This window comes from Clostridium sp. OM05-9 (assembly GCF_003481465.1).
GTDB lineage: Bacteria > Bacillota > Clostridia > Lachnospirales > Lachnospiraceae > Coprococcus > Coprococcus ammoniilyticus.
The window spans coordinates 1-82,258 of the sequence record NZ_QULF01000008.1 but is presented as its reverse complement, the minus strand read 5'-3'; the positions used below and the strand labels follow the sequence as shown (position 1 = coordinate 82,258).

The following is an 82,258-nucleotide window of genomic DNA, read 5'->3' as shown; positions in this document are numbered from 1 at the left end:
GGGACCGGATGGCAAGCCAATGAACGGACAGCCAATGCCGGGACGGCCAATGCCGATGCCGGGACAGCCAATGCCAATGCAGATGGGACCGGATGGCAAGCCAATGAACGGACAGCCAATGCCGGGACGGCCAATGCCGATGCAGATGGGACCGGATGGCAAGCCAATGAACGGTCAGCCAATGCCGGGACAGCCAATGCCGGGACGGCCAATGCCAATGCAGATGGGACCGGATGGCAAACCAATCGTGCCGCCAATCCCAAATCGTCCGTCACCATCAATGCCGGAGAAGAAACCGGAGGCAGCGCCGGTACCACCGATGCCGGAGAAGAAACCGGAGGCAGCACCGGTACCACCGATGCCGGAGAAGAAACCGGAAGCAGCACCGGTACCACCGATGCCGGAGAAGAAGCCGGAGGCAGCACCGGTACCGCTGGTTGAGGAGAAGAAGCCTCAGGTGCCAGTGCCGTATCTGTTAAGAATAGCAACAAATGAAAAAATATATATAAATAAACCGGAATTTTCAATCGGAAGATCTGCAACCAAAGCAGATTATACAGTAACAGACAATTCAGATGTCAGCCGAATCCACTGCATCATTGAGAGAAAGAATGGTGTCAGCTATATCAGAGATAATGCCTCCACAAATGGTACATTTGTGAATGGACAGAACATAGCTGGACAGAAAAATGTATTTTTGACAAATAATGCAAAGGTTTCTCTGGGTGATGAAGGTTTCATTTATTTTGTCAGATAAGGATATGGGGATAATAATCAGGAGAAGCGTATGAAATATAGAGCGGCATATCACACAGATGTGGGTATAAAAAAGAAAAACAATCAGGACTCTCTTGCGATCAAGATTGCAGAGACTCCGAATGGACAGGCAGCCTTTGCGATTATCTGTGATGGCATGGGCGGACTGGCAAAAGGAGAGCTTGCAAGCAAAGAGGTCATAAATGCATATTGTGGCTGGTTTGAACATGATTTTGTAAAACTGGTCAGAACAGGAACATTTAATACAGCGATCTTGAAGGAGCAGTGGGATCGCATAGCTGTAACAGAGAATGAAAAGCTGAAAGCATATGGTGAAAGCCGGGGAATTATGATCGGAACCACGTTGTCAGCCATTCTTATGTATGAGGACAGATATTATATTATACATGTGGGCGACAGCCGGGTATATGAGTTGACAGATAAAATGGAGCAGCTTACACAGGATCAGACACTGGTTGCAAGGGAGATCGCAGCAGGAAGACTGACCCCGGAGCAGGCAGAAACAGATAGCAGACGAAGCATACTGTTACAGTGTATAGGCGCATCACCGGTAGTGGAACCTGATTTCATCAGAGGTTATATTACACAAAATGCATCGTATTTGTTATGTTCAGATGGATTCAGACATAAGATAAGCGGAGATGAGATTATGGCGAAACTCAGTCCGCTGGCAGCACCAGATGAAGATAAGATGAAAGAGGGCTGTATTTTTTTAACAGATCTTGTAAAGTACAGGAAGGAAACAGACAATATAACAGTATTGCTGGTCAAGGCTGAGTAGTGGGGAGATAAGATGACAGAATTAGGAACAGTATTAGATGGAAAATATGAAATACTGAAAAAAGTTGGTCAGGGTGGAATGTCAATTGTTTATCTGGCGATGGATAACCGTCTGAATAAACAGTGGGCTGTAAAAGAGATAAAGAATGATGGTTCCAAGAGTGTAGAAACACTTTTAAAAGGATTGGAGCGCGAAGCAAATATCCTGAAAAATGTGGATCATCCGGTATTGCCTCGAATCGTTGATATCATAAATGAGAATGGAACGATTTATGTAATCATGGATTTCGTAGAAGGTAAGCCGTTAAATGAAGTTCTGAAGGCAGAGGGTGCACAGAAGCAGTCCGATGTAATTGAGTGGGGTCGTGCGCTTGCCAGTGCACTTGATTATCTGCACTCCATGAATCCACCGATCATATACAGAGATATGAAACCATCCAATGTTATGTTAAAGCCGGATGGTTCAGTAAAGCTGATCGATTTTGGAACAGCAAAAGAGTACATAATTGAAAATAACGCAGATACGACAGCACTGGGTACCAGAGGATATGCAGCACCGGAGCAGTTCGGTGATGCGCAGGGACGTGGTATCTATAATACTGATGCCAGAACGGATATTTATAATCTGGGTGCGACGCTGTATCATCTGGTAACCGGAAAGAATCCATGTGAGCCACCATATGAGATTAAACCGATCCGTCAGTGGAATCCAATGCTTTCATCTGGTCTGGAGCAGATCATTATCAAGTGCTGCCAGTCAAATCCAAATGACAGATATCAGTCCTGTTCAGAACTTCTGTATGCGTTGGATCATTACAATGAGTTGGACAATGAGTACAGAGCAAAGGCAAAGAAAAAGCTGGTCACATTTGGCGTGATGGCAGGATTATCCCTTCTGTCTGTTGGCTGTGCCATTTTTGGCGGGGTAAAGAAGAATGAGATCAAGGAGAAGAACTACAGCAACAAGATACTGGAGGCAGAAGATGCGCTGCAGGATAATGATATAAATGGAGCAATCAAGATCTATAAAGAAGCAATTGCTCTGGATGAATCATCCTCAGATGCCTATCTGGGACTTCTTGATACGTATGCATATTATTATGATATGGATCAGAACACTGACACTGTGTCCGAGAACGTGGACAGTGGAGCAAAATTAGGTGTACGTTACGTCACCAAGTATATTGACAAGGTAAATGCAGATGTTGTCTATGAGGTTGCGATCATTTATTACAACGAAATCCAGGATTACAAAGCTGCAATGCAGTATTTTAATCAGGTAAATGATTCGGCAAACTTCCCGGATGAGACAGCACAGGCTGCATACTATTCGGCAATTTGCGAGAATAAGATCAAGAAGAATTCCAATTTTGCAAACAGTAAAGAGAATCTGGTTAATTTTGAAACTTATAACAGTGAGGAACTGGAAGATACAAATCCAAGCAAATATGTAAATTATCTGAATATCGCTTCTATCTATGTTGATAATCTGGGAAGTGATACGGCAGATATGCCGCAGAGAACGATTGCATTGCTGACGGAGGCAAACGAAAAGCTGGATGAAAACAGTACAGCACTTTCCAATGCACTTCCGGAGGACCGTAATGTAAAATATTACACGGCACAGTATGCGAGAATCCTGTATTCCGTATATTCCTATCAGGCAAAGAATACAAATGTAGATGCGGAGAAGGAAACCTATTATCTGAGTGCAATCGACTCACTTAACCGTTATCTGGCAAGTATCGATATCACGGATCCAAATCTTCCGGATACAACAAAGAAATCATATGTAAAATATATGAAGGAAGAAGCGGAAACTTACATAGCGCTTGAAAAGATCAGCGACAATAAGGATTATTATGATCAGGCTGAAAAGGTATACAGTTCCGCAGAGAGCAGTATGGGAACGGTTGATAATGCAGCCGATATTTATGTCAGTCATCTGACATATCTGTATGACCGGTATTCCGGAGAATACGGATCCAATCCGAAACGTTGGAAGCAGAATGGCATCCAGAAGATCAAAGCGGTATACGATGCGGGCAGTAAGATCAATATTCTTGTCTCCCGTGGTAATAATGAATGGAACTCGTTGATCGTAAACTCTGCAATTTCTGATATTATAAATGGAAATACTGCAGTGACAGGGAGTGAGGAGTGATAACAATGAATGAAACGATATGTAATGTAATGTTATTCGGCGGTATAGCTCTTGCAGTTGTCTTTGCAGTGATAGCAGTTATATTATTTGTAAAACTGGATATCCCGAAGGTGATCGGAGATCTTTCCGGAAGCACAGCCAGAAAACAGATCAAAGAGATCCGCGAAAAGGGTTATGAAAGCTTACAGGGAAGCGGTGCTTCCAAAAAAGATGCGATCAAATCAAAGGGCAGTACCAGTAAGATCGAGGTGCGTGATATCAAGGGCAAGTCAGCATCCGAAGAAGTTTCCAGGAAAGGAAATGAGAGATATAAGAAGGCTGTGGATGAGTTGAATAAGAGCAGAAGCCATCATCATACCAGACCGGAAGAAGCAGATTCTGAGAAAGCAACCGATATCCTGAGACCGGAAGAGGATTACGAAAAAGAAACCGACATCCTGAGACCGGAAGAGGATTACGAAAAAGAAACCGACATCCTGAGACCGGAAGAGGATTATGAGAAAGAAACTGATGTCCTGAGATCAGAGGAGGATTATGAAAAAGAGACCGATGTTCTTCGGGCGGATGATGAATATGAGCGTGAGACTGATATTCTGACATTAGAGGACGAAGCAGATGCGGCAACGGATGTCTTAAGTACAGACAGTGATGCAACAGACGTATTAAGCACCGATGATGATGCAACCGATGTTCTCACTATGGATACAGAAGCTTCTGGCAGTAGTGAGACCGATATACAGGGTGAAGAAGCTGAGAAATTCCAACTGTTAGTTGATGTTGTTGTAGTTCATACGGATGAATCGATATAGAAGGGAGTGACCAAAATGAAGAAAAACAAATATTTACATCGTTTTGTGGCTTTGGTCATGACGGCGGTTATGCTGTTATCACTGGTGGTAATTGATAACAGAATCGGAATGAAAGCAGAAGACGAATATACAAAAGAAGTGATCAATCTTGAAACGTATATTCCCCAAAAAGTTACATATAAGAAAAATAAAGATGGAAGCGTAAAGACAGGCAGTGTAGAAGAGGTTGAGATTTCTGTTCCGGAAGAGACTGCTGTCACATTTAAGGGTGACTACCTGATGCAGGAACTGGATGCATCTGATAAGAAGCAGATTATAGCAACATCCTGTGATGCATCTGATAAGAAGACCACAAAGCAGGCTTCGGAGATCGAGGAGATTCGGATCACAGATTCAGAGGATGAATATCAGTATGCAGTGTATAAAGCAGCAGATGAGAAGGATACTTATGAATTTGCGGGGATAATACGTGTATATGGAGAAAATGCTGAAAATGGGGATAATCTATCTGTTGCTGGACCAACTATGCATATTTCAGCAGAGGCGGGAAATAAAAGCATTCCACAGATAAATGATAAAAATGGAGATAGTTTTTATTATGCTGAAAAAGGGGATGTTGTGTCTGTAAAGGGGTATGTGTCAGATGGAACGGAACAGGTTGACGGATATATAAAACAGACACCGGAAGATCCGGCGGATATTGTTAAACTTACATATACATTAAATGGTGGAAATGAGAAAGAAATACCAATCGGTAAAGATGGTGGAGCCTTTGATGTAAAGGTTCCGGAATCCGGATCATATGTATTTACAGCATATAGCAGGGAAGGAAAAAAGGTATTTATTCCGGTGACGATCCGGTATACTTCAGATATTCGGATTCAGGATGTAACGGTAGATGAAGATTCTGAATTAAAGATTACGGAAGGGATACTTGGTGAGTTCCTGAATAAAAAGGGTGATGGTATTCGTGTAACGGTATCGGCGCTTGAGGATATAGGCGACAGTAATTTTGCAGATCTGGATCTGGAATATTGTTTTGTGAATGGAACGACCATGAATAACTGGCAGTCGGTATGTATGGATAAAGATGGAGATACCGGTATCTGCAGTAAAACGGTATTGATTCCGAAATCGTCTGTAGCAGGTGCGGATTATAAAGTAATCTTCAGAGTCACAGATCATATATATGAATCTATCGGTACTTACAAATTTGATGAAAATGGATCATTTGTATATATCGATGAAAAAGCACCAGAAATTACAAAGGGCTCTTTCCGTGGCATAAAGGGAAACGATAGTGCAACGATTTCGATCCAGAATTATACATATGATGCAGATACATGGTTCAGTGGTGCAGAACTGACAGGAGTAGCGGCAGTTGAGGATTATGCACCGATCGATACGGCAAGGATCAGCCTTGATGGTGAGATCATTGAAACTGTAACAGATATATCAGCAGATGCAAATCAGTATTCTTATACATATGATGATATTACGATTTCCGAACTGACAGATAAACCAGGAAAACATACAGTCTTATATGAGGCAGTAAACCGTCTTGGTCAGACCGGTACCAAAGAGATCACATTTAATCTGGATACAAAAGCTCCACAGGCACTTATCCTGAGTCAGGCAAATGGTGGTGTATCACTGCAGGATCAGGCAGAATATACTGTAACAGCCAAGACAGGAGAGACTTTGATATTCCGGATTTCTGATGCTGACAGTCAGATCGATACGGCTAAAACAAAGGTCTATGTAAATGGTGAGGAAGTTACATTGACCGGAGATGAACTGTCACTGCCGGATGTTGGTGTGTATAAAGTAACACTTGACGCATATGACTGTGCCGGAAATACAACAAAGAAAACGGTAACCGTTTATGTGAATAAAGAAACATTACAGGATTCTTTGACAGTTTCCTCCGAGGGGAAAACAATAGATGCAAAGGATCAGGCACTGGTATATGCCGGACATAATGGAAGTGCAACAACGGTTACATATAAAGTAACAGGTCTGGATCTGGATGCCGATGATATTGTAAAGACGGTAACAAGAAAGGCTCCGGATTCCGCAGCGTCTGCTGCCGGTATTGAAGTAGCACCGTCCAGAACAGATATATCAGCAAATGGAAATCTGAAAACCGTTACACTGACCTATGATCTGACGACAGAGGGTGTGTATGCATTCCACTTTACATCAAAGCATCATTATGTGGCTGCGAATGAAGATGCAAACACAACGGATGCATCCATTCAGGTGTTATATGACAAGACAGCTCCATCAATAGCAGCAATGGAATTTGCCGGAGCAAAGGCATCAGCAGATGGTATTTATTATTTCAGTAAAGATCCTTCCATTCATATAACGGCTGAGGATGCGTTTTCACTGGGTGATTACAAGGTCACAGATCAGGTGGGAAATACCATTCTTACAGGAAATATAGCTGCGAATGGGGATAAAACATTTGATAAAACACTTGTATTAACAAATGGAATTGAAGAGAATAAGATTTATACGATCATATTCTATATCAGTGATAAATCAGGAAATATTGCAACAAAATCCAATGAAAATGGGGTTGCATACCGGTTTGCGGTTGATACTGAAAAGCCAGCGGTTGATATTGCAGATAAAGAATCCACAAACAGTCTGAAGCTTACGCAGTACTGGAATGGTTCAGATGTAACAGTAAAGGCGTCTGCATCTGATAATTTTCTGATCAGCAGGATTACTGCATCAGCAACCTGTGACGGCAAGGCTGTTGCAGATCAGGAGCAGAAGATGGATCTGGAGACCGAAACGATCGGTCAGACCATGAATGCATCCTTTATTTACAAAAAAGCCGGTGTATATGAAGTTACAGTAACAGCATATGATGAGGTTGGCAACACAAAGACTGCAAAATGTACCTTTGTTATCGACAATGAACTGGCAGATATCAGCTTCTCCGGTATTCCGGTAAGTGGTGTTTATAAAAATGATGGTACACAGACGATTACAGTTAAGGCAGCAGATGATTATGGCATTGCAGCTTCCGATGTGGTTGTGAAGGTAGTGTATGAAACTTACGACTATGATGCAACGACAGGTGCCGGAGTAAAGGGTGAAGAGATCATCACAGCAAAGAACAGCTCGGATCAGACAGTTACAGCTACGATCAAAAACTGTAAGGTTATTGATGGAAAGCCAATGAAATATTACATTGCGGTAAGTGCAACTGATAGATCCGGCAACAGCTCAGAAAAGAGAAGCAAGACCTTCTATTATGATCCATATAAACCGGAAGTAACGGTAGAACCGGCAATCGCGGGTACCGGAACAAAGTATTATAATGACAAGGTCAGATTCAATATTACAGTGGCAGAGCAGTTTGAACTTGGCGCAAATGTATATGTGTTAAATACAGACGACTATAAGAACTGCAAATCAGAAGCCGATTATGCTGCAAAAGCATATAAGACATTTTCTTATAAAGATGTAAAGCAGAAAACATTTGGTTTCACTGTATCAAAGGCTGACCGGTATAAATGGACGGTTGTAGCAGTAGATGCATCCGGAAATGCAGCAACAGTATCCGATATCCGGTTCACGATCGATACAGAGAAGCCTCTGGTCGAGATTGAAGGTGTTCCGGATGACAAGAAGTCAACCGGTACAACGATCCGTGTCGTGATCACAGATAATGAGAGACTGGATCCGGAAAGCTTTAAAGTCGTTGAGTGTTATAAATATTTTGATGGTACAGAATACATTGAGAAGGAACTCAAGATCAAGCAGGTAGGTGCAAAGGAATTAGAGGCATCTGCATACTGCGGACAGAAGAGCGGCAAGGCATGTTCTTATGTATTTAAGGTAACCGGTAAAGACAGAGCCGGAAATGATGTGGAATATGAAATCAATGATTCCAGATTCAAGGTCGATTCCACACTTCCGGATATCGTGCTGGATCGCTATCCGGATTCTGAGAATGATGGTTACTACAACAAGAATGTAAGCTTCAAGTTCACAGTAACAGAGCAGTTTCCATTAAAAACGAAGATCACAGTAAGTGATAAGAACAAGGACGTGAATGGAGACGAAGATGAGACATACATTCTGAATGAGACAACCGGAACTTACACAGTAAAGAGAAAAACACCTGGTGTATATAACCTGACGATCAAGGCAGTGGATGCATTTGGAAATGTAAACTATGTAAGAGATATTAAGTTTGTGATCGATAAGGAAAGCCCGGTAGCGACAATTGAAGGTGTACCGGAGAATGGTCTGACACAGGGTACAAATGTGAAGATCACAGTTACAGATAATCAGAAGCTGCTGTTGAAGGATTTCCAGATCACAGAGTATTACAAATGCTTTGATGAAAGCAAATATACACAGAAGAAGCTGGCGATCAAGAAGGTGGATGGCAAGACGCTGGAGGCTTCTGCATATTGCGGTCAGAAGAAGGGAAAAGCCTGCTCCTATTACTTCAAGGTAACAGGAACGGATAAGGCAGGCAATAAGGTTTCATACGATGTAGCAGGTTCCCGCTTCAAGGTAGATGCAACAAAGCCGAAGGTAACGATCACACCACGGCTGGAGCAGACAAATGACGGTTATTACAATAAAGATATCGCATTTGACATAGCAGTAGAAGAACAGTTTGCCGAAACACACGAGATCGTGGTTTCCGATAAGAATAAAGATACAAATGGTGATGCAGATGACACCTTCACAATGAAGGGAACGAGCGGAATCTATACAGTGAAACGGAATGCACAGGGAATTTATAATCTGAAGGTTACAGTTACGGATGCATTTGGAAATGTAACAGAGGATGAGGCTGCATTTGTAATTGATAAGACAAAGCCTACGATCGGAATTGCAACTGTGAATAAGCTGAATAATGGAAATGTAGCACTTAATGTGAACCTTGCAGATAATTATAAAGGAAAGTCCTATACCGTACATGTAAAACGGAAGGATGCTTCCGGTGCAGTTGCATATGACGGAGATTACAGAACAGTAGAATGGAATAACACTTCTGTAAATCCGGAGATCGTATTCTCAGATGAGGGCGATTATGAGATCACTGTTTCTGCGGATGATAAGGCTGGTAATGAACAGATCGCAGAGAATGTATCCTTCCGGATTGATAAGACAGCACCTGTATTATCGATAACAGGCGTTGCAGATTCACAGAATACATCCTGTACGGCGACACTGACAGTAAATGAGGCATTTGCATTCTCTTATGATGGAGAAGCAATGAACAGTGCTGACATTACGGCAACGATCACCAAAAAGACGGATGGAACAGGAGCATCAACAGTTGCAACCTTAAATACCGGTAATTTTTCATCCGGTAATCCGCATACTGCGACCTATACCTTTGATGAAGATGGTGAATATACAATCACTTTTAATGCAAAGGACATGACAGGTAATGTTGCAACGGCTGTTACTAAGACATTCAAGGTAGATAAGACAGCACCAGAGCTTAAGGTATCAGCAGTGAACAGCAAGAACAGTGTCGTAAATGAGTATGAGACAGTTGGTGGAAGCTCTGTAAACAACACAGATTATGTAGATATGAACATAGAAGTAACAGAGTCCTTCTTTGCTTCGAATAAGGTAAATATATCTGTACAGAAGGATGGCGAGGACGTATCTTCCTCTTACTTTACAAACTTTGGCAGTAATGCGGCAGTCAGCCGTGGAAGCCAGAGATTTGATGAGGATGGTGTATATACCATAGCAGTTACAGCAGAAGATGCACTTGGCAACAAGGCAGATGATTACAACATGGTATTTACGGTAGATAATACACCGCCAACAATTGACAAGACTGCAAAGATGGCTGAATTTACTGAGAGAAGATCAGAAGATGGAGAACTTCTTCTGAACAGTCAGGATTTTGCGGATATCAAGGAAAAGGGATATGATGCACTCTGGTCAGTTAATGATACATCTGTATTTAAGGCAAGTGTAAAGCTGGATGGTATTGATTTTGTAGATTTCTCAGATCTGACAGATGGATATCATACAATGACGATTTCCGTTACCGATGAGGTTGGTCATGTGACAACTGAAACATTTGACTTTACCTATGATGGAACAGCACCTCGTATCATTATCACAGGCGTTGATGATAAGAGCGTTGTAAGAAATCCGTTTACCATGAAGATCGGTCTGGAAGATGCAGATGATATGCTGACAGAGATCGTGATCAACGGAGATACTATTGATCCGGCACTGTATGAGGATACGAATTCGTATGAGTTCCAGGTTGAGAACTATGGTAATTATAAGGTTCGGGTATCTGCAAGAGATACAGCGGGAAATGTTACATCGACCTATGACAGTGCAACAGATGAGGTATTCTCCTTCCAGTTAAAGGAAAAGACATCACCGATCCTGATCGTTATCATTATTCTTGCAATTCTTGCAGTTGTGGCAGTGATCCTTCTTCTGATCATGAAAAAAAGAAGAAACAGCCACAGTAGTAAATAAAACATGACTATAGAAAGAAAGGGACCACGCCCGAACAGGCGTGGTCTTTCAATGAGGTGACATAAATGGCATTAAGAGCGGTAGCATTTGATATGGATGGAGTCCTGATCGATTCCGAGAAGGTATACAGAATGTGCTGGTTGAAGAATGGATTGTCCATCGGTATCTCGGAGAATGAGATGTCGAAGATCTGTGACCGGATGGCAGGTGGAACCAAGAAGACAAATGCACATGTGATGAAAGAAAAGATGGGCGAGGATTTTGATTATCTTGCATTCAGACAACGTACAGTGGATATGGTCGAAGCATATATGAATGAGCATGGTGTTGAATTAAAGCATGGCGTGATCGAGACACTAAAGACTTTAAAGGCAAGAGGGATCAAGATGGCGGTTGCAACCTCGACGGATCGGGAACGGGCAGAGGATAAACTGGTTCGAAGCGGACTGCTTCCGTATTTTGATGATGTGATCTGTGGGGATGAGATCGAGCGCGGAAAACCATACCCGGACATCTATCTGAAAGCCTGTGAGAAGCTTGGTACGAAGCCGGAGGAGACAGTTGGAGTAGAGGATTCCATTAATGGTGTGACAGCCTCCCACGATGCAGGGCTGTATACCCTTATGGTGATCGATCTGATCCAACCGGATGAAGAAACGAAGAAGAAAGCAGACCGTATCAGCAACGATATATTTGAGCTGACGGAATTATTTGAAGACTGATGAAGCAGTTTGACTTCGAAAATGACATCTGAAAATGATTGATATAGCAGAATAGAGAATGATCTCTGGAATGAAAGAAAACCTTCCGGCATATAGTAGTGTCAGGAGGTTTTTCTATGATTACAGGACAGAAAATTTTCAGCCTTTTAAAGGCACTTGCGGTATCTTACATAATAACGGCAATCCTGCTGCTTATAACGGCATTCCTCATGTACAAGCTGGGACTGGGTGATACGGTGATTCATCTGAGTATTATCATCATTCATGGCATCTCTGTATTCCTTGGTGGTTTTCTTACCGGCAAGATGGTAAAGGAGCAAAAATATATCTGGGGATTAATGCTTGGAGTGTGTTATGTTTTGGTGATCGGTATTGTATCTTTCATTATGAATGGTACGATCCATATCTCTGCCGGAGGGACATTGACGAATGTGATCCTGTGTCTGGCGGCCGGAATGCTTGGCGGAATGCTGGGTTAGAGACAAGTTTTTCGTAAAAATACTTTGACTTTAAAGCATGTTGTGTTATAATTTCGCTATATGACATAAAAAGGAGAAGTGTACCTATGAAGAGAATAAAGACACTCACAAACAGAACAATGAAGAACACAATGGTTAAGGGCGGATGCGGCGAATGCCAGACATCATGTCAGTCAGCTTGTAAGACATCATGCACAGTCGGAAATCAGAGCTGTGAGAATGCTGAGAACAAGTAAGAGATCATTGTAGACAGACAACCACAAAGGGGACCGTCAAACAAATGACAGTCCTCTTTCGTTGCGTGTCAGAAAAATTAATTCACAAGATGGGAGAATTTGTATGGTACATCAGTACAAAAGTAATGGATATAATATCGTACTCGATGTATGTAGTGGGTCTGTTCACGTAGTGGATGACCTTGTGTATGATATTATTGCAAATTACGAAAATCATACAAAAGAACAGGTAATAGAATTGCTGCCATCCTATGATAAGGATGAAGTATCGGAAGCCTATGACGAGGTAACCGGCCTGGTAGAAGACGGAACACTATTTACAGAAGACATATTCAAAGATTATATCATTGATTTTAAAAAGAGAAAAACAGTGGTAAAGGCTCTGTGTATCAATATTGCACATGACTGTAATCTTGCATGCAGATATTGTTTTGCAGGAGAAGGTGAGTACAAGGGTGACAGAGGTCTGATGCCACTTGACATAGCAAAGAAATCTCTGGATTTCCTCGTTGCCAATTCCGGTAACCGTGTAAATCTTGAGGTCGATTTCTTCGGCGGTGAGCCACTTATGAACTGGGATGTCGTAAAAGAGACCGTTCGATATGGAAGAAGCCTGGAGGAGAAGCATAATAAGAAATTCCGTTTCACACTGACAACAAACGGTGTGTTGTTAAATGATGAGGTAATGGAATTTGCCAATAAAGAGATGGCAAATGTCGTATTATCCATCGACGGAAGAAAAGAGATTCATGATTACATGCGTCCGACCAGAAATGGAAAGGGAAGCTATGATCTGTTACTTCCAAAGTTTCAGGAATTTGCAAAGAAGCGTGCCGGAAAGAGTTATTATGTAAGAGGCACTTATACGCATAACAATCTGGATTTTTCAAAGGATGTATTACACATGGCAGATCTTGGATTTGACCAGATCTCCATTGAGCCGGTTGTATCTCTGCCGGACGAGCCTTATGCGATAAAGGAAGAGGATATCCCATATCTGTTAGATCAGTATGATATCCTTGCAAAAGAGATGATCAAAAGACATAAAGAAGGAAGGGGCTTCAATTTCTTCCACTTTATGATAGATTTGACAGGGGGACCATGCGTGGCCAAACGTCTGTCGGGGTGTGGTTCAGGTACAGAATATCTGTCAGTTACACCATGGGGCGACCTTTATCCGTGCCATCAGTTTGTCGGTGAGGATGGGTTCTGCATTGGAAATGTAAATGAAGGTATTACGAAGCCGGAACTTGTTGATGAGTTTAAGCTCTGCAATGTCTATGCAAAGGACAAGTGTAAGGACTGTTTTGCAAGATTCTATTGTAGCGGTGGCTGTGCGGCGAACTCATATAAATTCCATGGAAATATATTAGATGCGTATGATATCGGATGTGAACTTCAGAAGAAGCGTATCGAATGTGCGATCATGATCAAAGCCGCATTAGCAGATGAAGAAGAAAATCAATAAGGAGGACAAAGGTAAATAAGATGAAGAAAGCAAGAAAAAAAGCCATATGGGTATTGATCCTGTTCCTGCTTGTGCTTGCGGGTTCCATCTACGTTGCATTGTTTGGTGTAGGCGACAGAGGAAAAGCAAAGTATATCAGCCTTGGACTTGATCTGAAGGGTGGCTTAAGTGTAACCTATGAGATTCAGGATGAGGATTACAGTGATGCAGATGTTCAGGATACGATCTATAAGCTGCAGAAACGTATTGATTCCCATACAACAGAGCATAACGTATATTCAGAGGGAAATGGTAAGATCACTGCCGAAATTCCGGGTGTAACAGATGCAGATGCAATTCTGGAAGACCTGAGTATCGAAGGTAAGTTAGAGTTCTTAGATCCTGAGAATTATGAATTATGGTCACAGGGCAAGGAATATACTCCAGCTCTTACCGGTGATGATATTAAGGGTGCAGATGCCAAGATTGATTCTACAGAGACCGGTGATGACAATGTAGTACAGTTGTCATTCACAACAGCAGGTGCTCAGAAGTTTGCAGATGTAACAACAGCAAATGTAGGAAAGATCGTCTATATCGTATATGATGGTGAAGTTGTAAGTGCACCAACTGTACAGCAGGCAATTACAGACGGAAATGCTGTTATCAACAGCATTTCAACATATGAAGAGGCAGACAGCCTTGCTACTACGATCCGTATCGGTGCATTGCCACTGACACTGAAGCAGGTACGTTCTAATATTGTCGGAGCAACTCTTGGTTCAGAAGCAGTATCAACAACGATCAAAGCAGGTATCATTGGTATTATCTGTATCTTCATTATCATGATCTGCGTATTCAGAATTCCGGGTCTGATCGCATCATTATCATTGACACTTTATACATTTATGATCTTACTTGTTATGAACCTGTTCAATGTTACATTGACACTTCCGGGTCTTGCAGGTATCATCCTTTCTGTAGGTATGGCGGTCGATGCGAACGTCGTTATCTTTACACGTATTAAAGAAGAACTGGCAACAGGTGCTTCTGTTAAGCAGTCTGTAAAAGCCGGATTCCATAATGCGTTATCAGCGATCATCGATGGTAACGTGACAACCCTGATCGCAGCACTTGTGCTTGGTATCTTCGGAACCGGTACGATCAAGGGATTTGCAATCACACTGGCAATCGGTATCGTATTATCTGTATTCACAGCACTTGTTATCTCTCAGATGGTACTGAATGCACTTGTAACACTTGGCGTAACAGATGTAAAATATTTTGGAAAAGCAAAAGAGCCTGGTAAGGTTAATTTTGTAAAGGGTGGTAAATATTGTATTATCGCTTCTGTTCTTGTCATCGTGATCGGCTTCTGTTTCATGCCGATCTTTGCAAAGACAAAGGGAAGTGCATTGAATTTAAGTATTGATTTTGCAGGTGGTACATCAATCACAGCAGAATTTGACAAAGCATATTCATTATCTGAGGCAGAGAAAGACATTGTTCCTGTTATCGCTGAGGCAGCAGGCATCAGTGAGGCAGATATCTCTGTTCAGACTGTTTCCGGTACAAATGAGATCGTATTCAAGACCACAGAGCTTACGACTCAGGGTGATGATTCTCAGTTGACAAAGGTAACAGCTGCACTCAGCGAGAAGCTCGGTGCGACAGTAACAAATTCCGATAATATCAGTGGTTCAGCCAGCAGCGATATGACAAGGGATGCATTCCTTTCTGTAGCACTTGCAGCCGTTCTGATGCTCATCTACATTGTAATCCGTTTCAAGGATGTGAAGTTTGGTGTAAGTGCGGTATTAGCCCTTTGCCACGATGTAGCTATGGTATTTGTTCTGTATATCTTACTTCGGTTATCCGTTGGTAATACCTGTATCGCATGTATGCTGACAATCTTCGGTTACTCGATCAATGCAACGATCATCGTATTCGATCGTATCCGTGAGAATATCGCAAATGCAGGAACAAAGAAAGATTACAAGCATATCGTTAATTTAAGTATTAACCAGACGATCACCAGAAATATTTATACATCCTTAACAACATTTGTTACGATCTTCGTATTATATGTAATGGGTGTAGCAGCGATCAAAGAGTTCGCATTTACTCTGATGGCCGGTGTCGTAATCGGTGCTTATTCTTCTATCTGTGTAACTGGTCCATTGTGGTACTACTTCAAGACCGGATTTGGTAAGAAGAAGGATGCTGCAAATGGCAAGAACAGCAAGAAAGCGGTAGAGAAGAAGAAAACAGCAAAGGCGCAGTAATTAGCTGTCGTCGATAGAATGAAAAACAGACAAGTATGTAGGATTTACATATTTGTCTGTTTTTTCGTTGTGTTACAGGAATGTTTATGCTGTGTGTTATTAAAATTAATACATAATGACAATGCATTGACGGGTGATAAAAGCTGTGATATGTTGAAGCAAAGGAGGTGCATGATTGAAACAATGAAACGATTTGAAGCGGTTATATTTGATATGGATGGGGTTATATTCGACTCGGAGCTGCTGGTTATAAAGTGCTGGCAGGTCGTTGCAGATAAATATGAAATCAAAAATATAGAAGACACCTGTCACAAATGTTTGGGACTGAATAAGGATGCGACAAAAGAACTGATGCTTGGGGTGTATGGAGCAGATTTCCCTTATGATGAGTATAAGGCGGAGATGTCGGCACTGTTCCATGAACAGGCGGCAGGAGGAAAGCTTCCGATGAAACCGGGAGTTACCGGTCTGTTGCAGACATTAAAAAAGAATGGAAGAAAGGTTGCGCTGGCATCTTCTACCAGGAAAGCAGTTGTCGAACAGGAGCTTCGGGATGCAGGTATCCTTCCGTATTTCGATCGGGTAATCTGCGGAGATATGGTAAAGCGGAGCAAACCGGAACCGGATATCTATCTGGAAGCATGCAGACAGATCCATGTGATGCCGGAGCAGGCATATGCCATAGAGGATTCTTATAATGGTATCCGTTCTGCACATGCGGCGGGACTGCATCCGATCATGGTGCCGGATCTTGCACCGGTCACGGAAGAAATGCAGGAGCTGTCGGATGTCATTCTGGATTCACTGACGGAAGTAGAGAAATATCTGTTTTTATAAAGAATTAAATCTTTCAATCGGGAATTAAGTTTTATAATCAGGAATTAAGTCTTATAATCGGAAATTAAGTTTTACATTTTACTAAAAAGATATATAAAAACGCTTGACCTTAAGTTCACTTTAAGTTGTAGAATATGTCTAGCATAAAGTTTAACAAGGAGACAATATGTATACAAATACTTTAACATTGGCAAATGGTGTAGAAATTCCACAGTTAGATCTTGGAACCTGGTTTATAGACGATGGAGACATGGCAGATGCAGTTAAGGCGGCTGTGAAGCTTGGTTATCGTCATTTTGATACAGCACAGGCATATGGCAACGAGCAAGGCGCAGGGGAAGGAATCAGAACCTGCGGTATTCAGCGTGATAAGCTGTTTGTAGTATCAAAGGTCGCTGCTGAACATAAGACCTACGAAGAAGCCTCCACTGGAACTGTTAGAATACTGCCAGAAGAACGGAATCGCAGTTGAGGCATATTCACCGATCGCTCATGGTGAGATCCTTCATGAACCAGAGATTGAAGTTATGGCTGCAAAATACAATGTATCTGTTCCACAGCTCTGTATCCGTTATACCTTACAGCTTGGAACGAGCTCATTACCAAAGACAGCAAATCCTGCACATATGGAGAGCAATGCACAGGTTGATTTTGAGATCAGCGCAGAAGATATGGAACTTCTGAAGCATTTCAAGCATATCGAAAGCTATGGTAAGAGCGGTGGTTTCCCGGTATACGGAGGTAAGCTGTAATTCCATGTTAGGGAAAATACACTTCCCTGAGGGGAGTTGTCTGATACTGTAAGTTCAGCGCTATGAAGATCTGCTATGCTTTTTGCGATACTGAGACCCAGACCAAAGTGTGTTTTGTGATTGTTGCGCTTTGAATAGAAGGTTTCAAATATGTGCGGTTTATCTTCATCGCTTATGCCCGGACCCGTATCTGCCACGGTATAGCACAGTCGTTTATTCTGCGTGGATACAGACAGGGAGACATGACCGTTTGTTGTGCAGGATATCGCATTATCAACCAGAATGGAGATGCATTGAAGTATTCTGTCCTTATCCATACAGCAAAGAGGAAGCGGATCATCCGGCAGAGAAACAATAAGGTCGAGATTCTTCTGAATCGCGACAGGCTCGAAACGATCATAACATTCAATAATAATATCTTCCGGCTGGGTATCTTTAAAGTTTTCCCGGCCGGATTTTTTTATGTCTGCAAATGTGAGAAGATTATTTATCATATCTGTTATCCGGTTACATTCTCTGTCTGCTGTGGATAAATAGTCTTTGTCAGCCGGACTTAGATGATTGCCGGAGAGTCCGTTGAGACAGGATTTTATAATGGCAAGGGGAGTTTTTAATTCATGCGAAGCCACAGCAATAAAAAGATCCTGTTTCTGATAGGCTTCATTTACCGGTATAAGAATCTTCTTCATGAAAAAATATGACACGATAGACAACAGGATAATTGCGATCACCGTTACGATCAAAAACAGAATACTCATCTTTATTTTGTATGCAGAGATGAGAGCATTGTTGTATACCGTATGTATGGTATAGTAGGTGCCCCCTATATTTATAATGCTGTAGCTGTTCCAGTAATCCGTATGGTCATATCGGACAGTATAAAATCGGCGGTGGCTGTCTCCTTTGTTTATGGTACTGTAATAGTCACCCCAATATTCAGACTGCATATAAGGCGATGCGGACTGAAGGATGGCTTTACTTTCTTTGAAAGCCTCTGTCGATAAGACCTTTTTATCATTTCGCAGTATATCGATATTAAGGTTTTTGGTGTTGTATTCATTAAGAATGTTCATATCGATAATATTTGTCTGGTTCAGATAGGAATATAACAGATTTGTATCTTTAGAGTAGGAAGCATATGTGCTGTTTGAATATTCCTGCACGACAGCATAAAACAGCAATATGGACATGGTTGCGAGGATCATAGTTATGACAGAGGATAGAAATACAGTGAGTTTTTTCCTGAGCTGTTCTATCATTTTGGTGATTCCTCCTTTTCATATACAAGGGTATAACCGCTTCCGTATACTCCCTTTATCGTAATTCGGCTGTGAACCGTTTTCAGTCTGTTCCTCAGAAAATAAACATAATTCAGGATATTTCCATTTCCAACATTGGAATTAAGCCCCCATATAGCTTCGATAATCTCGTCATGGCTGACAAGTTTACCGGCTGATCTGAGCAGCAGCTCAAATAGCTGGGATTCCCGATTTGTGAGCTGGACAGACCGGCCGTCACATTGGATCGTGCGGCTGTCTATGAGATAATTGATATCACCATAAGAATAGTCAAATGAATGGATCTGGTGGGATCTGCGGTAAAGAGCATTTATTCGTGCCAGTAATTCATCAAATTCAAATGGCTTAACGATATAGTCGTCAGCACCCAGTGAAAAAGCTGCTGTTTTGTTTTCAAGTGTGCCGAGGGCGGTAAGCATTATGATGGGAATTGAGATTTTGTCAAAATATAGTTGGTTTAAAATATCAAGACCTGACTTATCAGGCAGCATCCAGTCAAGCACAATTATATCGATATCAACACCTGAATATATCAGTTCAGTGCATTGTTTTCCAGTTGTATACAGGTATACGGTGATACCATGTGCTTCCATTTGTCTTTTTAGTACTTTTCCCAGATCTGTATCATCTTCTACGAGCAGCAGTTTCATGTAAATCTCCATTTCCCTATTACGGTATAAAATATCATTAATACAATAAGTATAGTAATTCATTTTCCAGATGTTTAAAAGTAATATATATAATTTAGATGTTTTTTAGACAATCGTGCAGATCGGTGGTGTTACAATCGATATATCGAAAGTGGAAATGATTGTAAAAGTATTTGTAATAAGGGAGGTAGACATGAAACGTATCGGGTTTTATTTAATAATGCTTATTGGCATGATGTTATGCTGGGGTTGTGGGGACCATAAGATAACAGAATCTACAGAGACAGAGGCGGGTTTGTCGGAATACCGGATGGCACAGCTTGATATGACCCAGATCTGTGGATTTGGCAAGGTTCAAGATGAATATGTATGCATCGGAGAAGCTGAAAATGGGGGCTATATCAGGCTGACAGGAGAAAAGCCGGATGGAGATTTCCGGCAGGAAGAACTTAAGCTTGATTCTGTTATGGACGAAACGGATATGATCACGGCAGCAGATATGGATGAAGCCGGGAGCATGTATTTGGCAGTCAGCAGGATGGATGATAAAAGAGATATAACGGGCAGAATCGTGAAGGTGATGCCTGATGATACAGTTCAGATACTGGCAGATCATATAGAAGAAAATGTAAAAAATATCAGACTGACGGCTGATGGATATATCATTGGTTGCGCGGATGGGGTGATACAATGCTTTTCCATGGAAGGGCAGAAGAAATACGAAATAGAAAATTCTGACTATACGGATATCTGTGTAGCTGGTGATAAACTGGTTGTTCTCACAGCACGGGATATAGAGACCTATGATATATCGGATGGTCATATGCTGGAAACGATTACGTCTTTTGATGATACCTTGACGGAAGGACTTGAAGATGCAGCTTCGGAGAAAGGAAAAGATGCACTTAGCTGCAGCAATATCATGAAGTATGATGAAAAGTCTGATCAGATATACATTATGCTTGGAACGGGTTTATTTGCATATAAGCTCTCTGACAAGCTGGGGACAAGGCTTACGACATTTAAAAGTGCTGATATAAGATATGACTTTGTTGTGGAGGATTCGGATACATTTGTAGCTGTCACTGGTGATAAGAGTGGAAATAAGAGGATCGTTGTATATTCATCATCCGATGCATATGCAGCTTATAACAGTACAAAAGAAGCTTCAGACAGCAGAACCGTTACCGTATATTCTCTTTATTACACAGAGAGTTACGAAAATCTGATCACGTGGTATGAAAGTGATCATTCGGATATCACGGTGCAGTACATATGGGGCGTGGATGACCAGAATGGAATATCAGAAAAGGATGCCATAAGTTCTTTAAATACACAGCTTCTTGCAGGAGAAGGACCTGACGTCATTATCATGGATGGATTGAATGTAAAAAGCTATGAGAATACAGGGGTGCTTATGGATCTGTCGCAGGTTCTTGATGATATACAGAAGGAGAATCCATCCTGCCTTAAGAATGTACTTTATACATATAAGAATGAGGATGGTTCAGTATATGCCATACCCGCCATGGAGACATTTACAGCAGTTATCGGGCCGGAGGCTGAGATAAGGAATGTGACCGATGTTCAATCCCTTGTGGCTTATATAAACAGTCAGGACAAACCAGCCGATGGGAATGATCTGTCATTTTACTATTTGGAGTCTTATTTTGATACCCTGTATCCTGTATATGCATCGGAGATCGTTGATATGGAGGAGCATTATGACAGAGAAATGCTAAAGAAATTTCTGGAGGATCTCAGACTTTTATACGACTTAGAGATGGCGAGAACGACGCAGGATCAGATCAATGACTGGACTGCAAGGTTCGGAGCTTATGAGGAAAATATAAAAGACAATTATTCAGGATATATGAGCCCGTTATTTAACCGGGAATGGTCTGGCAGGAAGCTGGCATTTGTGGATATGAAGACGATGAGCGAGGCATGGTTGTTTTACAGCATAAAGGAAGATTCCATGGTTGGAATGGAGGATAACACGGCAAACCGTGATTATGACTATGAACCGTGGGGTACGGATGAGGGAATGATATATGTGCCAAATACAATCCTTGCGGTCAATAGCAAAAAGGAGAACAGGGATAGTGCGGTTGAGTTCGTAAAAGCGTTATTCAGCGCAGAGGTACAGAAAAAGTATTATGGAACAGAATGTGGAAATCCGGTAAATATGGATGGCGTGCGGGCATGGAATGAGGATGCTCTCAGTATGGGAACGCCGGGAGGTGCTATTGAAGTCGGCGGGAATAATTATCTGAACTGGACATATTGGCGGACGGACGAGTATCTGGAAGATTATATAGATAAGTTGAGCAGACTCTGTGTGCCTTCAAATCCGGATGTAAGAATTCGCAGCATGATAAGGGAAAATGCGACTGATTATCTGGAAGGAAATGCGAGCCTTGAGGATACTTTGAATATAATTGATAAATTGTTAAATGTATATCTGAAAGAATAGAAATGGATGGTCAGGGAGGCGTTTTATAATCATGAAGATAGATAGAAAAGAAATGAATGGAACGTCTGAATTTATCATACCGGGATTTGTGGGTATTATGATCTTCGTGATCATACCGCTTGTGGATGTATTTATATCATCGTTTCAGAAATCAGGAACGGGAAGCTTTGCCGGTCTGCAAAATTATGCTCTGGTTATGGAGAATGATGCATTCCGGCTGGCGGCAGGCAACTCTATACGTTTTGAACTTGTGAGTGTACCTTTGCTGATCGTTATCTCGCTGGTAGTGGCTATAGAGGTTCATGGAATGAAAAGTAATATTATGAAATTTGCATTTCTTATCCCGATGGCGATTCCGTCAAATTCCCTCACTGTAGTATGGCGTATATTATTTGATGATCAGGGCGTGGTGAATAATATGATCATAAGGTGGGGACTTGGCGAACCGGTAAGCTTCTTTTCCGGCAGGGCAGTTTTCTGGCTGTTTGTATGCACATTTATATTTAAAAATATTGGATATAACATGTTGATCTGGCTGTCGGGTTTGTCTGTAATTCCGGTGGAGATATATGACGCGGCAAAAGTTGATGGAGCTGGCAGATTTACACAGATCTGGAAGATCACGCTTCCAAATATCAGGAGACCGTTTTTTATCGTGGCTATGCTGTCGGTTGTAAATTCGCTGAAGATTTTTCGTGAACAGTATCTTATGGCAGGAGGATATCCAGATATGATGATATATCAGATTCAGCATATATTTAATAACTGGTTTGAGAAGCTGGAGATCAGTAAGCTGACAGCAGGAGCGGTTCTGACTGCGCTGGTGTTCTTTGGTGTGATATTGATTATAAAGTGTATATGTCTTACAGACTGGTATGGTGTGAAGTTAAAAATCCGTAGGGGATTCTTATTAAGAAAACCAAAGCAACAAGAAAGAGGGGAAGGGTGCAGATGAGATGGGTTTCAAAGGGCGTACATTTGTCCATAAAGTTTTTCGTGCTTATGGGCGCAGCATTGTCCGTTCTGCCATTGGTGTTTCTGATCGGCGGAGCATTTATGGGAGAATCGGAGCTTGAACAGATCGCAGCTCCTGTTATAAGCGGAGGTTCAGGTTATGCTTCCTGGCATTTCATTCCTTTATATCCGACATTTAAGAATATAATCGAGCTGTTGTTTGATACACCGGAATACTATGTGCTTTTCTGGAATTCTGTGAAGATCGTGGGCGTTATACTTATCGGACAGCTTGTGTTTGCTGTTCCTGCGGCGTGGGGGCTTGCCAGAAGCCGGAACAGGCTGTCGAAGATTATATATGGGTTATATGTGTTCTGTATGATCCTGCCATTTCAGGTGACGATGTTATCCCAGTATCTGGTGTTGAACAGGTTGAATATGATAAATACACATTGGGCGGTCATACTGCCATTTGTGTTCTCTACATTCCCTATATTTATTATGTACAGTGCATTTGAACAGGTTCCTGATTCGGTGATAGAGGCTGCCAGACTGGATGGAGCGGGTGGCTTTAAGGTCTTTATCTATATGGCGGTTCCGATAGCAAAAAGAGGGATTCTTGCAGCAGTGATACTGGGATTTCTTGAGTACTGGAATATCGTGGAGCAGCCGGTGGTATTTTTAAAGGACAAATATCTGTTGCCATTATCGGTATATCTGCCGGATGTGACTGGGGGAAGTGCAGGAAAAGCATTTGCATTTGCTCTGTTCAGCTGTATTCCTTCTCTTATCATATTTTATATCGGAAAAGATATTCTGGCAGAGGGCATATCCATAGGATCTGCGGATGACTAATAGCAGGGTAATTTACAGGGAGAAAATGATATGAAACGGAAAAAAGGATTTAGGATCGTAAGAATTATAATAATATTTCTGGTAATCGTTGTTGCAGGAACTGTTATGTCAAGATTTGCAAGCAGCACCTTGACGCCCAAGGTAGAGATTATGTATGCATCATCCGGCAGTATATCAAGGGATGTCGTACAGGATGTGATGATCGAGGGCGACAGCAGGGCTCCTGTATACAGTTATCCTGATCTCATGGTTCAGGCAATATATGTGCATACGGGAAGTTATGTAAAGAAAGGAGACAGGCTTATGAAGATCGGGACAGGAGAGCTTTCATCCATATATCTGACGAAAAAACTTGAGCGGAAGAATCTGAAGGAACAATATGTGTACGCATGGGGAGATGAGAGAGCGTTAGTGGAAGAGAATATTGCGGATGTGGACAGACAGCTGAATTATCTGGAAAAGCTGACCACAAATGAGGGTGTCATATATTCCGAGGTGGAGGGGCTTATATCAGAGGTTCGGGTGGATGTAGGAAGCAGAACCACAGAGGAGGCAGCATTTGTGGTTATGGAGAGCTCGGATGAATATACAGTACGAATCCCGGTAACGAGTGAGCAGAAGCGTTATATAGAAAAAGGAGATAAAGTTATTCTTCATATAAATGATACCAGTGTGAATACGGAAGTAACGGCAGTATACAGTGATACCACAAATGAGCAGGGGTATATCGTGGAGACGGTTATATCCGGTGAACTGGTAAATGTAGGAGACAGTGTTCTGGCAGATATCTCCCATCAGTCTGAGAAATATGATTTTATCGTTCCGGTGTCCGCGATATATGCAGATGTTGTAGGTTCGTATGTGCTTGTAGAGAGATCAAAGGATACGATCCTTGGAACAGAGCTTGTGGCTGCAAAAGTATATGTGACGGTAGGAGATACAAATAATTATGAAGTAGGAATTAAGAAAAGTTCCCTGACAGGCGACGACAGGATCATAGCCAGTTCGGACAAGAAGATCGAAGCAGGGGATACGGTTCGGGAGAAATAGAGGGGTTGACGATGAAACGATTTGTGATTGGTATACTGGGAGCTGCTTTATTATCAGGTATGGCGGTGTGGAATATCATACATGCGGAATATATCAGCGGAACTTATGATAATGACAGAAATTATGCGTATCTTACGACAGGACAGGTCACATATAACAAAATGAAAAATGAAGACTATATAAAAGGCACATATCTTATTGACAGGGATGTATCGGTAACAGGTAATGGCGTATATAAGCAGATCACGGCAGATATAGTAACTGTAGATTTTGACGTGGAGGATATGCTCGGTATAAGTGGAAGACTGGCAGAAAATGATATGGGCGGATGTATTATAAGCAGCGGGCTGGCATATCATTTGTTCGGAAGTATTTATGCTACAGGGTATACGGTGACAGTCCAAGGTGTTGATCATGTTGTGCGGTCAGTAACGGATTCAGAGGATAACTTTATATTGATTCAGGCAGGTCAGGAACGTGGAGAAGACTGGGAGCTTGTTGAGCATAGAGAAATAAGTGGTCTGGTGATCGATATATCGGAGGAGAACTACAGAGGGGAGTATGCCACAGAGGTCGGTGAACACCATGGCTATAGTTCGGACTGTTACTATGTAACGGACTACCTGAATATTTTACCGAATATAAATCTGCCTGCAAAGTGGTCAGACTTTGATTTCTGGGCGGAGTCGTCCAGTGAATGGAAGCAGATGTCGGAGAGAAGATTATATGCTGATAAGGATGTGTTTGAAATATTTTATTATAGGCAGAGGCAGCAGTTGAACCTGTACAGATGGCGCAGCGTTATATCCGTTATTTTATTAGCAGGCTGGTGTGTGACGACTAGATTATGTATAAAATACGGGAAACACACAAAGCGTATAAAATTCTCATGTATTTATTGACTTTTTTATATCCGATATTAATATAAAGCATATATGATATTTGGCAAAGCATTCTAAAGGATGTGACGCAGAGCTATAGGGCCTGTAAAATGGCAGCCAGTTGCATTTTTACTAAACGAACATTGCTGGAACTGGGCAATGTTTTTTCTTTTATACTGTATGCGCGCCTCTTTTCCGATATTGAGAGGGGGAGAAGCCCTTCTGTTTCCGGAACAGCCGGCTGAAATATAACTGGTCATCATATCCTACGACCTTGGCTATTTCATTTATAGAATAGTTCGTCTGTTCTAAGAGAAGCTGGGCGTTGTTGATCCGACGGGATACGATGAACTGCATCGGGGTCATGCCTGTGTATTTCTTGAAATTCCGTATGAACCAGCTCACGCTCATTCCTCTTGATTCGGCATATTGTTCTATGCTGATGTCTTTATTATAGTTTCCATTAAAGTAGGAAACTGCATAGTCCATTTCACGATCCAGATATTCATTTTTCAGGATATGTTCGCGTGACAGCTCCCGTTTGAATACGATTAAAAGGCGTGTTAGCAGTAAAGCCAGCATTTCTTCATAATCATCCTGACAACGCTGCAGCTCCAGGATGATCTGTTTAAATATATGTTCATATTCCAGAGAGGAACCGACAGGGAATACTCTCCGGTTATCTTTAAATCCATATTTCCTCAGAAGATTCTTCACATCAGAGCCGGTGAAATGAATCCAGTAAACCTCTGTTTTATCTGCACCGTAATATTCATATTTCTGTAGTTCCTTCGGGCGGTAGAGTACCATATTGCCGGCAGGAACGATCGTCTCATTCTCAGCCTTATCAAAATGAAAATGTCCAAGCCCGGATGCGATATAGATGATCTGGTAGTCCTGTCTGCCCTTAGGACGATAGGTAGGCATCTTCGGGTCGCCACTTAAGCGGTATGTTCCGCAGCTTCCGACAATAAGCGGTCTGCGCTTGTCCTTGAAATCAAGATAGGAATGATTCAGGTATCCGGTATTTATATACATGATGAAGCTCTCCTTTATTTGTAGGATTGTAATATAAAAAGATTTATTGATATTGTATCATTTTGTCCATGTTCTGTCCATTCCGGTTCATAGACAGAAATGCTGTTAAAGTGTATGATAAATACAGACAAAACGAAATAACAAGATAATATTTGCAAATAATATCAAAAACATAAGAATAGTCGAAAACAAAAAAGTACATATAAGGGAGGATGACTTATGATAGTGCCACGTTATTATGAGAATTTGAATGTATTACATGAAAATACACAGCCTGCAAGGGCATACTATGTACCGGCTTCCTGTAGGATGGATGATCTGGTCGAGCACAGAGAAGGATCAGATCGGTTACAGTTATTAAATGGAAAATGGAAATTCCAATATTTTAAAAGTATTTATGATGTGAAGGATGCTTTTTATGAGATGGGATATGACACCGGAGCATTTGACGAGATCGAGGTTCCGGGCGTATGGCAGATGGCAGGATATGATACACACCAGTATACAAATATCCGCTATCCATTTCCATTTGACCCACCATATGTTCCACAGGATATACCGTGTGGAGCTTATGTGCATACCTTTTCTTATGCAAAGGATGTGGATGCGGCAAAGGCATTTCTGAATTTTGAAGGTGTGGATAGCTGCTTCTATGTGTGGATAAATGGGGAATATGTCGGATACAGTCAGGTATCCCATATGACCAGTGAGTATGATGTGACAGACATTTTAAAAGAGGGAGAAAATACGATTGCTGTCCTTGTCATGAAATGGTGTGATGGTTCTTATCTGGAGGATCAGGATAAATTTCGGATGAGTGGAATTTTTCGTGATGTCTATATTCTGAAAAGACCGGAGTGCGCCATTCGCGACTACCGCATCACGACCTCTGTTTTAAAGGAAAAGGCTGAGGTGAAGCTCGATCTGAGCTTTTATCAGGAGACAGCGGTTAAGGTTACGATCGAAGACAGGAATGGTGTGGTTGTAGCGGAAGGACAGGCAGAGCATGACGGAGCTTTCACATTTGAGATTATACAGCCGACACTTTGGAACACCGAGAATCCATATCTGTATACACTTATTTTGCAGAGTGAAAATGAGACGATCGTTGATCATATCGCTGTCAGAACGATAGAGATAAAGGATAAAGTTATTTACTTCAATGGACAGAAGATCAAATTCCGCGGTGTCAACCGGCACGATTCTGATCCGGTAACCGGCTTTACAGTGGATGTGGAGAAGATAAAAAAGGATCTTACCCTTATGAAACAACACAACTTCAATGCGATCCGTTCCAGTCATTATCCAAATGCACCGTATTTTTATCAGATGTGTGACAAATATGGCTTCATGGTATGCGACGAGGCGGATATAGAAGCACATGGCCCATATATGTTATATCGCAAAGAGGATACTGACTACAACCGGTTCAAAAAGTGGAATGAGAAGATTGCAGACAATCCGGAATGGGAGGCGGCTATTCTTGACCGGGTGAAGCAGATGGTCGAGAGAGATAAGAACCGTTTCTGTATCGTGATGTGGTCGATGGGAAATGAAAGTGCATATGGCTGCAATTTTGAAAAGGCACTTGCATGGACGAAGCAGTATGATCCATCCCGTATTACCCAGTATGAAAGTGCAAGATACAGAAATTATGATGTGACCTATAATTATGAGAATCTGGATCTGTACAGCCGTATGTACCCAGCGCTGTCAGAGATCGAGGAATATCTGGAAAAGGACGGAAGCAAACCATTTCTGCTGGTTGAATACTGCCACAGCATGGGAAATGGTCCCGGAGATTTTGAAGATTATTTCCAAATGATCCACAGTGATGACCGCATGTGCGGTGGATTTGTATGGGAATGGTGCGACCATGCAGTTGCGCATGATCAAGCGGAAAACGGAAAGACGAAGTATTACTATGGCGGAGATCATGGAGAGGCGATACATGATGGTAATTTCTGTATGGATGGTCTTGTGTATCCGAACAGAACCCCGCATACCGGACTGCTCGAATACAAAAATGTCTACCGCCCGGTCAGAGTTCGGTCATTTGATCAGGAGAGAGGAACGCTTACCCTTCATAACTATATGGATTTTGATGATATTCAGGATTTTGTGGATATCTGTTATGAGGTAACTCAGGATGGCTTAAGTGTTCAGAAGGGCAAGGTAGTGGGTGCTTCGGCTGCTCCGCACAGTGATTGTACCGTGGGGCTTGATATCGATGTTCCTACGGCAGGCAGAGTATATCTGAAGCTTTCTTATCAGTTAAAGAAAGAGCTTCCGTTAGTTTCTGCGGGTCATGTATTGGGCTTTGATGAACTTCTGCTTGAGAATAAAGATGGAAGAAACCAGACAGCTGCCAAATGGACGGCTTCGGATGTGGCAGTATCCGATATCAGGGTAGAGGAAGACGATGCATGGATCGTGTTAAATGGTGATGACTTTACATATCGGCTGGATAAGCGTACCGGCTTGTTCAGCGGACTTCAGTATGCAGGCAGGGAATATCTGAATCATCCAATGGAGCTTAACATCTGGCGTGCGCCTACAGACAACGATATGTATATCCGGGCAGAATGGGAGAAGGCTCATTATGATGAGGCATACACAAGAGCATATAGTGAACAGATCCTTCAGAACAAATTCGGAGTAATGATCATGTGCCATGCAGGTGTGGTAGCTCCAACCGTTCAAAAGCTGATCGATGTAGAGATTATGTGGAAAATAGATGGCGCAGGCAGAATTGCTGCGGGAATAACAGCAGTAAAAGATGAAGAACTCCCGGATCTTCCAAGATTTGGTATAAGAATGTTTCTGGATAAGAAGCTTTCTGAGGCTGCCTATTATGGCATGGGACCACAGGAAAGCTACCGCGACAAGCACAGGGCTGCCAGCCACGGCTTGTTCAGAAGTTCTGTGCAGGAGCTTCATGAGGACTATATCATGCCGCAGGAGAATGGAAGCCACTATGACTGTGATTATGTGGAACTGAAAAATCTACGATATGGAATGGCTGTTGCAGCAGAACATACATTTTCATTTAATGCCTCTTATTACACTCAGGAAGTGCTTACGCAGACGAAACACAATTATGAGCTTACGGAAGCCGACAGTACGGTGCTCTGTATTGATCATGCACAGAATGGAATCGGTTCGAACAGCTGTGGCCCGGTTGTTTCGGATGAATACAGGTTCAGTGAAAATGAGTTCCGGTTTGATTTCACGCTGGTACCGTTTGTGAGGGGTTAATTAGGAGGAGATACGGATGGAAGAGAAGAAATATTTAAAATGGTATAATAAAGTAGGTTATGGTTCGGGAGATATCGCGGGAAATGTGGTATATGCGTTTCTGACATCCTTTGTCATGGTATACCTGACGGATACGGTCGGACTTGCTTCAGGCATTGTCGGCACACTGATCGCGGTATCCAAATTATTTGATGGATTTACGGATGTATTTTTCGGATCCCTGATTGATAAGACACACAGCAGACTGGGAAAGGCAAGACCATGGATGATCTATGGATATATTGGCTGTGCAATCACGCTGGTTGCATGTTTTGCAGTTCCAGCCGGTATGGGTAAGGCTGCACAGTATACATGGTTTTTCATTGCATACACATTGTTAAATGGTGTGTTTTACACGGCAAATAATATTGCGTATTCGGCACTTACCTCACTGATCACAAAGAACAGCAAAGAACGGGTTCAGATGGGTTCTTAAGAATAAGAATCTGTTCGGGCAGTTTGCCTGGGCAGTAAATATTCCCCTCATTATAGCACTGATATTTACACCGACGCTGGTTGGCAAATGGAAGGGCATGTATAAGCTGAACCTTAGAGGATATATCATAGCGGTTATTGGCAGAGCCTTGGTTGTTGTTGCCGGCTATATTGGAAGCATCCCGCTTATGCTGGCATTTACAGCTCTTGCAGCGCTAGGCCAGGGACCTTGGCAGGGAGATATGAATGCGGTTATTGCTTCCTGTTCCGAATATACCTACCTGACACAGGGAAAGCGGGTTGACGGAACTATGTACTCCTGTACTTCGCTTGGTGTAAAGATCGGAGGAGGAATCGGAACGGCGGTTGTCGGCTGGCTCCTTGAACTGTCCGGTTATAAAGGAACGATGGCGGTTCAGCCACAGTCGGCTCTTGATATGATGCAGTTCATGTATCTGTGGCTGCCGTTGATATTTGATATACTAATCCTGCTTATACTTTCCAGAATGAATGTGGAAGCGGCAAATGAAAAGCTTAAGGCAGAGCGGGGAATGTGTGCAGGAGAATAATCTACAAGACTTCACAGATTTTTCACAAAAACTATTAGCACTCTCTATTGACGAGTGCTAATACAAGTGGTATAACATAATCAGAACGAAGGAGAGGACATCAGATAGAGACTGATGGAGGTTCCGGAGTTCCGGAAAAATAACAATTACGTGTTCTGACAATGGTCAGCACACAAAAGAATAAAATGTATGTATTTGAATGGAGGAATGACTTATGTTGATGCCTAGTATTTTTGGAGAAAATTTATTTGATGATTTTTTTGATGATTTTGCACGTCCTTATAAAGTGACAACAGGTTATACACAGCCTGCTAATATTATGAAGACAGATGTAAAAGAGACCGAAGGTTCATTTGAACTGGATATTGATATGCCCGGTTACAAGAAAGAAGATGTAAAGGCAGAGTTGAAGGATGGTTACCTGACCATCACAGGTACAACGAAGAAAGAAACAGGCGATCAGGACAAGAAAGGCAAATATGTCCGCCGTGAAAGATATTGTGGTTCTTGCAGCCGTAGCTTCTATGTTGGTAAGGCAGTTGAAAAGGAAGACATCAAGGCAAAATTTGAAGATGGTGTTTTAAAGATCAGCGTACCAAAGAAAGAAGAGAAGCCAAAGGTTGAGGAAAGCAAATATATCTCAATTGAAGGATAATTCTTTCACTTCCTGTATGAAAATTATTAAAGTAAATCATTTTGTCTCCTTCTGATAGAAATGTCAGATATGAATAATCATAAATGGGGCTGTTGCTTTACGAAGAATCATTCGTAGGGCAGCAGCCCTTTTTAGTTTTTGCAGCATACAGGAAAGACATCGTAAGCAATCGTTGCAGGAGCCGGAACATATCAAAACAAGTTGTTTCCTTAAAACAGGAAAAATGTTACAGACAGACAGTAAAAAATGTGGAAAAATGTTATAAAATAAGGAGAAAAACGTGGAAAAATGTTACAGGCGGGCTTGAAAAATTTGAGAAAAATGTTACTATTGATTATAGACGGTATATATGGGAGGTGGAAAAATGTTAAGAAGAAAGGCATATCAGGAGCTTTTAAAGTGGAAGAATGAATCAAAAGGAAAGGCAGTATGTATAATAGGAGCCAGACAGATTGGAAAGACAACACTTATCCGGGAATTTGGAGCAAGAGAATATGAACATTTTGCAGAGATAAATTTCGTAACGGACAAAAATGCTTCCAGAATATTTGAGGGAAAACTGGTTGCTGATGAAATTATTACAAATATAACTGCGTATTTGCACAAAAGTCTTGAGCCGGGAAAAACGTTGATTTTATTTGATGAAGTGCAGGAATGCCCGCAGGTCAGAGCTGCGATAAAATTTCTTGTTGAGGATGGAAGATTTGATTATATAGAATCTGGTTCATTACTGGGAGTGCGTTATAAAGAAATCAGTTCGTATCCGGTTGGATTTGAACAGATATTGCCTATGTATCCGCTTGATTTTGAGGAATATATGTGGGCAAATGGAATACAGCAGTCAACATTTGATTATTTAAAAGAATGTTATGATAATGCTTCAAGGGTTTCGGATACGGTTCATGAAACATTAAGCAAGCTCTTTTATAGTTATCTTGTAGTGGGTGGCATGCCTGAAAATGTGCAGATTTATGTAGACACACATGATGTTGCAAAGGTTGTTATGAATCAGAGAAGTATTCTGGATTTGTATTGTCTGGATATTGCAAAATATGCTTCCGAAAATGAAAAGGTAAAGATTAAAGCTATCTTTGACAGTATTCCATCCCAGTTGAATGAAAAGAACCGCAGATTTAAGCTTAACAGTATCCGTCCTGATGCCAGAATGTTACGGTATGAGGACTGCTTTAACTGGCTGACAGATGCAGGGGTAGCATTAGCCTGTTACAATGTAACAGAACCACAGCCGCCATTGCATCTGAGTGAGAAGCGGAATCTGTTTAAATTATATATGAATGATGTGGGATTGTTATGTGCGGCATGTATGGAAAATATTCAATTTGATCTTTTAATGGGCAATGTAGAGATTAACATGGGAAGTATTCTTGAAAATGCGTTTGCTCAAAACCTCCGTGCCGGTGGCTTTGATCTGAATTATTATGATTCAAAGAAGATCGGCGAATTGGATTTTGTGATACAGAAAGGGTTGTCGGTTGAGCTTGTAGAAGTAAAATCTGGAAATGATTACCATAAACATAAAGCGTTGGATCGTGCATTACAGGTTGAGAACTGGAAATTTAAAGAGTCGGTTGTCTTTTCAAAAGGAAATATAGAGTCAGAGAATGGGATCACATATCTGCCCTGGTATATGGTCATCTTTTTTCATCAGGAAAAAGAGCCAGATCAGATGATATATGAAATAGACCTAAGCGACTTATAAAAGGAATGCACATAGATTCTTTGCAGGGAATTGCTGGAATTGGTATGTTATGTTATACTAAGTGGGATTAAACAATGCAGGAAGATATATAGACCGAATGAAAACAAGCCTAAAATGAGGGATATATAACAATAAAAAAATACAAAGGGGAAAACCTATGCCAATAAGAATAATGGGAACCGGAAGCTTTTTACCGGAAAAAAATGTGTCAAATACAGACCTCGAGAAATATGTAGACACTTCGGACGAGTGGATCTCCAGTCGTACCGGAATTAAGAATAGAAGAATCGCGGTACATGAGACAACTGCAGGAATGGCAGCAGAGGCTGCAAAGAAAGCCTTGGAGATGGCAGGAAAAGAAGCAATCGATGTAGAACTGATCGTGCTTGCAACAGTAACACCGGATTATTATACACCGAGTGCCGCATGTCAGGTTCAGGCGGAACTTGGTGCAGACAATGCCATTGCATTTGATGTAAATGCCGCATGTTCAGGATTTGTATTTGCACTTAATGTGGCAAAAATGTACATCGAGACAGGCTTTGTTAAGAATGCACTGGTAATTGGTGCGGAGACATTATCCAAGATCCTCGACTGGAACGATCGTGGAACCTGCGTGTTGTTTGGAGATGGAGCAGGTGCAGCGTATCTGGAAGAATCCGACAAGGGAATTATCAGTGTAGTACAGGGATCGATCGGTAAGAAGGGAATGGTTCTGAACTGCGAGAGCAGACGTACTCACAATATATTTACGGAAGCTGGGATCGAACATGATTATCTGCATATGGATGGACAGGAAGTATACAAATTCGCAGTCAGACAGTGCCCGAAGTGCTTGCTCGAGGCACTGGAAAAGGCAGATATGACAGCCGATGATATTGATTATTTCGTTCTTCATCAGGCAAATGTCCGTATCATCGAATCAGTAGCAAAGCGGTTAAAAGCGCCGATCGAGAAGTTCCCGATGACACTCGGATATACCGGAAATATGAGTGCTGCCAGTGTACCTGTCATGCTCGACAGTCTGGTGCGTGATGGCGGCTTAAAACGTGGCGACAAGGTTGCAATGTCAGCATTTGGCGCCGGCTTAACCTATGGTGCGATCGTACTTGAGTGGTAGAAAATGTCTAAACGACGGTCACCTGTGCGATACCAGATTCGACCTTGTGCCAAGACTCCCTGCGGTTCCTATAAACTGCATATACCCGATTCGCAAATGTTCTCGTGCCAATTCGCCCGACGGCTCAGACAAGCACTCATATTTGCTGGTATATGCAATTCATAACGGAATCCTTGCTGATGTCTTGAGACAAGGGCGAATCTGGTATCGCATAGGTGACCGCCGTTTTTCGTTACATTCCTCAGTGCAGCGGTACATAAGGTTGCAAAAGACGCAACCTAAGTACCGGCGTTCGGAAAGGTTTGCTTCATAACAATATAGGATCGAGATAGATGAACGACAGAGAGAAAAGGCTGTAGCAGCATACAATTAATAAAGTCCTGTCCAGATAATGCCAGATTAAGCAGAAATGGAAAATAGCATTACTGTTATGTAGCAAGCCTTTTCTCACGTCAGTCGTTAATGAGCCACCGTTAGGTGGGGAATTTAGGACTGCTACGTGAGAATAGAGTGCAAACGCCTTGCGGAATAATATGTAATGCTATTTTCCATTTCGTTTCAAAGTCACCTGGACAGGACTGATTAGCTGTAAGCTGCTACAGTCTCTTTTATATTATCGTTCGTTGATAGGAACATACTCTTTGATCTCTGCAATGCTGGTGTAGGCAGGACGGATGATCTTGTAGGAATTAACAAGCTCTTCCATACGGTGTGCGCTCCAGCCGACTACTCGTGCAATTGCAAATAACGGGGTAAACATCTCAGCAGGAATCTTTAACATTTTGTAGAGAAGTCCGCTGTAATAATCAATATTGATACAAACACCTTTGTAAATCTTACGTTCTTCGGCAATAATCTTAGGTGCAATGCGCTCGATCATCTCATAAAGGGCATATTCTTCGTCCATACCCTTTTCGGCTGCCAGAAGCTTTACATATTTTTTGAATTCCAGAGCACGGGGATCGGATATGGAATAGAATGGATGCCCCATACCATATACGATACCGGTTTTGTCATATGCTTCCCGGTTGACAATCTTACGGATATACTCGCCAACTTCTTCCTCATCTGTGATATCTGATACATTGTCACGGATATTTTTCATCATACCCATAACCTGATAGTCACCGCCACCGTTTAAAGGTCCCTTTAAGGAACAGAGGGCAGCAGCCATTGTTGCATATGTATCGGAACCGGAAGAGGTTACAACACGCGTTGTAAAGGTTGAGTTGCTTCCGCCACCGTGTTCCATATGAAGTACCAGTGCCAGATCCAGTACACGGGCTTCCAGACGGGTGTATTTCCGATTGGAACGTAGGGTACTTAATATATTTTCGGCAAATGACAATTCAGGAAGCGGCTTATGGATATAACAACTCTTGCCAAGCTCGTAATGGCGGTATCCCTGATAGGAATAAACAGCCAGACGAGGGAACATACTGATCAACTGGATACACTGCTGTAATACATTTTCCAGAGAGTTGTCACCCATCTTTTTATCGTATGAACCAAGAGCCAGTGTACTCTTTGTCATATTTGCAATAATATCGGCAGTCGGACTCTTCATGATCACATCCTGAATGAAATGATGCGGCAGATCATAACTGATATTTAAAACCTGCTTGAAGTTCTGAAGCTCCTTTTCATCCGGCAAAATACCGAATAACAGGAGATATGTACATTCCTCAAAACCAAAACGATTATCCAGGAAAAATCCTTTGATCAGATCATGAATTTCGTAGCCACGATAGTAGAGCTCTCCGGCACATGGAACACGATTGCCTTTTTCATCTGTTGTAAATGATTTACTAAGAGAGACATTCGTGATTCCGGCATTGATACCGATACCATTTAAATCACGGAGACTACGTTTTACACCATATTTTTCATATAAGGCATCATCAATGCTGTTGTTTTTGATACACATATCCAGATGGCTCTTTGTGAAAGGGCCGATATTATTAATTGACATTTCAATTTCCTCCTGTGAATAGGATAATACTAAAAGTCATTATCGCATTTTTTTATAGAGAATGCAATGAAATAATTGTAGCATGGCAGCACATGCTTTGGTATAATTAGTATGGTTACAAAAAAGGAGAGTGTATAAAACGGAGGATATACATGAGAAAAGGGAGATTGGCGGTTGTTACAGTCTTTGGAAGCCTTGCAGTCGGGTTTGCTGCCTGTACGGTATTGTCAGGCAGAGTTTATAATAGCGTGTTGTACGATATTGTTCCATGGCTTGTTACGGGGATGGTCTGTGTAATGCCGACGGTATTGTGCGGAAAACTGGAAACACCAAGACTTAGCAAATGCAGAAACGGCTGTATGCAGCTATTTGTATTCTGTGTATCCACAGTGCTTACAATTATATATACCGTTTTATGTATGGCAAAAGTTCTTCCGGCTGAATATATACCGACAAATGGGAAAATGTGGGTATTTCATATATTGACAGCGATTCTTGTGGAAGCAGTTGTGTTCTGGAATGGAATAATCCGGATATATCTGACGTCAGAACAGCTTGGTATCAAATGGAGAGGGATCGGAGCTGTATGTGGCATGATACCGGTTGTAAATCTGGTCGTACTTGGGAAGATACTTCGCTTGACGATAGGAGAGGTTTCATTTGAAAATGATAAGGTTCGATTGAATCGGGAACGGAATAAAGAGCAGATCTGCAAAACAAAATACCCGATTCTGCTGGTGCATGGTATCTTCTTCCGGGATTTCAAATTGTTAAATTACTGGGGAAGAATTCCAAAGGAACTGGAGACAAATGGTGCAGTTCTTTTTTATGGCAATCACCAGTCGGCAGCATCGGTTCCGGCATGTGCACAGGAGCTGGATGCAAGAATCCGGGAGATCGTAGCTGAAACGGGCTGTGAAAAAGTAAATGTGATCGCACATTCAAAAGGTGGTTTGGATATGCGCTATGCCTTATCAGAACTTGGTACAGATCGGTATGTTGCATCACTAACAACGATAAATACACCGCACCGGGGATGTGAATTTGCAGATTATCTGTTAAATATTGTTCCGGAAAAAGAGCAGCAGAGCGTGGCAAAAGCGTATAATGCAGTATTTAAAAAATTGGGCGATGATTCGCCGGATTTTCTGTTGGGAGTAAAAGATCTGACAGCTTCGGCATGTAAAGCCCTAAATGATAAATTACATGATGCACAGGGCGTGTTATATCAGAGCGTTGGTTCGAGGCAGAATGTGGCAGGAAATGGCAGATTTCCGCTGAATTATACATATCGATTGGTAAAATATTTTGATGGAGCAAATGATGGACTGGTAGGCGAAAAATCATTCCCATGGGGAGCAGATTTCAAATACCTGACAGTGGAGGGGAAGCGCGGAATCTCGCATGGAGATGTGATCGATCTAAACCGGGAAAATATTCCGGGATTTGATGTCCGGGAATTTTATGTGAAGCTGGTTCATGATTTAAAAACAAAGGGATATTGATATATAAAAGAAAAGGAGCAGGTAATAAAATGGGTGAGGAAAATAAAAATGTAAAGAAGCCCGCAGTATCAAATGCAGTAGTGAAGAAAAGATCGGCGGGAACTGGAACAAAGAGCACTGGCGGCACACGTCCGGGTAACGGGACAAAAAGCACTGGCAGTACACGTCCGGGTAGTGGCACAAGTGCTGGTAGTGCGCATTCAAATAGAACAGGCAGTGGTGTAAAAAATACCGCAGCCAGAAGCAATGGAGGCAGCGCAAGAAACACCAGCGCACATTCAGGTAACGGAACAAAGAGTGCCAACACTGGCAGCGTACGTTCAAACAATACATCAGGAAGAAAGACACAGCCACAAAAAAGAAGACGCAGGAGAATAACGGCAAATCAGTTTACATTGCTGCTTGCAGTTGTTGTAGGCATTATTCTGCTTTTTATGGTAAATGGCATTATGCGTGGCCGCTATCTCAAGGTAAAGCAGATTTCAAGCGAATATGTATTGGGTTCGAAATTTGATATCACGGCATATGTAGAGCCGGTGAACAGTAAGGCGGTTGTTACCTGCGATACAGCGGATTTTGCACCGGAGAAGATTGGTTCCTATAAAGTGAGCTATATAGTAAAATGCGGAAAGCTGAAAAAGAAGAAAAAACTTACGCTTGAAGTAGTTGACAGAGATTTCCCGGAAATTATCGGACCGGATAATCTGGGCGTTTTCATAAATGAGCAGGTCGATCTGCTGGATTACTATTCAGTAGAGGATTCACAGCCGGATCTGACCAATGAACTTACGATCAACCGTCAGATCGATACAACAAAGACCGGAGATCTGGACTGTACACTTCGTGTTACAGACTGGAGCAATAATTCATCATCAAAGGATATTACAGTTACCGTATATGGCTTTGAAGGGGATATGAAGAATGCGGCGCTGGCAATCCGTGCATATAACCGGGATAAGGGATATGCGGTATCGGATAATGGAGTATATGTATACTATCCGGATAAAGATAAGAAAACAGCAAATGTATTGATCAATAACAGTATACTATATGAAGTTTCTGATGATTGCAGCAGTAAGGAAATGGATGAAAATGATGAACTGGTTCAGACGATCATAAACGAAGGAACCTGGATATCCATTGATAATCTGGGTGATTTTAATTATTTAAAATAAACACTTTCGGGTGTAGCTTGCTGGCTGATATCAGATCAGAAATTGGGAGGATGTCATTATGGATAATACGGAAATTTTCCTTGATAAATACAAGGAGCTGGAAAATGCAGCAATCAATGAATTCAAACTTCCGCCGGATGGTTCGGCGGTTGCCAAGCTGGAAAAACGGAGTGAATTCAAGGATATCCGGTTTGAACTGAATTATTGCAGAGAAGTGAGAAATCTGCTGCAGCATAATCAACGGCTGGATGAGGAATTTGCTGTACAGCCGGGCAAGAAGATGATCGAGCTTCTGGAAATGGTGCTGGATCGTATTAAGAATCCGGTGCGGTGTATGGATATTGCAGTACCCTTTAATAATCTGGTATGGCGTTCGTTGGATGATCCGGTTATGCCGGTTATCCGGATCATGAATGACAGAAATATTTCTCATGTGCCAATCCTGAAAGATAAAAGGGTAGTGGGAGATTTCAGTGACAACTGTATTTTTCCGTATTTATTGGGAGACACAAATTGTCATATTGATGAGAAAACCCGGTTTCGGGATCTTCAGGAATATATTGAGCTGGAGAAACATCCGTCTGAACGTTTCCGCTTTGTTGCATATGATGAAAAAGTTATGAATGTTAAGAAATACTATGAAGAAAGCAGAAGAGATCATGAAAGGATTGGCCTGATCTTTTTAACAGAGACAGGACACCCGGATGAACGCCTGTTGGGAATCCTGACCTCCTGGCTGATCATAGGAAATTAATAAGAAAAAAAGTGGAACTGTACCTTTGTTATCATAGGTATAGTTCCACTTTTTTATTATGACAGTGGTGGACGACGAAGTTCCTCATCCAGTTCGGAATGATCGATCGTTACGGTCTTTGTATTCTTAATCTTTTCGACACGTCTTGCTTTCCGTCTTTTGTGAATCCGTTTAACCAAAGTGACGATCAGGATTATGATAACACCAAGGCTGATCAGGACAACGGACACACCGTATTTATCCAGTATTTTATCGAAAAAATTGTAATTGTCTTCCTGCCAGATGTTTTCAGCTTCCAGTGTAGACTGGATGCTGTCGATACTGTGAGCCGTACCGGTACAGGTTGGAATACCAGGCAGCCAGTCAGATGCAGGATTCAGATCGGATGCTTCATCACTGGTAATGTTAAAATAATCATAGATCAGAACATTTTTGCCGGAGGTTGTTTCCGGATGATCATACGCAAGATCTACAATATACCAGCCATCATCCAGATAAACCATGTTCCATGCATGTGAATTATAGGTAGAATCATCGTTTTCTTTGGTATTTCCTTCTACATAAATACATTTTACACCGGTGGCATCCATAACTGCCTTGAATGCTTTGGCATATCCAAATGAAGTTGCTGTCTTATGCTTTGCGTTGAAAATACCATCTACTGTATAGGACCAGCTTAATCCGGAATGTGAGTTTTCATTGCTGACCTGGAAGTAAGTATCTTCAATGATCGCATTATGGATCAGATATTCCTTCTGGTAATCAGGAAGATCTTTTTCCAGATTGCCAGCAAGATTTGATACGGAGATATCAATGTTATTCTTAATGACCTGTCTGGAACTTCCATTTGCATAATCATTATAACAGACAATCTCGACATTATAGCATACAGCACCGCCATCTAAAGACTTGGTACTGTAATTAAAGGAAGGAGACATCCAGAAGTATGTAGGATTATCTGCCAGAAAGGCATTGATAACTGCCTGCATACCTGTCGGACCGATAACTTCCCATGTTTTGCTTGTAACATTGATCGAAAATGCTTTATAGTAGCTGTTTTCGGTATTCGCATTTTCGTATTCCGCATTCTGGTTTGAATTGTGAAATGCATCTGCTGCTTCTTTTAACTGGTTATAAGCATCCCGGTAAGCATCGTTATCGAAATTGTTATAATAGTATAAAGAAGTATCGATGGTAGCTGCGGCAGACTTTTTATCTTTTGCATCTTTGTCTGCGGTATCCTCTGCGGCGAGGACTGTCATACTTGAAAAAGTAAAAATAGCAGCTATTATAAATAATAGTAGTTTTTTCCTCATAATTACGCACCCCAGTTTCTTTTCTATATCAGAAAAGTTATAAAATTATACTTTCTTAATAATATCACAATATGGAAAGTATTGCCAGTCAAAAACTCTTTTCTGTAGGCATGAACAATATATTATGGGATAGGACTTGCAAATTGGAAATAATATGTGTAATATTTACTGAAAACAGGCAATTAATTTGGGAAAATGATAAGAAGGAGGTTGCTTATGGGAGCAGCGAGTTGTGATTTGTGCGCACACTATGTGTATGATGAAGAAGATGATTTTTCGGAATGCATGGTGAATATGGATGAAGATGATTATGCCAGATTTATAACGAGCTCATATGAAAGCTGTCCATATTTTCAGTTAGATGATGAGTATAAAGTAGTGAGGAAACAGATGTAAGCCTGTCTCCTCATTTTCTTATTTATTATGATTATACCTATTTTTTAAAGGATTCCAGAAGATCTGTAAGGTAAACATACCGTTCCATCAGATGTTCCAGCTTCAGTTCGGCATTTTCCTTTTCTGCCATCAGGTGATTCAGCTTTGTAAAATCTGTTGTGGAAGCTGCGATTTCCCTGTCCAGTCCATCAATGGTTTCTTCACAGGCAGCAATGTCGTCTTCTATGGTATCGTATTCACGCTGTTCATTAAAAGTGAATTTGGTTTTTGCACGTTTCGGTGCGGTATCCTTTTCTGCTGTTTCTGATTTTGAAATATCTGCTGCAGGTTTTCCCTTGGAAGTCGGAGCAGGCTTTGCAGAACCGGAACCGGACTTTACAGAATTTGCAAATGTTCCATATTCTAGATAATAGTCGGTATAGCTTCCTTCAAACTGCCTGATCTGTCCATAGCCGTCATAGACAAACAGCCGTTTTACAACACGGTCAAGGAAATACCGGTCGTGGGAAACTACGATCAGAATGCCCTGAAAGGTATCCAGATAATCTTCCAGAATACAGAGTGTTGATATATCCAGATCATTGGTTGGTTCATCCAGGATCAGAACATTCGGCGAGCCGGCAAGGATCTTAAGCAGATACAGGCGGCGCTTTTCCCCGCCGGACAGCTTGCCGATCCGTTGGTGCTGCAGGGTGGAGTCAAACAGGAATTCCTCACAAAGGGTAGATGCCGACATATATCCATCGACGGTTCGGATATATTCTGCGGTTTCCTTCACATAGTCCAGTACAATCTTGTTATCGTCCAGCATTTCATTTTCCTGTGAGAAATATCCGATATTTACGGTTTCACCGATCTCTATGATACCGGAGTCGGGTTCCAGCTTGCCGGTGATCAGCTTCATAAGGGTTGATTTACCACAGCCATTTGGTCCGGTAATACCGATTCTGTCATTACGCAGAAAATTATAAGAGAAGTTCTCGATGAGTGGGTGAGTAAGTCCCGGAAAGCTTTTTGAAATATTATGAAGTTCTATCGTTTTATTTCCAAGTCTGCTGGCAATTGAGCTGAGATTTACTGTCTTATCAGCTTCCATCATTTCTTCGGCTGCAAGGGCTTCATAGCGCTTGATATGAGCCTTTTGTTTGGTGCTTCTTGCGCGCGCACCACGGCGGATCCATGCGATCTCTTTCCGGAGAATATTCTGGTGCTTGCGTTCGGTGGCAAGCGCAATATTTTCACGTTCGGCTTTCAACATGAGATAGCCTTCATAATTGGCATCATAGTTGTAGATGTATCCTTTGTCGATCTCAACGATCCGGTTTGTTACACGATCGAGAAAATAACGGTCATGTGTGACCATGACCAGTGCACCCCTGTAGTTGTTCAGATAGTCCTCTAGATATTCGGTCATATCATTATCCAGATGGTTAGTTGGTTCATCAAGAACCAGAATATCACAGCTTGAAAGAAGGGCAGCGGCAAGGGCTACCTTTTTCTTCTGACCGCCGGACAGACTGGAAACCGAGATGCTGGTATCTGTGAATCCAAGCTTATCCAGAAGTGCCCGTGCATCTCCTTCAATGCTCCACTTATTTTCTTCTGTGCTGTTTGCCGTGATAACATGTTCGTAGATTGTTTCATCATCATGGAAAGTCGGACTCTGTGGAAGATAATTGACAACAACATTATTGCCTTTCACGATCAATCCGGCATCGCAGGTATCGATACCGGCGATCATTTTTAACAAGGAGGATTTCCCCGTGCCATTTATACCAATCACACCAATCTTATCACCGGTGTTGACAGAAAAATCGGCTCCCTTAAAGAGAACCTTGTCTGTATAGGCTTTATGAATATTTTTCATTGTTAATAAGTTCATTTGTGTTCCTCAAATCATTATTCAAATTTACTTATCCATTTTATGATGGTTTTCCAGCTACGTCAATAACCCTTTTCCTTACAATGAAAAAAGGATACCCGGTAATCATGACCGGATATCCTTTTTTACGACTGCTCTTATAGCTTCTGTTTGTCGTATATTCCTTTTATTAAATGTAAGTTGCCTTATGCGACTGCTGGTTCAGCGATGAAAGGCTTCAGTGTTGACATGTATGAATCGGAAATACCATCATAGAATTTTACGGTTAATTCATCTCTCAGATCGAGACTGATAACACCAAGAATAGATTTTGCATCTACCATATAGTTTTTGTTTGTAGCTGATATATCGACATCACCATGATATCCTCTCATTACATCTACAAACTGCTTTACTTCATCAACGCTGCTTAATTTTACTTTAATGTCAGTTGATTTAGCCATAAAACTCGCCTCCTTGATTTGTTGAACAATTTATAATCCTTTTTTTTGCTAAAGTCAAATTATGAAAGTGTGAACAAAAAGCAAAATTATTACCAATTTCTAAAATTTTTTAAAGCAAATAGAAATTTTATCCTAAAGAAATTCAAAAATCGGCATTTTTAAGTTAAGGATATTCATTTGTATGTAGTAAAACTGTAATGGTGTTACAAATTGTTATGAAAAATTTGTACAAAATAGGAGAAATTGGTGATTTTGGTGTATATTTTCGGTATAATACAGGTAAATAGTAGTTGATATGTATCTGCTTTTGTACAAATAGCTGTAAAAAAACAGAGATTGACTGGAACAAAAGCAGACAGAAACGGAGGTGGCAGTATGATCTATCAGGAAGAATCAGGACGGGAATATCACATAAAGACAGGGAAGAACGAAATCGGAAAATATGTAATCCTGCCGGGGGATCCGAAGCGGTCAGCGAAGATCGCAGCTTATCTGGATGATGCAAAGCTGGTTGCGGACAACCGGGAATTCGTGACATATACCGGATATCTGGAGGGCGAGAAGGTCAGTGTAACATCGACCGGTATCGGCGGACCATCAGCAGCGATTGCATTGGAGGAACTGGTGCATTGTGGCGCAGATACATTTATAAGGGTTGGAACCTGTGGCGCGATGCAGTTAGATATCATGGGAGGGGATATCGTGGTGGCAACCGGTGCTGTCCGGATGGAGGGTACATCAAAGGAATATGCTCCGATCGAATATCCGGCGGTTGCAAGCTATCCGGTTATTCAGGCACTGACAAAAGCCTGCGAGACGACGGGAGTTCGATACCATACCGGAATTGTTCAGAGCAAGGATTCCTTCTATGGACAGCATGAGCCGGGAACCAAGCCGGTGTCCTATGAACTGGAAGCCAAATGGGAGGCTTGGAAGCGGATGGGCTGTCTGGCATCCGAGATGGAGTCAGCGGCGTTATTTATCGTAGGTGCTTATCTGGGTGTGAAGGTCGGAGCCTGTTATCTGGTGGTTGGAAATCAGGAGCGGAAGGCAGCAGGGCTTGAAAATCCACTGGCATACGATACGGACATGGCAGTAAAGACCGCAGTTGAGGCAGCCCGGCAGATGATTCTGGATGCAAGGAAAGAATAAAAGCTATTAATATAGTAAGAAGTTATTGAAAAAAAGTGTTAAAACATATACAATGTTAATAACAGTATTTGGTAAATATTAACAAAAAGAACCTGACGATATAATATGCCGGGTTCCAAAATATCAGATAGGAGGTCAGTAATGGACAGAAAGGATTTGGAAGCAAAGGTTTTACAGGCTGTAGCTTGTGTTATGCCGGAGATCGACATCAGTAAGCTTGACATGACAGCCGAGTTGACAAAAGAATATGGGGTTAATTCTGTATCGATTATTCAGTTGATCGTAGAACTTGAAAATGATTTTAATATTGAATTTCAGGATTCAGAACTCGCATTGGGCTTGTATTATGATATGAATGATGTGGTTGCCGCTGTTGCAGCCAAGTTGAATTAGAGAAGATAAGGGAGGTATAATCATGAGCAATAAAAAGATATTGCCAGTCAGCTACCCGATGATTACATCATGGCAGTGGCATGCAACATTATTCTCAATTCTGGGGGATGACGAAAAGGCTAAGAACTGGATCTTCAGTAATTACATCCAGCTTAGATGTTATAATATTGAGGAGATTTTCACAGGAGATGAGATGCTTCTGGCAGATATGATGCCGGGAAGCAGTTCTTTGAAGGAGTGTCCATATCTTCTGTTCTCACTGATGACAAAAGAGCAGGTAGAGAGCTACTGTGGAGATATCATTAACTTCATTATTAAAACGATCGACTTGAACGGATATGTCTATGGTGTATTTGACGAGGCAAAGATCCTGTGCGATTCCGGTGCAGATTACAAATTCCCACATGAGTTATTTATCTTTGGCTATGATAAGGATAAGGAAGAATTCCATGTTGGTGATTTCACATTTGGTGAGCATTATTCTTATTCAACTGTATCTTTTGAGGATGTTAAGCGGGGTTACGATATCATAACAGCATCCGAAGATCATATGTTTAAGGATGATTATAAAGGCAGACGTGGTTTATATGTGATCCAGAAGAATACCGCTGAGATGTATTATGATCTGGATGTGGCATATATCAAGGATACATTGGTTGAATATCTGGAAGCAAAGGATTCCAAGAATCATTTCCGTATGATGAGAAACCGTTTCTCAGATACAGTATTCGGTGTAAATGTATACGATGCAGTATATAAGCAGATCGAAAAGCAGCTTTCAGGAGATGAACCTGATTTTGATATCCGTGCACTTCACCTGTTATACGATCATAAAGTTTTGATGAATGAACGTCTGAAGTATATGATGGCAAAAGGTGTGCTGACTTATGATAATGAGATTCTTGACGAGTACATGGAGGTTGTCAACAATATGCTGACAGCAAGAAACCTTCTGATCAAGACATCCATCACAGGAAATGTGAACTGCCTTGATCGTTTTGAGAAGTATATCATGACCGCAAAGGCCAAAGAGATTGAAGTCCTCAACAAGGTTGTCGAGAGACTTTAAAGTAGCAGACGAAAACACCACGGTGTATGTTTAAGGGACGAATTCGGGCCGGGCTTATATCTATTATTACGCAAAACATATACGAAGGTCTTTGAACTAAAAAAGAAAGAGTGACATTACCTATTATTACGCAAGTCGTTTGCACTCTATTCCAACGCAGCGGTACTAAGTTCCTCGCCTACGGCGACTCACTAAGAACCGGCGTTGGAACAGGCTTGCTTCATAATAGTAATGTTACTCTTCCTTTTAGTTCAAAGTTCTAATATTATGTTAGTTTTACATGATAACAGGTATAAGCCCGGCCTGAGTTCTGTTTCTTGAAATGTATATACCGTGGTGATTTCTGTTTGAGGAAGAACCAAAGACAGAAAAATATAGCCGGAGCGTCTTGCGGAATGAAAAGTATCTGTGCCGGACAGCCGGCTATATTTTTCGTCCGGTTACTTTACAATATGGATCTCTGAAGGCTGATAGTAAAAGCTGTCAGTTGAGATATAGCGGTTGTGGTAGTCAGGATCTGTGGTTTCTGCATCATCATCTGTATGAGTAAGGACGTCGTAGGAAACAATGCCTTTGTTGGTGGACACTTCTTTTATGAGCAGATAGGAAGCACCTTTTAAGGATAGCGGTTCATCGGTGAGGGTGGCTGCTTTTTGTGTGTCGCTCCAAAGTATGGTATTGTCATCGGACATACCATAGAAGGTGTAGCTGTCTACAGGATCTGAAATGGATCGTACCGTAAGGGAGATCGTATTCGTTGTAGTGGCATTGGAATCGATGCCTGATTCTGTGTAGCTTTCAGAGAAGGTTTGAGTCGTTGATTCGCCTTCGTTCATGATTGAAACAGGAGAGCCGGGTGTTATAAAGAGATCACCATTTTCTTTCTGATAGATTAGATTCAGATAGATATAATAAAGATCTGAATCTGTGGAATAATCTGTTTTGTCCGGATCAACATAGAGAGTGCCGGAAAGGGATAAGGAAGCTTCTGTAGGGCCATCGGGCGGATATATATAATTGCTTTGACCGGTTAGTGTATGGGATGAAGACTCATAGGAGGTAGTGCTCGTTCCATCGGAACCGGAAATGTTTATAGATGGTTCAGCCATCATATCGGAACAGAACGAATAATAGAAACCTCCTTCTTCTTCGGATACATCAACTTTAATTGCTGTAAGATAGCAGCCGGAGATATCGGGGTTATCCGGCTTGAAAGTATCTGTTTTCTGATCATATGTGCAGGAAATCGGTTCTTCCTGATCATCCAGAGGTGTTGCTGTACAATAGATACCAACCAGATGCTTGGTAACTGCCGATGGAGTATTTTCTTTTTTTGCAAGCTGACAGCCGGAAAGGACAGTCAGACCTAAAATGGTCAGTATACTTATAGATAAAAATTTCTTCATGCTTCTTCCTCCTCATCAAGATTTCCGTCAAATGACAGAATATCGCCTACATCACAGTGCAGGTAGTAACATATTTTATTGATGGTTGTAAATCGGACACCTTTTGCTTTTCCGCTTCGCAAAATGGAAAGATTTGCTTCGGTTATGCCGATCTTTTTGCATAATTCTTTAGAAGTCATATTATTTTCTTTTAAGACTTTTTCTAGATTGATCTTAATTGCCATATGAAACCTCCGTGTTAAATGAATGCTTCATTTTCTTCTTCCAGCGTGTGTGCTGTCTCGAATTTCTTTGCAAGGATAAATGCCGTTACGGTCAGAAGTATCTCTATAATAGGAAGAGATACGGTAAAGGTCGTATCTGAAAGTGACGGAAGCATAAGAAGCTGCAGGATGTTTCGAACAACTTCAAGTACTGCCGTAATGCAGAGAACTCTTACACACAGATGGGAGAGTGCCCCTGCATCCTGGATCGTCTGATCGGTGAAATGATTGTCTTTCAGAGAACGACACAGCCGGAAGGATGCGATCAATACCCAGATGAATAACAGGGATGTAACCAGGTCGCAGAGGAGTAACGGAATGCGGTCAGGCTGAAATGATCTCATGCTGCCATTATCAAGCATAACAGCACCATCTTCTGATGATATGATCCGGGAATACAGGTCAGGACCTGTTTGATTTGCAGAAGCCCATAGTTTTGGAAGCTTTATGAAACAGATATTAATGATTGATATGATCATTACAAGAATGATGAAAACCTGTGCGATCTTTGCCAGATTGATCTCATTTGCATACCGGATCATGGCAAGAACCCGGAGAATGATGTAACAGATAAAGATGGACCACAGGGTTGTCGATATTGCCAGATTGATCATAGGTATCGAATAACGAAAATAGGGGGTCATAAGCCCCGGATTTATCATCAGGTAAATGCCGATAAAGAGGGCAGCAGAGCATACGAGTAACAGATAGTCTGCACGGATCTTCTTTTTCCTCAGACAAAGAAGCAGAAATGCGATTGCCGGGAGACAGCAGATAATGATATAAAGTATGATCGCGATACAGTTACCGGAGTTTCCGGATAATGAAAGCTTTCGAAGCCATACTGCGATCCATTCAAACGGAGTTGTAAAAATCTGATTCATGGTTATATCCTTTCTGATAGCTGATTTTATCTAAAAATTATCGAAAAACAATAATTACAGTTTCAAAATATCATTAAAATTATCGTTTGTCAATAATTTCTATGGATTGCGAGCTTGATTCATTTATGCAGGTCTAATATAATAGAAATTGCCGTGTTCAGATTTCGTATCATTTGATTGAAGGATAAAATGATCGTTGGCATTTCGGCACCGGCATAAGGGAACATGGGAGAGCAATATTCTCAGTGACGATATATAAATGTTTGTGAGGCAGAGATATGATTTATTCTTATCCGGATTATTATAAAAAGTTTAGATGTATAGCGGACAAATGCCCGGACACCTGCTGTTCTGACTGGCAGATCGTGATCGATGATGAATCATTGGAAAAATATCGGAATTACGCAGGAGAATACAGGCAGACACTTCACCGGAATATACAGTGGGAAGAAGGCGTATTCGGACATAACCGGAAGGGCAAATGTGCATTTTTGCGGGATGATGGACTGTGCGACATGTATAAGCATATGGGAAAAGACAGCTTATGCACGACCTGTCGGGAATATCCAAGACATACGGAAGAATTTGAAAATATAAGAGAGATTTCATTATCGCTTTCCTGCCCGGAGGTGGCAAGGATATTGATGCAGAAGACAGAACCGGTAACATTTGTCTGTGAAGAAGACGATGAGGAAGAAGTATTTGAGGATTATGATTATTTCCTGTTTTCCAATCTTGAGGATATCCGGGAGGAGATTTTGAAGATTACCCAGAACCGGGAAGAAAGTCTGAAAGCAAGGATCAGAAAGGTATTGCAGATCGGTGCTTCCGCACAGAGACATTATGAAGAAGGGGATCTGATCGACTGGGATGAATGTGAGGATACAGATAAAGTCTGCGTGAAAGATGAATATGAACTGTTCCGGAAGCATATGAGATTCCTGTCAGAGGAGCTGGAGCTGTTATATCAGGACTGGGATGATGTGTTGGTGGAATCCGAAGTGCTTTTGTTTGATCAGGGGGAATCCGGTTTCACAGAGAATAAGAAACGATTTCTGTCATGGTGGGGAAACAGCAGCCTGCCTTCACTTGAAATCGTGCTGGAGCAGATCGTTGTTTATTTTATCTCGATCTATTTGTTAGGTGCGGTCTATGATGGGAATATTCTTGGTAAAATAGATTCCGCGGTGGGCCATGTGACAGTAATCTTCCTGCTGCTTCTCGCCAGATGGATAAAGTGCAGTGAGAAGTTAGAGATGGCTGATCTGATCGAACTGGTGTACCGGTATTCCAGAGAGATCGAACATTCGGATGAGAATCTCGACCGGGTGGAAGAACTGGACTGGTTTATAAGAATATAATTTGAATTTCAGTGAACTCTATAGCATACTATAGGATAAGGTTGCTCACAGAGCGATGAACAGTGATAAAAGGAAAATGGAGTAGCAGTATGAATATATGTATATTTGGTGCATCCAGTAATGACATTGATCAGGCATACATGGATGCGGTTTTTAATCTTGGAAAGAAGCTGGCAGAGAGAGGACATACATTAGTATTTGGTGCGGGTGCAAGAGGACTTATGGGGGCTGTCGCCAGAGGAGCAAGTGCCGGAAACGGTGAGATCGTTGGCGTTGCACCCACATTTTTTAATGTGGATGGCATCATCTATGACAAATGCACAGAGCTGATCCGGACAGAGACGATGCGTGAGCGGAAACAGATCATGGAGGATCGGAGTGATGCATTTATCATGGTGCCGGGTGGAATCGGAACATTTGAGGAATTTTTTGAGGTGCTGACTTTAAAGCAGCTTGGACGACATGGCAAGGCGATCATTGTCTATAACCAGGATGGATTCTTTAATTCCCTGTTTCAGATGATGGATGAATGTGTCGAGAAGGGTTTTATGAATCATGTAACAAACGAGATCTATCAGGTGATGACAGATACAGATGAGATCCTTTCTTATCTGGATGGCTATACACCGGAGGTCGGCAAGGTGTTTAAATTTTAAACGATATGGGTGCAGGTGCAGGAGGAAAAATGGGAGATACGAATGAATATACAGTTCACGATCTGGTACGGGATGAGTTGTATAAAAATATGGATGTTGAATATGGAAAATTTATAGCGAGTCTGTCACCGGGAGCAGGAAATATCATCGGCGTTCGGATTCCGGTGCTGCGCAAAATGGCGAAAGAGATCGCGTCTGTAAACTGGAAGGAGTATCTGGATGGCGCAAGGGATGATACCTTTGAAGAAGTCATGCTACAGGGCATCGTGCTTGGCTATGCCAGAGGAAAGATCGACGACATTCTCACATACATGGGACGGTTCATACCAAAGATCGATGACTGGTCGATCTGCGATACTTGCTGTAATACCTTTAAGATTGCAAACCAGTATCAGCAGGAAGTGTGGAATTTCCTGATGCCATATCTGGACGAGCAGGGAGTAATCGATGGCAAGCCTGCTAACGAGAGAAATCGTGAGTTTGAACTGCGGTTTGTAGCAGTTATGATGTTGAATTATTATCTGAATGATGCCTATATTGATAAGGTGTTATATGCATACGATCATATGAAGAATGATGGCTATTATCTGAAAATGGGTGTTGCATGGGGACTTGCAGAAGCCTATGTAAAATGTCCGGAGCCGACGAAGGTATTTTTAAATAATAACCATCTGGATGATTTCACATTTAATAAAGCAATCCAGAAGATGCAGGAATCCTTCCGTATCACACCGGAGGAAAAAGCTGCACTCAAGGCAATGAGGCGATGATAATGATAATATAAGTAAATATGGCGAAATGAGCGGAGGTGGCAGTATGAGAATGTATTTTAAACAGAGACTGTTTTCGTGGTTTGACAGTTATGATATTTATAATGAACAGGGGAATCCGATATATGTGGTAAAGGGACAAATATCCTGGGGACATTGTCTGAAGATTTTTGATCCATATGGGAATGAAGTCGGTACAGTAAAGGAACAGGTATTCACATTTCTTCCAAAATTTGAGATCTATCAGAGAAATCAATATCTGGGATGCATTAAGAAAGAGTTTTCCTTTCTTAAGCCCCGATATGATATTGCTTATAATGGATGGCATATTGATGGAAGCTTTATGGAATGGGATTACAAGATCACAGATGCTGCAGGTGGTATGGTTGCATCCATATCAAAGGAACTGTTTCATATGACAGATCAATATGTGATCGATGTATATGATCCACAAAACGCACTTATTGCACTTATGTTTGTTCTGGCCATTGATGCAGAGAAATGTTCGAGGAATGACTAGGAATGGTCGGCAATCCTTCCGATGGTATCGGCAAGAATCTCGATCACCTGCTCGGTATCTTCTTCCTTATATTTTAAGAAAGTATGTACGCTTCCTTGAATCAGCAGAGAAATTGTGATATTTTTCTCCAGATTGTCTTTGAATTCCGGATGCGTGATAAAGATCAGTTCCTTAATGCGGGCTTCCAGTTTGTTGGTGAGCACGCCACAGCTTCTGTCATCATCCGGGAAAAGAATGTTGAACAGATGTCCCTGTGTGATAAATGCGGTACAGAGCAGTCTGGCTGCGGCAGCCGGATCTGTGATGATAAGATCCGGATTTGGAATGTCTGCAACCAGTGACGTGATCGCGTCATTTTCCAGATATTCCGACAGATCGTAGATATCTTTAAAATGAAGATAAAATGTCTGTTTGCTGATATTTGCTTTCTGGGTCAGCTCCCGGATCGTAATCTTTTCGAGCGGTTTCGCCGCACGTAATTCTATAAAAGCACTGAAAATGCTGTTCTTGGTTTTCTGTATTCTTAAATCCATTGCAATCTCCTGATTTACTATTTGTTGACTATGGTCAATAAATTGACGTTATTCAATTATTGGCTATGGTGTCAGCTTTTGTAATCTCATATAATAAACATGTCTATTTTAATCTATAAATTTACTATAGTCAATAAAGAAACAAAACAGATGATTCTTACACGGGCAGTTCGACCTTGCTAACATGTGGACGCTCTCGCTCGTTTCAGCCTGCAACGGTACTAAGATGCCGCATATGCGCCATCTAAGGACCGGCGGCTTCAAATGCCACTAGTTGGCAAGGTCGAACTGCCCGTGCAAGAATCATCTGTACAAATACAAAGGAGAATGACATGGATATTTATGAATTTTATTCAGGAAGAAGCTTTGATGCATATAGAGAACTGGGGGCGCATGTGAAGAAAGAGGTCGCAGGAAAGAAGACAGTTTTCAGTGGTGTGGAATTTGTTACATATGCACCGAATGCACTGGGGGTAAATGTGATCGGTGAATTCAATGACTGGAACGAGACAGTCATGGAACGCTGTTATGATGGCAGCTTTTTCAAGGTATTTGTGCCGGAAGCAAGACCGGGCATGATGTATAAGTATAAGATCTATCACAGAGACGGCAGCAGCATGGAGCATTGTGATCCGTATGGCTTCGGCATGGAGCTGCGTCCGGCATTTGCATCCATTATCCGGGATATGGATACATATCGTTTCCATGATGCCAAATGGATGAAGAACCGTAGTGTATGTCAGGGCAGCCCACTTAACATCTATGAAGTTCATCTGGGTTCCTGGCGCACAAAACCGGTCTTTGATGAACAGGGAAATCCGCTGACACCGGAGGAGATCGTAGAGAGCAACCGGGTAGCGGAGAGCTGGTATACCTATAAGGAGATCGCTCCGATGCTTGCGGAATATGTGAAAGAGCAGGGATATAATTATGTAGAGTTCATGCCGCTCTCCGAGCATCCGTCCGATCAGTCCTGGGGTTATCAGAATACCGGATTTTTCAGTCCGACATCCAGATATGGAACAGCAGATGACCTGAAGGAAATGATCGATATTCTGCATCAGCATAATATTGGCACAATTCTTGATTTTGTTCCGGCTCATTTCGCACTTGATGGCTATGGACTTGCCAGATATGATGGCACGGCATTGTATGAATATCCAAGCAACGATGTGGGATACAGTGAGTGGGGAAGCATGAACTTCATTCATTCCAAAGGAGAAGTGCGGAGCTTCTTACAGTCTGCGGCGAATTACTGGCTGTCAGAGTATCATTTTGACGGACTTCGTATGGATGCGATCAGCCGTATCATCTACTGGATGGGCGATGAGAGCCGTGGTGTAAATGACCGGGCGGTTGATTTTATCCGGAATATGAATCAGGGGTTAAAGGATCGTCATCCTTCGATCATCCTGTGTGCCGAAGACTCGACAGACTTTAAGGGTACAACGAAGGAAACAAAATATGGTGGACTGGGCTTTGATTACAAATGGGATATGGGCTGGATGAATGATACACTGAATTTCTTCCGTACACTTCCATTTGTCCGTGGCGAGCATTATCATGACCTGACATTCTCGATGATGTATAACTATAATGAACGGTATCTGCTTCCTTTGTCACACGATGAGGTTGTACATGGAAAGGCAACGATCATTCAGAAGATGGCGGGTATGTATGAAGAAAAGTTTCCGCAGGCAAAGGCATTATATGCTTATATGTATGCGCATCCGGGCAAGAAGCTGAACTTTATGGGAAATGAGATCGGACAGTTCCGCGAGTGGGATGAGAAGCGTGAGCAGGACTGGGATCTTTTGAAATATCCGAACCATGATTCTTTCCACCAGTATATGAAAGCATTGAATAAGATTTATATGAAAGAGCCGGCATTATCTGCATGGGATGATGATCCGAATGGATTTGCATGGATCCTTTGCGGTAAGGAAAATGATGTTGTCTATATCTTTCAGCGTGAAGTAAATGAAGATAAGGTGATCGTTGTATTAAACCTGTCGGGACTTGTATATAAAAATTATCACTTTAATTATGGAAATGGTGATACAATGAAGGTACTGATCAACAGCGACTGGAATAAATTTGGCGGAAGCACAAAAGATACAGAGAAAACGATTAAGGGTGTAAATGGAGATTTTGGATTTGACCTTCCGGCATTTTCCGGAATTTACCTGAAACCGGTCGATTAGAACATGAGAAGGTGAATATGATGACGACAATAGAGAAGCTGGCAGAGCTGCGTGAGAAAATGAAGGAAACAGGTGTAGATGCTTATGTGATCACTACGGATGACTTTCATGCATCCGAATATGTTGGAGCATATTTCAGGGAAAGAGAATATATGTCCGGGTTTACAGGATCTGCCGGAACACTGGTTGTGCTCCCTGATACGGCGGCATTGTTTACAGATGGGCGATATTTCATTCAGGCGGAAGCACAGCTTGCAGGCAGTACGATCGAACTGATGAAGAGTGGACAGCCGGGCGTTCCAACGATCGAGGAATATTTGTATGACCATCTGGAACCGGAAAAGGTTGTAGGCTTTGATGGAAGAACCGTCAGCTTGGATTTTGCTGATAGGATGCTTGGCAAACTGGGCGATAAAAAGGTCACTTTAAATGGTGAACTGGATCTGGTTGATGAACTCTGGGCGGACAGACCGGAGCTGTCACATGAGCCGGTATTTGAATTACCATTTTCATACACAGGCGAAACCCGTGCGGATAAGCTTGCGCGTGTCAGAACGTCAATAAGATCCGCAGGTGCGGATATCCGGGTGATCTCTGCATTGGATGAGATCGCATGGCTTCTGAATCTGCGGGGCAATGATATAGACTGTAATCCGGTATTCCTGTCATATATGCTGATCGCAGATGAAGACTGTCGTTTATATATCAATGATGTGATCTTAAACGATGAAATCACCAGAGAACTTGCCGTTGATGGGCTCACACTTTATCCGTATAATGCAATCTATACGGATCTGAAGCGGTTGCCGGAGATTATTCATACGCATAAACAGGCAGAGCAGATGACGGTATTGCTGGATGGCTGCCAGACCAATTACAGATTAAGAAGTTGTATACCGGATGGTATATCAGTGGTCGATGAACCGTCTGCGGTTCAGTTGATGAAAGCACGGAAGAATTCAGTAGAGTGTGAAAATGAACGGAATGCGCATATTAAGGATGGAGTTGCTGTAACGAAATTTATCTACTGGCTTAAGCATCATATCGGAACAGAAACGATCACGGAGCTTTCGGCAGCAGAGAAGCTGGAGTCTTTTCGAAAAGAGCAAAAGGGGTATATCGAGCCGAGCTTTGAAACGATATCTGCATATGGTCCACATGGCGCGATCGTACATTATGAACCGACAGAGGAGACAAATGTCGAACTAAAACCGGAGAGCTTCTTATTAGTGGACAGCGGCGGCCATTACATGGAGGGAACAACTGATATCACCAGAACGATTACGCTCGGAACTCTGACAGAGGAAGAGAAATGGGCATATACACTGGTGCTGATCGGACATCTGAATCTGGCAGCAGCAAGATTTAAACATGGAACGCGTGGTGAGAATCTCGATTATCTGGCGCGTGAACCGCTGTGGCGGTATGGTCTGGATTTCAATCACGGAACCGGTCATGGAGTCGGATATCTGTTAAATGTACACGAAGGACCAAACAGGATCCACTTCAGAATCATGGAAGAACGCAGACCGACAGCAGTATTCGAAGAAGGAATGATCACATCAGATGAACCGGGCTTATATATAGAAGGAAAGTTTGGTATCCGTCATGAGAATCTGGTTCTTTGTAAGAAAGCAGGAAAACCGGCAGGCAAGCTTCCAGAGGTATTCTTGAAAGAAGAGGAAGCAAATGGAACATTTCTGGAATTTGAAACTCTGACCTGGGTTCCGTTTGACACAGAAGCTTTGATACCGGAACTGATGACAGATCGTGAGCTCCAACGATTGAATGAATATCACAAGAATGTGTATGAGAAGATCGCTCCACATCTGACGGAGGAAGAACGCATATGGCTAGAGCAGGCAACGAGTCCAGTATCGAAAAAATATCATAATAAAATTTGATGAATTTCAAGGGGAGAAACATATGATCTATAAGTGTGAGGCATGTGGGGGTGTGCTGGTATATGACCCGGATCTCGGGAAAATGAAATGTACACAATGTGGTCAGACAAGCGAACGCAGATTCCATATGAAGTTAAAGGAAGTAGATCCGGATACAGAGGAAAAAGAAGACGGAAAACGATCATTTGATAATCTGTGGTTTGGTCTTGATAAAGATCAGAAGTGGCATGGAGAGAAGGAAATCCAGATCAATCCTGACTGGGATGCGGATCTGTTGGCATTTGAGATGCGGAATAACAGACCGGAAGATATATCGGCTGCATCAAAACAGACGGAAGCAGAAGATATATCAGAAAAATCAGAGCAGCAGGCACAAGATACTGCTTATACAGGTGACCGGAGAGAGATGCAGGGAGAACGACTGATGTCGGTTCAGATATTCCGCTGTACTTCCTGCGGAGCACAGATTATGATCCATGGAAATGAGCGGGCAACTTTTTGTTCGTTTTGTGGACAGCCGACGGTTATATTTGATCGTGAATCGAAGGAAGTATGGCCGGATTATATCATTCCATTTTCCATAACGGAACAGCAGGCAGTGAATGCGATCAAAGAGAAATTCGGTACAGGCAGATATGTGCCAAGAGAGATCAAACATCCGAAGATTGACAAGATCCGTGGAATCTATATTCCATATTGGCTGTATACAGTGTATATGCGGAAAAAAGCAAATCTGCATCTGGTAACGAGTAATGAAGCTGAGAAGAAAGAACCGGAAAATATCTTTAATGCCGGAATGAACAGAAACCAATCCTTTTATACGATGCTGCAGTCATCGAAGAAGATGGGATTGTATCCGGGATCATTTCAGAATCAGAAATATGATGCGGAAACGAGAAGTGTCTCTGTAGGTATAAATGAGAAGACAGATATGTTTGCAGATGCATATGGAAATTTTGAACAGGTTACCTTTGATGCATCCAGAAAATTAGATGATCGGCTATCCAGCCGTCTGGAACCATATCATATGGAAGCATTAAAGCCATTTGATCCATCGTATCTGTCCGGATTCTATGCAGATCGGTATGATGTGCCGTCCAGAGAGGCTGCGCCGGACATCCATCAGAGGATAAGTGATGCTATGGATAAAGCAATGATAGAAGATACAGGAACGACTTACATAGAGAAGAGCATTGAACAGTACAGTGTGGATAAGATTGAGTATGCGCTCCTGCCTGCATGGTTCATGACCTTCTGGTACAGGCATGAGCTTTATACGATTCTGGTCAATGGGCAGACCGGAAAGGTTGTTGGCAATATTCCAGTGAATAAAAGGAGTTTTATTTCGGATGCGGTGATGGCCGGAGTTGTATGTTGCACGATCGGAGCGGTTGTATTTTATGAAATCAATCAGGGAATTGCAAAAGGGTATGGCTTTTTCCATGAATATGGAGGGTCGATCATTGTATTCCTTTTTATGCTGGCGGCGGGACTTTTTACCAGAAATCTCAGTAAATACAACAGGTATAAGCACGACAAAGAACGACTTGCATCCTCAACAACGACTGATTATGTAAAAGAAAGGCAGGATAAGACATGGATTCGATAAATATTTTACTTACAGGATTTAAATTGTTACCGATCATACAGGGCATTGTCTGTGGCGGACTGTTTGCGGCAGGTCTGTTGCTGTCGTGGATGCTTCGCTCCAATCTCCATGGCGAGATGGAAACAGAGAAGGAATTTGCCAGACAGCACAAAATCTCCTACTACCAGATTGACCAGGGCCACAAGATTTTATTCTTCTGATCCATCTTCGATACATATGGCTGGCGTCAGGGCTGCACCGGGCATTGCAATAACGAGTTCCGGGTTTCTATTCGGTTCGCACGCTTATTTGTCAGCAGTCGCCCAAACTCGTCCTTACGGACTCAGACAAGGGCTTTGTGCTGACAGCTAGTGCAAACCTCATAACGAAATCCTCACAATGTTATTGCAATGCCCGGTGCAGCCCTGACGTCAGCCATATGTATCTTATAACGATAAAGGAGCAAAGCTTTTGATATAGGAAGGATTCTCTGTGCAACATTTCTGATATATAGACATCACCTTGTATCTGTAGCAGATACAAGGCAGAGGGAGAGAAATGTACATAAGTGGAAAGAATAGCTGGGGTGGGTTGTAGATGGGCTATCCGTATGTATATAAAAGATATATAGTGGAGTTTCCGTAGGGAGCTACATATTGCCAGCGAATGCGGGTGCATGTCTGAGTCCGAAGGACGAGTTTGCACAGGAGCATGAGCGAATCAGGCATATGTAGTTCACAGGGAACGAAACGGATCTTTTATATACATACGGATAGCCCATTCATAACCCACCCCAGCTATTCTGTTAGCCCAAGGGTATTGCAGAATGGCAGGCGGTATATTATAATGAAGCGAGAATGTAGATAACAGGAGGAACCAGAAATGGACATTGTATGTTTGGATTTGGAAGGTGTATTAGTACCGGAGATTTGGATCGCATTTGCAGAGGCAAGCGGTATCCCGGAGTTAAAGAGAACAACAAGAGATGAGCCGGATTACGACAAATTAATGAACTGGCGTCTTGGTATATTAAAAGAACATGGACTTGGCTTAAAAGAGATTCAGGAAACAATCGCAAAGATCGATCCGATTCCCGGTGCAAAGGAATTCTTAGATGAGCTTCGTTCCATGACACAGGTTATCATTATCAGTGATACATTTACACAGTTTGCAAGCCCGCTTATGAAGAAGCTCGGCTGGCCGACAATTTTCTGTAATTCATTAGAGGTAGCAGAAAGTGGAGAGATCACAGGCTTTAAGATGCGTTGTGAGAAATCCAAATACACAACCGTAAAAGCACTTCAGTCTATCGGTTATGATACGATCGCAAGTGGTGACAGCCACAACGATCTTGGAATGATCCGTGCAAGCAAGGCCGGATTCCTCTTTAAGAGTACCGATCAGATCAAAGCAGACAATCCTGATCTTCCGGCTTATGAGACATATGATGAGCTGCTCGCAGCTATCAAGAAAGTGCTGGCTTAAGATCAATCCTTTCATATAAAAATGTATGCAGTATGTGAGACAGGCATACTGAAGTCGTGAAAATTAAGTACATATAACAGAGAACCTGCATATACTGTAGCAAACAGAGTATGCAGGTTTTTTATGGCTATAAAAATAATGATCGATGCCGGACATGGTGGATTTGACAATGGGGCATCTTATAATGGCAGAACGGAGAAGAATGACAACCTGAATCTGGCTTTGGCACTCGGTGATGCGTTGTCAGAGCTTGGTTATGACGTGGAATTTACGAGAACGACAGATGTCTATGATTCACCGACAAGAAAAGCACAGATCGGAAATGAGAATGGTGCGGATTATTTTATCTCCCTGCACAGGAATGCTGCACCGTATCCGAACAAATATAACGGAGTGGAAACCTTGGTTTATAATACATCAGGGATTGCATATGAAATGGCAGAAAATGTGGATGCAGAGCTTGCAAAGATCGGATTTGAGAATCTGGGAGTTGAGGAACGGAAGAATCTGGCTGTTCTGCGCCGGACAACGATGCCGGCAATTCTGATCGAGACTGGATTTATTGACAGTGATAAGGATAATTATCTGTTTGATTACCGGTTTGAAGATATCGTGAATGCGATCGCACTCGGAATTGATGAAACACTTCGTGGATAGATGTGTGAAAAGCGCACAAAAGAATTTACAGTTAACGAGAAAAATTGTATAATTATAAAGACTGTTTTAGAAAACGACAATCCGATTGGAGAAGGTTTCTGATTGGAAAATACGATAGAAAAGTGGGGTAGAAAACAATGAAAAATACGTTCAGTAATTCAGGCATGTTGAACTGGCTTGGCTTTTTTGCGAATAAGATGGATGTCAGCCCGGAGAAGATAAAGATGCTTAATATCTGCGGCAGACAGAAAAATGTCGTGCCAACGATTGATACACACAAGCGGGTTCTGATCTATACAGATACCAGTCATGAGGATCTCTTCTATACATTATGGGAAGCGGGATTTGGCGAATATGATATCTGGATCGGCGAGGGAACAGAGCCGGGAAGTGAACTTACAAATGCAAAACTCAAGAATGTTATTAATAAGAAGATATCCGAACCGACGGTTGTCTTTATCGTAAATGAGAAGACCAGAGAATCCGTTCGGTATGGCATGAAGAATGATCTGTTTACAAAGGGCTCGGTTCATTATGTATGCAATGAGATCCGCGCGGTTATCATGAGTATTCTCGGTGTAGATACGCATGACACGATTCTTGCTCTGATGGCAGAGAGTATCGTTATCGAAGCTGCGATCACAGCGAGTGAAGGTCAGATCATTGCAGTAGAGCCGGACAGCGGTTCCAGAAGATCTATGGAGGAAAATGTTGAGAAGTTTGGAGTTCATAACGTGCAGATCATTCCAGATATGAGCGAAGAATCCTTAAGTAAGATTCCGGTACCAAGACTTGCATTTATCGTTGCGAATCATTATCTGGAATCTGATATTGAACGCCTGCTTGCGATCAATCCGCAGATGCAGTTTGTTATTTACACATTAGATCTTGGTATCCTTGCAGAGACCAAGCTGATTTTTGACAAATTCGGTATTCAGAATATGGAAGCGTTACAGATCAACGTATCCAAGACAAATAAAGAAAATGTATTTGTTGCTCAGCCGGCACCATGGATCATTACAGGTGGGGCTGAATAGAATACAGATATTCAGAAATAAAGCCCCATTCTCCGGTAAGAGTTTCTTCTGTTTTATGAACAACGTAAAAAACAGAAGAAAGCCTGAAAAGGATGGGGCTATTTTACTTTACAGAGTAGAATTAGTTATGATTTTTTATAAAAAGTTTAGAAATATATTTTTTATTAATAAATTAATAAAAGGTGAAAAATAAAAAATGGTGTGCTATAATACGTTGTTGTTTAAAGGACAACTGGAAGCACATGGAAGAATGCAGGAGGAAATTTAAATGAAAGTCATTTTTTTCGACATTGACGGTGTGTTAAATTCAAACAAATTCATCTGTAACAATCCGGGTGAAACCGTTGACAGAAAAAATGTAAAAAACCTTGCAGATGTTGTAAAGGCAACAGATGCGAAGCTGGTAGCGATCTTTAACTGGCGGAAAGAGGTTATGAAAGATCCGGTATGTGACGAGAGAGCCCAGGAGCTGATCCTGAAGCTTAAGGAGGAAGGTCTCGTTATATCCGATGTAACTCCGCCGCAGGAACATATATCCGGCAAGTATGAGGATTATGGACGGTGCTTTGAGGTTAAGGACTATGTAGACCAACACGATGTAGACAGGCTGGTGATCTTAGATGACATGGATTCAGACTGGGACAGAGTTGGACTTGCTGATTACTGGATCAATACGGAGAATACAGTAAAAGGATTTTCCGAGAGTGATGCAAGAGAAGTAATAAATATCCTTAACAGTTAGTATGCCCTTTGAAAAAATTACATGAGAGGAAGTGAAGACCTACGGGTGACCTTGCAGAAAAGTTAACAGAGGAGCTGAATTGCGAGACTCTCTTTACCATTCCAATTTTTGGTGGAATCCCGATCTCGGAATCAATCGTGGTAACATGGATCATTATGGCGGTACTTGTTCTGTTGTCCGTTATACTTGTCCGGAATCTGAAAGTTGAGAATCCGGGAAAGAAACAGCTTGCTCTGGAGTCGATCATTACGACATTTAATAATCTGTTTAGTGACGTTTTGGGAGAAAAAGGTAAGGCATATATACCGTATCTGATCACTGTCATTTTGTATATCGGAATGGCAAATATCGCAGGTATATTTGGATTTAAACCACCAACCAAGGATCTGAACGTAACAGCAGCACTGGCGATCATGAGTATAGTCATGGTTCAGGTTGTCTGTATCAGAAGCAGGGGACCGAAAGGCTGGCTTAAGAGCTTTGCAGAGCCGGTAGCAATAGTAGCACCTATAAATGTAATGGAGCTTGTAATAAAACCATTGTCGTTATGTATGCGATTGTTCGGCAATGTTTTAGGTGCATTTGTTGTAATGAAATTAATTGAGGCGGTAGCGCCTGTCATTGTGCCTATTCCGTTAAGCCTTTATTTTGATATCTTTGATGGCTTACTTCAGGCATTTGTATTCACATTCTTAACTGCACTCTACATGCAGGAAGGATTGGGAGAAGACTAAGATTAACATAAGGAAAATGAAAAGGAGATAATAATTATGAATACAGTAATCGCAATTGGAGCTGCTATAGCAGTATTAACAGGTATTGGTGCAGGTATCGGACTTGGAATCGCAACATCAAAGGCAGTAGAAGCAGTAGCAAGACAGCCGGAAGCAGACAGTAAGATCACAAAGCTTCTGATCATCGGTGGAGCACTTGCAGAGGCAACAGCCGTTTACGGTCTGGTAATTGGTCTTTTGATCATTCTTCTTCTGAAATAATATTTATAAGAATATGATGATTGCGGCACTATATCATAATAGATATGAAGGAATCGTAATTGTCGGATAACGAAAACAGACAGAAAGGCAGGAGGTCATTAAATGATAAATTTAAGTGTCTCGTCCATAGCCATAACCATAATTAATATTATAGTTTTGTTTCTTCTGTTAAAGAAATTCCTGATCGGTCCGATCAATAAGATCATGGCAGAACGTGAAGAGATGATCAAATCCTCGATCGCGAATGCCAATCAGACGAAGGATGATGCCATGAAACTGAAGCAGCAATATGAAGATACTCTCGCAGGTGTTCAGGATGAATGTGATACCATGCGGGATAAATCCAGACAGGCTGCACAGAATGAATATAACAGGATTGTGGCAGATGCAGGCGAGAAATCAAACCGTATGATCAAGGATGCGGAAAAAACTATAGAAGTACAGCGTGAAAAGGCTTTGAGCGATATGGAATCTCAGGTTGCAGAGCTTGCAATGTCGGCAGCGGCTAAGATTCTGGGTGAAGACTCAAATGACGCGAAAAATCAGTCACTATATGATGAGTTTATAGAAAAAGCAGGTGAGGCCCATGACACAGAAAGCAATTAATTATGCTGAAGTTTTGTGCGAGCTGAATATTGATGCGGCTGAGCTTTCAGACATGGAAGCAGTTGTCAGGGAGAATCCTGAATTACAGGAGGCACTTACGTGTCCGGTTGTCAGCAGAGAAAAAAAGTCAGAAGTTATCGATAAGATATTCGACGGTTCAAAGACTACGGTAAAATTCTTAAAGGTACTTTGCAACAATTCTGATTTTGATCAGTTCTTTGAGATATGCAGGGAATACAGAGTTCTTATAAAGAAGAAGGCAGATGTCCTTCTTGCAACCCTTTATTATGTGACACCTCCAACGGAGACACAGAAGAAGGGGATTGAAGATTTTCTGAAAAAGGAATATAAGACCTCAGATGTGGAACTGACATTGGAGAAGAAAGACAGTCTGATCGGCGGCTTTATTATTAAGGTCGGAAATAAGGAATATGACTGGAGTCTGGCAGGCAGATGTAAGCGGCTTACACAAAGATTGGTTACGAGGTGATAAGATTTGAGTTCAATAAGTTCAGGAGATATTATCTCCATACTGAAAAGTGAGATAGAGAATTTTGACTTCGACACCCGGGACAAAGAAGTAGGAACTGTCATCTGGGTAGGAGATGGAATAGTAACGATATATGGTATTGATAATGCCATGTATGGTGAGATTGTAGTATTTGAAAATGGTATCAAGGGTATGGTACAGGATATCAGAAGAACCGAGATCGGATGTATCCTGTTCGGAAAAGATACCGGAATAAAAGAAGGTACAAAGGTTACCAGAACAGGTAAGAGAGCCGGCGTACCGGTAGGTGAAGAATTCCTTGGAAGAATCATCAATGCATTGGGTGCACCAATTGATGGTAAGGGAGCGATCAAAGAGGCAGATTACATGCCGGTTGAGCAGGAAGCACCAAGTATCGCAGACAGACAGTCGGTCAATGAACCACTTCAGACCGGTATTCTGTCGATCGATTCCATGTTCCCGATCGGTAAAGGACAGCGTGAGCTGATCATCGGTGATCGTCAGACCGGTAAGACTTCGATCGCACTTGATACGATCATCAACCAGCGTGGAAAGGATGTTGTCTGCATCTATGTAGCGATCGGTCAGAAAGCATCCACCGTTGCAAAGATTGTTTCCACACTTGAGAAGAATGATGCAATGGACTATACGATCATTGTAGCATCAACAGCCAGTGATCCTGCACCGCTTCAGTATATAGCACCATATGCAGGAACATCGATGGCAGAATATTTTATGCATAAGGGAAAAGACGTGCTCATCGTATACGATGATCTGTCAAAGCATGCAGTAGCATACAGAACACTGTCCTTGTTACTTGGACGTTCCCCTGGACGTGAGGCATATCCTGGTGATGTATTCTATCTGCATTCCAGACTGCTTGAGCGTTCCAGTAAGTTAAAGGATTCATTAGGCGGTGGTTCGATCACAGCCCTTCCTATTATAGAGACACAGGCAGGTGATGTATCTGCATACATCCCAACAAATGTTATCTCCATCACGGATGGTCAGATCTTCCTTGAGAGTGATCTGTTCTTCTCAGGTATGCGTCCTGCGGTAAATGTAGGATTGTCTGTATCCCGTGTCGGTGGTGCAGCGCAGACCAAGGCTATGAAGAAAGCAACCGGTACCGTCCGTATCGATCTTGCACAGTTCCGAGAGATGGAAGTATTTACCCAGTTCAGTTCCGATCTGGATGAGAATACAAAGGAGCAGCTTACTTATGGTAAGGGACTGATGGAGTTGTTAAAACAGCCGTTATGTCATCCGCTTAGTATGGCAGAGCAGGTTATTACACTGGTTGCAGCAACAAATAAGCTGTTCTTAAATGTAGATATCAAGAAAGTAAAGCAGACACAGATGGATATGCTTGCATATTTCAAGGATGCAGAACCGGATGTTATCAAAGAGATTGAAGAAGGAAAGGTTCTTACAGATGATCTGAAAGAACATATTCTTGAAGCAGGAAAAGAGTTTATGAAGAGGGTGGAGTAATTGGCAAGTACCAAAGAAATCCAAAACAGAATAAAAAGCATTAAGGATACAATGAAGATCACAAATGCCATGTACATGATCTCTTCTTCCAAACTGAAAAAAGCGAAGAAGGATCTGGAGAATACGGAACCGTATTTCTATACTTTACAGGTTTCTCTGGCACGACTGTTACGACATCTTCCTGATATGGATCATCTTTATTTCGAAAATGAAGACGATGAAAAGAAGGAAAATCCAAAAAGAGGTTATATTGTAGTTACAGCCGATAAGGGCATGGCAGGTGCATATAACCATAATATCATTAAGATCGCAGAAGAAGAACTGGCAAACCACCCGGACAGCGAATTATACGTTGTCGGACAGGTGGGAAGACATTATTTTGCAAGGAAGAATGTGCCGGTTGATATTCATTTCCAGTATACAGCACAGAACCCAAGTCTTCACAGAGCAAGGGTTATTGCGGATAAGATGCTGGAAAACTATGAAAGCGGTAAGATCGATGAAGTCTATATCATTTATACGAAGATGATAAACAGTGTAACGGCAGAGCCGGAGATGATCCAGCTTCTTCCGTTCAGAAAGATGGATTTCAAGATCTCACAGGCGGATGTCTATCATGAGGAGATCATCATTGAACCTTCTCCGAGAGCGGTCATGGATCGAATTGTTCCGAATTATATTACAGGTTTCATATATGGAGCACTGGTTGAATCCTTCTGTAGTGAACAGAATTCCCGAATGATGGCAATGGATTCTGCAACCAGAAGTGCGAAAGATATGTTAGCTGATCTCAGTATTAAATACAACAGAGCCAGACAGGCTGCGATCACGCAGGAGATTACCGAGGTAGTTGGTGGTGCGAAGGCTCTGCAGAATAAGAAATAGGAGGTCTGATGTTTTGAAAAACGGTAAAATAGTACAGGTCATGGGACCTGTTGTAGACGTAGAATTTCCGGATAATGATTTACCAAACATCAAGGATGCTCTGGAAGTTGATAATCATGGAAAGAAATGCATAATGGAAGCTGCACAGCACATCGGAAATAATACCGTCAGATGCATCATGCTGGCAGCAAGCGAGGGCTTATCCAGAGATATGGAGGTTGTTCCGACAGGATCAGGAATCAAGGTTCCGGTTGGTACAGATACCCTTGGCAGATTATTTAATGTAACCGGTGACACTCTGGACGGTGGACCGAATCTGGCAGATACAGAGCACTGGGTCATCCACAGAGATCCTCCGTCATTTGAGGATCAGAGCCCTGTTGTTGAGATTCTCGAAACAGGTATCAAGGTTATCGATCTTCTTGCCCCATATGCCAAAGGTGGTAAGATCGGTCTGTTCGGTGGTGCCGGTGTAGGTAAGACCGTTCTGATCCAGGAGCTGATCCAGAATGTAGCAACAGAGCATGGCGGATATTCTATCTTCACCGGTGTCGGTGAGCGTTCCAGAGAGGGTAATGACCTCTGGACAGAGATGAAAGAGTCAGGGGTATTGTCAAAGACAGCCTTAGTGTTTGGACAGATGAACGAGCCACCTGGAGCAAGAATGCGTGTTGCGGAAACAGGACTTACGATGGCAGAATATTTCCGTGACGTAAATCATCAGGATGTGTTATTATTTATAGATAATATCTTCCGTTTTGTACAGGCAGGATCAGAGGTTTCTTCCCTGCTTGGACGTATGCCATCCGCAGTTGGTTATCAGCCAACTCTGGCAAATGAGCTTGGTGAGTTGCAGGAGCGAATCGCTTCTACAAAGTCAGGATCCGTTACATCCGTACAGGCAGTTTATGTGCCTGCCGATGACCTGACAGACCCGGCTCCGGCAACTACATTTGCGCATCTGGATGCGACAACCGTTCTTTCCAGAAAGATCGTAGAACAGGGTATCTATCCTGCTGTTGATCCTCTGGAATCCAATTCCCGTATTCTGGAGGTGGACGTTGTCGGCGAAGAACATTATAATGTAGCCAGAGGCGTTCAGGAGATTCTTCAGAAATACAGAGAATTACAGGATATCATCGCAATTCTTGGTATGGAAGAATTATCAGAGGAAGATAAGATTACGGTTACAAGAGCACGTAAGGTGCAGAAGTTCTTATCACAGCCATTCCATGTAGCAGAGAACTTTACAGGTGTTCCGGGAAAATATGTACCTCTTAAAGAAACAGTAAAGGGCTTTAAGGCTATCTTAGACGGTGAGATGGATGAATATCCTGAGTGGGCATTCTTTAACGTAGGCGGAATCGAAGAAGTCAAAGAAAAAGCCGCAAAGGGACAGTAGGATAAAGGAGGCAGACAGACATGAATACATTTTACCTGAGAGTCATATCAAGTAATAAAGTATTTTTTGATGATAAGGTTACGAAGTTTGTATTGCCTTTGGAAGATGGTGAGATGGCAGTCCTTCCTCACCATGAGAATATGATCATTGCAACCAGCATCGGGGAGATCCGAATTGATACACCGGATGGAAAGAAGATCCTTGGTGTTGTCGGGGAAGGATTTGCCCAGATCGTAAATAACCGTGTAACGATGCTGGTGGATTCTGCAGAACGTCCGGAGGATATCGACAGAGTCCGTGCTGAACAGGCACTTGAACGTGCGAAAGAGCGTTTGAGGCAGAAGGAAAGTCTGAAAGAGTACAAACAGACAGAAGCATCTCTTTCCAGAGCGTTAATGCGATTAAAGGTAACAGGTAGAGATTTATAAATGACCGGATCCGGTGCGGATCGCACCGGATCAAATAAGCAGTTGTTGGATACTGCAGTACTTTTGGACAGAGAGTTGTAAATTCAGGGGATTTAGGTAGATGATTAGATTTTTTATAGTAATCATTTCCTGTTTTTTTCTGATTTTGTATTATGTTCCGAAGATGTCATATTATGCCAGACATGGTGAGAAATATGATGAGGAGACATGCTACAGAATGGCACAGGTTATGATCGAGCATGTAAAGAAAAGAGGGCGTATCGAGACAGTTGCATCCGGCATGGAGAATCTGCCGACAGAAGGCGGATATATCATGTTTGCCAATCATCAGGGTAAGTACGATGCACTCGGTGTTATGAGTGTGCATGAACAGCCTTGTACATTTGTTATGGATGCAAAGCGGTCGCATTTGTTTATCGTCACACAGTTGTGTGATCTGTTGAAGGCAAAGCGGTTGGACAAAACCGATCTCAGGCAGCAGGTTCAGGTAATTAATGACGTTGCGACAGAGATCAAAGCGGGAAGACGATATATTCTTTTCCCGGAAGGCGGATACGACCATAACCATAATTCTCTGAGAGGCTTCCTGCCGGGAAGCTTCAAGATCGCACAGAAGGCAAAATGCCCGATTGTGCCGGTCGTATTATATGATTCATTTAAACCATTCGAAGGAAAATCTTTCCGAAAGGTTATTACACAGCTTCATTTTCTGCCACCGATCCCATATGAGACATTTGCAGATATGAAGACCTATGAGATAAGAGATATGGTAGTTTCACTGATCCAGAACCAGCTCGACAAGATGGAGAGCCTGAATGACTGGTAGGAGATTGCCGAAGAAAAGAGAGATAGCAGTTATGTTATCTCTTTTTTTTCGTGGAAATCCAGATAGAGCAGAAATGTTGTATCTGAATTTTGGGGTTGGAGCATATACAAGTGTGGCATTTCCTTAGCAAAAATTTTAGAAATATATTGTCTGTTGAGATTTTAGATGGTAGAATAAATTTTGTCGATAATGAATATATTGTGTTATCGATGGGCTATCTGGCAGATGAGGCTGTCAGATGAAATTTAGTCTGAATTATAAAGGAGAGTAACATGGACGAGAATATGAATGGAAATCAGCAAAATGGCACAAATGCCGGACAGCCGGATGGAGCAGCTCAGAATATGAATCCAAATCAGCAGGCATACGGCGGACAGCAGTATTATGATCCGAATCAGCAGGCATACGGCGGACAGCAGTATTATGATCCGAACCAGCAGGCATACGGCGGACAGCAGTATTATGATCCGAACCAGCAGGCATACGGCGGACAGCAGTATTATGATCCGAACCAGCAGGCATACGGCGGACAGCAGTATTATGATCCGAACCAGCAGGCATACGGCGGACAGCAGTATTATGATCCGAACCAGCAGGCATACGGCGGACAGCAGTATTATGATCCGAACCAGCAGGCATACGGCGGACAGCAGTATTATGATCCGAACCAGCAGGCATACGGCGGACAGCAGTATTATGATCCGAACCAGCAGGCATACGGCGGACAGCAGTATTATGATCCGAACCAGCAGGCATACGGCGGACAGCAGTATTATGATCCGAACCAGCAGGCATACGGCGGACAGCAGTATTATGATCCGAACCAGCAGGCATACGGCGGACAGCAGTATTATGATCCGAACCAGCAGGCATACGGCGGACAGCAGTATTATGATCCGAACCAGCAGGCATACGGCGGACAGCAGTATTATGATCCGAACCAGCAGGCATACGGCGGACAGCAGTATTATGATCCGAACCAGCAGGCATACGGCGGACAGCAGTATTATGATCCAAACCAGCAGGCATATGGTGGACAGTATGGACAGCAGCCACAGGGTAATAAGCCGGCAGGCGGTGGATTTGATAAAGTAAAGAATGCGATTGTGAATAATAAGAAGATCGTTATTATTGCGGCGGCAGCAGTTGTTGCATTGATCCTGATCTTTAACATTATCGGTGGAATTGCTGGTCACGGTAAGCAGAGCCCAAAGGCAGTTGTTAAGGCTTATGTAAATGCAGTAGAAAAGCAGAGCGGTAAGAAGCTGTATAAGCTGATTGATAAGAAAGTCCTTAAATATACGAAGGACGAAGAAGATATGGATAAAGATGAAATGATCGATAAGTTAGATCAGATTCTGGAATGGTCAGGTGAATCTCTCGAAAACCAGGTTGGTAAAGTAAAGAGCATCAAGGTTAAGTTCAAGAAGGTTAAGAAGTTAAAAGGCAGCAAGCTGGAAGATAAGCAGGAAGACTATGAAGATGAATACGATATCAAGGTCAGCCAGGTTGCACGCGTGGAAGGCACGGTCAAGGTAAAGGGCAAGGATGATGATATCGAGAATGATTTCACTATGTATGTCTATAAGAGAGGCGGAAAATGGTATCTGGATTTTAGTTCCATATACTAAGATGAAAGCTTGTAAAAGTATCAATTCGTAAATACATATAAGATGGCATCGGTTGGAGAGAGTCTGACCGGTGTCATTTTGTTTGCATATTACTTTATGAAAACAAGTCATATATAAAAAAATGGAGAAAAATACGATTTTTGCAGAAAAAACAGAATAAAATAAAGAAAATTCAATAAAATAGTTGATATTTGAAACGAAATAGACAAGAACTTTCAATTATAGGCTTGCCTTTTTTGAAAAATGTTTTAAAATAGCTAATAGGAATTTTACAGGACATAACTGATTTAACCGGAATAGAATAAGTGAAAGGCACAGGTATGTAGAATGAAGAAATACAAAGATATGAGTAAAGATGAATTATTGACTTTAAAAGCCGCTCTTTTGGAGGAGTATAAGGAAGAACAGGCAAAAGGTCTGAGTCTGAACATGGCAAGAGGTAAGCCTGGATTCTCACAGCTTGCATTGTCGATGGGAATGTTGGATGAGATCAATAGTTCTTCGGATATGAGAACTTTGTTAGGAAACGATACCAGAAACTACGGAGATCTGGATGGTATCGGTGAGTGCCGTCAGCTTATGGCAGATATGATGGAAGTTAAGAAGGAGAATATCATCGTATATGGTAACTCCAGCTTAAATGTAATGTATGATACAGTATCACGTTCCATGACACATGGTGTAAATGGTTCTACTCCATGGTGTAAGCTGGACAAGGTGAAGTTCCTTTGTCCTGTACCGGGATATGACAGACATTTCAAGATTACAGAATTCTTCGGAATCGAAATGATCAATATTCCTTTATTAGAGGATGGTCCGGACATGGATCTCGTAGAGGAATATGTAAATAACGATCCTGCGGTAAAGGGAATCTGGTGTGTACCAAAGTATTCAAATCCAACAGGAATCGTTTATTCAGATGAAGTAGTAAGACGTTTTGCAGCATTAAAGCCTGCAGCAGAAGACTTCAGAATCTTCTGGGATAACGCATACTGCATCCATCATTTATATAAGGACAAGCAGGCAGAGATTTTAAATATCATAGATGAATGTGAGAAAGCCGGAAATCCGGATATGGTATACATGTTTGGCTCTACTTCCAAGATCACATTCCCTGGCTCCGGTGTAGCAGCAATTGCAACATCTCCAAGAAATGTTGAATTTATCAAGAAGCAGCTTACCGTTCAGACAATCGGACATGATAAGATCAACCAGCTTCGTCATACAAGATTCTTTAAGAATATCGATGGCATGAAGGCTCATATGGAGAAGCATGCAGATATCTTAAGACCAAAGTTTGAAGCAGTTCTGAATGAATTCGATAAGGAGCTTGCAGGACTTGAGATCGGTTCATGGGTTAGACCGGTTGGTGGATATTTCATTTCGTTTGATGCATTAGAGGGCTGTGCAAAGAAGATCGTAGCAATGTGTAAGGATGCAGGAGTTGTTCTGACAGGCGCAGGTGCAACATATCCATATGGTAAAGATCCAAAAGACAGCAATATCCGTATCGCCCCATCCTTCCCATCTGTTGAGGAGATGGAAGCAGCTTCAAAGATCTTTGTTCTTTGCGTAAAGCTGGTCAGCATCGACAAATATCTGGGTGAAGAATAAGTAATAAATAATCGAATAGAGGACATATAAAAGCAACATCAATATGTTAAAAATAAGATTATCAGAAGGTAGTCTTATGGCTGGCATGTTGATGTTGTTTTTTGTTGAATAAAAAGAGCAGACGATTGATTTATGGGCGAAAATCTTATATTATATTGTTTACAGACATAATGCATTATGCGAAAAAGAGGGGGACATATGATGAAGATTGCCATATGTAATGGTGAAAAGAAATGCCGCGATCAGATGCGGACATCCATAGAGAATTATCTGGATACAAAAGAGATCTTATATACAATTGATACATTCGATTCAGGAGAGATGTTCCTGTGTGAGGGAGAATCCCTTCCTGAAAATTCTATTATATTCCTTGATACCAATACAACTTGTGTGGAAGAATGTCTGGATGCAGTTCTGGATAAACGGGAACCGCATACTGCCAGAAAGAAATTTACATTTAAAGAAGGGCAGACAGAGGTTTTATTCAATCACATTTTATATATTGAAAGTAAATTACATAAACTGGAGTTCCATATTATAGAAAATGGGAAAGTTCGGATATATACCAGGTATGGCACCATGAATGATCTGGAAGCAGAGCTGAAGTCATATCATTTTATCCGGGTGCATCAAAGTTATCTGGTAAATTTGCAGCATATCAGGCAGGTATCAAGATATGAAGTTACGCTTCATAATGGTGATATTATTTCGATACCGAAAGCCAGATATAAGGAAGTAGAGGAAGCATTTACAGCATATAAATATTGATAAGTGAACAGAGATTATAAAAAACAACATCCATGCAGCAACCTTAAGGTTTCGTAAGAAAGTCTTAAGTGGTTACTGCATGGATGTTGCTTTTTTTGTTTGTTACACTATCTGGGGTTTAAATGAAGAAATTTCATATTGATTTACGTGAGTTTGGTCATTTTCTGCAATATATTGTCGTTTTCTGCAAAGTGGGTTGTTTGGAGGGGGATAAAACAGTATAGTGCATGAAAAGGAGGAAACAAAAAATAATTAAGTAACAAAAGAAAAAGGATCAATACATGGGAGGGTATTTATTATGAATTGGAGAAGAAAATGGAAACAGATAACAGCGGTTATTGCTGCTGGAGCAATGGTGGCAGGCAGCATGACGATATTGCCAGCAAAGGCTGAGGAGAAGACCAGGTATCCATATACTATATTTGCATCAGCACAGACGGAAGGAGCAATTACGATAAATGCAGATAATTTCTGCTTGAATGGTGATATGGTGACGAATGGAACGATATCACCATCGGGAAATCTTCAAATTAATGGAACAAAAAAAGAATCAGCAGAGGAATCCATGATGTATTTGTTTCATGCAATAGATGATGCATATTTTACTGGTACCGATTATGTGGCATGTGAAGGAGACTATGTTTTAGGGGAGACGAATATCAATATCAGTACTCCGGTTGCGGCATCCGGAGAGATGAATCTGGAGGGAAATATTAACCTAAATACGGCAATTAAGGCATTGGAAACCATAACGCTTACCGGAGAGGTGAAAAATACAAATAATTCTGTTATCTATTCCAAATATGGAGATATCATTATTGACAGTACAAATGTGAATCTGAGTGGCTTGATCTACGCACCATTTGGACATGTGAAGATACAGGCACAGAATCTGGGATTAAATAACATTATTGTAATAGCGGAAACAGTTACGATCATAAGTAGTAGTGTAAATGTAAATTATAGTAGCTAAATGGCAGAGTTTGTAGGCACAGAGTCTGAATTACCAGACATACCGGATGATGAGAGAAAATATCTGGAGGGAAGAGAGCTTCCAGATGTTACTACTGAAGAAAATAGTTCAGAAGAAACAACAGAGGACAACAGTACCGAAGAAAATACAACAGAAGATAGTAGTACGGAAACGACAACAGAGGATTGGGATGCGAAACAGAAAAGATATGAGGAATTGATGAGTGATTTTGATAATTGGAACTCTTATCTGGATACTGATGAGGATGGGTTACCGGATGAACTGGAAGAATTGATTGGCAGTGACAAGATTCTTTCAGATACTGATGGAGATGGATTGGATGATTATTACGAGTTTTTACAGCTTGGAACATCATTAACTGAACCAGATACCGATGAAAATGGCATTAGCGATGCGGAGGAGGATTTTGATGGTGATGGTTTGAATAATGCACAGGAATATCTGTACGGAACACTTCCATGGGAGTCAGATACGGATGAGGATGGGCTGTCCGATGGAGATGAAGTTCTGGTATATGGAACAGATCCATTAAAACCGGATACGGATGGAGATGGTTTGATCGATGGGGATGAACCGGCAATGGGATTTGATCCTACAAAGCCGGATACCGATGAAAATGGAATCCCTGATGGAAAAGAACGGATTGAACAGAGTGTTACATATGAGGTTGAGAATAAGGAGTGTGCTGTTACAGAGATTCAGGTGGATATGGTGACATCCGGCAGCCTTACGGCATCAACAACAATTGAAAGTATAATGGATACAGATTATGGATGTTCAAATGTAGCAGGTCTGGTGGGTGAACCATTTGAGATAACAACAACATGTACATTTGAAACGGCGACACTTTCTTATAAGGTCGATCAGACAAAGCTTGGAGAAACAGAGTTTGATGACCTCCTGTTTTTATGGTATGATGAGGATAATAAACAGATGGTTGAGCTGGAGACAGAGCATGACGCTGAGACTGGGATCGTTAGTACGGAGACAACACATTTTAGTAAATATATGTTGGTAGATGCAAAAAAATGGGCGGAGATATGGAAGCATAAGTTCCCCTATGAGGAAAGACAACAAAGTAGGGCAGATGCATGTTATACATATATGTATTTTTTTGGTGCGGTTCCAACAGTGCTGAAAGACACAGCAGGAAATACAGAAGATATAAAGGGAAAGCAATTAACAGAGTATCATGTGAATTATATATCTCAAACCAGACAGATTATAAATGCAGCAATTAACACCATGCATGAAAACGATCGGGTGGGATATGTGTGTGATTGTGGTCTTTACCATTCAAATAAGCAGTGGGGATCTGGCATGTATGATTATCTTCTTAATAATGAATTGAAGGAGAATCCTAAGAAATATCTTAGTGATAGAATAAATGGAAGTGAGCTTGGAGTTTATCTGAGGGCTGACTGGGGATATGATGATGCAGACGCACAGATGAATGGAAATGATAATGTTAATATGATAGTTTGGGATTATATAGTAACGGCAAGGGAAGATGCCAAACTCGGCAATACTGTCATTCCGGATCGAAGAATTATATTGGTTTGTGGTGGCAATATAGGGAATATTTCAGAGAATACACTAGCATTAGCAAAAAAAGAAAATATTCGAATTGATACGCTGATGATAGGAGATTATGCGTATGCGGCACCACTTATTAAAGCATCACAGGCAACAGGTGGACAATTTTATAAAGTAGAAGAGGTTAACCGTGACAATGTAGATGAGTTGATTTCAAAAATGAAAATTGGTGAACTTCCGGAAAATGAGTCTGGATTAGCCGGAGGCAGTAGTGAACTTCCAGATGAATTTAAAATAGATACGGATGAAGATGGTATTCCTGATGTAGTAGAACGAGAAGGAATGAGAAATCAGTATGGTATGATCGTATATACTGATCCAGAGAAAAAGGATACTGATGGGGATAAATTGACAGATGGAGAGGAGATGGATCCGACAAGACGAAATAAGCAGTTTTCGAATATAATGACACTGAATGTTCCTAAAAATGCTGATTTTTATTACATGAAATCCAGCCCAAATAATCCGGATACTGATAATGATGGTTATACAGATTATGAAGAGGTAAGAACATATCATTCCAATCCATTATTCAGTGATGTCCATATTTATGAGTTGAAGCACGATTATATAGCGGTAAATTATATAGACGAAGATGGTAATAGTCAAATTTCATATGGTGGAAATCAGGGATGGTTTGGAGAGGAATATAAACAAAATAATATTGAGAAATATTCAACAATTAGAAGCTATGGGTGTGGTTTGATTTCTATAAGTGATATCTTGTTGTATTTAGCGAGTGTAGATAGTAAGTATTCGACGGATATGACAGATCTTATCAGGACTGATAATGGAGCAATAGAATATAATTCTTATATTGAGTATATAAGTTATATGGAAAAGAATTTTTTTCATGTAAGAGATATTGATTTTGCTGGAGAAAAAGTAGTAAGTGGAATTAATGGAATATCGATTGCAAATGGTGTTAATAAATATAACTGGTTTTATAATGTTGGCATACATGGAAACTGGGGGAGTTGGACAGATAAAATACTAAATCGGATAGAAAAAATGCTGGAATGTGATATTCCTGTGACTTTGTCCGCTAATGCAATAAAGAAAGAGTATAAGGCACAAGCGGAGGAAGATGGATTATATATAGCGATGTATAAAAATGATTCTGAAATTCCAAGAGAGAAGAATTACAATATGGTCAGATCAACATTTAATAATCATTATGTTACGGTTACAGGGGTAATTAAAAATTCTATAGAAGATAGGATCTGGCTACAGGTATCGTCATGGGGAGAAAAGTATTACCTTGATTATGCAGAATATATGAATTACATGCAGGTATATGCCTCTATGGGAAGTGTTGCGACAAATATTTTACATATTACTATAGAATGATCGGGAGGAGATTCTGATGAAAAAAAGAATAAAATGGATCATTCCTGTCTGTATAGCGGGTGCGATAATAATAGCAATCATTATTGGAATTGTCCGTTATACCAGACCGATAGAAGAAAAAAATCCATATAATATTTATGTAAGGCAATATAGTGATATATATGAGCCGGATTGGGAATTGGATAATGTGGGTATATCGTCTGAAACGGATTATGAATATGCAAGAATTAAAGTACGTTTTTGGGGAGAAAATGATGTATGGAACTTAACTGATATGGCACATATCTGTTATACGCTTGCACCCAAAATAAGAAGTTATATGGGAGAAGAATATCAATCGTATGCATTGGTAATCAGCTTTGAAGGGTATGCAGGAGCTATATTCCAATTTATATATTATGATACAAATAAAAGAATGATTGCTTTTGATCATCAAAGATCGCATTATATCACATTAGCAGAGATTATAGAGGCATTTCCGGATATGACATCCATAAGCACAGACGGAAGTGTAGCAATGTCATTCGATGATTTAAAAGCTATTGAACAGTTGGATAGTTTACAGGATTGGTGGTGCTTTTCAGATACAATGCCGGAAAATTGGAAAGAATATATATGGTCCATATTCCCTGATTGTGAGATCCGTGACTTATCCAATTACTGGGAAATAGAAAAGGTTCCGTGGTAATTATATAACAGGTATGCATGATTTGATTGATTTGGTTAAATCATGCATGCTTTGCTATTTGGATTGTGTAATTCGGGATGAAGAGAGATATTAAAGAAATGAGAGGATCTATTGAAGAAAAATATAAGGAAGAGAAAAAAATGGCTTATTCCAGTCTGCATAGTAGTAGTAATACTTATTATGGTTAGTGGTATTATTCGCTATAACAATAACAAGCCGGAAAAAGAAGAGAATCCATATAATGTTTTTGTGAGGCAATATAGTGAAGTGTATGAACCTGATTGGGAACTGGATAATGTAGAGATAAGATCGGAAACAGATAAACAATATGCTGGAATTATAGTTCGTTTCCAGGATAAGACAGATACTTGGAATTTAGACAATATGGCTAAAATAAGCTATATTCTCGCACCAAAGATAAGAAGTTATATGGGAGAAGAATATCAATTATATTCATTATCATTTATGTTTAAAGGTTATGCAGGAAGAGCATTTTTGGTTACAAATTATGATAGCAACAAAAAGATGATATCTTTTACGCAGTTAGATGGGCGTGGTATTACATTACCTAGGATTATAGAGGCATTTCCGGATATGACATCTATAAATACAGATGGAAGTGTAGTAATGTCATTCGATGATTTAAAATCCATTGAACAGTTGGAGAGTTTGCAGGATTGGTGGTGCTTTAGGGAAACAATGCCGGAAAATTGGAAAGAATATATATGGTCCATATTCCCTGATTGTGAGATTCGTGACTTATCCAATTACTGGGAAATAGAAAAGGTTCCGTGGTAATTATATAACAGGTATGCATGATTTGATTGATTTGGTTAAATCATGCATGCTTTGCTATTTGGATTGTGTAATTCGGGATGAAGAGAGATATTAAAGAAATGAGAGGAGTTTCTATTGAAGAAAAATATAAAGAAAAGAAAAAAATGGCTTATTCCAGTCTGTATAGTAGTAATACTTATTATTGTTAGTGGTATTATTCGCTATAACAATAACAAGCCAGTAAAAAAAGAAAATCCATATAATGTCTTTGTGAAGCAATATAGTGAAGTGTATGAACCTGATTGGGAGCTGGATAATGTAAGTATAGCACCAGAAACGGATATTGAATACGCAGGAGTTGAAGTGCGTTTCTGGGGAGAAGAGGGTGTCTGGAACTTAACTGATATGGCACATATATGCTATATACTTGCACCAAAGATAAGAAGTTATATGGGAGAAGAATATCAATCATATGCATTAGCATTTAAATTTCGAAGCTATGCAGGAAGATCATTTTCATTCATATATTATGACGGAGATAAAAGGATGATTTCTTTGACAAATATGGGGCGATGTGGTATCACTTTACCTAAAATTATAGAGGCATTTCCAGATATGACATCTATAAGTACGGATGGAGATGTAGCGATATCATTCGATGCGTTAAAAGCCATCGAACAGTTGGAGAGTTTGCAGGATTGGTGGTGCTTTAGGGAAACAATGCCGGAAAATTGGAAAGAATATATATGGTCAATATTCCCTGATTGTGAGATCCGTGACTTATCCAATTACTGGGAAATAGAAAAGGTTCCGTGGTAAGCATTGCAACGAATATTGTGTATATTACGGTGAAACAGTAGGGAGGGAGATTAGTATTGAAATATAAATTAAAAAAGAGATATATAGTATTGATATGTTTGTTAGTTGTATGTATTGGAAGAATTATATTTTATTATGCAACAACAAGTCCTTTTTATAGGTTTGTGAAAACAAACGTCAAAAATTGTAAAGGAGAATGGAAGCTTGAGAGTACAAGTATCGTATTTGATAATCATATAGTTGTGTCTTTTTTTAATAAAAAATCTGATTGGAATATGAGGAAAATAGCGTTCATATGCAAGGAACTTTTGCCTGAAATAAGAGGATATTATGGATCAGACTATGATGGATATGATATAGACTTCCATTTTGAAAGTTATGCAGGCAAGAGGCTTGCGGTTCAATATAGTGACGGGGATAAATTTTTAACTATTACTGCAAATCGATTATCAAGAGGGGTTTGTTTAGAGAATATTGTTATGAATTTTCCAGAAGTGAATTCACTTCAGTTGGATGACAGTGTTAGATGTAAATATTTGGATTGTTTAAAAGATGTTAAAGATTTGAAGTACATAGAAATTGGGAATCCTTTTTCTGATGAAGAACAGGATTATATATTATCCTTATTTCCAGACTGTGTTATAGAAGAATCGACAGAAGACTAGAGATGGTCTGGAAGAAAGGTAAAAAGATGGTGTGGAATATACCAGCTTCAAAGGTTAGATTTGAAAATCTAATATTGAAGTTTGATATATTCTGCATCATCTTTTTGATATATACTATATGGCTTATAGCATGAACCGATTTCTAGGATGTCTGGTTGCCAGAATATTACGTTGTTTAGCGATAGCTACATGAGTATATATTTCAGTTATGGTAATCGAACTGTGACCAAGCATTTCCTGTATATATCGAATATCCACATCTGCATCCAAAAGGCTAGTTGCAAATGTATGCCGAAACATATGTGGTGTAATATGCATATCAATAGATGCAAGCTCTGTATATTTATTTATCATGCGCCGCACAGCCTGATCGGATAAGGGGGTTGCCGCCTGATTAACAAAGAAAGAATCGCAGGCGAGTATTTCTTTTTGAAAAGTTATCTTATATTTTTTCAAAATACAAAGCACAGATTCATTCCCAATCTGGATGCGGCGTTCCTTTGATCCCTTTCCATAGATTAGAATTGTTCCGTCTTGCAGATCAATGGAATCATTGTGAAGAGAGCAAAGCTCGGAGATTCGAATACCCGTTGCAAAGAGTAGTTCCAGTACGGCAGTATCTCTTAATGCATTTTTTCGTTGATATTCTGTTGGAGCCAGTGTTTGCTGTCTGTGTGCTACAGACAGAAGCGTTTCGACAGTAGCTAATGGGATTGTTTTTGGTAAAATAATAGGTTCGCGAAAACGCAGTTGAAGCTTATCGAATGGATTTTGAGGCAGAAAATCCTTATATAACAGGTAATGAAAGAAGGTTTTTAATGAAGCAATTTTCCGTTTTACCGTTCTTGGTTTATATTGTTCGTGAAGACCTGCGACATATTCCTCTAAAATATCGGGAGTGATATCTGTGATGTCAGAAGGAATTTGTGCATGTGCAAATTGTGCCAGATCAATCCGGTATGCTTTTAATGTTTTCTCATCCAGTCGCTTCTGGTTCTTACAGTAGGTGAGATAGTTTTGAATGTGTGTAGATAAAAGAGTCGTAGTCATTTGTATTTGTTCTCCTTAAAATTATTTATTAGATGCACTTCAAGATAGATCCGATATAAGTCCGGTATGGATTTTAACAAGGTCATTTTTGCTGTGCATAGAATCTTCGTAGCAGGATTCTGCCTTGCTTAGTATATATTCTAGAATTTATAAAATGGAAGAATACAATCGAAAAATAAGAGAAATTTGGTCATTTTCTGCAATATATGGTCGTTTTATGCAAAACGGTTGATTTTGCATGGGATTGGGGATAGATTGGAGGGGAAGGAAAGTAAGAAAATAAGTGATGGATAATAAAGAGTTAT

Annotated in this window: 70 protein-coding genes, 2 pseudogenes and 1 riboswitch; of the genes and pseudogenes, 60 read left to right on the top strand and 12 right to left on the bottom strand. The window is 41.3% G+C overall.

The window, feature by feature from the left end:
* The 13 genes from DXB77_RS12755 to DXB77_RS13465 form a co-directional block, all read left to right on the top strand.
* Nucleotides 1-757: FHA domain-containing protein (locus DXB77_RS12755; protein ID WP_118663530.1), on the top strand; the 757-nt coding region annotated here is incomplete at its 5' end.
* Nucleotides 758-787: 30 nt separating this feature from the next.
* On the top strand, nt 788-1,558 hold the full coding sequence (locus DXB77_RS12750; protein ID WP_118663528.1) for a PP2C family serine/threonine-protein phosphatase: 771 nt from the start codon (nt 788-790) through the stop codon (nt 1,556-1,558).
* Between the two features lie 12 nt (nt 1,559-1,570).
* A complete protein-coding gene (locus DXB77_RS12745; RefSeq protein ID WP_118663526.1) occupies nt 1,571-3,721 on the top strand; it encodes a protein kinase in 2,151 nt (716 codons plus the stop codon).
* A gap of 5 nt (nt 3,722-3,726) precedes the next feature.
* Nucleotides 3,727-4,530 carry a hypothetical protein gene (locus tag DXB77_RS12740; RefSeq protein WP_118663524.1) on the top strand — a complete coding sequence of 268 codons (804 nt, stop codon included), beginning with the start codon at nt 3,727-3,729 and terminating at the stop codon, nt 4,528-4,530.
* Nucleotides 4,531-4,545: 15 nt separating this feature from the next.
* On the top strand, nt 4,546-11,031 hold the full coding sequence (locus DXB77_RS12735; RefSeq protein ID WP_118663522.1) for an Ig-like domain-containing protein: 6,486 nt from the start codon (nt 4,546-4,548) through the stop codon (nt 11,029-11,031).
* A gap of 65 nt (nt 11,032-11,096) precedes the next feature.
* Nucleotides 11,097-11,753: an HAD family phosphatase gene (locus tag DXB77_RS12730; RefSeq protein ID WP_117822488.1), complete on the top strand. Its 657-nt coding sequence runs from the start codon at nt 11,097-11,099 to the stop codon at nt 11,751-11,753.
* 116 nt (nt 11,754-11,869) lie between these two features.
* A complete protein-coding gene (locus DXB77_RS12725; protein WP_117808504.1) occupies nt 11,870-12,232 on the top strand; it encodes a TIGR04086 family membrane protein in 363 nt (120 codons plus the stop codon).
* An 86-nt stretch (nt 12,233-12,318) separates the two neighbouring features.
* Nucleotides 12,319-12,468 (top strand): six-cysteine ranthipeptide SCIFF, encoded by a 150-nt coding sequence (gene scfA, locus DXB77_RS12720; protein WP_008401634.1) that lies wholly within the window; start codon nt 12,319-12,321, stop codon nt 12,466-12,468.
* 103 nt (nt 12,469-12,571) lie between these two features.
* Nucleotides 12,572-13,936, top strand: coding sequence for a thioether cross-link-forming SCIFF peptide maturase (gene scfB, locus DXB77_RS12715; protein WP_117808505.1), 1,365 nt, complete (start codon nt 12,572-12,574; stop codon nt 13,934-13,936).
* Nucleotides 13,937-13,956: 20 nt separating this feature from the next.
* Nucleotides 13,957-16,200: a protein translocase subunit SecD gene (gene secD, locus DXB77_RS12710; protein ID WP_117822489.1), complete on the top strand. Its 2,244-nt coding sequence runs from the start codon at nt 13,957-13,959 to the stop codon at nt 16,198-16,200.
* Between the two features lie 171 nt (nt 16,201-16,371).
* Nucleotides 16,372-17,037 carry an HAD family phosphatase gene (locus DXB77_RS12705; RefSeq protein WP_243023296.1) on the top strand — a complete coding sequence of 222 codons (666 nt, stop codon included), beginning with the start codon at nt 16,372-16,374 and terminating at the stop codon, nt 17,035-17,037.
* A gap of 166 nt (nt 17,038-17,203) precedes the next feature.
* Complete coding sequence (locus DXB77_RS13470) at nt 17,204-17,509, top strand: aldo/keto reductase (protein WP_330599120.1); 306 nt, start codon at nt 17,204-17,206, stop codon at nt 17,507-17,509.
* 55 nt (nt 17,510-17,564) lie between these two features.
* Entirely contained in the window at nt 17,565-17,789 is a 225-nt protein-coding gene (locus DXB77_RS13465; RefSeq protein WP_330599122.1) for an aldo/keto reductase, read from the top strand.
* Here DXB77_RS13465 and DXB77_RS12695 read toward each other — a convergent pair.
* Nucleotides 17,744-19,048, bottom strand: a complete 1,305-nt coding sequence (locus DXB77_RS12695) for a HAMP domain-containing sensor histidine kinase (protein ID WP_118663520.1) — start codon at nt 19,046-19,048, stop codon at nt 17,744-17,746. The genes DXB77_RS13465 and DXB77_RS12695 overlap by 46 nt on opposite strands.
* Nucleotides 19,045-19,737 carry a response regulator transcription factor gene (locus tag DXB77_RS12690; protein WP_182439493.1) on the bottom strand — a complete coding sequence of 231 codons (693 nt, stop codon included), beginning with the start codon at nt 19,735-19,737 and terminating at the stop codon, nt 19,045-19,047. The genes DXB77_RS12695 and DXB77_RS12690 overlap by 4 nt, the downstream gene beginning before the upstream one ends.
* A 193-nt stretch (nt 19,738-19,930) precedes the next feature.
* Between DXB77_RS12690 and DXB77_RS12685 the strand changes: the two genes are divergently transcribed.
* Genes DXB77_RS12685 through DXB77_RS12665 form a run of 5 tightly spaced genes read left to right on the top strand, consistent with a single transcriptional unit; the run spans nt 19,931 to nt 25,974 of the window.
* Complete coding sequence (locus DXB77_RS12685; protein ID WP_182427532.1) at nt 19,931-22,213, top strand: ABC transporter substrate-binding protein; 2,283 nt, start codon at nt 19,931-19,933, stop codon at nt 22,211-22,213.
* Nucleotides 22,214-22,244: 31 nt separating this feature from the next.
* Complete coding sequence (locus DXB77_RS12680) at nt 22,245-23,168, top strand: sugar ABC transporter permease (protein ID WP_118482822.1); 924 nt, start codon at nt 22,245-22,247, stop codon at nt 23,166-23,168.
* The gene (locus DXB77_RS12675; protein ID WP_118482820.1) at nt 23,165-24,022 is read left to right on the top strand and encodes a carbohydrate ABC transporter permease; all 858 of its coding nucleotides are present in this window, start codon (nt 23,165-23,167) and stop codon (nt 24,020-24,022) included. Before DXB77_RS12680 ends, DXB77_RS12675 begins: the two co-directional genes overlap by 4 nt.
* Nucleotides 24,023-24,052: 30 nt before the next feature.
* Entirely contained in the window at nt 24,053-25,072 is a 1,020-nt protein-coding gene (locus DXB77_RS12670) for a hypothetical protein (RefSeq protein ID WP_118615184.1), read from the top strand.
* An 11-nt stretch (nt 25,073-25,083) separates the two neighbouring features.
* Nucleotides 25,084-25,974, top strand: coding sequence for an ABC transporter permease (locus DXB77_RS12665; RefSeq protein ID WP_118663516.1), 891 nt, complete (start codon nt 25,084-25,086; stop codon nt 25,972-25,974).
* Nucleotides 25,975-26,006: 32 nt separating this feature from the next.
* Nucleotides 26,007-26,082: riboswitch (cyclic di-GMP riboswitch) on the top strand.
* 42 nt (nt 26,083-26,124) lie between these two features.
* On the opposite strand, the gene DXB77_RS12660 is transcribed toward DXB77_RS12665, so the two are convergent.
* Nucleotides 26,125-26,991, bottom strand: coding sequence for an AraC family transcriptional regulator (locus DXB77_RS12660; RefSeq protein ID WP_118663514.1), 867 nt, complete (start codon nt 26,989-26,991; stop codon nt 26,125-26,127).
* Between the two features lie 219 nt (nt 26,992-27,210).
* Here DXB77_RS12660 and DXB77_RS12655 point away from each other — a divergent pair, with 219 nt between their 5' ends.
* The 5 genes and pseudogenes from DXB77_RS12655 to DXB77_RS12630 all read left to right on the top strand — a co-directional run bounded on the left by DXB77_RS12655 (nt 27,211) and on the right by DXB77_RS12630 (nt 34,787).
* Nucleotides 27,211-30,249, top strand: coding sequence for a glycoside hydrolase family 2 TIM barrel-domain containing protein (locus DXB77_RS12655; RefSeq protein WP_118663512.1), 3,039 nt, complete (start codon nt 27,211-27,213; stop codon nt 30,247-30,249).
* Between the two features lie 16 nt (nt 30,250-30,265).
* Nucleotides 30,266-31,292 (top strand): annotated as a pseudogene (locus tag DXB77_RS12650) (MFS transporter).
* Nucleotides 31,293-31,506: 214 nt separating this feature from the next.
* The gene (locus tag DXB77_RS12645; RefSeq protein ID WP_118482811.1) at nt 31,507-31,947 is read left to right on the top strand and encodes an Hsp20/alpha crystallin family protein; all 441 of its coding nucleotides are present in this window, start codon (nt 31,507-31,509) and stop codon (nt 31,945-31,947) included.
* A 364-nt stretch (nt 31,948-32,311) separates the two neighbouring features.
* Entirely contained in the window at nt 32,312-33,667 is a 1,356-nt protein-coding gene (locus DXB77_RS12635) for an ATP-binding protein (protein WP_118663510.1), read from the top strand.
* Between the two features lie 157 nt (nt 33,668-33,824).
* Nucleotides 33,825-34,787 carry a beta-ketoacyl-ACP synthase III gene (locus tag DXB77_RS12630; RefSeq protein ID WP_008401620.1) on the top strand — a complete coding sequence of 321 codons (963 nt, stop codon included), beginning with the start codon at nt 33,825-33,827 and terminating at the stop codon, nt 34,785-34,787.
* 613 nt (nt 34,788-35,400) lie between these two features.
* Here the strand turns inward: DXB77_RS12630 and DXB77_RS12625 are convergent.
* The gene (locus DXB77_RS12625; protein WP_118615205.1) at nt 35,401-36,759 is read right to left on the bottom strand and encodes a citrate synthase; all 1,359 of its coding nucleotides are present in this window, start codon (nt 36,757-36,759) and stop codon (nt 35,401-35,403) included.
* Nucleotides 36,760-36,911: 152 nt separating this feature from the next.
* Between DXB77_RS12625 and DXB77_RS12620 the strand changes: the two genes are divergently transcribed.
* From DXB77_RS12620 to DXB77_RS12610, 3 genes are read left to right on the top strand one after another with little or no spacing between them, the layout of a single operon-like run.
* Nucleotides 36,912-38,264, top strand: coding sequence for a triacylglycerol lipase (locus tag DXB77_RS12620; protein WP_118663508.1), 1,353 nt, complete (start codon nt 36,912-36,914; stop codon nt 38,262-38,264).
* 29 nt (nt 38,265-38,293) lie between these two features.
* Nucleotides 38,294-39,439: a hypothetical protein gene (locus DXB77_RS12615; RefSeq protein WP_118663506.1), complete on the top strand. Its 1,146-nt coding sequence runs from the start codon at nt 38,294-38,296 to the stop codon at nt 39,437-39,439.
* 58 nt (nt 39,440-39,497) lie between these two features.
* The gene (locus DXB77_RS12610) at nt 39,498-40,193 is read left to right on the top strand and encodes a hypothetical protein (RefSeq protein ID WP_021944463.1); all 696 of its coding nucleotides are present in this window, start codon (nt 39,498-39,500) and stop codon (nt 40,191-40,193) included.
* Between the two features lie 56 nt (nt 40,194-40,249).
* On the opposite strand, the gene DXB77_RS12605 is transcribed toward DXB77_RS12610, so the two are convergent.
* Nucleotides 40,250-41,509, bottom strand: coding sequence for a transglutaminase domain-containing protein (locus tag DXB77_RS12605; RefSeq protein ID WP_021944462.1), 1,260 nt, complete (start codon nt 41,507-41,509; stop codon nt 40,250-40,252).
* 216 nt (nt 41,510-41,725) lie between these two features.
* On the opposite strand from DXB77_RS12605, the gene DXB77_RS12600 reads away from it, so the two are divergent.
* Nucleotides 41,726-41,905, top strand: a complete 180-nt coding sequence (locus DXB77_RS12600; protein ID WP_021944461.1) for a DUF6472 family protein — start codon at nt 41,726-41,728, stop codon at nt 41,903-41,905.
* A gap of 37 nt (nt 41,906-41,942) precedes the next feature.
* Here the strand turns inward: DXB77_RS12600 and DXB77_RS12595 are convergent, their stop codons facing one another.
* Both DXB77_RS12595 and DXB77_RS12590 read right to left on the bottom strand, forming a co-directional pair.
* Nucleotides 41,943-43,787 (bottom strand): ABC-F family ATP-binding cassette domain-containing protein, encoded by a 1,845-nt coding sequence (locus DXB77_RS12595; protein ID WP_118663504.1) that lies wholly within the window; start codon nt 43,785-43,787, stop codon nt 41,943-41,945.
* 185 nt (nt 43,788-43,972) lie between these two features.
* Nucleotides 43,973-44,230, bottom strand: coding sequence for an HPr family phosphocarrier protein (locus DXB77_RS12590; RefSeq protein WP_008400539.1), 258 nt, complete (start codon nt 44,228-44,230; stop codon nt 43,973-43,975).
* 375 nt (nt 44,231-44,605) lie between these two features.
* Here DXB77_RS12590 and udp point away from each other — a divergent pair, with 375 nt between their 5' ends.
* From udp to DXB77_RS12575, 3 genes are all read left to right on the top strand, one after another.
* Entirely contained in the window at nt 44,606-45,382 is a 777-nt protein-coding gene (udp, locus tag DXB77_RS12585) for a uridine phosphorylase (protein WP_117784744.1), read from the top strand.
* Nucleotides 45,383-45,523: 141 nt separating this feature from the next.
* On the top strand, nt 45,524-45,775 hold the full coding sequence (locus DXB77_RS12580; RefSeq protein ID WP_008400537.1) for an acyl carrier protein: 252 nt from the start codon (nt 45,524-45,526) through the stop codon (nt 45,773-45,775).
* A 22-nt stretch (nt 45,776-45,797) separates the two neighbouring features.
* Nucleotides 45,798-46,844, top strand: coding sequence for a hypothetical protein (locus DXB77_RS12575; protein WP_118663502.1), 1,047 nt, complete (start codon nt 45,798-45,800; stop codon nt 46,842-46,844).
* A gap of 440 nt (nt 46,845-47,284) precedes the next feature.
* Here DXB77_RS12575 and DXB77_RS12570 read toward each other — a convergent pair whose 3' ends face one another.
* Genes DXB77_RS12570 through DXB77_RS12560 form a run of 3 tightly spaced genes read right to left on the bottom strand, consistent with a single transcriptional unit; the run spans nt 47,285 to nt 49,397 of the window.
* On the bottom strand, nt 47,285-48,250 hold the full coding sequence (locus DXB77_RS12570; protein ID WP_118663500.1) for a hypothetical protein: 966 nt from the start codon (nt 48,248-48,250) through the stop codon (nt 47,285-47,287).
* Entirely contained in the window at nt 48,247-48,474 is a 228-nt protein-coding gene (locus tag DXB77_RS12565; RefSeq protein WP_008400533.1) for a helix-turn-helix transcriptional regulator, read from the bottom strand. Before DXB77_RS12565 ends, DXB77_RS12570 begins: the two co-directional genes overlap by 4 nt.
* Before the next feature lie 14 nt (nt 48,475-48,488).
* Nucleotides 48,489-49,397: a DUF2975 domain-containing protein gene (locus DXB77_RS12560; protein ID WP_118663498.1), complete on the bottom strand. Its 909-nt coding sequence runs from the start codon at nt 49,395-49,397 to the stop codon at nt 48,489-48,491.
* A 278-nt stretch (nt 49,398-49,675) separates the two neighbouring features.
* Here DXB77_RS12560 and fliB point away from each other — a divergent pair, with 278 nt between their 5' ends.
* The 4 genes from fliB (at nt 49,676) to DXB77_RS12540 (ending at nt 52,704) form a co-directional block, all read left to right on the top strand.
* The gene (fliB, locus tag DXB77_RS12555; RefSeq protein ID WP_117784650.1) at nt 49,676-50,758 is read left to right on the top strand and encodes a flagellin lysine-N-methylase; all 1,083 of its coding nucleotides are present in this window, start codon (nt 49,676-49,678) and stop codon (nt 50,756-50,758) included.
* Between the two features lie 89 nt (nt 50,759-50,847).
* On the top strand, nt 50,848-51,414 hold the full coding sequence (locus DXB77_RS12550) for a TIGR00730 family Rossman fold protein (RefSeq protein ID WP_118663496.1): 567 nt from the start codon (nt 50,848-50,850) through the stop codon (nt 51,412-51,414).
* 29 nt (nt 51,415-51,443) lie between these two features.
* The gene (locus DXB77_RS12545) at nt 51,444-52,184 is read left to right on the top strand and encodes a DNA alkylation repair protein (RefSeq protein WP_243100183.1); all 741 of its coding nucleotides are present in this window, start codon (nt 51,444-51,446) and stop codon (nt 52,182-52,184) included.
* 46 nt (nt 52,185-52,230) lie between these two features.
* Entirely contained in the window at nt 52,231-52,704 is a 474-nt protein-coding gene (locus DXB77_RS12540; protein ID WP_118663492.1) for an LURP-one-related family protein, read from the top strand.
* On the opposite strand, the gene DXB77_RS12535 is transcribed toward DXB77_RS12540, so the two are convergent.
* Nucleotides 52,701-53,237, bottom strand: coding sequence for a TetR/AcrR family transcriptional regulator (locus DXB77_RS12535; protein WP_008400525.1), 537 nt, complete (start codon nt 53,235-53,237; stop codon nt 52,701-52,703). The two genes, DXB77_RS12540 and DXB77_RS12535, sit on opposite strands and share 4 nt — an antisense overlap.
* Before the next feature lie 302 nt (nt 53,238-53,539).
* On the opposite strand from DXB77_RS12535, the gene glgB reads away from it, so the two are divergent.
* From glgB to DXB77_RS12405, 26 genes and pseudogenes are all read left to right on the top strand, one after another.
* Nucleotides 53,540-55,441, top strand: a complete 1,902-nt coding sequence (glgB, locus tag DXB77_RS12530; RefSeq protein ID WP_347559495.1) for a 1,4-alpha-glucan branching protein GlgB — start codon at nt 53,540-53,542, stop codon at nt 55,439-55,441.
* 17 nt (nt 55,442-55,458) lie between these two features.
* The gene (locus tag DXB77_RS12525; protein WP_118663488.1) at nt 55,459-57,345 is read left to right on the top strand and encodes an aminopeptidase P family protein; all 1,887 of its coding nucleotides are present in this window, start codon (nt 55,459-55,461) and stop codon (nt 57,343-57,345) included.
* 22 nt (nt 57,346-57,367) lie between these two features.
* Nucleotides 57,368-58,954, top strand: coding sequence for a zinc ribbon domain-containing protein (locus DXB77_RS12520; RefSeq protein ID WP_118663486.1), 1,587 nt, complete (start codon nt 57,368-57,370; stop codon nt 58,952-58,954).
* Nucleotides 58,942-59,154 (top strand): hypothetical protein, encoded by a 213-nt coding sequence (locus DXB77_RS12515; RefSeq protein ID WP_021944447.1) that lies wholly within the window; start codon nt 58,942-58,944, stop codon nt 59,152-59,154. The genes DXB77_RS12520 and DXB77_RS12515 overlap by 13 nt, the downstream gene beginning before the upstream one ends.
* A gap of 661 nt (nt 59,155-59,815) precedes the next feature.
* Entirely contained in the window at nt 59,816-60,418 is a 603-nt protein-coding gene (gene thrH / locus DXB77_RS12510; RefSeq protein WP_021944446.1) for a bifunctional phosphoserine phosphatase/homoserine phosphotransferase ThrH, read from the top strand.
* 123 nt (nt 60,419-60,541) lie between these two features.
* Nucleotides 60,542-61,075, top strand: coding sequence for an N-acetylmuramoyl-L-alanine amidase (locus DXB77_RS12505; protein WP_118663484.1), 534 nt, complete (start codon nt 60,542-60,544; stop codon nt 61,073-61,075).
* Nucleotides 61,076-61,212: 137 nt separating this feature from the next.
* Complete coding sequence (locus tag DXB77_RS12500; protein ID WP_117822499.1) at nt 61,213-62,112, top strand: Precorrin-6B methylase 2; 900 nt, start codon at nt 61,213-61,215, stop codon at nt 62,110-62,112.
* Nucleotides 62,113-62,380: 268 nt separating this feature from the next.
* Complete coding sequence (locus tag DXB77_RS12495) at nt 62,381-62,854, top strand: HAD domain-containing protein (RefSeq protein ID WP_021944443.1); 474 nt, start codon at nt 62,381-62,383, stop codon at nt 62,852-62,854.
* Between the two features lie 62 nt (nt 62,855-62,916).
* Nucleotides 62,917-63,588: pseudogene (locus DXB77_RS12490) on the top strand (F0F1 ATP synthase subunit A); the annotation flags it as partial.
* A gap of 36 nt (nt 63,589-63,624) precedes the next feature.
* Nucleotides 63,625-63,849, top strand: coding sequence for an ATP synthase F0 subunit C (gene atpE / locus DXB77_RS12485; RefSeq protein WP_008400511.1), 225 nt, complete (start codon nt 63,625-63,627; stop codon nt 63,847-63,849).
* Nucleotides 63,850-63,951: 102 nt separating this feature from the next.
* Nucleotides 63,952-64,455, top strand: coding sequence for a F0F1 ATP synthase subunit B (gene atpF / locus DXB77_RS12480; RefSeq protein WP_008400510.1), 504 nt, complete (start codon nt 63,952-63,954; stop codon nt 64,453-64,455).
* Nucleotides 64,436-64,945 carry an ATP synthase F1 subunit delta gene (atpH, locus tag DXB77_RS12475; protein WP_021944441.1) on the top strand — a complete coding sequence of 170 codons (510 nt, stop codon included), beginning with the start codon at nt 64,436-64,438 and terminating at the stop codon, nt 64,943-64,945. Before atpF ends, atpH begins: the two co-directional genes overlap by 20 nt.
* A gap of 6 nt (nt 64,946-64,951) precedes the next feature.
* Nucleotides 64,952-66,460 (top strand): F0F1 ATP synthase subunit alpha, encoded by a 1,509-nt coding sequence (gene atpA / locus DXB77_RS12470; protein ID WP_008400508.1) that lies wholly within the window; start codon nt 64,952-64,954, stop codon nt 66,458-66,460.
* Nucleotides 66,461-67,345, top strand: a complete 885-nt coding sequence (gene atpG / locus DXB77_RS12465; protein WP_021944440.1) for an ATP synthase F1 subunit gamma — start codon at nt 66,461-66,463, stop codon at nt 67,343-67,345.
* Between the two features lie 13 nt (nt 67,346-67,358).
* The gene (atpD, locus tag DXB77_RS12460; protein ID WP_044944676.1) at nt 67,359-68,747 is read left to right on the top strand and encodes a F0F1 ATP synthase subunit beta; all 1,389 of its coding nucleotides are present in this window, start codon (nt 67,359-67,361) and stop codon (nt 68,745-68,747) included.
* A gap of 20 nt (nt 68,748-68,767) precedes the next feature.
* Complete coding sequence (atpC, locus tag DXB77_RS12455) at nt 68,768-69,175, top strand: ATP synthase F1 subunit epsilon (protein ID WP_008400505.1); 408 nt, start codon at nt 68,768-68,770, stop codon at nt 69,173-69,175.
* Nucleotides 69,176-69,275: 100 nt separating this feature from the next.
* A complete protein-coding gene (locus DXB77_RS12450; protein ID WP_117808520.1) occupies nt 69,276-70,001 on the top strand; it encodes a lysophospholipid acyltransferase family protein in 726 nt (241 codons plus the stop codon).
* A gap of 272 nt (nt 70,002-70,273) precedes the next feature.
* Complete coding sequence (locus DXB77_RS13400) at nt 70,274-71,632, top strand: hypothetical protein (RefSeq protein WP_207665164.1); 1,359 nt, start codon at nt 70,274-70,276, stop codon at nt 71,630-71,632.
* 327 nt (nt 71,633-71,959) lie between these two features.
* Nucleotides 71,960-73,246: an aminotransferase class I/II-fold pyridoxal phosphate-dependent enzyme gene (locus DXB77_RS12440; protein ID WP_118482772.1), complete on the top strand. Its 1,287-nt coding sequence runs from the start codon at nt 71,960-71,962 to the stop codon at nt 73,244-73,246.
* 201 nt (nt 73,247-73,447) lie between these two features.
* Nucleotides 73,448-74,014, top strand: a complete 567-nt coding sequence (locus tag DXB77_RS12435; protein ID WP_242997319.1) for a LytTR family transcriptional regulator DNA-binding domain-containing protein — start codon at nt 73,448-73,450, stop codon at nt 74,012-74,014.
* A gap of 298 nt (nt 74,015-74,312) precedes the next feature.
* Nucleotides 74,313-74,987, top strand: a complete 675-nt coding sequence (locus DXB77_RS12430) for a hypothetical protein (RefSeq protein WP_118663482.1) — start codon at nt 74,313-74,315, stop codon at nt 74,985-74,987.
* Nucleotides 74,988-77,954 (top strand): hypothetical protein, encoded by a 2,967-nt coding sequence (locus DXB77_RS12425; RefSeq protein WP_118663480.1) that lies wholly within the window; start codon nt 74,988-74,990, stop codon nt 77,952-77,954.
* A gap of 16 nt (nt 77,955-77,970) precedes the next feature.
* Entirely contained in the window at nt 77,971-78,642 is a 672-nt protein-coding gene (locus tag DXB77_RS12420) for a hypothetical protein (RefSeq protein WP_117808525.1), read from the top strand.
* 111 nt (nt 78,643-78,753) lie between these two features.
* Nucleotides 78,754-79,440: a hypothetical protein gene (locus DXB77_RS12415; protein WP_117822505.1), complete on the top strand. Its 687-nt coding sequence runs from the start codon at nt 78,754-78,756 to the stop codon at nt 79,438-79,440.
* 114 nt (nt 79,441-79,554) lie between these two features.
* Nucleotides 79,555-80,238: a hypothetical protein gene (locus DXB77_RS12410; protein WP_118500693.1), complete on the top strand. Its 684-nt coding sequence runs from the start codon at nt 79,555-79,557 to the stop codon at nt 80,236-80,238.
* 56 nt (nt 80,239-80,294) lie between these two features.
* Nucleotides 80,295-80,903 (top strand): hypothetical protein, encoded by a 609-nt coding sequence (locus tag DXB77_RS12405; RefSeq protein ID WP_118663478.1) that lies wholly within the window; start codon nt 80,295-80,297, stop codon nt 80,901-80,903.
* Between the two features lie 123 nt (nt 80,904-81,026).
* On the opposite strand, the gene DXB77_RS12400 is transcribed toward DXB77_RS12405, so the two are convergent.
* Nucleotides 81,027-81,953 (bottom strand): tyrosine-type recombinase/integrase, encoded by a 927-nt coding sequence (locus DXB77_RS12400; RefSeq protein ID WP_118663476.1) that lies wholly within the window; start codon nt 81,951-81,953, stop codon nt 81,027-81,029.
* Between the last annotated feature and the right edge of the window lie 305 nt (nt 81,954-82,258).

What these genes read in the sequence shown, in the direction of transcription:
- DXB77_RS12750 (WP_118663528.1), top strand. Translation starts at nt 788, where the DNA reads ATGAAATATAGAGCGGCATATCACACAGATGTGGGTATAAAAAAGAAA.
- DXB77_RS12745 (WP_118663526.1), top strand. Translation starts at nt 1,571, where the DNA reads ATGACAGAATTAGGAACAGTATTAGATGGAAAATATGAAATACTGAAA.
- DXB77_RS12740 (WP_118663524.1), top strand. Translation starts at nt 3,727, where the DNA reads ATGAATGAAACGATATGTAATGTAATGTTATTCGGCGGTATAGCTCTT.
- DXB77_RS12735 (WP_118663522.1), top strand. Translation starts at nt 4,546, where the DNA reads ATGAAGAAAAACAAATATTTACATCGTTTTGTGGCTTTGGTCATGACG.
- DXB77_RS12730 (WP_117822488.1), top strand. Translation starts at nt 11,097, where the DNA reads ATGGCATTAAGAGCGGTAGCATTTGATATGGATGGAGTCCTGATCGAT.
- DXB77_RS12725 (WP_117808504.1), top strand. Translation starts at nt 11,870, where the DNA reads ATGATTACAGGACAGAAAATTTTCAGCCTTTTAAAGGCACTTGCGGTA.
- scfA (WP_008401634.1), top strand. Translation starts at nt 12,319, where the DNA reads ATGAAGAGAATAAAGACACTCACAAACAGAACAATGAAGAACACAATG.
- scfB (WP_117808505.1), top strand. Translation starts at nt 12,572, where the DNA reads ATGGTACATCAGTACAAAAGTAATGGATATAATATCGTACTCGATGTA.
- secD (WP_117822489.1), top strand. Translation starts at nt 13,957, where the DNA reads ATGAAGAAAGCAAGAAAAAAAGCCATATGGGTATTGATCCTGTTCCTG.
- DXB77_RS12705 (WP_243023296.1), top strand. Translation starts at nt 16,372, where the DNA reads ATGATTGAAACAATGAAACGATTTGAAGCGGTTATATTTGATATGGAT.
- DXB77_RS13470 (WP_330599120.1), top strand. Translation starts at nt 17,204, where the DNA reads ATGTATACAAATACTTTAACATTGGCAAATGGTGTAGAAATTCCACAG.
- DXB77_RS13465 (WP_330599122.1), top strand. Translation starts at nt 17,565, where the DNA reads ATGGCTGCAAAATACAATGTATCTGTTCCACAGCTCTGTATCCGTTAT.
- DXB77_RS12695 (WP_118663520.1), bottom strand. Translation starts at nt 19,048, where the DNA reads ATGATAGAACAGCTCAGGAAAAAACTCACTGTATTTCTATCCTCTGTC.
- DXB77_RS12690 (WP_182439493.1), bottom strand. Translation starts at nt 19,737, where the DNA reads ATGAAACTGCTGCTCGTAGAAGATGATACAGATCTGGGAAAAGTACTA.
- DXB77_RS12685 (WP_182427532.1), top strand. Translation starts at nt 19,931, where the DNA reads ATGAAACGTATCGGGTTTTATTTAATAATGCTTATTGGCATGATGTTA.
- DXB77_RS12680 (WP_118482822.1), top strand. Translation starts at nt 22,245, where the DNA reads ATGAAGATAGATAGAAAAGAAATGAATGGAACGTCTGAATTTATCATA.
- DXB77_RS12675 (WP_118482820.1), top strand. Translation starts at nt 23,165, where the DNA reads ATGAGATGGGTTTCAAAGGGCGTACATTTGTCCATAAAGTTTTTCGTG.
- DXB77_RS12670 (WP_118615184.1), top strand. Translation starts at nt 24,053, where the DNA reads ATGAAACGGAAAAAAGGATTTAGGATCGTAAGAATTATAATAATATTT.
- DXB77_RS12665 (WP_118663516.1), top strand. Translation starts at nt 25,084, where the DNA reads ATGAAACGATTTGTGATTGGTATACTGGGAGCTGCTTTATTATCAGGT.
- DXB77_RS12660 (WP_118663514.1), bottom strand. Translation starts at nt 26,991, where the DNA reads ATGTATATAAATACCGGATACCTGAATCATTCCTATCTTGATTTCAAG.
- DXB77_RS12655 (WP_118663512.1), top strand. Translation starts at nt 27,211, where the DNA reads ATGATAGTGCCACGTTATTATGAGAATTTGAATGTATTACATGAAAAT.
- DXB77_RS12645 (WP_118482811.1), top strand. Translation starts at nt 31,507, where the DNA reads ATGTTGATGCCTAGTATTTTTGGAGAAAATTTATTTGATGATTTTTTT.
- DXB77_RS12635 (WP_118663510.1), top strand. Translation starts at nt 32,312, where the DNA reads ATGTTAAGAAGAAAGGCATATCAGGAGCTTTTAAAGTGGAAGAATGAA.
- DXB77_RS12630 (WP_008401620.1), top strand. Translation starts at nt 33,825, where the DNA reads ATGCCAATAAGAATAATGGGAACCGGAAGCTTTTTACCGGAAAAAAAT.
- DXB77_RS12625 (WP_118615205.1), bottom strand. Translation starts at nt 36,759, where the DNA reads ATGTCAATTAATAATATCGGCCCTTTCACAAAGAGCCATCTGGATATG.
- DXB77_RS12620 (WP_118663508.1), top strand. Translation starts at nt 36,912, where the DNA reads ATGAGAAAAGGGAGATTGGCGGTTGTTACAGTCTTTGGAAGCCTTGCA.
- DXB77_RS12615 (WP_118663506.1), top strand. Translation starts at nt 38,294, where the DNA reads ATGGGTGAGGAAAATAAAAATGTAAAGAAGCCCGCAGTATCAAATGCA.
- DXB77_RS12610 (WP_021944463.1), top strand. Translation starts at nt 39,498, where the DNA reads ATGGATAATACGGAAATTTTCCTTGATAAATACAAGGAGCTGGAAAAT.
- DXB77_RS12605 (WP_021944462.1), bottom strand. Translation starts at nt 41,509, where the DNA reads ATGAGGAAAAAACTACTATTATTTATAATAGCTGCTATTTTTACTTTT.
- DXB77_RS12600 (WP_021944461.1), top strand. Translation starts at nt 41,726, where the DNA reads ATGGGAGCAGCGAGTTGTGATTTGTGCGCACACTATGTGTATGATGAA.
- DXB77_RS12595 (WP_118663504.1), bottom strand. Translation starts at nt 43,787, where the DNA reads ATGAACTTATTAACAATGAAAAATATTCATAAAGCCTATACAGACAAG.
- DXB77_RS12590 (WP_008400539.1), bottom strand. Translation starts at nt 44,230, where the DNA reads ATGGCTAAATCAACTGACATTAAAGTAAAATTAAGCAGCGTTGATGAA.
- udp (WP_117784744.1), top strand. Translation starts at nt 44,606, where the DNA reads ATGATCTATCAGGAAGAATCAGGACGGGAATATCACATAAAGACAGGG.
- DXB77_RS12580 (WP_008400537.1), top strand. Translation starts at nt 45,524, where the DNA reads ATGGACAGAAAGGATTTGGAAGCAAAGGTTTTACAGGCTGTAGCTTGT.
- DXB77_RS12575 (WP_118663502.1), top strand. Translation starts at nt 45,798, where the DNA reads ATGAGCAATAAAAAGATATTGCCAGTCAGCTACCCGATGATTACATCA.
- DXB77_RS12570 (WP_118663500.1), bottom strand. Translation starts at nt 48,250, where the DNA reads ATGAAGAAATTTTTATCTATAAGTATACTGACCATTTTAGGTCTGACT.
- DXB77_RS12565 (WP_008400533.1), bottom strand. Translation starts at nt 48,474, where the DNA reads ATGGCAATTAAGATCAATCTAGAAAAAGTCTTAAAAGAAAATAATATG.
- DXB77_RS12560 (WP_118663498.1), bottom strand. Translation starts at nt 49,397, where the DNA reads ATGAATCAGATTTTTACAACTCCGTTTGAATGGATCGCAGTATGGCTT.
- fliB (WP_117784650.1), top strand. Translation starts at nt 49,676, where the DNA reads ATGATTTATTCTTATCCGGATTATTATAAAAAGTTTAGATGTATAGCG.
- DXB77_RS12550 (WP_118663496.1), top strand. Translation starts at nt 50,848, where the DNA reads ATGAATATATGTATATTTGGTGCATCCAGTAATGACATTGATCAGGCA.
- DXB77_RS12545 (WP_243100183.1), top strand. Translation starts at nt 51,444, where the DNA reads ATGGGAGATACGAATGAATATACAGTTCACGATCTGGTACGGGATGAG.
- DXB77_RS12540 (WP_118663492.1), top strand. Translation starts at nt 52,231, where the DNA reads ATGAGAATGTATTTTAAACAGAGACTGTTTTCGTGGTTTGACAGTTAT.
- DXB77_RS12535 (WP_008400525.1), bottom strand. Translation starts at nt 53,237, where the DNA reads ATGGATTTAAGAATACAGAAAACCAAGAACAGCATTTTCAGTGCTTTT.
- DXB77_RS12525 (WP_118663488.1), top strand. Translation starts at nt 55,459, where the DNA reads ATGATGACGACAATAGAGAAGCTGGCAGAGCTGCGTGAGAAAATGAAG.
- DXB77_RS12520 (WP_118663486.1), top strand. Translation starts at nt 57,368, where the DNA reads ATGATCTATAAGTGTGAGGCATGTGGGGGTGTGCTGGTATATGACCCG.
- DXB77_RS12515 (WP_021944447.1), top strand. Translation starts at nt 58,942, where the DNA reads ATGGATTCGATAAATATTTTACTTACAGGATTTAAATTGTTACCGATC.
- thrH (WP_021944446.1), top strand. Translation starts at nt 59,816, where the DNA reads ATGGACATTGTATGTTTGGATTTGGAAGGTGTATTAGTACCGGAGATT.
- DXB77_RS12505 (WP_118663484.1), top strand. Translation starts at nt 60,542, where the DNA reads ATGGCTATAAAAATAATGATCGATGCCGGACATGGTGGATTTGACAAT.
- DXB77_RS12500 (WP_117822499.1), top strand. Translation starts at nt 61,213, where the DNA reads ATGAAAAATACGTTCAGTAATTCAGGCATGTTGAACTGGCTTGGCTTT.
- DXB77_RS12495 (WP_021944443.1), top strand. Translation starts at nt 62,381, where the DNA reads ATGAAAGTCATTTTTTTCGACATTGACGGTGTGTTAAATTCAAACAAA.
- atpE (WP_008400511.1), top strand. Translation starts at nt 63,625, where the DNA reads ATGAATACAGTAATCGCAATTGGAGCTGCTATAGCAGTATTAACAGGT.
- atpF (WP_008400510.1), top strand. Translation starts at nt 63,952, where the DNA reads ATGATAAATTTAAGTGTCTCGTCCATAGCCATAACCATAATTAATATT.
- atpH (WP_021944441.1), top strand. Translation starts at nt 64,436, where the DNA reads ATGACACAGAAAGCAATTAATTATGCTGAAGTTTTGTGCGAGCTGAAT.
- atpC (WP_008400505.1), top strand. Translation starts at nt 68,768, where the DNA reads ATGAATACATTTTACCTGAGAGTCATATCAAGTAATAAAGTATTTTTT.
- DXB77_RS12450 (WP_117808520.1), top strand. Translation starts at nt 69,276, where the DNA reads ATGATTAGATTTTTTATAGTAATCATTTCCTGTTTTTTTCTGATTTTG.
- DXB77_RS13400 (WP_207665164.1), top strand. Translation starts at nt 70,274, where the DNA reads ATGGACGAGAATATGAATGGAAATCAGCAAAATGGCACAAATGCCGGA.
- DXB77_RS12440 (WP_118482772.1), top strand. Translation starts at nt 71,960, where the DNA reads ATGAAGAAATACAAAGATATGAGTAAAGATGAATTATTGACTTTAAAA.
- DXB77_RS12435 (WP_242997319.1), top strand. Translation starts at nt 73,448, where the DNA reads ATGAAGATTGCCATATGTAATGGTGAAAAGAAATGCCGCGATCAGATG.
- DXB77_RS12430 (WP_118663482.1), top strand. Translation starts at nt 74,313, where the DNA reads ATGAATTGGAGAAGAAAATGGAAACAGATAACAGCGGTTATTGCTGCT.
- DXB77_RS12425 (WP_118663480.1), top strand. Translation starts at nt 74,988, where the DNA reads ATGGCAGAGTTTGTAGGCACAGAGTCTGAATTACCAGACATACCGGAT.
- DXB77_RS12420 (WP_117808525.1), top strand. Translation starts at nt 77,971, where the DNA reads ATGAAAAAAAGAATAAAATGGATCATTCCTGTCTGTATAGCGGGTGCG.
- DXB77_RS12400 (WP_118663476.1), bottom strand. Translation starts at nt 81,953, where the DNA reads ATGACTACGACTCTTTTATCTACACACATTCAAAACTATCTCACCTAC.